A 115,343-nucleotide genomic window follows, 5' to 3' on the forward strand; every position below is an offset into this window, starting at 1 on the left:
TGCTTTGAGTACCTTTTTATGAATGGGACAATCTTCGGTATGAGCGCCCGGGAGGTAGCCAGTGCTCATTAAAAACTCATTGACGATTTCCCCACCGGTAAAGCGAAAGGTTTTCTTGAAGAGCTTGGTCCATTCGTCTTTGGTCAGCGGATGGTGATCATCGAGCCATTGCCGGAAACTGCCATGCTCTTTTTGAATACCCAGTATGGTCTTGGCGTTTTCAATGGCCGCCTGAATTTTGAGCCGGTTGCGAATGATGCCCGCGTCGCCCATGAGTCGGTTAAAATCCTTTTCCTTATAGGCTGCCACTTTTTTGATCTCGAATCCGTGATAGGCGGCGCGAAAATTTTCCTGTTTATTGAGAATGGTGGTCCAGCTAAGTCCCGCCTGATTGATCTCGAGGATCAGCCGGCAAAACAGTTCATTGTCATCCGGAATGGGGAAACCATAGAATTTATCATGGTACACGCGGTGTTGTTCCTGCTCACCGGGTTTCAGGTTTTGTATAAAGCTGCAATAACTCATGCGTTGGTTGTTTCTTTGGCCATTTTCTTCCATTCAACAAATCCCCACCAGGCCAGGGCAAGGAAGAGTACGTACATCAGCGAAAATAGCATCAGTTCTTTGTAAAAATTGAGCGGGATGGCCACAATATTTGAAAAGATCCAGGCCAGCCAGTTCTCGATCTTGCGTTTCGCCATCCACCACATGGCGGTGATGGCTGAAGAGGAAACGAGGGAATCCAGTATAGGGGTATTACTGTTGGTAAACTGGGTCAGTACAACATAAATAGCAACCCAGAAAAAGAGAAAGAACCCGATCCCAAACCATAACTGGGGGCGCGTACACCAACTGATGGGATAGGTATAATGTGCCCCATCCTTCTTCTGGACCCAATTGTACCACCCATAGACACTCATTAAAAAATAGTAGATATTCAGTGACGCATCGGCATAAAGCGCGGGGCTGACCATGAAGAAATAGACATAGGCCGCCAGCAGTACCCCGATAATCCCGGTGGGGTAAACCAGTACATTGTTTTTACGGGCATACCACACACTCGCTATTTGCGCGATGGTGCTTACCCATTCCGGCCATTGGGTTTGGCGGACATTGGTGAGAAAGTGCTGGAATATTTCCTGGAAACTCATCATTAATTTGTAAACCAACTAGTCTCTTTTATATCTCCTTAATGGCCGAAGGTATCTTGTTTTTTTGGAGGTAGAAAAACGTGTTGGAATAGTCTGCCACTGGCCACTGGCATCATTGCCCCACACTACGAAATGCAGGTGAGGGAAAGCGGTATACCCCGTGTTTCCACTCAAGCCAATGACCTGGCCTTGTTTTACTGTATCGCCCACATTGACCAGCACCCCGTCTTTTTTCAGGTGCCAGTACCCGGCCCTCGTTCCATCGTCGTGCTGAATGACAATATAATTGGCTTCGCGCCGGTATTTTGATTTGAGTCCGCCGCGGCTACCCGTTTCATTCATTCGTACCACTACCCCACCCCGTGCGGCACAGATCCGCGTACCTTTTTTCATTTTGAAATCAATGGCTACCCGGTTGCGATGGGTGTAGGCGCTATAATAGCCTTGTACCACAAGATGCGATCGCCCGACTTCGTAAGGGAGGGTGTAGATATAGCTGGTATCTTCTTCGAGCTTTCCTTTTTGTAATAGTTTGGCCGTACTCTGCTGGGCTTCCTTGTTCAGCGAGCAATGACTGGCCAGCAATACCAATCCTGAGGCGATAAGAAGAAGTAGCAGCCTGTTCATTTTTCTTTTTGACTTTCCTTTTTCATCAGTTCACCATAGTCAATCCCTGCTTCGGTCATCAATTCTAAACCATACTCACGCAGGAATTGAATGACGGTGATTGCCTTTTTTCCTTTTTCAGTCAACGCGTATTCTGTACGGGGAGGAACTTCGGCAAACACTTTTTTCTGTAAGAACCCATCCGTTTCAAGCTGCTTAAGGGCCTGTGTCAGCATTTTCTGACTGATATGTGGAATCTGGTTTTGTAATTCCGAGTAGCGCAAGGAGCGGTCTTTAAGTCGCCAAAGCACCGGCATTTTCCAGGTACCGCCTATTTTTTTTAAGGCATAATCCACCGGATTATAGAATATCTGCTTATCAATGATGACGTCAGGCATAGCTTAAAATTACAAAGCACAGACCAAAAAGTTCGTAGCAGTCCTTTGTGTGCCTCTGGTAAGTAATCAGGTACAAGGTTTGAATTTTACGGCAAAATACATACCATGCAACGCATTTTATTATTATCCTTTCTTTTTATATCTCTTTCAAGTGCAGCGCAACACAATGCCGGCAATAATGGCAAAGTGTTGATGATCGCGTCTAACCCTTCTGTTAGTCAACAAACAGGTTGGCCAATCGGGGTTTGGTTTGCCGAACTGGCTCACCCCTATTGGGTTTTTAGCGAAGCCGGTTATACGGTAGATATTGCCAGTCCCGACGGAGGCGCGCTGATCTTTGACAGCTTTAGTGATCCCGAAGATGCCAGCGCCTATGCTGCCTTCGATTACATATCACTGGGGTTTAAGAAAGATCCGGCCAAGATGGCCATGGTTCAGCAAACCTTGAAATTATCTTCCGTAAACCCGGATGATTACAAAGCCATATTTGTTTGTGGGGGGCAGGGGCCGATGTACACTTTTTTCAATAACCAACCACTCCATGAATTTTTTACCCGGTTCTATCTGACGGGCAAGCCCACGGCGGCCATTTGCCATGGAACCTGTATTCTTCTTAAAGCCAAATTACCCAATGGAAAATTTTTGGTTGAGGGTAAAAAATGGACAGGATTCTCCTCCTCCGAAGAGCAATATGCCGATAATTATGTAGGCAGGGCCATTCAACCATTTCGTATTGAAGATGAGGCACGCAAAATGCCCAATAGCCGGTATGTGACAGGTGCACCCTTTTCAGCATTTGCCGTGCGCGACGGAAACCTTATCACGGGCCAACAACAGAATAGTGGTGCCGCTGCGGCCGAACTGATTGTAAAAGCATTGGCGCAGGACAGGTCACGTTACCCCACCTATGTTTTGGTACATGGTGCCTGGGCAGATGAAAGTGCCTGGGGTGCCATTCGCAATCAATTGGCCGTTCGGGCCAATGTGGAAGTGGTGAACCTGCCGGCACATGGTATTGATCTGCGTGATGGACGTAAGACCGGCCTGGCTGATTATGTAAAAACAGTAACCGAAACCATCAACCGTCAACCTGGTAAAGTAATTCTGGTAGGTCATTCCATGGCCGGGATGATCATTTCACAGGTAGCCGACCGTCTGCCGCAGAAGATTGACAAGCTGGTATATGTCTCGGCTTATCTCCCGCGAAATGGTGAATCTGCCGCCGGAATCACCAATGCCTTTCTCAACAATCAGCCGATCGAAGCTTTTCAGTTCAATGAGGATTATTCGCTTGTCAGTATCAAAAAGGAAATGTTACCAACAGTGGTCTGTGCGGATTGCCCGGATGAAATGAAACAGATACTCGTGAAATACCATAAAGCAGAACCTGTAAATGGCTTGAATGATAAAGTGGTGCTGGGTACCAATTTTACAAAAGTGCCGAAATATTATATCAGCACAACTGAAGACTATGCTGTGCCTTATGCATTGCAACAACAAATGATCAGGAAGAATGGTACAGTGAAAAAAGCGTATGAAATGAAGACCTCACATTTACCCTTTGTGGTACAACCACAGGAGTTTCTGCGTATACTAACAACGCTGAAATGAGAACCCTTTTGCTTTGTGTCTTGCTGCTCTTTAACAGCGCAGTTCTGGCACAGCTCAATGAGAGTGATACCCTTCGCTGGCAGTTCCGGTCAACTCTGACCGGAACTTTTCAGCAGGGGAATGTAGATCTTCTTGCAGCACGTTTGCGTGCTGATCTCACAACGGGCGCTGTTCAGCATTGGGTGTATAAAACGCAGAACGCCGGACTTTATCAGGCATTTTATAAAAAAAAGGCCGACCTCGATCTGTTTAGCCGTCACTATATCTACTACAAACCGTTTCGCAGGGCCTATCCCTTTGGCCTGTTTTATCTTTCCACCAATTACAGACGCAAGATAAACGGACGTTATTTTTTGGGAGGCGGTTATACGGTACAGCTGATGAAAAAAGGGGGAGCTATCATAAAACTATCGGGTTCTCTTGTGTATGAGCAAACCCGGTTTGCCGGCAAACAATTCAACCGACCGGAGTGGAATAATACCTCTTTATTATCTCTCTGGCGGGCCACGATATATTCCAGTGGATCTTTTCACCTCAGTCAAAATGGGTGGCGCATTTATTATGAATTCTTTTTTCAGCCCGGCCTTAGTGAGAAACGGAACCATCGCTGGCAGGCAGAATCAGGTATTGAGTTCCCTCTGCGAAAGGGGTTCTCCTTTAATTTGAATTACCTGTTATCCTATGAGGACGTGGTCATTACCGGTGTGCGTCAACGCGATGCGCTCCTGAGTTTTGGCGTGGGCTATCAGGTGAAGCATAAGTAAAGAAATTCGGATCTTATTTTTTATTTGAAATAATTCCTCCCACAGCGGAACTTTGTGGGTTATGAAGCTTGCTGTACTTGGCGCAGGTATGGTAGGGCGAGCGATAGCCCTTGACCTGGCCACCACACATGAGATCACATCCTTTGATCAGAATGCAGAAAACCTTTCCATTCTCTCCCGAAGGGATTCGCGTATTCGGAGACGTAAAGAAGACCTGACCCGTTATGATTCCTATCCGGAATGGTTAAGCGAATTTGACCTGGTGCTGACGGCGGTTCCCGGTTTCATGGGATATCGAACGCTGGAAGCTGTGATCAAGGCAGGAAAATCTGTGGCCGATATTTCGTTCTTTCCCGAAGACGCACTTCAACTCGACGCCCTTGCCAAAGAAAAAGGAGTTACCGTGATAACGGATGTGGGGGTGGCTCCCGGCATGAGCAATTTGATATTAGGACGGTACAATGAAGAAATGCGGGTCACCCATTTTGAATGTTATGTGGGAGGACTGCCGGCCAATCCACAACCTCCTTATTTTTATAAAGCGCCTTTTTCTCCCATTGATGTCATTGAGGAATATATTCGACCGGCACGATTGAAAGAGAAAGGGAAGATCGTGGAAAAACCAGCCTTGACCGAGCGCGAGCTGATCGAGTTTGATGAGGTGGGTACCCTGGAAGCCTTTAATACCGACGGGCTACGCAGTCTTCTGTTTACCCTGCCTCATATACCCGATATGAAAGAGAAGACCATGCGGTTTCCCGGTCATATCGACCTGATCCTGTCATTAAAAGAAGCCGGTTTTTTTGATACCAAAAAAATAATGGTACAGGGAAAAGAGATATCACCCCTGGAATTTACCTCGCGCATGCTGATCGATGATTGGAAACTGGGTGAGGAAGAAGAGGAGTTTACCGTGATGCGCGTGATCGTAGAAGGAGAAAAAGAAGGGACAAAGCAAAGAATCGAATACAACTTACTTGACCGCTACGATCCGGTTTCCCGGTTGTCTTCTATGGCGCGTACTACGGGGTATACCTGTACCGCGGCAGCACAATTGATACTACAGGGTTTGTTTGTGGAAAAAGGCGTTTTTCCACCCGAGTTTGTAGGAAAGAGCAGCGTTTGTTTTGAAAAAATTATGGATTATCTTGAGCAGAGGGGTGTGCGTTGGAAACGGACCTAAATAACCTTTTATGAGAATAGTGATCTGTCTTTTATTTTTGGTATTTACCATTTCTGTATTTGGCCAAACAAGAGAGGAAATTTCAAAGAGTGCCGGAGATCTGTATGATAAGGAAGAGTATTCAGCAGCATTAGGCGACTATACAAAGGGATTGACCTTGTATCCGGATGACAGAGAGTTTCTCCTTATGAAGGGCAATTGTCTTGACCGGATGAAGGAATTGTCGGATGCCTATGAGGCATTCAGTTACCTGATCCAAAAACACCCGGCCTATTCAATAGGATATAACCAACGCGGACTGTTGTTATTAAGGGTGCAGGAGTTTGAGTTGGCGTTAAAAGATCTGAATCAGGCGGTTGCGCTTGCGGAGTCTGATAGTGTTCGACTTTCTGCACTGTTGAACAGGGGCGCTGTTAAATTTCAAACACGCGATTTTGAGGGTACAAAAAACGATCTGTCCGAAGCGTTGAAGATCGATTCATTGAATTTGGGGGTTATGAACAACCTGGCGATAGTATCCAAGGAATTAGGCAACGCGGAAAAGGCCTTTTATTATTTATATAAGATACTGGAAGTAGAGCCGGAAAACGTAGGAGCCATTTCAAATATCGGCTTCACCTATCAGGAATTGGGGCGTTGTGATACGGCCATTCATTTTTTCAACAAGGTGATCGAATTAAATGAGGATGAAGGGCTGGGATATAGTAACAGGGGGTATTGCTATTATAAATTAGGCAAGCTGGATCTTGCCCTAAAGGATGTTAACCATTCGCTCGAACTTTATTCTTCAAATGCATTCGCCTATCGCACACGGGCGTTGATATATATAGCGCAAGGGAAAAATAAGGATGCGTGTGGGGATATTGATATGGCTCTTTTTTATAAGTTCACCACGATGTATGGCGACGAGGTAGAAGAATTAAAAAAGAAGTATTGTCAATAGTCCTGGAATTTTATTCCGCATCGGCCAGCACTTCCTTCACTTCCGGGATCATTCGCTTCATCATGCCTTCGATACCGGCTTTGAGGGTGATCATGGAGGAGGGACAACCGGAGCAGGAGCCTTGCATGGCGAGACTAACCGTTCCGTTTTCGTAGCTTTTGAATTGAATGGCGCCGCCGTCCATTTCAACAGCCGGGCGCACATAGTTATCGAGTAATTCTTTGATTCGTTTTACCACATCATCATCATCAGCCGCCACTTCATTGGAGCTTTCCTGTTTTACCGCCGCCAGTTCTTCTTCATTCACCACGGTTTTTCCTTCTTCCAGGTATTGTTTCAGGAATTCACGAATAGAGGGGATTACATCCGCCCAATCGGTGTCAGAGGTTTTCGACAGTGTTACAAAATTGCTGGCGATAAAGACCGCGCGGATGAAAGGGAACCCAAACAATTCCACCGCCAAAGGCGAGGGTTTTGCACTCTCAATATCCGGGAAATCAACACTTTTACCCGGATAGAGCAGTTTGTTGGCCACAAACTTCATGGTCTCCGGATTTGGGGTCATTTCGGTATAGATACTGATGATGGGATTGCCTGTTTTGATCATTTCACACGGTTTAGATATACAAAAGTAACAAATCAGGTGGAGGGATGTTTACGAAAGCCGGAAAGGAGGGAATTGAGACTTTAGGCTTATGGCTACCAGTTTTGCGGCGAATAATTCAAAATGCGGCAAATAATGGCTATATTTGCCGCAAAGTATGCGGCGAATATTTGAAATTGCGCCGAATAGGGGCTATATTTGCCGCAAATGCAATCAAATGCTATATATATTCACCAGTTAAGGGGGTGGCCGAATTTCACCTGGAGCCAGGATGCTATCGAGCCGCTGCTCAATAAAGTTCGTATCAGGCATGCACGTTTGATGGGCCGGATGGAGGGGATAGGGTTTTCCTTTCAGGAGGATGCAACTCTGACGACCCTGACACTTGACGTGGTAAAATCATCTGAAATTGAAGGCATGGTGTTGGATCCTTTACAGGTTCGGTCCTCCATTGCAAAGAGATTAGGCATTGATAGAGCCGGCCTTATTCAATCCGACAGAAGTGTGGAAGGTATAGTAGAGATGATGCTGGACGCTACTCAGCAATACAAAAAACCCCTGACGCAGGAGAGAATACTTGGTTGGCAGTCACTGCTATTTCCTACTGGTTGGAGCGCTGGGAACAGAATCGTTGTTGGCGCCTGGCGAAATAATACCGTCAACGATCCCATGCAAGTCATATCTGGTATGTTGGGAAGGGAAAAGGTCCACTTTCAGGCACCGGACTCCGCCTTAATTCCAGATGAGATGTATGCTTTTTTGAAATGGTTCAACGAAGACATAAGTGAGGACCCTTTAATAAAGGCAGCTATTGCCCATCTGTGGTTTGTGACCATTCACCCTTTTGAGGATGGTAATGGACGCATCACAAGGGCGATTGGAGATTTGCAACTTGCCCGGGCAGATGGAAGTTCAAAGCGGTTTTACAGCATGTCTGCCCAGATTCGAAAAGAAAGAAATAAATACTACGATGTACTGGAGCAAACGCAAAAAGGAAACCTTGATATTACGAAGTGGTTGGACTGGTTTCTGGATTGTCTTGACAGAGCGATTCAAGCCACAGAAGAAACGCTTGTAATTGTGTTGCGTAAAGCGGAGTTCTGGAAACAACATGTCGATACTTCCTTTAATGAAAGGCAGCGACACATGCTCGACCAAATCATGGAAGAGTATAAGGGAAGGATCAATTCTTCCAATTGGGCTAAGAAGTGCAACGTGTCAACTGATACGGCGGTACGGGACATTCACGACCTTGTAGCGAAAGGGTTATTGGTACAAGGACCGGAAGGCGGGAGGAGTACAAATTATTTACCAACTTTCATCACCGGTTTATAAATTAATTCCTTCCTCCTCCATTTCCGCAGTCAGCTTTTTTAGCCGTTCTACATGTTTTCCATATAACCAATGCACATACCATTTATTCAGCCAATAGCCTGGCAGGGTGAAAATGGCGGCCAGTCCGATCCAGGCCAGGGCCGTTTGCCACCAGGCATAGGCAGGAGAGTGAAAGAAGATATTCTTTGGGATAAATGAAGGTATATGGATATAAAAAAGAAAACCCAGGTAAAGTATCGTAATGGGAAACAAAAGCGTGCCTGCCCATAGATAGATCTTCAGTAATTTTTCGAGTTTGCCCAAATGAAGGTTCAGGTTGCTGCGCACCTCACAGGTTACGCATTGCATGGTCTTGAGCAATCGGTCCTTTCGGAAAAAATAAAGAAGGTACACGAGTATAAGGGCCAGATATAACCAGACTACATCCATCGTCTTTTCATTCCTGGTAAGGATAAAATAGAGGATGACCGCACCCAGGCTGAGAATCACTACAAGAAGTTCATATCGTAGTGTTCGCCTCATTTTGCCAAGGCTTGATCCTGATTGCCGCTTTACCATTTCCGAAAGCTTACCCAGATTGGTGGGCGAGGCTGGCTGGTTTTGCCACAATTGCTTGAGGTTATCCAATTCCATCCGTTGTAATTTTTGTGAGTTGACGTAATTTTTCTTTGATCCTGTTCATTTTCACACGCAAATTGTTTTGGTTGATACCCAGTACTTCTTCCATTTCATCATAACTGCGGTCATCGAGATAAAGCATCACAATGGCCCGGTCGATCTCCGACAGTTGAGCCACGGCCCGGTAGAGTTCGCGAAGCTTTTCTTCCTTTTCGCGCTCTTCGTTTGAATCGGCCACATCGTGAGGGATGGTGGCCGGGTAATCGATTTTGACCGAACGGTTCTTTTTCCGGATACCGGTGATGGCTGTATTCAACGCGATCCGGTAAAGCCAGGTGCTGAATTTGGCATCTCCCCGAAAGCCGGGGTAGGCTTTCCAGAGCTGGGCCACGATCTCCTGAAAAAGATCTTCCCTGTCACCTTCCGTGGAAGTATATAGATGGCAGACCTTATACAGGAGGGCCGTATTTTCCTGCAAAAGCATTAAAAATTCGTCTTGCCTACGTTGATCAATCACAGTTGGTTAGGTAATTCTGTTTTCATGTTAGTCGATGACCGGGCAGTTTTGTTACAAGTATAGTGGGTTGGTTTTCAGCTTTGAGCAAGGCCTCTTTTGCCACGGACTTGCAAATCCTGACATTTCTGTCTATTTTTCCCCTTCCTTTCACGATCCGCCTCCCTGATTAACCCCATATCCCCAGGAAAACAATTTACAGTTAAACCAGAGCATGCTATGAAAAGGATCTGTTTCCTTCTTCTTCAGGTTGGCCTTTTGCTTTCCGCCCATTCCCAAAAAATGGAGTGGGAACTCCAATTAGGGACCTTCGGATATGCAGGTGACCTTACCCAATCTACTCCCAGTGTTCATTCCCTTGGTCCGGCCGCGGGTCTTATCGTCCATTACCGCTTACATCCACAGGTATCAATTCGTGCGGGTGTGACCTATGGAACAGCCGGGGCCCATGACAAGTATAATAAAGATACATTGCTGCAACGCCGCAACCTGAGCTTTCGTACAGCCATTGCTGAAGGACACCTCGGTGTGGAAGTCAACCTCATCGATCCCGCCGATTCAAAAGTATATCCCTATGTATTTGCCGGCGTAGGTATTTATCATTTCAATCCCTATGCGATGGATGATGGGAATGAAAAGGTATTTCTAAAACCCCTCAGTACCGAAGGTCAGGGCCTTCCCGAATACCCGGAACGAAAGGAGTATAAACTGACCCAATTTTCAGTGCCTTTTGGCGGGGGGTTGAAGATGAAAGTAAATGAACGATTTTCAGTTGGGTTTGAAATAGGCATCCGCAAAACATTTACCGATTACCTGGATGATGTAAGTACCCGTTATATCAATTATAATATACTCGATGCAAGAAAAGGGCCCAAAGCAGTTGAACTGGCTTTTCGGGGAATCACTCCTGCCGGCGTACAAGCCGAACCGGTTACCGATGATATAAGGGGTAATCCCAAAGAAAAAGATGTTTACTACTACATGGGGTTCAAGCTGATTTTTAGAAAAGGGCCATCCAAAAAAGCAACCGAAAAATAGCTCCGGATATATTTATTTTGCGGGCATGAAGAAAATGTATCATCTCGGTACTTGTACCACTTCACAAGCTATTATCAAAGAGACAGGGATTGATAAAAAAGGTTTTGTTATGCAGGATATCAAAACCGAAAAGATCACCCCAACACAATTGGAGGAAATGAAGTCACTGACCGGATCTTATGAATCTTTATTCAGCCGTCGCGCCCTGAAGTACAAAGAATGGGGATTAAAGGACAAACAACTTACCGAGAAGGACTACCGTCAATACATACTCGATGAATACACGTTTCTCAAAAGACCGGTTGTGATCATCGGAAAAAAGATCTTTGTCGGCAGCGAAAAGAAAAACATAGCCGCCCTTAAAGCATCGCTTGACTGATCAAATATCTCGTTTTTTGTAATCTTCAAATCCCCGAATCCGCTCAATCCTCAAATCCTGGTAAAATCAGGGTAGTATGCGGAGTTTCGCATAATTAAGCATGATCTTCTTCTCTCCGTTATGTTCAAATTTCACGGTGGCGATAGGATTATGGGCCGCGCCTTCCATTTTGATCACTTCTCCAAAACCAAACTTGGCATGTTCCACCTTCTGACCTGGCTGGAGGTTGGAGGTATCACTGGGTTCAAAATCCTTACTGGGAATATGTTCCACTGTTTTATGAACAGGCGGGTTTATGATTTGTGAAACGACAGAGCCGGTTTTCTTTGGCGGCGGGCCATACTTCTTTTCTGCTTCCTGTGCATTGTTTCCTCCAAAACCCCGGTTCATCCGTTCAAATGCCGAACCCATGCGGTTGTCACTGAATCCGCTGTTGCGGCTGCCGCCTCCGGCAAAGCTGCGGTCGAGGTATTGATCGGGGATCTCATCAATAAAGCGGCTGGGTTCATTTTGTACGAGGCTGCCAAAACGATAACGTGCATTGGCGTAGGTGATCCAGAGATTTTTCTTGGCCCGGGTGATCACTACATAGAACAAACGTCTTTCTTCTTCGAGTTCTTCCCGGGTATTGATGGAAAGGGCATTGGGGAATAACATTTCTTCCAACCCGCCGGCAAATACGCAGGAGAATTCAAGACCCTTGGCGGCATGGATCGTCATTAGTTTCACTGTATCCGCATCGGCATCTTTTTGGTCGGAGTCGGTCAGCAGGGTGATCTGTTGCAGATAAGCTCCGAGACTTTTATCTACCACTTCTCCATCTTCATTGTCCGGGCTTTCCACCCATTCTTTGATGGAGTTCAGTAATTCCTGGATATTCTCATAACGTTGGACCCCTTCGGTGCTTTTATCATTGAAAAGTTCCTTAACGATATTGGTTTGTTTACCAATATGAAAGGCTACTTCGTAGGCGTTTTGTTTTTCCAGCATGCTCCGGAAGCTCCGGATCATGGTTACAAATTCTTCGATGGACTGAAGCGAGGCCCCTTTGAATCCATAGCTCGATGCTTTTTCCAATACCTCCCACATGGAGATATTGTTTTCATTCGCCATGAGCACGGCCTTATCGATCGAGGTCTTGCCAATGCCACGAGCGGGATAGTTGATGATTCTTTTCAATGCTTCTTCATCACGGCCATTGACAACGATCCTGAGGTAGCCAACAAGGTCCTTGATCTCCTTGCGTTGATAAAAACTGATGCCTCCATAAATGGTATAAGGAATACCCATACGACGCAAGGCTTCTTCAAAGGCCCGGCTTTGCGCGTTGGTACGGTATAATATGGCAAAATCCTTATTCGCAAAGTGATTGCGGAGTTTTTGTTCCTGAATGGTATCCGCTACGTACTTCCCTTCTTCGTTGTCGGTCATGGTACGTACAAGACGGATCTTTTCCCCATCGGCATTTTCGGTGAACAAAACTTTTTCGATCTGGCCTTTATTGTTCTTGATCACTTCATTAGCTACGTGAAGGATACTTTTGGTGCTGCGGTAGTTTTGTTCCAGTTTGATGACTTTCACTTCATCATAGTCCTTCTGGAATTGCAGGATATTTTCGATCGTGGCCCCGCGAAAACTGTAAATGCTTTGGGCATCGTCGCCTACCACACAGACATTTTCGTGCATGGCGCCCAGCAGTTTGATGATCTCGTACTGGGCGGGGTTGGTATCCTGGTACTCATCGATCAGGATGTATTTGAATTTATGCTGGTATTTGCTCAGGCTGTCGGGGAAGACCTTGAGTAGTTCATAGAATTTGAGCAGGAGGTCATCAAAATCCATGGCGCCGTTCTTGAAACAACGTTTTACATAGGCGTCGAATATCTGGGCAATGGCCGGACGGTTGGCACGCATATCTTCCTGCTGGATATAATAATCGTTCGCGTATTCGGCGGGTCCAACCAGGGCATTTTTAGCGGAGGAAATGCGGTTATAAACCGTGGAGGGTTTATAATGTTTATCATCCAGGTTCATTTCATTGATGACCGTTTTCACCACGCTTTTTGCATCATCGGTATCATAGATGGTAAACTGGTTGGGGTATCCCAGTTTATGCGCTTCAGCACGCAGGATGCGGGCAAATACACTGTGGAAGGTGCCGATATAGAGGTTGCGGGCTTCGTTATTCCCGAGTATCCGTTCCACCCTTTCCTTCATTTCTTTGGCGGCCTTATTGGTAAAAGTAAGGGCGAGAATATTAAATGAGTCGACCCCGTTGGCCATCAGGTGGGCGATGCGGGTGGTGAGTACTTTTGTTTTTCCGGAACCGGCCCCGGCTACGATCATCAGGGGTCCGTTGATATGGGTAACGGCTTCACGTTGTCTTTCGTTCAAGTCCTTCAGGTAATCTTGCATGGGTGCAATTTACTGACTTCCCGACCTCCGAACTCAAATAACGGCCTGTGAAAAAGATGAAATGTTTGGGAAAAAGGAGTGGTTGGCTCCAGATGGTCAGGACAAAGGTGTGAAGCAGGCGTTTACCAAGCACTCTGAAGTAGGAGAGATTGATGGGGAGGCTGATGGTTCCTCTTTTTTTATCTTTTCGATGGTCGCTGAGATCATCGGCGATATTTAGCATACACTCCAGCCGGGAGAGGTAGGTCTGAAGCGGGAGATAACGCGGGCTGGCCGGATCGATAAGGTTTTCTTTAGTCAGCAATAACAGGAGAAACCGGATAGCGGCCTTTCCTTCCTCGTGCAGACAGTTCAGGATGGCCTGAGGTGTCTGGGCCTTAGATTTATCGATACCTGACCGGATGACGGCCAGGGAGAATGCGAGAAGCGGCTCGAGCAGGTTATTTTTCCGGCAATACGAATAAAATCGGAAAAGCATGGAAGCGGCAGAAGGTGGATAGAGGGCTGTTCCGATTTTGATGCACAGGGCGGAGAGATGCCAGGTAAAGGCTTCTTCCTGGTCATTCTCCGGAAGTTGATCAAAGAAGACCGGAAATTCCGACAGGAGTTTTTCTTTCTGGTCCAGGTCGAGGGCATCCAGGTGTGAATCAATGCAACAGGCGATATGCCCCAGGGTGGAAAACAGGGTATGGGTAGCTGGTTGATGGACAGTTAAGAAGAAATCCCCGATCATGGTTTGGGCGAAGGAGAGACAAAGTTCATAGCGCCTGTGTTTGCTGGTATCGACCAGGGTGTCGGCGGCGGTCGTACTATCGACCGAAGTACCAGTATATAGGCTAACAGACGGCATGGAATCAAATATAGTTTATTCGTTTTAGGAGGAAGGTAATTGGATGTTAAAGGTGTAACGAATGCCAAGTTAAATATGTTACGGCGACCGGAGGATACCCGTACCAGGGTATTTCCGGAAAACACCCCAAAAAAATCGTGTAAACAGTATTTGTTATTTTCTTCTTTTTATTCATCTTAGCATCCTGTTAAAATCACGATATCCATTGTATCCACGAATAAGGGTTGCCGATCTCCTTCCTTCCCTTTATAAGCCCCACTTCAGATCATTTTGAATTCGGAAACCCGAGAGGGGAAAGCCATTTTTAACCTGTAAACTTTATCCATGACTTCTGCATTATCCAATCAATTTGGATTATCCATTGGTATTGCGGCCTTTTTGGCCCTGCTTCGTGTCCGAAGTACGGATTCCTCATTTTATCCGGTTTATTTTTTTTGCTGGGTGGGATTTATTCATGAGTTGAGTGATTGGTTATTGTTGTCCGGGGGCTATTTCACATCCTGGAATGACAATGTGTACACATTGGTTGCGGTAGTATTGGTGATCTGGCAGTTTTGGGAATGGGGTTTATGGCGGGAGCGGGATTGGTTGTATCTGGTATTACTATCGGTGACTGGGTTATTTTGGTTAGTGGAAACCTGTATCCGACTGGATGGCACGGCGGTAAATTCCTGGTTTTGTTTATTTAGTTCATTGGGGGTGGTTTTGATGAGTATATGGTGGATCGGGGTTGTTTTTTACCGGGAGGATGAGTATTTGTACAAGAATCCGGTCTTTTTGATCTGTTTTGGGTTCATGGTTTATTATTCCGTTTTCATATTGGCGGAATCGTCCTGGATACCGGGGATGAATGATAGGGAGGATTATCGGCAAATGGTGTATAAGGTAATGGCTTGGGTTAAACTGGTTACGGCCATGCTATTTGCTTTGTCAGTTAGGTGGGTACCATTATGTAAAGATCACATATTGAAATTATGTTCAGGACGTCATTGATTTTCGGATTTATTCTGGTGTATATGTTGTTTGTTCTCTTGCGAGCCCACCGGAAATACCGGAGGGAGCAGGCGGAGCGGATTCGGCAGGAGGTGAATTCATTGGATAGTGCGATAGAGGAACTGGCCCGTGATATTCATGATGAGGTTTCATCTTCTCTGGCATTGATCACGATTGAATTTGGTCAAATAGAGCGGCAGGGGGTTCCATCGCGTGAGAGTATGGAGTCGATTCGCCGAAACCTGATGGAAGCGAGTATGATTACGGCGCGGGCAACGCGACAATTGGCTGGGAAGGATATCCAGATGGAAGGTTTGCAAAAAATGTTGTCAGATTTTATTGAACGTTGTCGCGAGACCCGGGCCATTCAGATCGACTTTCTATGTGATCTGGTGGATGAACCTGACGGGCAATCATCTTTACAGATCTACCGCATTTTGCTTGAATTGATTCAAAATGTGATCCGGCATGCACAAGCCACCCGGATAAGTATAAAAATGTGTACAGAAGGCAAGAACCTCTGTCTGCTGTTTCGGGACAATGGAGTAGGCATACCAAAAAAGGCGGGAGAGTCAGGACAGGGAGGCATGGGGAGGGCCAATATCCGAAAACGGGTGCGCTTCCTCAAGGGAAAAATGATAGACTGGAGTCTCCCGGGAAAGGGGACAGAGTATTTTATTGAATTACCAATTAATATACCTTATGACCAGACCAATCAAACTGCTGATAGCCGACGACCACTCTCTGTTCAGAGACGCGGTTAGGACGCTACTCAAAGAACAAAAGAGGATCGAAGTGTGTGCTGAAGCCTGTGATGGAAATGAGTTGATCAAACTCGCGGCTAAGCATAATCCGGATGTCATTATCACTGATGTACAAATGCCCGGTATGAATGGAATAGAAGCTTCGCGGATCATCAAGAATAAGTATCCGCTGATCCGCATCATTGCGTTGACCATGCACAGTGATGACTACCTGATTGTGGACATGCTCGATGCCGGTGCCTCGGGCTATGTTATAAAAGCAACAACCACCCAGGAATTGATGAATTCGATCATGACGGTGTATGAAGGGGGTAACTATTTTTGTCACTATACCTCTATTCAGTTGACCAACATGATCGCCCGGAGTAAATCACAAGTCATGGGTGGGTTGAGCAAAGCCAATTTTTCAAACAATGAGAAGGAGATCATTCGGTTGATCTGTGATCAAAGGGCCAGTAAGGAGATCGCCAGTATTACCGGACTGGCCCATCGAACGGTGGAGAAATACCGGGACCGGATCATGGAAAAGACCGGTTCCCGGAATATGGCAGGTATCGTTCTGTTTGCCATCCGGCATGGCATATACAAACCATAACCCGCTCACCCTTACCCCTTCTTTAACTTTACAACCAGTCGCCCGCGCTCATTGGCAAGGGCGATTATGGTTTTATAGGGGGCGGAGCCAATCTGTACACTATCAAAGGGCCGAACCCCCGCCAATTCAAAATATCCATCCGCATTGGTTTGCGTTTGCATGCCCGTGCGAAAATGATAAACCACCATACCCTTTATCGGATCATGGTCCTCATTAAACGCTTTTCCCTTTAACCGATAGGGAAAGAGCAAACTTCCCCCAATGCCTACGAGAATAGGCAAAAAGATGATTCCTTTCATTTTCATGATTCAGGTTTTAATGTAAAATGGATTATGAGCCTTTACCTAAGTCCAACGTTGTTTGCTCATGAAATAAGTGGAGTCAACAGGTGGTATTAAAAACGGATACTATACGGTACAAAAATATACACTTTAATGTATATAATGTATAATCAAAGTCTACTTTTTTATACACAATACTTGATTTCTTTAACCCCGGTGAAAAGTAAACGGACACATATACACCGGGGCCAAGCCCTGGCTGCCGCCGTGGAAATAACGGGACTGGGAAAGGAAGAAGTAGCTTCTAAAGCGGGGTATTCACGTTCGGCCTATTACAAACATATTGAGAACCCTCAGTTGGAGTATCATATTCTTATTGCCTATGGCCGCGCCATCGGTCATGATTTTACAGAAGAATTTCCAGATATGCCCCGGTATTCGCTCGAGGAACCGGAAGAGAAATACGCCCCACCTCAAAACCTGGCTGAGGCCATTCGATTATCTGAACTATGGAAGGATAAATACCTGGAATTGCTGGAAAAATATAACCGGTTGATTGAAGAGCGACTCTCGAAAAAAGGGTAGGGATCATTTATCCATCACTCCTCCCTTCTCAACTCACCTGCTTTCTTTCGAATTTGATAATCCTCAAACGCCTTTTTAATGTATAATTGAAAATCGTACTCCGGTGTGACGAGGGCAAAATCATAGTCGGGTTTGTAGAGCAGGATAAAGGTATCGAGTTCACCGCCCTTTAAACCAGTGAGCCGCACGATCAGGCCTTTGTTGAAACGGCTGTTGACAAAAGCATCGCGCTCATCTTCCAATAACCTTCGTTGAGTGGCCAGCATGCTCTTGTTCTTTCTGAATTGAAACATCCGGATGATCTCATTGATATCAAACCCAACCCCGGAGCTGCTCACCGATGGGCGAAGCTTGGCCTTTTCATATTCAAATATCTTGGCATAATCCAGCCTGTTCTGGATCGAGTCCATTTTATAATTACGTGGCTTTAGCCGGATCTCCTTTAAAACCGGAATCGTGATCTGAAGGGAAATATCAAACTGAGTCTCATTTTGAATCGCTGAAACCGCGTATTTCTGGGTAGGTTTACCCAGGTAGGAAAACCATACACTGTCGTTCTCGCTGACCAGGATCTCATATTTACCCTGGGCATTGGTGACCGCCCCGCGACCGGCACTACTCAACACGGTTACCGATTCCAATGGGAAAAACCGCGTGCTGTCATATACCACTCCTTTTAAATAGAATTGTTGGGCAGAAACGGGCAAAGTGCCCAGTATTTGCAAAATAATAAGCAGGATTAGGTATGAAAAAGGTCTTCTCAAGGAAGGCAAGTAACAAAAGAATTTGCAAATGCTATTGTAAAAATAGTCCGTTTAATCTGCGTCAAACTGATTTTGATTACACGGATGTAAGGAGTTTAACGGCTGCGGGGAAATGCCGGTGCTCCAATACCTGTACTTTTTTGGCCAGGGATTCCGGAGTGTCACCAGGTTCAATGGCACAAATGGCCTGAAGGATCACCTGGCCATGATCATATAGTTCATCCACATAATGAATGGAAATACCGCTTTCTTTTTCTCCCGCCGCGATCACAGCCTCATGTACAAAATGGCCATACATACCCTTGCCCCCATATTTGGGTAACAAGGCCGGATGTATATTAATGATCTGACGGGGGAAGGCTTTGATAAGGGTAACCGGGACTTTCCATAAAAAACCGGCCAGAACGATCAACCCGATACCCATTTTGTTTAACTCGGGCACATATCCATCACCACGCAGAAATCGCTCTTTGTCCAGAACCAGCGTGGGAATGCCGTTTCTTTCCGCAATGGCCAAAACCCCCGCATCCGGTTTATTAGAAATGATGAGGGCCACCCCCGGCACCTGTTCGATGATCTTTTGGGCGTTTGATCCTGTGCCTGAGGCAAATATGGCGATCTTGGTCATGATGCAAACCTATGAATTTGTTTGGAAGTCGGAGGTCGGAGGTCCGGGGTCCAAAGTCGAAGGTCCGAAGTTGGACACTAATTTTCGTCTTCCGACTTCCGACTCCGGACTTCCGACCCCCGACTTCCGACTCCGATTTTCTTCCCGATCTTCCGGATATATTTAATAAAAAATGAATATTGGCCAAAGGGGATGCTGACGAGTATTACAGCAAGTGGCCAAAGAAGGGTAATTAACAGGATATATAATACAGCCCAGATCCAGTCTGAGATATCGGGAACCAGGTTCATGATCTTCTTGCCAACATAACCCGTAAGGCTCCCGCCAAGGGCAAAAGTGCAAAGGATAAGCACGAGTTGACCCGCACCAACACCCCATTTCTTCTTTAGGTTTTCAAACATGTAATCTGAAATGAGCGGCAAAACTCGGGGAAAAAACCCATCTTTTCACACTATTCATGCGAACAGCAGCTGAGTTGACGAATTTCTGACAATCATTAAAAGATGTGATTGTCGAAAACCTCAAAATCCGCTGAAACGCAGTCTGGTACTCACTCAAAAAAAAATTAAACCTGTTGGTGTTTTGTTAATTTCCTGACTTATTTTTGCAGCCAACTCAGGAATTTTATCCACATTTTACAGATTAATTGCTTCTATGATTCTTTGTAAATCAATCGCTAAGAGACTGCCCATTCTAAGCATTTTTCTGGTTGTTTTTTCGATACAAAATGGCTTCGCGCAGGATGGTCAGCAGTTGTTCAAGAGCAATTGCGCCAGTTGTCACCACCCGCTTAATAATGGTACAGGTCCGGCCCTGAAAGGGGTTGATGGACGTGGCCCTTGGGGGGATCGTCAGAATCTGTATGACTGGGTACATAATCCAGCAGGGTTCATGGCGAATGACAAGTACGCACAGGGCCTGAAGGCGCAGTATGGTACGATGATGACAGGGTTTCCTGCGTTAAAGAATGAGGAGATCGACGCGATCATTGACTACGTCAACAATTTTGCACCGCCTGCTGCCGCCAAAGACGAATCTGCTTCTGGCGCTCCCGATGCTTCAAGCAGCCGGAATGCGTTGATCTTTGGGATCATTTCCCTGATCCTCGCCATCATCGCGCTGATCCTGATGCAGGTGAACAGCAACCTGAAGAAACTGAGTGATGATAAAGAAGGTATCCTTCGTCCGGAGCCGGTTCCTTTCTGGAAAAACAAAGTGTATATCGCCATGGGTATCATCTTCCTCTTTGTGGTAGGAGGATACTATGTGGTAAAAGGAGCCATCGGTCTTGGCCGCCAAACGAACTACACACCTGAGCAACCTATTTTCTATTCGCATAAAGTACACGCAGGTATCAATCAGATTAACTGCTTATACTGTCACGGTAACGCCTGGGAGAGCAAACATGCCGCGATCCCATCGACCAATGTTTGTATGAACTGCCATAAGAACATTCTGGAATACAAAGGCGGACCTATTTTCAATGCCGATGGAGAGGAAGTGGATGGAAATGCTGAATTGAAGAAACTGTTTACTTATGCCGGCTTCGATCCGTTGAACCCCAATGCCTGGGATGCAACTAAAGCCAAAGAGATTCCCTGGATCAAGATCCACAACCTGCCTGACCATGCCTATTTCAACCACTCCCAGCACATCCGTGCAGGAAATGTACAGTGCCAAAGCTGTCATGGTGAGATCACGGCCATGGATGAGGTAAAACAAGTAAATGAACTGAGCATGGGCTGGTGCGTGAACTGTCACCGCCAAACCAAGGTGAATTTCTATACCGTGGATGACCAAGGCAATGAAAGCGGAAATAAATTCTATAGCATTTACGAGAAATTCCGCCGCGATCTTCGCCCAGATACACTCAAAGACGAAAAAGGCCATTATTTACTCGATAATAATGGTAAATATGTAATCCATAGCGCCAAGATGGACAGCGTGACCGTGAAGGATATTGGTGGTCTTGAATGTCAAAAATGCCACTATTGATCCACGTGAGGTCACTTGTAAAAATTGTAAAAAACTCAAACCAAGATAAATGAGCGATAAAAAGTACTGGCAAAGTTTTAGTGAGTTGGCGAACAGTGAGGAGTATGAGAAAAAGATCCAGAACGAATTCCAGGAAGAACTTCCCTTTGAAGACGCGAACGGAAAAGGTTGGTTGGATGCCTCCGCTCCGCGTCGCGATTTCCTGAAATACCTGGGATTTAGCACAGCTGCCGCTACACTGGCCAGTTGTAAAACACCGGTACGGAAGGCCATCCCATTTGCCAACAAACCGGAGAATGTGGTTCCCGGAGTGGCAAAATACTATGCCACTACCTATGTGCAGGATGGAGATGTGATACCGGTATTGGCCAAAGTACGTGATGGCCGCCCGATCAAGATCGAAGGGAATACGCTTTGCTCATTTACCGAAGGTGGTACATCTGCCCGCGCACAAGCATCCGTGCTTGACCTGTATGATACCAACCGTCTTCGTCACCCCAAAGAGCGCATTGTAAAAGGAGATACCGTTAGTTATGAAGAGGTGCCTTCTTTTGAAAAATTGGATAAGACCATTGCCGAGCAATTGGCTGCCCTGGGAACAGGAAAAGCAGTATTGCTGACCAGCACCCTGGTTTCTCCTTCGACAAAAGCGCTAATCGTCCAGTTTCCAAACATTCAGCACGTTCAATTCGATGCTGATTCGTATAGCGGCATGCTGCTGGCCAACGAAGCCAGTTTTGGCAGCCGCGCCATCCCTTCTTATCATTTCAGCAAAGCCAAAGTGGTGGTAAGCCTCGGCGCCGATTTTCTGGCAACCTGGCTGAGCCCTGTGGAATTTTCCCGTGGCTGGTCCAAGACCCGCAAGATCAATGAGAAGAACCCGGAGATGGGTAAACACTATCAGTTCGAAAGCCATATGAGCACTACCGGTGCCAATGCCGACGAACGCTTTACACATCGTCCTTCTGAAACAGGTGCTGTAGCCCTGGCACTTTATGCCGCCCTGGGTGGCACTGCCAGTGCAACGGTTTCGGATAATGTGAAAAAAGGAATTGCAAAAGCCGCTGCCGACCTGAAAGCACATATGGGTAATGCCCTGGTGGTTTCGGGCAGCAATGATGTGAATGTTCAACTGATCGTGAACGCCATCAACAGCCTGATCGGTGCCTATGGTACTACCATCGATTGGTCATCTACCCTGAATTATCGCCAGGGTATCGATAGCCAGATGGAGCAACTGGTAGCAGATATGGAAGCCGGTACAGTGGGTGCGCTTATGGTACATGGCGCCAACCCGGTGTATGAATACCACAATGCGGATAAATTCAAAAAGGCATTGGCCAAAGTGAAACTCACTGTTTCTTTTGGTGAAAAACTGGACGAGACCTCTGAGCTCTGCAAATACATCATCCCTACACACCACTTCCTGGAAAGCTGGGGAGATGCAGAGCCTAAATCAGGATATTATAGCTTTATTCAACCAACGATCCATCCGCTTTTCAAAACCCGCTATATGCAGACCTCTCTGCTGAAATGGTTTGGCGACGGTACGGATTATGAAACTTATTTCCGGAATTATTGGACCGGTAAAGTAGCCAGTCTGGATGCTGCCCTGCAAAACGGAGTTGTTGAACCCGCCGCAGGTGGTGCCACTTCTGGTTCCTTTAATGGTGCAGGTGTAGCCGCTGCCGCTGCGGCGATCGGTGGATACAAAAAAGGCGGTGCCGCTGAACTGGTACTTTATCAAAAAGTATCGATCGGAACCGGTAAACAGGCCACCAACCCCTGGTTACAGGAACTGCCCGATCCTATTACCAAAGCGACCTGGGACAACTACGCCATGATGTCCATGACCATGGCCAAAGAATTACTGGGTCTTGATCTCACCGACAAGAAGAACGAAAAAGAAATCAATAATTACGAATTTTTCCCTTCCAAACCTGTTATCTCGATCAAAGGCAACGGTGGCGAAGCCATCAACCTGCCGGTGCTCGTGATTCCCGGAATGGATCCGCATACCATTGCGATTGCCGTGGGATATGGACGTTCGGAGAAGCTGGGTATGACCGCCGGTGGAACAGGTAAGAATGTATTTGGATTCAAATCCTTTAACGGTACAACAACGGAAATGATGAACGCTTCCGTTGAAGTAGCCAAGGTTAATGAAACCTATAAGATCGCGCAGACACAGATCCACGGTTCTTACGAAGACCGTTTTGAAGTAGTGCGTGAGACCACATTGGCCACCTTTAAGAAAGATCCCAACCAGTTTAAAAAATACCGCGAGAAACTCGCAGAAGATTTTGCCCCTAAAACAGGCGACTATCGCAAAGAAGCGACCATTTACCCTCAGCATACCCAACCGGGTTTGAAATGGGGAATGAGCATTGACATGAACAGCTGTTTTGGCTGTGGTGCCTGTGTGGTGGCTTGTAATGCGGAGAACAATATTCCGGTGGTAGGACGCAGCGAAGTGATGCGCTACCACGATATGCACTGGTTGCGTATTGACCGGTATTTTGTGACCGACGAACAAAATCCGGATGATGTAAAAGCAGTGGTGTTCCAACCCATGCTTTGTCAGCATTGCGACAATGCGCCTTGCGAAAACGTTTGTCCGGTAGCAGCCACCAACCATAGCATGGAGGGGCTGAACCAGATGACCTATAACCGTTGTATCGGTACCCGTTATTGCGCCAACAACTGTCCGTATAAAGTACGTCGTTTTAACTGGGCTGATTATACCGGAGCAGATAGCTTCCCGAATAACCAGGATCAGCAGATCGTAGGTAAACTTGATCCGGTGGTTCACCAGATGGGCGACAGCCTTTCCCGGATGGTATTGAATCCTGATGTGACCGTAAGAAGCCGCGGGGTGATTGAAAAATGTTCTTTCTGCGTACAACGTTTGCAGGAAGCCAAACTCACCGCGAAGAAGGAGAACAGGGTATTGGCCGATGGCGATGCCAAGACAGCTTGTATGACAGCCTGCCCTTCCGATGCGATCGTATTCGGAAATGTGCATGATGCCGAGAGCCGCATCACCAAGGTACGGGAGGAGAATGATCAGCGCCTGTTCTATGTGATCGAGCAGTTGCACACGTTGCCAAACGTAAGCTACCTGGCCAAGATCCGGAACACAGAAGAGATCATTGAATCCGGTGACCACCATGCAGCCGCGGAAGGTGAAGCCAAAAAAACAGAACATGCCGCGCCGGCACATTAAAAGAAAGTAAAGGTCAATTTCAAATAAGAAAAAAAGCCAACAGCGAATAGCTCACAGCTCAAAGTACACAACATGGCATTACTCAGATACGAATCTCAGGTACGGGCCCCATTGGTCGATGGTACAAAGGATTATCACCAGGTAACGGAAGATATCTGCCGTCCGGTGGAGGCTAGACCTTCCCGGCTGTGGTGGATCGGTTTCCTGATCTCCGTAGCGCTTCTTGTTTTTGGTATCGTTTCCGTAACGGTGGAGGTTATCTACGGTACGGGTCAGTGGAACCTGAACAAGACGATCGGTTGGGGTTGGGACATCACCAACTTTGTTTGGTGGGTAGGTATTGGTCACGCCGGTACCCTGATCTCCGCGATCCTTTTGCTCTTCCGTCAGGGATGGCGTACCGGTGTAAACCGTGCCGCGGAGGCCATGACCATCTTTGCGGTAATGTGCGCCGGTCAGTTCCCGATCTGGCACATGGGTCGTGTGTGGGATGCCTTCTTTGTATTGCCTTATCCGAATACGCGTGGTCCGTTGTGGGTGAACTTTAACTCACCCTTGTTGTGGGACGTATTCGCGATCTCAACGTATTTCACTGTATCTCTTTTATTCTGGTATTCCGGTTTGCTTCCCGATCTGGCCACACTGCGCGACCGGGCCAGGGAAAAGTGGAGAAAGATGTTTTATGGAGTGGCTGCATTTGGTTGGACCGGTAGTACCAAACACTGGCAACGGCATGAAGCGCTCTCGCTGGTATTGGCGGGTTTGTCAACTCCCCTCGTACTTTCAGTGCACACGATCGTATCATTTGACTTTGCCACTTCGGTCATTCCCGGTTGGCATACCACCATCTTCCCTCCTTATTTCGTGGCAGGTGCCATCTTCTCCGGTTTCGCCATGGTGCAAACCCTTTTGGTGGTTACCCGCAAAGTACTCGGATTGGAAGACTATATCACGATGGAGCATATTGACGTAATGAACAAGGTGATCGTGTTGACCGGTTCGATCGTCGGTATCGCCTATCTCACCGAGTTATTCATTGCCTGGTATGGCGCTAACTCCTATGAGTGGTACGCCTTCAAGGAGAACCGTGTAAACCTGAACTCACCCTATGGATGGAGTTACTGGATTATGATGGGTTGTAACGTATTGTCGCCACAGATCTTCTGGTTCCGCAAAATGAGAAGAAACCTGACAGTGACATTCTTCATGTCGATCCTCGTGAATATCGGTATGTGGTTCGAGCGTTTTGTGATCATCGTTACTTCCATCTACCGCGATTATTTGCCCAGTAGCTGGAGTACCTATTATACCCCCACCATCTGGGAGGTAGGGTTCTATATGGGAACATTCGGGTTGTTCTTTACCTGTTATTTCCTGTTCTCCAAATTCTTCCCGGTTATCGCGCTTGCGGAGATCAAGCATATCCTGAAGAAGAATGGAGAAAGCTTCAAAGCAAACATGGCACAACTGGAAACCCAGAAACCCGAGGAGTTCGGACACGATCATTCGCATGATCATGGCGCTTAATAATTAAAAGAAACTATTAAAGCTGATATAATGGCTGAGCAGAAATTTGTAGTTGGTAATTTTTATGATGAAGCGGTGCTTTTCCCCGCCGTTAAAAAGGTGAGAAAGGCCGGTTACAAGATCCACGATGTGTTTACTCCTTTCCCGATCCATGGACTGGATAAGGAAATGGGTTTGCGTGATACGAGTTTGCACACCGCCGGCTTCATCTATGGTATCTCCGGAACCACAACGGCCGTAACCTTTATTACCTGGGCCCTGACAATTGACTGGCCTTTGAATATCGGTGGTAAGCCCTTTTTCTCCCTTCCGGCCTGGATTCCTATCACCTTTGAGTTGACGGTATTGTTTGCCGCAGTAGGAATGGTACTGACCTTCTGTTATCTCTGCCAGTTGGCCCCCTTTGTAAAGAAAGACCATTTCAATCCCCGTTCTACCGACGATACGTTTGTAATGGCTTTGGAATGTACAGACAAGACCAACGAAGCGGAAGCCATGGCATTCCTGCAAAGTGCCGGTGCCCAGGATGTATCGGTTCAGGTAAGGGAAACCCGTTGGTGGCTGGGTAGGTATGACAAAGACGAAAGACCATTCCAGCAAGAAAAAGAAGCGGAAGCCACAGCATAAATCAAATCGCGAAGAACTATTAATAATATACGCCTGATGAGAAAAAATATTTTGACAGCGGGAACGGTAATTGCCCTTTTTATCCTGGCTGCCTGTAATAATGTAAGACGCGATCCGGGTCGTGTATATATGCCCGACATGTCGTACAGCAGGGCTTATGAGACCTACGGGGAATTGGATAGCACCCAGTTCACGCAGAAAATGGCTGAAGCCGGGGAGAAAATTTTCTACAATGCCCAGCCGGTAGCCGGTACTGTGGCCGTTGGAGAAATGCCTGCTTATCCGTATAAGAATGATTCGCTCGGATACGCATTGTCTGCCGGCATACCCAACCCCTTGCCAGCACTCAGTGAAGGAGATATGAAGGAAGCCGAACGTTTATACCTGATCAATTGCGGTATCTGTCATGGTTCCAAGCTGGATGGCAATGGTCCGCTGTATAATGATGGCAATGGCCCGTATACATCAGCCCCCAAGAACTTTATGGATCAGTTGATGAAGGACATGAAAGAAGGCACTATGTTTCATTCGGTGACCTATGGTAAGAACGCGATGGGGTCTTATGCTTCGCAATTGACCACCAAGCAACGTTGGATGATCATTCATTATATTAAAGACAAACAAGGGCTGAAAGCCCCTGCTGCAACGGTTGCTGTTGATACAACAGCCGCTGCCGGTACTGCAGCTGGTAAATAAGAAATTCTCATTGACGAATCAATTAAAAGACAACTGATGGCTATCCGGGAACATTTTGAAATTCCGAAAAAGTACAACCTCTGGTCCTTTGCTTTGATGGGAGTGGGTGCCTTATCCATTGTACTCCTCTATATCACCCATGGGGCCAGCAGCGATCAACACGAAAGCGCCCGCTTTTGGGCCAGCCTGTTACAGAACAGTGTGTTCTTCCTGCTGGTGGTTAATGCCGCAATGTTCTTTATCTGTGCCACGACCCTGGCCTGGGGCGGATGGCAAATGAGTTTCCGCCGGGTGGCTGAAGCCATTTCCGCAGCCGTTCCGGTGATCGGTGTCATCGGTGTGGCCATCTTGCTGGCCATCGTTTTTAGTGATAACCATACGATCTACCACTGGACCGATACCGAGCACGTCAAGCATGATGCGATCCTTTCGCATAAATCGGGTTTCCTGAACAAAACTTTCTTTGCAGTTTGGACTGTGCTGACTGTGGTTCTTTGGTCGGTATTGGGTTGGAAAATGAGAAGCCTCTCCCGTGAAACAGACAATAAGCCCCTGAATGTGGAAGAGGGCAAGAAATATGTTTGGAAAAATACCGTATGGGCCGCCCTTTACATGGTCGTGTTTGCCCTTACCGTGATGTCCACCATCCCCTGGCTCTGGTTGATGAGTATTGACGCTCACTGGTACAGCACCATGTATTCCTGGTACACTTTTGCCAGCACCTTTGTTTCCGGTATGGCACTCATCGCTTTATATGTAGTGTATTTGAAAAATAAAGGATACCTGGAATACACCAACAACGAGCACCTGCATGACCTGGGTAAATTCATGTTCGCGTTCTCTGTGTTCTGGACCTACCTCTGGTTCTCTCAGTACATGCTGATCTGGTATGCAAACATTCCGGAGGAGACCACGTATTTTGAGCCGCGTGTACAAGGGCCTTATAAAAGCATTTTCTTCCTGAACCTGATCATCAACTTCATTTCGCCCCTGCTTATTCTGATGACACGCGATTCGAAGCGGAACTATACGATTGTGACCTTTATGGCTGTTTTGATCATATTCGGTCACTGGCTGGATTTTTTCCAAATGGTTCATCCGGCTATTTCGAACGATCATGTTCCGATGATGTTATATGATCTGGGGATTGCGCTTGGGTTTGTCGGACTGATCATGTTCCTGACCGCCCGCGCGCTGGCAAAAGCGCCGCTTGTGGCAAAGAACCACCCCTTTTTCAAAGAGAGTGTTATACATCACACATAAGCAAGCTTTTAGACGACGATATTTGTAAAACGTATATAGAAATCAACGATTATGTCTACTTTCTTTGTCATAGCCATTCTTGTACTCGGGTTCCTGATCACCTTCCAGATCGCGAAGGCCAGTGAATATGTGTCGGTGATGCGTGGAGAAGAGAATGCCCGTAAACAAAGCAATAAGGTAAATGGCTTCCTGATGCTGGCGTTCCTGATCGTCGGCCTTTTCGGGGTTTATTATTGTAATGAAAAACTGAAAGGCACCATCCTTGGTGAAGCGGCTTCAAACCACGGGGAGAAGATCGATACCATGCTTTATATCACCCTGGCCCTGACCTTTGTGGTTTTCGTTCTGACGCAGGTATTACTTTTCTGGTTTGCCTATAAATACCAGGAATCAGATAGACGTACGCCTTACTATTTCCCCCATGATAATAAATTGGAGTTGATCTGGACCGTTATTCCGGCCATTGCATTGACCGTACTGGTGGGTTTTGGTATCTATTATTGGTTTGGCATCACGGGTGAAGCGCCTAAAGACGCAATGGTGGTGGAAGTGACCGGAAAGCAGTTTGGCTGGGAGTTCCGTTATCCAGGAAAGGATGGCGAATTGGGTAAACGTTATTATAAGGAAACCAACGAAGCAAAGAATAACCCCCTGGGTCAACTTTGGGAGGATAAAGCCAATCACGATGATATCTATGCTACACAGGAATTGCACCTTGTGGTAGGTAAACCAGTTAAAATGGTGATCACCGCCAAAGATGTGATCCATGATGTGGGACTGGTTCATTTCCGGATGAAGATGGACGCCGTACCGGGAACTCCCACTACAATGTGGTTCACCCCTAAGTTCACGACCAAGCAGATGAAGGAGAAATACGGAGAGAATTTTGTGTACGAGATCTCCTGTGATCAAATGTGTGGCCGCGGGCACTACAGCATGCGGGGTACAATTGTGGTAGAGACACAAGAAGAGTTTGACCGCTATCTGGCTGGAATGAAACCCCAGTACCTTGTAGCCAACCCGGATAAGGATCCAACTATTAAAAAACCAGAAGCCCCGGCAGCTGATACAACTAAAGTATTGGCTTCCGTTTTGCAACCCTGATATTTAAAGAAAACTGATCACGCGTTTAAATACGACGATTAAACAACGATTATGAGTACTGAAGCAAGTATGCATGCACATGCAGTGACAGAACACCACAATGGTCATGATGGTCATCATCACCATCACGAAACCTTTGTCAGCAAGTATATCTTCAGCATGGATCACAAGATGATCGCCCGCCAGTTCCTCATCACAGGGATGATCTGGGCCATCATTGGAGGATTATTCTCCGTGCTGTTCCGCTTGCAACTTGGTTATCCTGACCAAAGTTTTCCGATCCTGGAAACCTTCTTTGGTAAATGGGCGCAAGGGGGAAAGATCCTTCCTGAATTCTATTATGCCCTGGTGACCATGCACGGTACCGTTCTTGTATTCTTCGTATTGACTGCCGGATTGAGCGGAACTTTCGCCAACCTGCTTATTCCGCTGCAGATCGGTGCGCGTGATATGGCATCTCCCTTCCTGAACATGTTGTCTTACTGGTTCTTCTTCCTGGCCAGCATGGTGATGATCGGATCTTTGTTTATTGAAACAGGTCCCGCGAGCGGTGGATGGACCATGTACCCACCGTTGAGCGCTGTTCCGCAGGCGGGACTGGGCTCCAAACTGGGAGCAGACCTGTGGTTGGTGAGTATGGCCCTGTTTATTGTTTCTTCTCTCCTTGGAGGGTTGAACTATATCTCTACTGTATTGAATATGCGTACCAAGGGTATGAGCATGACGCGTATGCCGTTGACCATGTGGGCCATGTTCTTTACCGCTGTACTTGGCGTATTGTCTTTCCCGGTATTGTTGTCCGGTGCCATCCTGCTCTTGTTCGACCGTAACCTGGGTACCAGCTTCTACCTGAGTGATATCGTGGTGAATGGAGAGATCCTTTCCAATGAAGGAGGTAGCGCCATTCTTTACCAGCACTTGTTCTGGTTCCTTGGACACCCCGAAGTGTATATCATTCTCTTGCCGGCGATGGGCATGGTATCTGAGATATTGAGTGTGAATTCACGTAAACCGATCTTTGGATACATGGCCATGGTGGGGTCTCTGTTCGCTATTGCGATCCTCGCCTTCCTGGTATGGGCACACCATATGTTTGTCACAGGGTTGAACCCCTTCCTTGGCGCCTTCTTCGTATTGCTAACGCTTTTGATCGCGGTGCCATCGGCCATCAAGGTATTTAACTGGCTTACCACCTTATGGCGGGGAAATATCCGGTTTACACCGGCTACCCTGTTTGCCATTGGTTTTGTAAGCTTGTTCATCTCCGGTGGTTTGACCGGTATCTTCCTGGGTAACTCCACCATTGATATTCACCTGCATGATACCATGTTTGTGGTGGCCCACTTCCATATTGTAATGGGTGTGGCTTCCTTCTTTGGTATGTTTGCCGGTGTGTACCATTGGTTCCCGAAGATGTTTGGTCGTTATTTGAACAATACCCTTGGGTATATTCATTTCTGGGTCACCTTTATTTGTGCCTACCTGATCTTCTGGCCCATGCACTATCAGGGATTGGCCGGGGTACCACGTCGTTACCTGGAAAAATCCGCGTGGAACTCCTTTAACCAGTTTGGAGATCTGGATAAAATGATCACGGTGGCTTCCATTGTCGTATTTGCCGTGCAATTGATGTTCATATTCAATTTCTTTTATTCAATTTTCAAAGGCAGAAAAGTGCGTACCCAGAACCCCTGGGGAGCGAATACTTTGGAATGGACCACCCCGATCAACCCGGGTCATGGTAACTGGGAAGGAGAGATTCCTGAAGTACACCGTTGGGCGTACGATTATGGTAAGGATGGTGTAGAGTTCATCCCCCAAACGGTTCCAGTAGGTGAAAATGAGAGTAAACATTAAATAATACGGTCCTGAAAGAAGATAAGATTTTGATGAGTGAGGATAACAAGAAGGGCCAAACGAGTTCTTTTACAATTTCCGGGAAGTTCAGGGATTATGGTAAACTCATAAAAATGTCCCTCAGCATCATGGTGGTTTTTTCCGCTGTGATCAGCTATCTGTTGGCACCTAAGGTGGTGGCTTACGACTGGACCAGTATCCTGCTTTTATTCATAGCAGGTATGTTGGTAACCGGAAGCGCAAATGCGGTGAACCAGGTAGTGGAACGGGATACGGATGCGTTGATGAAACGTACTGCATCCCGACCTGTGGCTGCAGGGCGAATGAGTGTGACAGAAGGCTGGGCTTTTTCGATCATTACCGGGGTGGCGGGTGTATTCCTGCTGGCCTGGTTCTTCAATGGTGTTTCGGCGGCGATAGCGGCATTTAGTTGGTTTCTGTATGCTTTTATCTATACCCCGTTAAAGAAAGTAAATGCCATTTCAGTGATCGTTGGAGCTGTGCCAGGTGCGTTGCCTTGTTTGATCGGATGGGCTGCGGGAGATGACCAGTTATCGGCAGGGGGTTGGATCCTTTTTGCTTTTCAGTTTTTATGGCAGTTTCCCCATTTCTGGGCGATTGCCTGGCTGGCACACAAGGATTATTCGGCTGCGGGTTTTCGGTTATTGCCAGGTGAAAAGGACCCTACGCGATACACGGCTTTGCAGTCGATCCTTTATTCCCTGTTGCTGTTTCCCATAGGCTTTGCGCCTTATCTGACGGGAATGACGGGCTGGGTAAGCGCGATCATTGTAACGGTAGCCAACCTGTTTATGCTTTGGCAATCGGTTCGTTTGTACCGTGAAATGGAAGCCAAAGCCGCCCGGAGAGTCATGTTTGGAAGTTATATCTACCTGCCAGTGGTTTTACTGGCCTGGTTGATCGATAAAGTGTAGTTGAATCGAGTAAAATTTAAAAGCGAGATGGATACCGTGAGTGCTGTAGAACAAAAGAAAATGCACCCGAGCAAGTTTACCTTGTGGGTGGCCATCGGAAGCATCATTATGATGTTTGCCGGTTTGACGAGTGCCTATATTGTCAAGAGCAGCCAGGCGGGATGGCGGGAGATCACGCTACCCACCGTTTTCTGGTACTCTACTGCGGCGATACTGGTAAGCAGTCTGACAGTGCAGATGGCATTACGCTCTTTTAAGCAAAGGGAGATGAGCAGGTACCGGATGCTGATTGCGGTAACCTTCCTGCTGGGGGCTTTGTTTGTCGCCCTTCAGGTGATAGGTTTCCGGCAGTTATGGGATAGCGGGGTACAATTCAAAGGGGCATCAGGTGCAGGGCAGTTCCTGTATGTGATTGCCGGATTGCATGCCGTTCACGTGATCGGCGGGGTGATCGCCCTGTTGGTGATGTTCATCAAGGCCTTTTTTGGAAGATCAAGAAATTATAGCAATACCCCGGTGGAGGTAGCAGCAACCTATTGGCATTTTGTTGACCTGCTTTGGATCTACCTGGTGGTGTTCTTTACCTGGATAGGGTAAGCATATAGTTAAAATTTAAACCTAAAACGACGACATGGCTTCTAGAGTAACGGCGCATCAAACCAAGTGGTGGAGTGGGGGTAAGAGCCCATTCAACCTCGAGTATGGCAAACTCATGATGTGGTATTTTCTTATGAGTGATGCCTTCACTTTTGGCGCCTTCCTGATCTCTTATGGTACGGTCCGCTTTTCTCAGAATTTCTGGCCCGACCCTAACGTAGTGTTTAATGCCTTTCCCGGTGCCGGTCATGCCAACCTGCCCCTGGCCTTTGTGAGTGTAATGACCTTTATCCTGATCATCAGCTCGGTGACCATGGTATTGGCAGTGCACGCCGGGCATAACAATGATAAGAAAGGGGTAGTTAAATGGTTGTTCTGGACCATTGTAGGAGGTCTCGCCTTCCTTGGCTGTCAGGCCTGGGAATGGACCCACCTGCTGACCGGGGAACATGCCACACTGGTAAGCGGTCATATTGAACTGCTTCCTCAAACCACCAGTGTGAACCCTTGGGGACCCCTGGTAGATGGTGCTGCTGTAACCGATGCGCTGAAGAATTCAACACCTCAGGTTTTAGCCCGACTCGTACATGAACATGATGCTACCCGCTCCATTGAGCAACTGGTGGCCATGCCCAAAGATCAATTGCTGGCCATGGTCAATACCGCAGAATTACATGTACGCGAAACAGGCCCTGTTGCTTTTGGCGGTTATTTCTTTGGTATCACTGGTTTCCACGGATTTCACGTATTCTCCGGGGTCATCATCAATATCATCATGTTGATCATGACACAAAAAGATGTATTTGCCCGTCGTGGTCATTACCTGATGATCGAGAAGGCCGGATTGTACTGGCACTTTGTAGACCTTGTATGGGTATTTGTATTCCTTTGTTTCTATCTGATCTAAACCCACAAAAAAATTAATTAATACTATTTTCCCATGGAGCACAATACCATTTCCCCAGAGATCACTTTCCAGCATCATACGGATGATGCGGAGTTCAAGAAGCGGATCCGAAAGACCACGATCCTTCTGTCTGTGATCACGATCATTGAACTGGCTATCGGTTTGGCGATCTATAACATTCACAAAGGGGAAAATCCCAGTGAACTGTTGGTCCTCATGTTCAAAGGACTTGTTTGTATCCTGACCCTGGCTAAAGCTTATTATATCGTTTCGATATTCATGCACCTGGGCGATGAGATCCGGAATATGATCATGACGATCGTAGTGCCCTTATTGCTTTTTATATGGTTCATTGCTGCGTTTTTGATTGATGGCAATTCCTACAAGAACCTGCGGAACAAATATGATCCGCATTTCAAGGAGCGCACGACCGTTGAACACAAGAGCGGCAAACATTGATGGTCCCGGGGTACAGCGTGAACGAATTAAATGACTATAAGACCACTGCCCCGGCAGTGGTTTTTTTATAAAAATATCTCCTGTGAACAAGAAAGCATTTCTGGCCCTTCTGATGGCATTGATCATTCCGCTGATCTGTTATTTTGTAGTAAAACAGTTCAGCTCGGAAGCGGTGCAAATGCCCCGCCGATTCTTTAGCGACTCTACCGAGGTGGATACGGTCAGGGGTAAGTTGTACAGCGATACCGCCTGGCACCGGGTCCCTGATTTTACCTTTACCAATCAATTGGGGCAGAAAGTGTCGATGAGCGACCTGAAGTATGTAAAAAATGGGGATACGCTTAATAAGATCATCGTGGCCGATTTTTTCTTTACCCATTGCCCAACGATTTGCCCCGGAATGACGGCCAATATGCGTAAGCTGCAGACCTCGATCAAAAAAGCGCAGCGGGTAGGTAACACCACACCTGATTTTATCCATTTTATCTCCTTTAGTATTGACCCCGAACGGGATTCCGTTCAGCAATTGAAGAAATGGGCCGACCGGTTTCAGATCAACCCGGAAATGTGGTGGTTATTGACCGGTGACCGGAAGCAGATCTATGACCTTTCGCTCAATGAAATGAAATTGATCGCCGTGGATGGGGAGGGTGTAGATACCAATTTTATCCACACCGATAAATTTGTGCTCATTGATGGGGATCGCATCATACGGGGATACTACAATGGGCTGGATAGTATAAGCCTCGCCCGTTTGTCCAATGATATCATTTTTCTGAGCCTGGAGAAGAACCGGAGCAAGAAAAGTTTCTTTTCGGGTAAACTAGAATTGATTGCCGTTGTTTTTCTTTTGGCCCTGGTGGGACTGGGTCTGTTTCTCTTTGTTTTACGTAAAACCAAAAACCAAAATTAATGCTACCTGCTGTTTGGAAAAAGAATGATAAGAAGGCCAGGTTCCTTATTCTCAGTTTTTCGCTGATCGTATTTACGGCTGTGGTGGCTTTAGGCCGCATTAGTCTGGATGTTGACCTGGGCTTTGACGTACATATTTTTGCCAAGGCCAATGCGATAATAAATTCCTGTGTAGCCATTCTTTTATTGGCAGCATTGTTGGCGGTAAAGGGTAAAAATTATATGTTGCATAAGCGACTGATGATGACGGCCATGGTACTCTCCATCTTGTTTTTGGTCAGTTATATCGCGCATCATCTTTTTGCCGGCGAGACCAAGTTTGGCGGGGAGGGTTTTTCAAAGACCATTTATTATTTGATCTTATTTACGCATATCCCCCTCGCGGGTATCATTCTTCCCTTTATACTCTATACAGCCTATTATGGGCTCACCGGAGAATTTGGTCGTCATAAAAAAACGGCGCGGATCACCTGGCCTGTTTGGTTTTATGTAGCGGTGACAGGTGTGGTGGTATATTGGATGATCAGTCCCTATTATTGATACTTACTACGGAAGGAAATACTTCAGGAAACCGAAAATCGCCAGTATTTGAGTGATCCAGCATACAAACATCCATTTGTAGATATTTCCAAATTTCCCTTCAATAACGGTAAACCTTCTTTCGATATCAGCAAACCCCTTTTCCATCCGGATAGCCAGTTCATTATCACGTTCCAGCGAAGCCTTTTCAGCCTCCCAAAATTCCTTTTTGGTCACTAAATGAGAAATTCGGTTATCCATTTCGGTAACTATTTTTTCATCGATAAAAGCAATCAGGGTTTCTGTGGTTTCAGGCCCCAGCCTTGGGTTAAGGGAATCATAGAGTTTTTTCACGGTTCGCGACTTCATCGGATCAAGTTTAGTCAAAACTACTTGTAACGTAATTGCCCGACAAGGGCGGAAATACGAAGTCAGACAGGAGTTTACACGAAGGTGCCTGACCTTTCTCAGGTTTTTGGCTGACCCCCCTCATTTCCTTGCTCCCCTTTTCCGGCAATCTTTGTTCATTGCCGGATACTGGCGTCTTTTTATGGAAGCGATTGAAACGATAACCCCTCCCTTACCTCCAATAGCGCCCAAAAAACCGGGCACTAAAGAAACTACCCATTGCTACCATTGTGGCGAAAAATGTGATCATTCCATTGCCATAGATGAGAAGTATTTCTGTTGTGAAGGGTGCAAATTTGTGTTTGAGCTCCTGCAGGAAAATGGCCTGTGTAACTATTACGACCTGAGCAACACACCGGGTATTAAAGTGAAGGGGAAATTCAGTTCTGACAAATTCGCCTATCTCGACAACCCGGACATTCAAAAGAAACTGCTGCGTTTTACCGACGGGAAACAAAGCCAGGTGAATTTTTATCTGCCCCAGATGCACTGCGCCTCCTGTATCTGGTTGCTGGAAAACCTTCATGCCATTCAGCCTGGTGTACTTCATTCCAAAACCAATTTTCAGCGCAAAGAAATATTCATTGCCTTTGATACCTCGGTTACTTCCCTGCGAAAAGTAGTGGAACTACTGGCATTTGTGGGATATGAACCCTATATCAGTTTTGATGACAATGAAAAGAAACGCACAAAAAAGGTCAACCGCCAAAAGATCTACCGGATCGGTGTAGCGGGCTTTAGCTTTAGCAATATCATGATGCTGAGTTTTCCGGAGTATTTCTCCTCGGGAAATATCAGCGAAACCTATCTGGTCCGCATTTTCAGCTACCTGAATCTCTTACTGGCCCTGCCCGTTTTCTTTTATAGCGCGTCTGAGTTCTTTGTTTCGGCTTATAAAGGGCTTCGCCAAAAATGGCTCAATATTGACGCACCCATTGCGCTGGCTATCCTGGTCACTTTTTCGCGAAGTGTCTATGAGATCCTATCAGGCACCGGCGCGGGTTATCTCGATTCCATGACCGGTGTGGTATTATTCATGTTGATCGGCCGCTGGTTCCAGGACAAGACCTATGATTCTTTTTCCTTTGACCGTGATTATAAATCTTATTTCCCGCTTGGGGTTACCCTGGTAAAAGACGGGGTTGAAACGCCGGTCACCATCAGTGAACTGAAGAAGGGCGACAGGGTCATCGTGCGGCATAATGAAATGGTTCCCGCCGATGGCATTTTGCTGGAAGGGGAAGCCAGTATCGATTATAGTTTTGTCTCGGGAGAGAATAACCTATCCATCAAACGAAAGGGCGAACTGATTTATGCCGGGGCCACCCAGTCTGGCGGATCTATACTTATCGAAGTAGTTAATCCCGTTACACAGAGTTATATCACACAGCTATGGAACAACAACGACGTATTCAACGGAGCGAAGCATGTAGAGAAATCATTTGTCCACCCCTGGAGCCGGTATTTCACCTGGACGCTTTTTACCGTAGCCGGAGTGGGAGCTATTTATTGGGCAACGGTGGACTCTTCGAAGATCCTGCCGGCGGTAACGGCGGCGTTGATCGTGGCCTGCCCCTGTTCGCTGCTCCTCTCGGCCACATTCACTTTCGGGAATATGTTGAGGCATTTTGGCCGAAACAAACTCTACCTGAAAAATGCTACGGTGATCGAATCGATCGCCAGGATTGATACCGTTGTCTTTGATAAAACCGGCACCCTTACGCATACACAACAGGCACGCATAGAATTTCTGGGAAGTAACCCCGATAAACACCAGGAAAGGGCCATTTACTCCCTCGCCAAACAATCAGCTCACCCCCTGAGCCGGCTTTTGGCCAACCACCTCTTAGAGACAGGCACAGAGCCCATGACCATTTCAGACTTTACAGAATTGGCGGGAAAAGGGGTGGAGGGACGAGTTGGCAATAACCGGATCCGATTGGGTTCCTCCTCCTTTGTACGCGGGATGGAAAAAGTAGCCGAACAGGGAACCAGCGAAGTTTGGGTATCCATAAATAACCAGGTGCTTGGCGCGTATAGCATCCATAACCGCTATCGGCCGGGAGTGGATAAAATGGCTTCCTGGTTTGAATCACAAGGCTTTGACCTGCATGTTCTCTCGGGTGATAACGATGCGGAAAGAGAAAACCTCCAGCAAATATTTGGAAAAAAAGCCTCGCTGGTCTTCAATCAATCTCCTCAAAATAAACTGGAATATATTAAGTCCCTTCAATCACGCAAACGTAAAGTGATGATGTTGGGGGACGGTCTTAATGATGCCGGGGCCTTGAAGCAAAGCGATGTTGGGATTGCGGTTACCGAGAACAGCAGCCAGTTCACTCCCGCTTCAGATGCCATTCTTGACAGCAGCGAAATGAATAAAATGGATGGGTTTGTCCGTTATGCCCGCTCCGGCAAAGGAATTGTAACAATCGGGTTCGTGGTGTCCATTCTGTACAATTTCGTAGGACTCAGTTTTGCGGTATCTGCCAATCTTTCACCACTTGTAGCGGCCATCCTGATGCCGGTCAGTACCATCACGATCGTGGTCATCGCCGGTGTAGCCAGTTCTATCGTGGCGCGTAAAACCCTGGGTAACTGACCATCCTCATAGAATTGTCTGATAATTGTCATAAACCCCCTGTAGGTATCAAAATACATTTGTGTCCAATTGAATAAAAATGAGCGTGTTAGTCATCCTTATCGCATTGAGTATCATCGTCGCCGGGATCTTTCTCTTTGCCTTTATCTTATCGGTGAAGCGAGGTCAGTTTGATGATGATTATACCCCTTCGGTGCGTATGCTGTTTGATGATCCCCCCGCTGTAAAAGAAGAAAACGTTTAATAAACCAAAACAATCATACATGCAACTGGAAAAGTTTAGTTACGACAATAAGATAGTGCGCAATTTCGCGATTGCCACTATTGTTTGGGGTGTTGTAGGTATGTTGGTCGGTCTCTGGGTGGCCTTTCAGTTGGTATTTCCCAAAGAACTGAACCTTCAACCCTACTTCAACTTTGGTCGCCTGAGACCTCTCCACACCAATGCGGTGATCTTCGCGTTTGTGGGGAATGGTATTTTCATGGGTGTTTATTATTCGCTACAACGATTGCTGAAAACAAGAATGGCCAGTGATCTGCTGGGTAAGATCCATTTCTGGGGCTGGCAATTGATCATTGTATCAGCGGCCATCACACTACCCCTGGGTATTACTACCAGTAAAGAATATGCAGAACTGGAGTGGCCCATTGATATAGCCATCGCCGTTATCTGGGTTGTTTTTGGATGGAACATGTTTGCTACCATCCTGAAGCGCCGTGAGAGACACCTCTATGTAGCCATCTGGTTCTACATTGCCACATTTGTAACAGTTGCCGTACTCCATATTGTGAACTCTTTTGAGTTGCCCATCAGTTTCCTGAAAAGTTATTCCTGGTATGCTGGTGTGCAAGACGCGCTGGTACAATGGTGGTATGGTCACAATGCGGTGGCCTTCTTCCTGACCACACCTTATCTGGGATTGATGTACTACTTCATGCCTAAGGCAGCCAATCGCCCGGTATTCTCGTATCGTCTTTCCATTATTCACTTCTGGGCGCTCATTTTCATTTATATCTGGGCAGGCCCTCACCACTTGTTATATACTTCATTGCCTAACTGGGCACAGTCACTTGGTATCGTATTCTCCTTTACTCTTATTTTCCCCAGCTGGGGTGGTATGATCAATGGTTTGCTTACGCTGCGCGGTGCCTGGGATAAAGTGAGAGAAGATGTGATCCTTAAATTCATGGTGGTAGCCGTAACCGCTTATGGTATGTCCACTTTTGAAGGACCGATGCTGTCGCTCAAGACCATCAATGCCATCAGCCACTTTACCGACTGGACCATTGCCCACGTACACGTTGGCGGTTTGGGTTGGAATGGTATGCTGACCTTTGGTATTCTGTACTGGTTGATCCCTCGTATTTTCAATACACAACTGTATTCAAAACGCCTGGCCAATATCCACTTCTGGATCGGCACACTGGGTATCCTGTTCTACGCCGTACCCATGTACTGGGCTGGCTTTACACAGGCATCCATGTGGAAACAGTTCACTGAAACAGGTCAATTGAAATATCAATTCCTGGAAACAGTTACTTATCTGAAACCCTTCCTCGCTACCCGTGGTTTTGGTGGTGCACTCTTCCTGGCTGGTGCGATCATCATGATGTACAACCTGTTCATGACCATCAAACAAGGTAAGCTGGTAGCCAATGAAGAAGCCGAAGCGCCTGCACTGGAAAAAGTTTATCACAAACATGGAAGTGAACACTGGCACCGTTGGATCGAGCGCAAGCCCGTACAATTCCTGGTGCTGTCACTGGTAGTGATCCTGATCGGAGGTATCGTTGAAATGGTGCCCACCTTCCTGGTGAAATCAAATATTCCCACCATCGCGAGTGTTAAACCCTATACCCCGCTTGAGTTACAAGGACGTGATATCTATGTGCGGGAAGGTTGCTATCTCTGTCACTCCCAAATGATACGACCCTTCCGTTCGGAAACCGAACGGTATGGAGAATATTCCAAAGCCGGTGAGTTTGTATATGACCACCCCTTCCAATGGGGTTCTAAACGGACAGGCCCCGATCTGCAAAGAGAAGGAACTGGGAACAACAAGAAATCCGATCTCTGGCATTTCAACCATATGGATGATCCGCAGGCGATCAGCCCCGGATCGATCATGCCCAGCTATTCTTTCATGATCGACAAGAATCTGGATACCTCTACGACCGCCGCTAAGATCAGGGCCATGCAAACCCTGGGTGTACCGTATGAGAAAGGATATGATCAAATCGCGAACAAGGAACTGATGGAGCAAGCCAGCCGGATCGCCGGTAACCTGGCAAAAGACAGTGTGAACGTTCCGGCCAACCGCGAGATCATTGCCATTATCGCCTATTTGCAACGCCTCGGAACCGATATTGAAAAAGGAAAAGTAGCCGAAAACCAATAAAAACAAGATCATGCTGAAATACATCAGGCAATATGCAGAAACCATCAGCGGGATAGAGATCTATCCCATGATCTCCCTCTTGATCTTTGTCCTTTTCTTTATCGCCGTTCTTTACTATGTAAAGAAAATGGATAAGAAATATGTGGACGAGGTGAGTAACCTGCCACTGGAGGACGACGGGGCAACAGACGAAAAAAACCCTTTCCAAAATCTTAAACATGCTTAAGGATGAGACAGATTATCAGAAATAAAAAACTGCTTTTTACGATAGCTGCCCTCACCGGGTTCAGCACCTTTGGATGGGCACAGGATGCTGCCCCGGCAGCCAATTCCAGTGGTATTTCCAATGAAACCTTTCTCCTGATCATCATCGGGTTGCTCCTGTTCATTTTATTGGTCATGGCCGTGATCATGAACAATATGAGCAATGTGATGCGTGAAGTAAAGAAAGGAGGCAACTATGTGAAACAACCCGGAGGCCTTGCATCCTTCTGGAATATGCTGGATAAAAAGTTCTTTACCCGGGCCGTGCCTGTGGAAAGAGAAGCCGATGTGATGCTTGACCATGATTACGACGGCATCAAAGAATTGGACAATGCCCTGCCACCCTGGTGGAAATGGGGTTTTTATATCACCCTGATCCTGGCGGTATTCTATATCCTGCGTTTCCATGTTTGGAAAACAGGACCTGATCCTATCCAGGAATACAATGCCGAGCTGGCCTATGCTGCTAAACAGGCAGAAGCCTTCCGGGCTAAAGCTGGTGAGCAGGTAGATGAAAAAACCGTAACGCTTGCTGATGCAGCGGGTATCGCAACTGGTAAGACCAAATTCCTTCAAACCTGTTCTGTTTGTCATGGACAAAATGGTGAAGGGGGCGTAGGTCCAAACCTGACCGATAATTATTGGCTGCATGGCGGTACCATCAATGATATTTTTAAAACCATCAAGTATGGTGTTCCCGAAAAAGGAATGCAATCCTGGGAAAAAGCATTTTCACCGACAGACATTAAGAACCTGTCCAGTTTTGTAAAATCACTGGTAGGTACAAAAGTCGACAATGGTAAAGCACCCCAGGGTACGCTCTTTACAGAAGGAGCCCCTGCTGCTGATACTACCAATACGGCACCGAAAGATACGGCCGCCGGTAAATAAAAGGCGTGCTTATGTGATCAAGGTAACCGAACTCCTTACGGGGTTCGTTTACCTTGAGTAAATGAAAAGTGAAATGAACAATTCCGACGAAACGAAAACCCCGGGCGCTGAGTTCCATTACGATGACGAGGCCGCAAGTAAGAAAGAATTACTTGACCAGTCATTCAGGGATTCGGTAGCAACGATCGACAAAGAAGGGAAGCGTAATTATATCCTTCCTAAAAAGCCCAAGGGTAAGCTGTACAACTGGCGCACCCTTGCCTCCGTCGTTTATCTGGTAGTGTTTTTCACCCTGCCCTTTATCAAGGTTGATGGACAGCCCTTCTTCATGTTCAATGTGCTGGAGCGCAAGTTCATTTTCTTTGGACAGGTTTTCTGGCCTCAGGATTTTTTCATTTTCGCCATCGGCCTCCTCACCTTTATGGTCTTTATCATCCTGTTCACCGTGGTATTTGGCCGGGTGTTCTGTGGATGGGCCTGCCCGCAAACCATTTTCATGGAAATGGTTTTCCGTAAGATCGAATATTGGCTGGATGGGGATTCGAACGAACAACGGAAGTTGAAGGAAATGCCCTGGAACGGGTACAAGATCCGGAAACGGGTGACCAAAATGATCGTCTTTTTTGCCATCTCCTTTATCATTGCTAATTTTTTCCTGGCCTACCTGATTGGTATGGATAGTGTAATGGCCATGGTAAAAGAAGGCGTTGGCGCAAATATGGGAACCTTTATTTCCTTATTGGGCTTTACCAGTGTTTTCTTCTTTGTTTATTATTGGTTTCGCGAACAAGCCTGTATCGTTGTTTGCCCTTATGGACGATTACAAGGAGTTTTGTTGGATAAAAAATCCATTGTCGTTGCGTATGATTATGTTCGGGGCGAACCAAGAGGTAAGGTAAAAAAGGCGGAAGTCGAAATGGACCCCAAGGGTGACTGTATCGATTGTGCTGCTTGTGTACGCGTTTGCCCGACAGGGATAGATATTCGAAACGGTACACAACTGGAATGCGTGAACTGCACAGCGTGTATTGATGCCTGTGATGAGATCATGGTGAAAGTAAACAAGCCGACCGGGCTAATCCGATATGAATCTGAAGAGAATATAGCGCATAGCCGGAAAACGAAATTCAACTGGCGCATAGCCGGTTATTCCACGGTACTCCTTGTATTAATATCTGTGTTATCCATTCTGATCATTACCAGGGATGATGTGGATGCGCGCATTTTGCGCACGGCCGGACAAATGTTCACGCGTGACCAGGATGGCCGTATCAGTAATATCTATAACATCAAACTGGCCAATAAGACCCATAACGATATTCCCATGACGCTTAAGCTGGAGAATATTAAAGGAGAGATCACAGTTGTGGGCAAAAATCTGGTTGTACCTAAAGAGTCTTATTTCCAAACACCCTTCTTTGTCAAGATCGATCGGAGTTTGATCACCCGTCGCAAGACACCGATCGTGCTGGGCGTATATGAAGGCGATAAAAAGATCAAGACCGTGAATACAACATTTCTGGGTCCTGGTTTTTGATCCAGTCACACTAAAAACGAAACACCATGCGAATCAGTTGGGGTTACAAAATTCTTGCACTTTATCTCTGCTTTGTTGCCGGGATACTTTTCCTGGTCTTTAAGGCCAGCAAAGAAAACTACGACCTGGTGACCAAGAATTATTATGAGGCAGAGCTCAAATATCAGGATGTTATTGACCGAAAAGCCAATACGGCGAGGTTGTCTGCCCCGGTTCGTATTGAAAATAGCAAAACAAAGATCCGGGTGGAATTCCCTGCAGATTTTAATAATAAGGCCATTAAGGGAGATGCATACCTCTATTGTCCGTCGGATGCCCGTAAGGATATGCGCCGTCAGATCGATAGCAAGGACCTGGCATTTGAGTGGATCGTTCCTGGTACACCCTCCGGGCTTTATGAGTTAAAACTGAGTTGGACGAGTGAAGGGATAGAATATTATAAGGAGGAGAAAGTTTTCTTTTAGCCTGATAGCTTATGGCTGGTTACGCTTAGTTCTTGTTCAGATAGCAAATCAAATTTTGTCCATTATTGAAACCATATCTGCCGCTTTCCTGATGGGGCTTGTAGGAAGTCTCCACTGTGTAGGCATGTGCGGGCCTTTGGCCCTGGCATTGCCGGTGTCTCATGCCAATGATGGGAACAGACTGTTGGGCGGATTGGTCTATAATTCCGGCAGGATTATTACCTACGGGGCCATGGGTGTGGTACTGGGTTTGGCGGGACAGTTTCTTTTACCCGTGACCTGGTTACAGACCTTGTCGATCGTATTTGGCGTTATCATCTTACTTTATCTTTTTCTACCGGTAAAGAGGATCACGAGTTCAGTTTCTTTTCTATCATCGTTAAATAAACCCTTTCTGGCTTTGCGGCAGGCCATGGGTAAATTGTTTACCCGGCAAAAATTCAGCTCACTATTCTCCATTGGGTTGTTGAATGGTCTGTTGCCCTGCGGACTTGTTTACCTCGCTATTTCTTCTTCCTTTATTACCGGGAATGCCTGGAAAGGAGGCATGTTCATGATATTCTTTGGCCTGGGAACTTTACCGTTGATGCTGGCCACTGTTTTCTTTGGGAGTTATATGAACCAGCAGATCCGCTCCAGGCTTCGCCGCGCAGTGCCTGTTTTTCTGTTTGTGATGGCGGCCCTTTTGATCTTACGCGGTATGGGGCTTGGTATTCCCTATGTGAGCCCGGCCTTTCATCAGCCGGAAGCCGTGGGGTGCCATTAAGATTTCACCGCTGTTCGTATCTTCATTCTATGCCGCTAAAATCTATTCGCCCTTCCGGTGATACAGAAGAGAATTTTTTTACACTTGTTTACCAGGTAGCGCGACAAATTCCCAAGGGGAGGGTAACTTCTTATGGTGCTATTGCTGCCGCGCTGGGCGCAAAATCTTCAGCGCGTATGGTAGGTTGGGCCATGAATGGTTGTCACAAAGTTCGACCAAAGGTTCCTGCTCATCGTGTTGTGAACCGCAATGGGATGCTTACAGGCAAAATGCATTTTGATCCGCCGGGCAAAATGGCGGAATTACTAAAGAAGGAAGGCGTGAAAGTAAAGAATGATAAAGTGGTGGATTTTGATACGCTTTTCTGGGATCCAATGGAAATTGAAAATGATTTATCGTAAGTCCGGGCGAAAATCCGTCAAATAAATCCCCTGGCAATTAAGGCCTGGGCTCTTCGGTCCTTCGACCTCTGTCTTGTGACTTTTCTCTTCTCAACTCACTTTTTCTTGGTTCGGGAACACTTTCATAGCTATAGGGGCAATGCAGGCATCCCATACCACAGCAATAGCCTTGTTCCAGGTGGTATTGTTCGGTGAGGACAATAAACCCGTCGTCATTCCGGTAATAATGAATCCCTTCTTTAAGCGGTTGCTCCTTCATGTTCTTTCAGGTATTGCTGTAATGATTTATCCTGCTCAGGGCCCGGCAATGGGTCGGGCAGGGAGAATTTCAGATAATGGGTACGTTGGCTACCAGCGATATCGAGTGATTCATAATAGGTTTTAATAGACAGTTCCGGCCCCGGGTCATCTGTATCATACACATTTGGATTGTCCACCCACAAGGTACATCCATATCTTTCGATTATGGTCTTTGTAAAGGCATACAGGGCCGGGCTATCGGTCTTAAGGTGTATAAAACCACCGGGAGCAAGAAATTGTTGATAGAGACGAAGGAATTTGGGGTGGGTAAGCCTTTTTTTGGCCTTGGAAGTACGTAATTGCGGGTCGGGGAAGGTGATCCAGATTCCGGCAACCTCTCCCGGGGCAAAATAGGTATTGATCTTATCGATCTCGGTTCGCAGAAAAGCGACATTGTTTAACCCCTGGTCCAGCGCTTTTTTTGCCCCGATATAGATCCGGTTTCCCTTGATATCCACGCCAATAAAGTTCTGATTAGGGTACAAAGCGGCCAATCCCAGTGCATATTCGCCTTTTCCACAGGCCAGCTCCAGCGTCAGGGGGTTGGAATTACCAAAATGCCCTGGCCATTGACCGGGCATGGATGGGGGGAATTGAAGAACATTGGGAAATGATTTAATCGCTTCGAAGCGGATGAGTTTCTTGTGACCCATGTGGCAAATATATAGCAGGATTGACCAGGATTTTTGGATTGAACAGGATTGAGGGATTGACCAGGATTGATATCTATATTAAACGATTAAAGGATTGAGGGATTGATATCTTACAGGTATCAATCCCTCAATCCTTTAATTTTAAAATCCAGGTAATCCTGGTCTTGCTGTAGGGGGAGGAGTCGAACCTCCACGGGGCAGTTAGCTCTTGCACAAAGATTTAGTGGTCAATCCTGGTCGGCCTGACGGTCGGCTCTATGCAAGGTTTATCCTGTTGTCCCCACCCTCGAGACGAGAGGGCATGTCTGCCAAAAAGTTTCATCACCCCACAGTATAATCGTATTCGATAAGAACTTGATAGAACAAAAATAAAGAAACACCCCCATTCATTCCAAATTTTTCAACAAAAAATAAAAAACTATTGAAATTATCTAATATTTTACTAATTTAGTTTGAAATTGTTTAAAAAAGATATCAAATATGGCCGCTAAATTGAATCTTGACAAACTGGATCTGCAGATCATCAACCACATGATGGATGATGCTTCGATTTCGTATGCCGATCTGGGTAAGAAACTCTTTGTTTCGGGGGGTACCATCCACGTCCGGATCAAAAAGCTTCAGGAAATGGGTATTGTCAAAGGTACAAGGCTTCATGTAGATACCAAGGCCCTGGGATATGATGTGAATGCCTTTATCGGGATCTTTCTTGAAAAGAGTTCGCTCTATGATAATGTTGCACGTGAACTGGGTAAGATACCCGAAATCGTTAGACTAAATTATACTACGGGCAACTATTCCATGTTTGCAGAAGTGGTGTGTAAGGATATTGACCATTTTCGCCAGGTGCTTCATTATCAACTTCAAAAAGTGAAGGGGATCGAACGTACCGAAACCCTGATCGCCCTGGAGGAGAGTATTAACAGGAATGTGCAGGTGGGGGAGGAAAGATGACGGAGGACAGATGACGGAGGACAGATGACAGAGGACGGATGAGGAATCCGGGGTCAGGGGTCCGAAGTCTATCCCCTTTACCTCTGTCATCCGTCATCTGTCATCTGTCCTCCAACATCCAACCTCCACCCCCCAACCCCTTCCCTAAATCCCAAATAAATCCTATCTTAGTTCTCTTATTTTAATGAAAATGATCATGAGAAGATTTCCAGCCCTATTGTTTGCCACCATCGTGCTGATCTTTGGTGTTGCCGGAAAATGTAGCAAAGGTGGTGGTGGTGGTACACCTACCCCTCCGGAAGCTAATCTCGCTGTTACTTTGAATCCTCCGGTGGGATCAAATCAGGCAGCTGCCCTCGGCCCCGATTTCCCGCTTTCCGTAACCATTACTTCAACCATGCCACCTCAGGGTGTTACTATTGAAGTGACTGCCAAAGTGGAAAACGCAACAACCAACTTCTATGCACCTGCTATTACAAGCACCAGTGCCACCGTTTCCAACTTTACAATCACCAATACACCTGTTGCCTCTACCTGCGTAGTGACCGTAACAGTAACTTCGAAGACAAAGGCCACGAATAAGTGGACCGGGTCGTATCGATACTCCAGGAAATAATAATTAGTAAAAAAGAAATAAAGAACATAAAAAAAGGAATCAGGCACTACCTGATTCCTTTTTTTATATTCTTTATTTCTTATTACCTATTTTCAACCCTCTCTCACATCTACCGCATCTCTCAGTGCATTTCCCAATAAATTAAAAGAAAGCACCAGCAACATAATGGCAACGCCTGGTGCTAATGCCAGGGAAGCATTTTGCGTAATGATAAAATTGTAGTTTTCTTTTATCATCAATCCCCAACTGGGTTGAGGAGGTTGAACACCAATACCTAAAAAACTCAATCCCGCTTCGATCACAATGGCCGAAGCGAAATTTGAAGCAGCAATCACCAGTACCGGTCCAATGATATTGGGAAGTATATGCCGGAAAATGGTCCGCGCATGCGAATACCCCATCACACGGGTAGCTTCAATGTATTCCAACTCCCGGATTCCCATCACCTGCCCGCGTACCAGTCTGGCCACATTCACCCACATCGTCAATCCAATGGCGACAAAGACCTGCCAGAAGCCTTTTCCTAAAACCAAAGTGATGGCAAAGACCAGCAGCAAGGTGGGAATACTCCAGATCACATTGATGAACCACATGATGAAATCATCGGTTTTTCCTCTGAAATAACCGGCCAGGGCCCCCAGTATCACGCCAATGCTGAGCGAAAGCAACACCGTGATCAACCCTACGCCAAGACTCACCCTTGTTCCAACCATCAACCGGCTCAGGATATCACGTCCATATTGATCGGTGCCCAGAAAAAACTTTTTATTTACTACCGGATCTGATGCCAATGCGCTCAAGGGATAAACCTGGGTCTCTGTCAGGGTTTCATCAATGCGTTTCTGTACCCGTATACTGTCACCTACATGTTCATGGGTGGTGATGGGCAGATAGGTCCAGGTTTCCTCTTTTCCATAGAGTAGGCGGGAAAAGAAACCCGAACTATTCAATTCTTTTTCTTTTTTGATCCGGAGAAAGGTTTGCCTGAACCCGGGTGATTGACCACCGATCTCCAGGATCATCCGGTTGGCAAAAGGACTTGGATCCGGTGCCAGGAAATAAGCAAAAACGGCGATGATGATACTTATGGAAATGATGAAAAGTCCACCTACCGCACCCTTATTACGGCGAAGCTTTTTCCAGATGGAACGGCCGGGCGATATGGCAGTGGAGGACATGGAGGAAAGATAAATATTATTAAACTATGCCCCTCATTTTACACGACGGCCTTTCCAGGAATAACGACCAAACTGACCCAGCCATCCCGCTATAAGAGTGTACAGAATATGAAGAGGCTGTAAAATGGGGAAGTAACCCATTAAGTTGCTATCCTGATAAAAACGGGCCACAGAAGAAACAAAGGGAAGCTCAATCAGGGTTTTTAAGATCAATAAAACACAGGCCATCCAAAAAGCCGATTGCTGGAAAAAAGAAAGGAAGAATAGGACAGGAATGACCAGATTGAAAAGATATACCGCCAATAACACAAGGAAAAGAGATGCCTGTTTGTAATAGGTGGCTTTACTCGCCCAACGGATACGTTGATGTATAAATTCAGTCCAGCTATAGGCGGGCTGCGTAACCACCACGGCTTCTTTGGCCAAAAGATAATGCGCCGAACCAGGGAAAGCCTGTTGGATCTTCTGCATCAGGAGCATGTCATCACCCGATGCAATATGATCGATGCCGCTAAACCCCTGCACAGTTTGAAAAGCGGTTTTTTTATAAGCAAGATTGGCACCATTGCACATATGCATAAAACGTCCATGTACGGCTCCGGCGGTGATCCCTTGCAGGGTTATGAAATCAAGCGCCTGAAAAATTTGTAATAGAGAATGATCATGCGCCATGCGCACCGGGGCCACCACCATTTGCGGGTTTCGGTCGGCAATAAAACGGGAGAGGGTACTCAGCCATTGAGGGCCGGGGACACAATCCGCATCGGTGGTAAGGATCCATTCATACCGGCCTTGGGCTATGCCTTCGTTCAGGGCCCTTTTTTTATAGGAATTATGGTCTTTTCCAGTAAGCCGGATCAATTTCACCTGATCATATCGCGCCACTACCTGCGCGGTATGATCCGTAGAATCGTCATCCACTACAATGACCTCCCACAAAGAAGGGTCAAGATCCTGTTTACGCAAAGCATCTAGTAGTAACCCTATGCGCGTCTCTTCGTTTCGTGCCGGAATGATGATAGAAAAGCGGATATCGGCAGTCGGGGGATGATCATTTTTATAAACAGGTACCGCTCTCCACCTGGAATGCAGAAAGAGGATCAGTCCTGCATAAACAAGAAACAATAAGGAGGCACCTATAAAGAGAACGACCATACTGGCAAATCTACTCCATAGCCTTTAGGGTAACAAAAGAGGCAGAAGTGCGGAGATGTGTTTTTCGTGCAAGACCTGATGTCCGGATTCGATGATATGCAAGGAGCAGGTAGGTCCAACTGCTTCCTGAAACCGATAGCCACGGTGAGGAAGAATGATACGGTCATGCCGGCCATAGATAAGAGTAACCGGGATGGGTTCTTTTTTTACCTGCACCGCTATTCGTTTCAGATCGGGTTTGATCTTTCGCAATGTGGTCCACCGGCGATACAGATCGATCCGTACCTGCGGATTGCCAATGTAGTAGTTTACAAATTTGTAAATACTCGAATTGATCAGTTTGAACCTGTTAAGTCCCCGAAGAAAATAGAGAAAGATACCCGGATGCCGCATGGTGAATTGAAAAAGACGGTTGCCGGGTATGGTTTGGGTAGAAAGCCAATACCAGAAATTCACTTTCAAGCCATCCGGCGCCAATAAAATGATCTTGTTAATCTTGTTTGGATGATCCTGGTAATACTGAAGAACCACCCGCCCACCAAGGCTATATCCCATCAGGGAGAGGTTATTCCCCGGCTTGTATCCACATGCATTTAATACCAATTCAATGACCTGGTTCCAACCTGGGAGGTCAAGATCTGCTTCCTGCCAATCCGTTTCCCCATGAAAAGGAAGATCAATGGCCAGGATCCTGAAATGATCACCCAGGTATTTTTCCAAAAAAGCAAAGGAACCTGCATTTTCTCCATACCCGTGAAAACAAAGCAGGAAATGATTCCCTTGTCCCCCAAGCTGGTAGGCGATTTTAGACTGGTTATATGCAACAATTCCCGAAACCATGCCTACAAACGAAGGAAAAAATTTTGAAAACCGGATAGAAATATTAACTTTGAATTAGTTGCACAAACAACTATATGCCAAACAACCAATTTAAAAAAGGAGAGCTTTACAGTTTTATCACGGGTAAAGCCTCTACTGCAATAGCCCGGCGGTTACAGAAGAAGTTCAATGGATCGGACCTGAACTTAACGATTGAGCAATGGAGTGTTTTATACCATTTGTGGAAGCAGGATGGGATCAGTCAGCAAGAGTTGTGCAATGCCACCTATCGGGACAAGCCCAGTATTACCCGGCTGGTTGACAATCTTGAAAAGTTAAACCTGGTCAAACGTGTGCCTTCGGCGCATGACCGGCGTATCAACCTGATCTATTTGACCAAACAGGCGCAGAAATTGCAGGAACAGACCATGGAGTTGGCGGAGGAGACCTTGAATGAAGCGTTGGTCACTGTGCCTGCCGATAAGATCGAAGTGTGTAAAGAGGTTTTGCAGATCGTGTATGACAATTTGAAATAATTCATTTTTTAAACGCATAACATTTAGTCTATGGCAACAGAAACAACAACGGTACAGGTACCCAAAGGCGCCGAATGGCTGATCAAACCATCCTCGTCTGCCGATACTTTTATTCCGGAGGAGTTTACCGAGGAGCAGAAGATGATTCGTGACATGTGTAATCAGTTCCTGGACATGGAAGTGATGCCCAACCTGGACCGCATTGACAGCCTGGAACCAGGTCTCATGCGTTCGCTGGTACAAAAGGCGGGTGAACAGGGATTGTTGTCGGTTTCCTTTCCGGAGGAATATGGCGGTTTGGGAAAGGACTTTATCACGTCCACCATTGTCAATGACTATTTGGGCGCGGGCCATTCATTTTCCGTAGCCATTGCCGCACATACGGGTATTGGCACTTTGCCTATTTTGTATTTTGGAACGGAGGAGCAAAAGAAAAAATATATCCCTAAACTGATCAATGGGGAATGGGCCGGGGCGTATGGACTGACTGAACCCAATAGCGGATCGGATGCCTTGGGGGCTAAGACCAGTGCCAAACTGAGTGCAGATGGTAAACACTATGTTTTGAACGGGCAGAAATGCTGGATCACGAATGGAGGTTTTGCCGATGTATTCACCGTTTTTGCCAAAATAGATGGAGACAAATTCACCGGCTTTATAGTGGAAAAAGGAACACCCGGATTTACACAGGGACCGGAGGAGCATAAGATGGGTATCAAAGGATCATCCACGGTTCAGTTGTATTTCCAGGATTGCCAGGTACCTGTTGAGAATGTACTGGGTGAGATTGGCAAAGGGCATAAGATCGCGTTTAACATTCTGAACATTGGCCGGTTGAAGCTTTGTGCGGCTGCACTGGGCGGCGCCAAAAGAGCGTTGACTGAAACAGTTAATTATGCCATTACGCGTGAGCAGTTCAAACAACCGATTTCCAATTTTGGCGCCATCAAACATAAGCTTGCTGAAATGGCGATCCGGATCTTCACCTGTGAAAGCGCCCTATATCGCACGGCCGATCTGATTGATAGAAAGGAACATGAATTATTGGCGGCCGGTCAATCGTTTAGCGAAGCTTTATTGGGTGGGGCAGAGGAATATGCCATTGAATGTGCCATGCTGAAAGTGAATGGTTCTGAAGTATTGGATTATGTGGTGGATGAGGGCGTGCAGGTGCATGGTGGTAACGGATTTAGCGCGGAGTATAATATTTCGCGGGCTTATCGCGACAGCCGGATCAACCGGATATATGAAGGGACCAATGAGATCAACCGCTTGTTGACCCTGGATATGACTTTGAAACGTGCCATGCAGGGCCGCCTCGATCTGATGGGACCAGCCATGTCGATTCAGAAAGAGCTGATGAGCATTCCTGATTTTGGTTCTGGCGAAGAAGAAGCTTTTGCCGCCGAAAAGAAACTCATTGCCAACCTGAAAAAAGCAATTCTGATGACGGCGGGTGCAGCGGTACAGAAACTGATGATGAAGATCGAAAGTGAGCAGGAGATTCTGATGTCGATCGCTGATATGGCCATTGAGACCTATAATGCGGAGAGCGTACTGTTGCGTGTAATGAAGCTGGTGGAAAGAGATGGGGAGCAAGCGCATCAATTGAACCTGGATATCATGCGGACCTATTTGTTTGATGCGGCAGATAAGGTCAATAAATCAGGGAAAGATGCCATCAATGGTTTTGCCGAAGGCGATGAATTGCGAATGATCCTGATGGGATTGAAGCGGTTTACCAAGGCAGAGCCTTTTAATACCAAAGCAGCACGCAGACGAATAGCGGATAAGATGATCGAAGAGAAGAGGTATTGTTTTTAATTGATTCAATTATATCTCCAATACTCGGCTGTCTCCTTTTTGGGGGCAGCCTTTTTTATGCCGTTACGGTCTTCTGAAAAAATTTCGGAAAGTTCCCGGCGGGTCGTATGAACCTCTTCCAGTTTTCGTATCCGCTTGTTTTCAGTTACAAGACCTATAGCGAGAATGGTATTGTAAAGAATGGATACGATAAAATACAGCATAAAGGTATCTTCTGTGGCCTTTACCTGGAGTAAATAGTGAATGATATAGATAATTGTAAAGCAGGAATAAGCAAGGAGAATGGCCGATGCCAGGATTGCCTTTCCATACGCCTTTTGATAGGTAGTGGCGATCTTAATACGATGTATGAAGAAGGTAGAACTAAAGAAAAGTACCAGGGCCAGTCCGGGTGCCATGGAAACAGCGATCGTATCCACGGTAAGTTTCTGCATATATAACAAAACACCCACCTCAAACATTATATAAAGCAGGGTTAGCCTTTTCATCCATTTGCTCTGATTGGCTGATTTTGCAAAAAGGAGCAGGAAGGTCATCATCAGGGGTACATCAACGAGGTTATTGGCCAGGCCAATAAAGTTTTCTACCCGGGTAGGCAGGTTGATGATGTCTTCCGTCATCAGGCTATAGGCAAAGGTGATAAAACAGTAGATGAGAAGAGCAAGATATACCCGAAACCGGTACAAGCGGAAATACACCAACAGGAATACCGGGGCAAACAATGCAATCGTTGAAAGTAGACCTATAAAATACTGCGTGCTCATGGTCTGGTTTTGATAGGATAAGTGTTTCTATGTAAAAATAACGACCGCCACCCTTAGCTGTTGCATGAATCGTAACCTTCTTTTTAAAATAAAGTAAAACCGCTCCGGCCCCGCGTATTTTTACGCGATTTTTTTATGTTATTTTTTGGATTCTAAGGTTTTATAAGGAATTTTGCCGGGTTATCCAAGGACGAAAATCAGGTCATTTTTTGTCAAATCACGATCTTCTTCCTCCCGGAATTTTGTTAATTTTCAGGTCAAATTATAATTCCAACAAATGTCTGCAGAAGCTGCCCAACCAATATCCTTGACCGCCAAGGATTTTGCTACCGATCAGGAAGTGCGCTGGTGTCCCGGATGTGGAGATTATTCCATTCTCGCCCAGGTTCAGAAAGTGATGCCCACGTTGGGTATTCCCAAAGAAGATATCGTCATCGTTTCAGGAATCGGATGTTCTTCGCGTTTCCCATATTACATGAATACGTATGGGATGCACTCGATCCATGGTCGCGCAACCGCGATTGCCAGTGGATTAAAAGCATCGCGTCCGGAGTTGAGTGTTTGGATAGTTACTGGTGACGGCGACAGCCTGAGTATCGGCGGTAACCATACCATCCATTTGTTGCGCCGCAATTTTGATGTGAATGTGTTGCTCTTCAATAATCAGATCTACGGGCTGACCAAGGGCCAGTACTCACCTACATCAGAAATGCAGAAGGTGACCAAGTCAACTCCCTACGGAAGTATTGACCATCCTTTTAATCCCCTGGCCCTGGCCATGGGAGCCGATGCTACCTTTATTGGCCGTAGCATGGACCGCGACCCCAAGCACATGCAGGCCATGCTGCTTCGGGCAAGTCAACATAAAGGTTCTTCATTCCTTGAGATCTACCAGAATTGCAACATCTTTAATGATGGGGCATTTGAAATATTTACTGAAAAATCCAGCAAAGCCGAAGAGACCCTCTTCGTGGAACAAGGCAAACCACTTGTCTTTGGCGCCAATAGCGACAAAGGGATCAAGCTCGACGGATTTACTCCCAAAGTGGTTAAGCTGGGTGAAGGATATAGCGCCGATGACCTATGGATACATGATGAAGCGGATATCTATAAGGCCCAGGTGCTGGTCCGCATCTTTGACGACCCGCGTGCAGGTAACCATCTGCCCAGACCTTTTGGTGTATTCTATCAAACACAACGCCCCTGCTACGAAGACATGATGGCAATTCAGGTTGATGAAGCCAAGGCCAGGAAGCCGGCCGACTTGGATAAGCTGTTAAGGGGGAATGAGGTTTGGACGATCAACTAGTGCAATTCTCAAATTATTTTAAAACTCTTCCGATGGTACGCGCATAGCCCGTGTTCCTCGATCGCCTGGCGATGGGCCAGCGTTCCATAACCTTTATTGGATAGCCAGTTGTACTGCGGAAATTCCTCATGCAGTTTCTTCATGTATTCATCCCGATGAGTCTTTGCCAGGATCGACGCAGCGGCAATGGAAGCATAGGTGCCATCTCCTTTTACAAAACAACGGTGTGGAATACCGGGGTATTTGATAAAACGATTTCCATCTATCAGCAATAACCCCGGCCGTTGCGAAAGTCCGGTGATAGCCTGGTGCATGGCCCGGATGGAAGCCTTTAATATATTTATTTCATCTATTTCCTGATGTGAAACAGAGGCCACCTGCCAGGCAATGGCTTTTTCCTCGATCACCATACGGAGTTCATCCCGATGCTTTTCAGGGATCTTTTTTGAATCATTGAGCAGGGGATGGTAGAAATCGGGTGGTAATATGACCGCCGCCGCATAAACCGGTCCCGCATAACAACCCCGCCCGGCTTCATCACACCCGGCTTCGATCATGTATTCCTGGAAAAATGGCTGGAGCATTTACAGGGGCAAATTAGGGAATCCGGGTTATTAAAACCACAACCGATGTTATACTGAAACATCGGCCTAAGAAACCTGATCGAAAACTTCGCCGGCGATCTGATAAAATAAGTTGAACAAAACCGGGTAAATCCTTTTACCGCATTCTACCTTTGTTCCCTGTATGGACAGGCAATTTGAATCAGCAGGAGCAAAGAAGGTAGCGATCTGGATCCTTGTGGGGGTAGCCATGGTCATTGTGCAAGTGGTATTGGGTGGGGTTACCCGGTTAACCGGATCCGGTCTCTCCATTACCGAATGGGATGTACTTACCGGCACCCTTCCTCCTCTGTCGCACAGCGCCTGGCTGGCTGCTTTTGAAAAATACAAAGCCACCCCTCAGTTCAACCTGCTCAATTTTGATATGACCCTGGGGGATTTCAAATTCATTTATTTCTGGGAATGGTTTCACCGGCTTTGGGCCCGGCTGATCGGCGTTGTTTTTTTGATCCCCTTCTTCATCTTTCTGCGAAAAGGATATATCCGTTCCAATATGGTCAAACCCCTGATCATTCTCTTTTTGCTTGGAGCCATGCAGGGTGCAGTGGGTTGGATCATGGTGGCAAGTGGGTTGGAAGGTGATGCGATCTATGTTGCACCCATAAAACTGGGACTTCATTTTGTACTGGCCCTTGCACTTTTTGCCTACCTGTGTTGGTTTGCGTTACAGCTTTGGGTGCCCAGACAGGAGCTTCGCGTTCACCGTGGCATTCACACCCAGACCTGGGTGATACTGGCCTTGCTAATGATTCAGCTATTCTTTGGCGCCCTGATGGCCGGACATAAAGCCGCGACGGCCGCCCCTACCTGGCCCGATATCAATGGTGAGTGGATACCGCAACTTGTATTTCAGCCGGCAGATGGTTGGTTAAGTCTGGTAGAAAACAGGATCACCATTCATTTTGTCCACCGGGGAATCGCCTACCTATTGTTCTTACTTGTAATATGGCAAAGCATCCGGGTATACCGATTCTCCCGTCGCCAGGGTTTAATTGGAAAAACCTGGTACATCCCGCTTGTCCTGGTATTGATACAATTGCTGCTGGGCATCCTATCCGTTTTAAAAAGCCCGGGTATCGTTCCCGGTCGTTGGGGATTGTTTGAATGGATGGCTCAACTTCATCAAATAGTGGCCATGTTTTTGCTATTGTCCCTCCTGATGAGCGCTTACCTGATGCGGAGAAAAGCCTAGAGTGTTGTATCTTTCATAGCGCCTTCCCGGTTAAACAATCTTCCTGCATGAAGCGAAAAGCGATTCAAAGCTGGTTCAGCGGACTTCTTTATTCATTTCCCGTACAATTGGTATTTCTGCATTTCAGGAAGTACCAGATCCTTCTGTTGTTCTGGTTCATTTTGTTTACTACGGTCAACAGTTCTTTCATGCATGGGTTTGGCGCCGACTCCCTTTATCTTGCTCCCGAATATCTGGGCGATGTGAATGCCGTAGCTTCAGCTATTGTAGGAATGGCTTTTGGGATGTTCATCATGAGTTGGAATATTACCACCTTCATTCTCTTTAGCCGACAGTTTCAGTTTCTTGCGGCCACCACCAATCCATTTTTAAAGTACTGTATCAATAACAGCCTGATCCCGATCTTTTTTCTGGTATTTTATTTTTTTAAAGCCTACTCCTTTGGCCGGTATAAAGAATTATTTTCCACCAATGAGATACTCTTTCTAACAGGCGGTTTTTTATTTGGACTTGTCTTGATGCTGGCCGCTTCCTTTGCATATTTCTTTGGGGCCGACCGGACGATCTTTAAACGTTTACAGCCGATCATCAACAATCCAAAAGAGTATATCCAATCGATTAAACCGGTTGCGCGGGAAGTTGGTGATGATAGCCTGATGCGGGTAAAATCATACCTGAACACACCGTTATCCCCGGCAAAGCCCCGAAAAGTCGGGCACTATACCCGGCAATACATTGATACAGTTTTTAAACAACACCACTTTGCCGCCGTGCTTTCGGTATTCATTGCCTTTCTTTTTTTAATCCTGATTGGTTTTTTTCTTGAAGTACGGTTGTTTCAGATCCCAGCCGCGGCCAGTATCACGGTGGCTTTCGCCATCCTGATCGGTCTAAGTGGAGCCTTTACTTATTTTTTGCAAAGCTGGAGTATACCCTATCTCCTTTTACTCGTGGTTATACTGAATATTTTTTATCAAAAAAATTGGATCGATCCACGCAACAAAGCTTATGGCCTCAATTACCAGAACAATACCGAGCGGCCGGTATATGGACAGGAGACATTGCGACAGCTTGCTTCTCCGGCAAATATCACGGCTGACAGTTTGCAAATGATCGGCAAATTGGAGAAATGGAAGGCCCGGCAAAAGGAAGAGAAACCGATATTCACCATTTTATGTACCAGCGGTGGTGGAACAAGAAGTGCCACTTTTACCCTGAGTACCCTGCAACAACTCGATAGTCTGACTGCAGGGGAGATCATGCGCAATACCTTTCTGATCACGGGTTCATCGGGCGGCATGATCGGGGCCACTTATTTCCGGGAATTGTACCGGCAGCGTGAACTTGGCTCACCCATTAAAGTACAGGACAGCAGGTATGTGGATGATATTGCCCGCGATCTTTTGAACCCCCTGTTCTCTTCCTTTGTGGCGCGTGACCTGGTTTCACCGGCGCACAAATTTAAAGTTGGACCATACACCTATGCCAAGGACAGGGCTTACGCCTTTGAGAATAAATTGGATGAAAACACACATGGTTTTTTAAATAAACAATTGGGGGATTATAAAGAAGACGAAGACAACGCGCGGATACCATTGATCTTTTTTAATTCTGTGATCACGCGTGACAGCCGCAAGCTGGTAGCTTCCACCCAGCCTGTTCGCTTTATGATGCAGCCATTGCAGGATTCTTTGCGTGTACCCAGACTGGAGCCGGACGCGCTTGATTTTGTCAGCTTCTTTGCCCAGCAGGACCCCTACAACCTTCGGATATTAACTGCCCTTCGGATGAATGCCACTTTCCCGGTGGTATTGCCTAATGTGTGGTTGCCATCCAAACCGGTTATTGATGTGATGGATGCCGGATTGAGGGATAATTATGGACAGGAGACTGCACTACGGTTTCTTACTTTCTTTGATGATTGGCTGCAAAAGAATACCAGAGGGGTGATGATCATCCAGATCCGGGACCGCAAACCCGGAAGTTGGGATTACCCGTTTGAATCGGAGAATGTCACCGATCATTTGACCAAACCATTCTTACTCCTTCAACACAATTGGTATAAGATGATGGAGTTTTCCCAAAATGATGTGCTTAGTTATTATGCGGCACAGCATCCTGGTGCGGTTAAGATCAATTTTCTGTATACATCGGCCAAAGAGGACAGCAAGGCGGCATTGAATTTTCATCTTACCCGCCGCGAAAAAGCGGATATTCTTCAATCGATCCGCTCACCATATAACCGGGAGAATTTTTTACGGGTAAAGGAGGTGCTGACAAAACCTAAGCCGGACAAATAAGCCGAAAACAGCCTGGTTTGATCTCTATATTCAGTTCGTCGGGCGTATTGGCCGGGTCTCCATCAATATGCAGGGGAGCCTGGTCATTATTAATGATCCGGAGTGTTTGGGTTTGAAAATAAATGATCGGTTGATTAAGAGAAGACTCCAACCCTTTTAACCGTCCGGCCAACACCTGTCGGATCAGGTTGAAAAGCAGCATAGGCTTGGCCGTTTTTTTTACGATCACTACATCCAGCATGCCATCTGATAAAAGGGCTTCGGGCGCGATCGTTACATTATTTCCAAATTGATTGCTATTGGCGATACTGATAAAGAAGGCTTCGCTGGGAAAACGAAAGCCTCCATTTTCAATGATGAATTGATAGGGTTTTGCCGAAAAGAAATTGCGGCTAACAAGGGAAGCATAGGTTCCCAGTCCTCTTTTGGGTTGATGCGCGAATTCATGTGCTACTTTGGCATCAAATCCCAATCCTGCCAGCATACAAGCGAACTGTCCATTGAGCGTAAAACCATCAATGGCCCTGGCTACTCCGTCAAAGATTACGGCCAGTGCTTTTTTGGTATCTTTTGAAATGCCAGCTGCCAATGCGAGACCATTTCCCGATCCGCAAGGGATGACACCAAAGCGAAGGTCAAGGTCCATCAAACCATTCACGACCTGGCTTACTGTGCCATCGCCTCCGGCAATCGCAACATCTGTAACTCCTTCTTTGCGTACAATGGGATGAAGAAAACTGTAATCACCACTGGCTACGCTTGGGTAAATGAGAAAGGGAATTCCCCGCTTTTGTGTTTCTTTTTCCACGAATTGCTGAAGATCCGCTTTGGCCCTTGTGCCGGATATAGGGTTGATGATATAAAGGATCTTGCGTGGCATGGGGGAGCGAAATTATCGAAATATCTTGAAACGTGAGGGGTGAGACCCATCCCTCCCTCACCACTTCAACAACGCACTCGCCCAGGTGAACCCGCTACCAAACGCTGCGAGACAAACGAGATCGCCTTTTTGTATCAGGCCATTTTGCCAGGCTTCGCAGAGGGCGATGGGCACGGAGGCGGCGGTGGTATTGCCGTAGCGTTGGATATTATTATAAACCTGATCATCGCGAAGACCGAGTTTTTTCTGTACAAACTGACTGATGCGTAAGTTGGCCTGATGCGGGATGAGTACTTTAATATCAGCGGGTGTATATCCATTGGCCTGTAGGGCTTCCATGATCACAGCCGGAAATTTTTCCACGGCGATCTTGAAAACAGTTGGCCCATCCATATTGGGAAAATTTTGTGCGTTATCGATCATGGCATGGCTCATGAACATTTCCCCAATCTCTGCTTCTGTGAAATCGGCCAGTTTTTGTGAGGACCAATGATTGGCATGTGTACCGGGGTTATACATGGCGAGAATTTCCGCGTTGCCACCATCGCTGTGAAGGTGAGAACTCAGAATGCCTTGTTCGGGATCATCGGTGGGTTGTAATACAACGGCACCGGCGCCATCGCCAAAGATCACAGATACATTTCGGCCGCGGGTAGAAAAGTCAAGACCAAATGAATGTTTCTCACTCCCGATCACCAGGATATTTTTATACATACCGCTTCGGATGAACTGATCTGCCACACTAAGGGCATATACAAAACCTGAGCATTGGTTGCGTACATCGAGGGCACCGATCTCTTTCATTTTTAACGCCCGTTGAACCAGTACACCACAACCTGGAAAATAATAATCGGGAGACAACGTCGCGAAAACAATAAAATCAATATCCTGCGGGGTGATGCCAGCCCTTTCAATGGCCACTTTGGCGGCTTCAATGCCCATGGTGGCAGTAGTTTCTTCGGTGCGATGCGCGTATCGACGCTCTTTAATTCCTGTTCTTTCCTGAATCCATTCGTCACTTGTTTCCATGTATCGGGTAAGGTCCTGGTTGGTCATTACATTCGATGGGACATACATTCCGATGCCGGCGATAAAGGAGCGGGGCATAAGCGATCGTTTTGGGGAGGGAAGTTAGGGTAAAATCGCGATTTACTATTCACGCTCCACCACTCTGAAAAACTCCCGGTCAAATATTCCGAAATAGGTGTCGGCATCAAATTCTTCAAAATAGGGAATGAACTTGCGTAGGTTTTTGCGTACATCTTCCGGATAAGCGAGCAGATAAGCCATTTTATCTTCTCCAAAAGGTCGGATCGACACCTGGGTGGTTGGCGCGGGCATCCCATTGATGCCATACATCTTATTGGCGATTTCACTGGCATTGGGATAACCCCATTTTTGCATCCGGATTTTCAACCAGGTATCAACGATCTCCTTTTCCATGTGGTCAGTATATACGGATTGGTAAACACGCTGGGCGGATAATGTATTTTGCTGAAACAGATCGAGAGTAAGCTGGCTGATAAAGATATGTTCGGGATGCCCATAACCCCCTTTTACATTGTCGAGGGTAAAAATTACAGAAGGATTGAACGCGTTTATTTTTTCAATAAGAGCATTTTTCACCTTCTCCGAGTAAAACTGTTCTTTGAATTGTTCCCGTGGAATGGGCAGGTAGGGATTTTTCATTGTATCGAGACCTTTTCGATATAGTCCATCAGCCAATATTTCCCGATTTCCTTCACAGATTAATACCGCAGGATGAATATTGGTTCCTTTGGCTTGGTGAGTGGTAAAACTTAGTTGCCAGATCTTCCAGCCTTTTGATTTTAATTTAGCGATCGTTCCGGCCATGGCACAATCATCATCATCATGTGCCACTATGATCAGTGCATTCTTATTGGAAATTGTGTCCAGGTACTGGTCTTCGGGAAAGGTTTCTGTGGCGGCAAAGCTGCGGAGTTCGTCCAGGGTAGGCTTTTTCTGACCACAACTGAATAAAAACGTCAATAGAATAAGAATACCGGCAATAGGCATCTTTTTCATGTAGGTTGGTTTGGGTTTAAATAAATTTGTGCGGTGGTTGCAGAGGATAGTGGAGTTCGAACCGCTACCTAAACGGCAGGTAGGATGAAAAATTGTTTTTTAAATGTTAATGAGTTATAACAATTTGGTTTATGAGTGTTCAAAAGGCATATGATCAGTGGGCATCTCAGTATGACAGCAATGAGAACAGAACGCGTGATCTGGAAGCCCGGTCATTACGGGAAACCTTATCTGCTATTGAATTTGATTCCTGCCTGGAGTTAGGTTGTGGTACCGGAAAAAATTCTGCCTGGCTGGCTGCAAGAACGAGCGATTTGCTATCCGTTGATCTTTCCGGGGAAATGCTGGCGAGGGCGAGGGAAAAAGTAAAAGATCCACATGTACAGTTTAAACAGGTTGATCTTTTGGGAGAATGGAGTTTTGCAGAGAAAGGGTATGATTTGGCTGTTTTTAGTTTGGTGTTGGAGCATATAGAGGATCTTACTGAAGTGTTTCGCAAACTGGCAAAAGCGGTCAAACCTGGAGGATATGTATATATTGGAGAATTACACCCCTTCAAACAGTATACGGGATCTAAAGCCCGGTTTGAAACAGAGCATGGAACGCAGGTAGTAACCTGTTATGATCATCATCTTTCGGATTTTACCATGGCTGGGGAACTTAGCGGCTTTCGTGTGGTAACTTTAAGGGAGTATTTTGATGGGGAGGCAAAAGAAGGTGTGCCCCGAATTTTGACGATCTTGTTTCAAAAGGGTGGAATTTAAATGTCGCAGTAGGCGACTTTCTATAGGTGTGGAAGCGGAGGTTCCGCACAGCATCACTGGAATTTCAAATCAGTATATGTTAGGTAAATTCATGGGAAGTCATGTCAGCAAAAAATACAGCTTTACTATTTTTATCGTTCCTTTTCATTACTACAAACTGTGATGGACAAAAGGACTCCCTTTCAAGCTGGCAGCAGTTGAAAGTTGAAAGATTTAGTATTTACCACCCCAAAGAACTGAATGTTGATACATCAGGGAGAATGGGGACTATTTTTATATTAAAGACTCCCTTGGAAGATAGTTCAGATAAGTTTTTAGAAAATTTCAACCTAATTGGAGTTCATGATGTTCTAAATGATTTTTCAATTAAGGAATGGGGTGAGGCAAACGTTAGGACGCTTGCCAGCTTCCTGAGAAATGTCAAGGTTATTTGGGAAGACACTATCGCTTTTTCAGGCGAGACAATCTATAAAGCTATTTACGATTTTCAATCTGAGTTTAAGAATTTGAGAACCATACAATATTATTTTAAACGAAAAGAGAGTTTTTATATATTAACATTCGCTTCGGAAAGAAAAGCATTTGGAAGGTATGAGGAATTTGCCTTAAAACTAATGTCTACTTTTTCCATAGCGGCCGATTGAATGCTTTTTGTAATATTATCAGTAAAATAGAAACATGACAACCTGCCAACAACTCGCTAAACACCTGCGTGAGGTTCATTTTGGGAAAAACTGGACCTGGGTGAACATGAAAGATTCTTTGGCCGGGCTTTTCTGGAAACAAGCCACTCAAAAAGTGGGCGATTTTAATACCATCGCCGTGCTGGTCAATCATTGCACCTACTATGTTCGGATCCAGCATAAAGTATTGTCAGGGTTACCCCTGGAAGGAAATGACCAATTGAGTTTTGAGGTGCCAGCCATTCAATCACAGAAAGACTGGGACGCTTTTTTGGAAAAAACCTGGGAGGAGGTAGAAGCACTGGCGCAACTTATTGAGCAAATGCCGGAAAGCCAATTGAACGAGATCTTCAGGGAGAAAAAGTATGGCACGTACCACCGAAACCTGATGGGCATGATCGAACATACCCATTATCATCTGGGGCAAATGGTTTTACTGCGAAAATGGATAGAGTCGAATCCAGAGAAATAAAGAAGTACATTGAATAAACCGATTGATATTAACGTATCCTTGTAGTTAATTGGTTTTTTGTTAACAGGAAAGAAATACAGTTTTACAGCTCATCAAAACCAAAACGTATGAAACGATTCTTACTTGCTATTGCTATTATTATTTTCTCCATCTCTGCTCAATCACAAATTAAAAAAGGTTCACGCTATGTGGGGGCACAGGTTTCCTACATTTCAGGGAATTATGGTTACAACACCCAGGAGCAACGAAGCAGAAACGCTACGATCGGCGCCTATTTGGGTAAGTTTACCCGGGAAAATCAGGTTGCCGGCATTCAATTTTCCTATTCTAGTGGTAAGGCGGAGACACTCGATAATGGGACGGTTTTATCGGAGAACCTAAATCGAATAATGGAAGCAGGCGTCTTCTTAAGAAAGTATAAGAAACTGGCAAAAGACTTTTATTTTTTCGGCCAAGGGGATATTGCATATCGGGGCGGTAAACAAACGAATCAATTTTCAACCCCCAATTCGGATAATAAAGTCACACAGACCGGGGGATACCTCGCGCTTTCCGCCGGTTTATCTTACCAGGTATTCAATCATTTCTATTTTGAAGTGGGGGTGCCCAATATCTTGCTTTTACAATATACCCATAGCAACCAGGAGGTGAATGGTGTTACCCCGTCCAATTTTAAACAGAATGAATTTCTGTTCCGGTCGTCTTTGCTGAGTAGTTCCGGGCTAAGCACATTTGGTATAGGTTTTCGGGTTATTTGGTAGGGATTGGTCTTGTTTCTCGCGGCGTACGCCGCGAGAAACAAGTATTATATACCTTAATTTTTCATAATGAACATCCGCAACTTTGAATTCAAAGCCCGTGTGCCTGATACCACCCCTTTTGAGGAAATGCTTCTCAAAATGGATCCCGTATTCAAAGGAATCGATCACCAGATAGATACATATTTTAATGTGCCCAAGGGCAGGCTTAAATTGCGTGAGGGTAACATTGAGCACGCGTTGATTCAGTATGACCGCGAGGACCTTGCAGGCAGTAAGCTTTCGCGCGTGGTATTGTATCGCCATTCACCCGACCCGGCGCTGAAACAGATCCTTACGCACCAGTTTGGTGTCAAGACAGTTGTTGACAAACACCGGAAAATCTACTTTATAGGTAATGTGAAATTTCATTTTGACCGGGTGGAAGGACTAGGTCAGTTCATCGAGGTGGAAGCGATTGACTCAGAGAATAAACTTTCCACTGAGGAATTAAAGAAACAATGTGATGGGTATTTTCAGTTTTTTGGATTAAAAGCTGAGGCGCTTCAGGATAGATCGTATAGCGATATGCTGTTACAATGACATTTCTTTCTCCTTGAATGCATATTCACCTTGGTGTCCGCTGCGGGATACAATTCTCCGTAACTTTAGAAAAACCAGAAAATGACCCGCCCGGCCCTCAGCCTTTTACTGCTTTTTCTTTACACCCAGACTATTGGCCAAACCAAGGTTAGTTCCGTTTATACTACGCCTTTTGAGAGCTGGATCTCTGGGCAGCCCGTGCAAATTGATAAGGCCACCAATATGCCACAGGCGGAGGTATATCTTTCCCAGCCATTACAGGCCATAGAAGGATTTGGAACCTGTTTCAATGAATTGGGATGGACATCGCTTTCTGTATTAGCAGAAAAAGACCGGGAGGCTATTCTCCGTGAGATGTTTTCTCCGGGTGTGGGTGCCAATTTTACCATTTGCCGTATGCCGGTAGGCGCCAATGATTTTTCGACAAACTGGTATTCATACAACGAAACCCCGGGTGATTTTGACATGAAGCATTTCACAATTGCCCATGATAAAGAAACACTGATCCCTTTTATACATGCCGCCCAACGCTATAACCCCCGGTTGAAGATCTGGGCATCACCCTGGTCACCCCCTTCCTGGATGAAATATAACGGGCATTATGCTGCAAGAAGTGTGTTGGGAAATGTGGATTTTATCTCTGAAGAGTGGGGCATGGACCTGCGCGGGATCAACAATGGGTTAGTTCCGGAAAAGGAGGGAAAAGAAGGGACGGATATGTTTATTCAGGAGGAAAAGTATTTTAAAGCCTATGCACTTTATTTTAAGCGTTTTGTCGAAGCTTATCGAAAGGAGAAGATTCGTATTCAGATGGTAATGCCACAGAATGAATTCAATTCGGCCCAGGTTTTTCCGAGTTGTACCTGGACTGCCCGGGGGTTGACCAATTTTGTAAGCTATCTCGGTCCGGCCATGAAGGAAGAAGGCGTGGCGCTTTATTTTGGAACCATGGAACGCGGAAACCACAAACTGGTAGACACATTGCTCACCGACCCGCGTACAAAACCATTTGTTTCTGGTGTTGGATTTCAATGGGCCGGGAAGGATGCCATAGCCGCTATCCACCAGCAATACCCCAATCTATCGTTGTATCAGACTGAACAGGAATGTGGAAACAGCAAGAATGATTGGAAACATTGCCTTCATGCCTGGGACCTGATGAAGCACTATCTGACAAATGGGGCAACAGCCTATATGTATTGGAATACCTCGCTGAAACAAGGGGGCATCAGTACCTGGGGTTGGAAACAAAACTCACTGGTAAGTGTGGATACAGTTAACCGAAGCTATACCTACAATCCTGAATATTACTTATTGAAGCATGTAAGTCATTTTGTAAAACCAGGTGCGCGACTTTTGGCCACAGGGGGTGAACTTTCGGATATACTGGCTTTTTTAAACCCGGATAAAAGTGTGGTGATCGTAGTGGCCAATCAAACAAAAGAAACAAAAACCTGCACCATTCGCGTGGGTGAGAAGGAGATTCGACCTATATTGAATCCTGAATCATTTTACAGCTTTCACCTTCAATAACCTTCTTTTCATGAATTATAAAACTTTTGAGACCGACCGTTTGATCATTCGCCCAACCGTAGAGGAGGACGCTGCTTTTATCCTTGAACTATTGAATACCCCCAAATGGATCCAGTTTGTGGGTGACCGAAAGGTGCATACCGAAGCGGATGCCCAGAACTATATCCGTATAAAGATGATGCCTCAATTGGAGCGATTGGGTTATTCAAATAATACAGTGATCCTCAAAGAGGGTATGGTGAAGATCGGGGTATGTGGGCTCTATGACCGGGAGGGCTTGGATGGGGTAGATATTGGGTTTGCTTTTTTACCCGATTATGAAGGGAAAGGCTATGCCTATGAAGCCAGTAGCCGGGTGGTTCGTGCAGCCCGGGAGGATTTTGGTATTACATCTATAAAAGCGATTACTATTGAAGAGAATGCCTCTTCAAGAAGATTGCTTGAACGACTTGGGTTAAAATTTCAGAAAAAAATGTTTTTACAAGATGATCCGGTGGAGCTGTTGTTGTATCAGGTTGACTTTGATCAGGATTAAAGATTTACTGACTGAACGCGAAGAGGTCTGTAAACGCCAGGAATCTTGTGATGAAAAATGTGTCTTAACCCTTGCTAACCTTTCGTCAGGTTGTGTCGGCAGTCATTAAACTAGTTTTGAACAATGAGAATTTGCGTGTACTGCGCTTCAAGCGCCAGGATCGACCCCAAATATTTTGAAGCCACGGAGGTATTGGCCCGTGAATTTGTGAAGCAGGGTGTTGAAGTGGTATATGGAGGCGGCGCCTATGGGCTGATGGGCAAATTGGCGGATACTGTTCTGGAAGAGGGGGGAAAGGTCAAAGGCATCATGCCTCAGTTCATGAATGAGATTGAGTGGCCCCACAAAAAGGTCTCCGATTTTGAATTCACGCGCACCATGCACGAACGTAAGGCGCGTTTTCTCGAAGACATTGACGGGGTGGTAGCCCTGGCTGGGGGTACGGGCACCCTGGAAGAGTTACTGGAAGCGATCACGCTAAAAAGGCTGGGTCAGTTTACAAAACCTATCGTTATCCTCAATACAGCCGGTTTTTATGACCCATTGATACAGATGCTTCAACGTTGTGTGGATGAACGATTCATGGAAGAGCGGCACCTGGAATTATGGACATTTGTGGATGAACCTGGCGATGTGCTGGGTGCGATTCAACGGGATGGACATTTTTAAGTATTTTCATGGTGCATATGTTCAACCTGATAAAGAAAAATTTTGAATTGATCGCCTGGGTAGTCGGACTGACCTACCTGTTCTTTCTCGACATTTCGGGTGGGGAGCACTTCACTCTTTGCTTTTTCCGTTTACTTGGTTTTGAGCATTGCCCGGGTTGTGGAATTGGCCGCAGTATCCACTGCGCCATGCATTTGGACTGGTCATCCAGCTGGTATTACCACTGGTTGGGAATTCCCGCCCTTGGAATTATTATTTTCCGTATCATTACACTCTTAAAAAATAACCTCCATGGAAGGACTTCCTCAAAACCTGCTTATGACCATCCCTGATCTTCAACCTGAAGAGATGATGGGAATTAAAGAATTGACCAAAGACATGACCGATAGCCAGCGACAGAATTTCATTATGCTGTACAGCGGCAAAAGAAAGAAACCACAAGAGATCCTCATTATGGCCTGTATCGGGTTTCTGGGTATCGCCGGTATTCAACGCTTTGTGATCGGCCAGATCGGTATGGGAATACTTTATCTGCTGACCAGCGGTCTTTGCCTCATTGGAACGATCATTGACGTCGTTAACCATAAGAAAATGGCCACCGATTACAATCTGAAACAGATGTATGAGGCGGGAACGATGGCGAAGAGCATGTAGTGAACGACTGGTTGTGAGGCGTGAGACGTGAGGCGTGAATCGTGAGGCGTGAGGCGTGAGGCGTGAGACAAGAATCGTGAAAAGTTGGACTTATGTATAAATCGGTCACCATTCACTATTCACTATTCACTATTCACATCTCACGCCTCACACCTCACATCTCACGCCCCACGCCTCACGTCCCTCGCTTCACATCCCCAAAACCTCCCGCGCAAACCTCTCACACTCCCTTTCCACTGCTGCCACATCCTTTGATTTGATGTAGGAACCTATGACATGATCACCCGCGCCGGGTATGGGAACGGCCTTTTTCAAACTATCGGGTGTACTCAGCTGTCGAAACATCCTTTTCATAGCAGATACTTTTACCACATCATCCTGATGGTCGTCATCCTTGAAATAGTAGAGTAAGAGGGTGGGTTGTTTGACACGCTCAAAGGTTGATTTCTTCATGGTTGTTTCCAGCAATTCTTCCAATTGCACGGCGGCTTCCATGCGATAGGGGGTATTCCAGTATTGTTTGTACAGGCGGGTGGTATCCTTGGGTACATTGTATTTGCCCTGAACTACCCTGGCTATCTGTAATCCCCAGTGATTATTCAGCAACCAGGCATTGGGATCATTGATCTCGATATTCGGGGAAAGCAGGAGCAGGCTGTGTATTTCCGGGTATTCGGCGGCGAGTTTCAATGCCAGGGTTCCACCCGTGGAGGTTGACATGAGGATCACTTTTTTCCCCAGGCGTTTTCCGATGGCATAGGCCTGTTTGGCCGACTCCCACAAATTATCGGCAGTCATATTCAGGAGTTGCTCACTGGTATCGATGCCATGTTCGGCTAACCGTGACAGGTAGAGGTTACAACCAAATTTTTTGGCAAAATTCAGATGGACAGGATCACCCTCTTCCTGCGAAGCGGAAAAACCATGAAGATAGACCACGGCATATTCGGTCATCTCCCGGGTACTATCGTTAAACCAGACTATGCGTGCCTCATTATCCGGGCGCAAACGGTGAGCGGCCTCCTGGCTGCGGATAAAACCCTCCAGTTCTGCTGGCTGCTGTGGCAATTCCGGAAGGGTAACAGCTAGTTTAGGTGAGTTGGGATGGGGTCCAAAAAAATACACAACAATAAAGAGTATGATCAGGATGCCCAGGAATTTGAGGAATCGCATAAGCACTATTTTAATAAAATTAATTATTGCTAATCGATTCCGGGTCACCAACTAAGAGTTAATAATCAATTATTAATAATTAATAATTTGCCCCCCCCGCTTAATTAGCGTACCTTTGCGGCTTCAATTTTTGAGGAGTATGGAAATCAGAAACATAGCCATCATTGCCCACGTTGACCACGGTAAAACTACCCTGGTAGACAAGATCTTACATGCCACTAAGGTGTTCCGGGACAACCAGGAAACCGGTGATCTGATCATGGACAGCAATGACCTGGAGCGTGAACGCGGGATCACCATTTTTAGCAAAAACGCCGCCGTATTATATAAAGGAGTCAAGATCAATGTGATCGACACCCCTGGCCACGCCGACTTTGGCGGGGAAGTGGAAAGGGTGCTCAAAATGGCCGATGGGGTAATCCTGCTCGTGGATGCCTTTGAAGGACCCATGCCACAAACACGGTTTGTGTTGCAAAAAGCCTTGCAACTGAGTCTGCACCCGATCGTTGTGATCAATAAGGTAGACAAACCAAACTGTCGTCCCGATGAAGTACATGATGCCATTTTTGAGCTCTTCTTCAACCTGGATGCCACCGAGGAACAACTGAATTTCCCAACCTATTACGGCTCTGGAAAGAATGGTTGGTTCAACGACTCGTTGACCCAAATTGAAGGAATCGATCCCTTGCTGGATGGTATCCTGCAACATGTACCGCAACCAACTGTCAATGAAGGAAACCTGCAAATGCAGATTACTTCGTTGGATTATTCTTCTTTCCTTGGACGTATCGCCATTGGTAAAGTAAACCGGGGCTCTATCCGGGAAAATCAACCGATCTGCCTGATGCAGGCGGATGGTAAGATCAAGAAGTCACGTGTGAAGGAATTGTATGTGTTTGAAGGAATGGGTAAGAAAAAAGTATCAGAAGTGTTGGCGGGTGACCTCTGTGCGGTAGTAGGACTGGAAGATTTCAATATTGGTGATACCATTGCCGATTTTGAAAACCCCGAAGCCCTGCCCGTTATCAGTGTGGATGAGCCCACGATGAGCATGACCTTTTCCATCAACAACTCACCTTTCTTTGGTAAGGATGGAAAATTTGTTACCAGCCGTCACCTTCGCGACCGATTGCTGAAAGAAACGGAAAAGAACCTGGCCCTGCGGGTGGAAGACACCGACAGTGCCGATAGTTTTCTGGTGTATGGACGCGGTATCCTCCACCTGGGTGTACTTGTGGAAACCATGCGCCGGGAAGGATATGAACTGACCGTGGGTCAACCACAGGTATTGGTAAAGACCATTGATGGTAAGAAATGTGAGCCTTATGAAACCCTGGTCGTGGATGTACCCCAGGAATTCGCCAGTAAGGTAATCGACCTGGTAACCCGTCGCAAGGGCGAAATGCACGTGATGGAAACCAAGGGCGAAATGCAACACCTGGAATTTGATATCCCATCGCGTGGACTGATCGGTCTGCGTACCAATATGCTGACCAACACAGCCGGTGAAGCCGTAATGAACCACCGGTTTAGTGAATACAAACCCTGGAAAGGACCCATCCCTGGCCGGAACAACGGCGTACTGATCGCCAAAGAGCCAGGATCCACCACCGCCTATTCCATCGATAAATTACAAGACCGCGGGTTCTTTTTTGTCGACCCGGGAGAAGATGTATATGCGGGAATGATCATCGGTGAAAACAACAAACCAGGCGATCTGGTTGTTAATCCCAATGAAGGAAAGAAATTGACGAATATGCGCGCGAGTGGCAGCGATGGTACCGTGAGCATACCTCCAAAGCGGCAGATGACCCTGGAAGAGTGTATGGAGTATATTCAGGGCGATGAGTGTATTGAGGTGACACCCAATTTCATCCGGATGCGGAAAGCGGTGCTCAACGAGGAAGAAAGAAAGAAACAAGCCAAGAAACTCGGAGCCGAAGCTCTATAATCATAGCTCTCTGGCGTCATAGCGGTAAAAGCTTTACTGCCATGACGCCAGGAGGCTATAGAACGCTAGAGAGAATAATGTAAATTGTGATATGCTTAGAAGGTTGATTATATCATTTACTTTTCTCCTTTTATCGCTGAGCACCTGGGCGCAGTGTTCCGTTTGTACCCGTACTGCCCAGCAATTGGGCGAAGAACCTGCCAAGGGTTTAAATGCCGGTATCCTCTACCTGGCCGCCTTGCCCCTTACGATCATCGGGGTGGTTTTTTACCAATGGAAGAAAAAGCAGTAGGATTTGTGGGTTTCTCGCAGCGTGCGCAAAGAATTAAGCGAACGCGGCGACTGAACTTCATTCGAAAATAGTAAGGCCGTAGCGCTCGCTTTAAACCTTGCGTTCGCTGCGAGAAACCAATTTTTTATTTCTCCATAATGAAATAGATTTGGTATCAACCAAAATCTACCTGCATGCGCCCACTCCTGCTCCTTTTGCTCATTCTCATATCCGGGATATTGTATTCCCAAGCCCTGCCGACCATTGAAGAAAAGACCAAAGGCCTCGAACGTAAAGATGGGTTTGTTCCTTTTTATTGGGATGAGAACACTGGTAAGTTCTGGTTGGAAATATCGCGACTTGATCAGGATTTTCTTTACCAGCTTTCTCTTCCGGCCGGACTTGGTTCCAACGATATCGGACTTGACCGGGGATTGTTGGGTGGCACACATGTGTTACGCTTTAAGAAAACCGGTCGGAAAATACTGGCTGTTCAACCCAATTTCGATTACCGGGCACTCTCCAATGATCCACGGGAGAAAACGGCTGTGGAGCAATCATTTGCCCAGTCGGTGCTATGGGGATTTACTGTTGAAGCACAAACCGGTGACCGCTGGCTGGTAGATGCCACTGATTTTTTACTGCGTGATGCCATGCTGGTGGCGACCCGGCTAAGGAGAATGCAACAGGGAAACTTCACGTTTGACAAAACACGCTCTGCTTTTTTTCCCGAACGCATCCGCAATTTCCCCCTGAATACAGAAGTGGAAACCACGATCAGTTTTTCCAGCAGTGATGGGTCTGCCGGGGGTTACTTAAGGTCGGTTAGCCCCTCGGATGAGGCGATCACCGTACGTATGCATCATTCCTTTGTGCAATTACCTGATCCTGGCTATACGCCACGGGCATTTGATCCACGTTCGGGATTTATTCCCATTTCCTATTTTGATTACAGTACGCCCGTTTCGGAACCGATCGAGAAGAAATTCATTATCCGGCACCGGTTGGAAAAAAAGGATCCTAATGCTGCAAGAAGTGAGGCAGTTGAACCGATCGTATATTATCTTGATAATGGCACCCCCGAACCTATACGGTCGGCGCTGCTGGATGGCGCAGCCTGGTGGAACCAGGCATTTGAGGCCGCCGGATTTATCAATGCTTTTCAGGTTAAAATGCTGCCCGATAGTGCAGACCCCATGGATATTCGGTATAACATGATCAATTGGGTACACCGTTCTACCAGAGGGTGGAGTTATGGCGCTTCGGTGGTTGACCCGCGTACCGGGGAGATCATCAAAGGACAGGTTACCCTGGGCTCTTTACGGGTTCGCCAGGATTACCTGATCGCTACAGGTTTGCTGGCTCCTTATGAACAAGGTGTTCCTGCCGACGACAAGATGATGAAAATGGCCCTGGCCCGCTTGCGTCAGTTATCGGCGCATGAAGTGGGACATACGATTGGCCTGATGCACAATTATTCTTCGAGTGTGAATGACCGGGCGAGTGTGATGGACTATCCCCATCCACTGGTACGATTGAATGAAAAAGGAGAGATCGATATGAAAAATGCTTACGATGACAAGATCGGAGAATGGGATAAACTGGCCATTCGCTGGGGGTATGGGCAATATCCTGCCGGAACCAATGAAGGCCAGGCGCAACAGGATATGCTTACCAACGCCATTGCCAATGGCTCCACCTTCATCACCGATCGTGATGCACGAGCTCCCGGAGGCCTGCACCCCGATGCACATTTATGGGACAATGGAAAAAGTGCTGTGGTGGAATTAAAGGAGGTAATGAAAGTGCGTAAGAAAGCGCTGGAGCAATTTGGCGAAAAGAATATTCGTCCGGGTACACCCCTTGCCAGTTTGGAAGATGTACTGGTGCCGGTATATTTCTTTCATCGGTATCAATTGGAAGCAGCAACCAAACTTGTGGGAGGGATGCACTATTCTTATGCCCTTCGCGGAGATGGCCAAATTCCTTTACGCCCTTTACCCCGTGCTACCCAACTCGAAGCTTTGCTGGCGACACTTGAAACGATCGACCCTGCTTTGTTGAAGATCCCCGATGCCATTGCCAGTTTAATACCGCCACGGCCTTCCGGATATGATATGGGGCGCGAATTATTCAAAAAGAAGACCGGATTGGCCTTTGATCTATTAAGTCCGGCCGAAACAGCGGCTGATTTTCTATTCTCCTTTTTGTATCACCCTGAACGAATCAACCGACTCGCCGAGCAGGAAGGAATAGCCGGTCAATTAAGTTTAACCGAAACGCTTCGCCTAATTCTGGAAAAGACCTGGAAGGCTACACGCCGTACCGGTCTGGAAGGATTGATACAACAACAAACGGAGCAGGTGGTGCTGACCTATTTATTGTCCTTAAGTATTTCGGAGGAATTGTCATTTCCGGCGCAGGCCATGGTGCAGCAATCATTGACGGAGTTGACTTCTTTTATCAAAACTAAAATGGCTGGGGCAACGGGTGCTTACAAAGCGCATTTACAATTAGCCCTGGAACGTATGAAGGCTCCTGAAAAAGCCAAACCTACGCGGCATGAAGCGATTCCTCCGGGTGCACCGATTGGCTGCGATTTTTAGATTCACCGTGGAGAACGGGAGATTGGATGACAGATGACTGTTGACAGATGACTGATGACTGATGACGGATGACTGAGTCAGGGTTCCGAAGCATCGGGAGGAATACCGGAGTCCCACCATATTACTTCTGTCATCTGTCATCTGTCAACAGTCATCTGTCATCCTACATCCAAACTCTTGTTCTCTGCAGTGAATCCTACAAACTACGATGTGTGCCATCGCAATAAGGGGGAGTCTTTGTCTGTTTGCATTGGCATAACCATACTTCCGTAGGTTCTTCAAATTGTATCTTGATGCTTCTATAGGGCATGCCATCGATCTTCTTGTGTTGCCCATCGCAAAGGGGTTGTTTTTCGCTCAGGCCACAGGTACACCAGGAATATACTTTACCCGGCTCGCATTTCAGGAGGGCCGGTTCTTTTTTATGGCAAACAGGAAAACCTTCATTGGGGATCAGCTCCATGCTTAGTAGTTTTTGATAAAGGAATACAATTGAAATTGCCCGGTGTTTACTTGTTCACGGATTTTTTCTTTTAATAAGGCCTTGTTTATATCCTTCATTCTTTTTTTCTGAATGAGGTGAAAAGCTCTTTCGGCAAGCAGCCAGTATTGGCGGTCATTTTCTTTGGTATGTATCAAATGGGCTTCAATTTTTTCTGCCAGCTCAGCCGTTCCTTCGCGTTGCGTAGCCACTGTTTTTATAACCGGGATCTCTGCATGTGGATCTCCCTGTCCCGGACTGGCCATTAAACGGAGGTTTTTGACAAAAATATCTGCCCCGGGACGGTCGGCTTTATTGACCACAAAGAGATCGGCGATCTCCATCAAACCGGCTTTCATGGTTTGTACTTCATCTCCCGCCTCAGGCACCACTACTACTACGGTAATATCGGCCAGGCCGGCGATCTCAATTTCACTTTGACCCACACCTACGGTTTCCACAATAATATAATCAAATGGAGCGGATTTGAGCAGGTCGGTGATCTCGATGATCTGGGGGTGTAAACCGCCCAAAGAACCCCGGCTGGCAAGGGAACGGATAAAAACAGAAGGATGGTCATACCACTCGCTCATACGGATACGGTCGCCCAATAAGGCACCAAGGTTAAAAGGAGAGGAAGGGTCCACACAAAGGATCGCTACTCTTTTGCCCCTGCGGGTCAGCTCGCCAATCAAGGCGTCGGTGAGGGTGCTTTTGCCGGCACCGGGAGGGCCGGTGATGCCTATGACGGGTACTCGGGAAGGGGGAAGGGATTGAAGGAAGGTTTCGTAACCTTCAAACTCATTTTCTACCAGCGTAATAGCTCTGGCGAGCGATTTTGTGTCTCCTTCCTGGATATGAGCAGCGAGTTTGGTCCACATAAAGTGAGGCAAAGCTAATCAGGAATTTTGGATTCACCACGGATGTTGGATGCTGGATGTTGGTTGTTGGATTAGAGACGTAATGGAGCTGGACTCCGGACTCCCGACCTTGGACCCTTTCATCCAACATCCAACATCCAACCTCCATCCCCCAACGGAAATGTCTATTTTCGCTGCATGGCTCCGCTATCGGTTGTTATCATTTGTAGGAATAATAAAAATGTGCTGGAAAGGACACTTCATTCCCTGCAGGGCCTTACTGATGATGTGTTGGTGTATGATAACGGCAGTACCGATAATTCGCCAACCCTGGCCCGTGATGCTGGAGCGCGGGTGGTAGAAGGGGATTGGCTTGGATTTGGTTCCACCAAGAACAAAGCCAATAGCCTGGCAAAGTATGACTGGATACTGAGCCTGGATGCTGATGAGGCTATTGATGACGATCTCTTTAATAGCCTGAAGCAACTTGATTATGAAAAAAGAGGGGTCGTTTATTACCTGCGCTTTAAAAACTATGTCGGTGATCAATGGTTACGGTATGGTGATTGGGGTTCCGATCACCATATCCGGCTTTTTCATCGCGGGGAGGTGAAATGGAACGATGCAGCCGTGCATGAACAATTGTTGATCCCGGCCGGAATTGCCATAGGGAAATTAACCGGAGCCGTTCTCCATCGCACCACCGAAAGCACCACCGAATACCGGAAAAAAGTGGAGGGTTATGCCCGCATGAGTGCCCATAAATATTTTGAACAAGGGAAAAAACCAACCTGGATAAAATTGTATCTGTCACCGGTTTTTACCTTTATACGTGACTATATTTTTAAACGAGGATTTTTGGATGGGGCAACCGGCTACCAGATCGCGATGATCACAGCCTGGTACACCCGAAGGAAGTACCTGGAGCTTGCGAAATTGAGATCCGGACAGAATCAGTAAATTTATTATAGGCTTAACACCGTGCAATTACCAATCAACATTATCCAAACACTGGAATCTCAGTTTGACAGGATCTATGTCATAACCCTGGAGCGCGCCAAAGAAAGACAGAAGCGGATCCTGCAAAGACTCGAGGGCTTGAACTTTGAATTTTTTTATGGCGTGGATAAGAATGCGCTTACCGAAGAGCGTATTGCGATGGAACAACTTTATGATGATAAGAAGGCACGTCAATTAGACCGCTATGGAAAGGGCATGTTGATCGGGCATATTGCCTGTTCGCTTTCGCATAGGTTATTGTACAAAAAAATTCTTGACGAAGGACATCAGCGTGTATTGATCTTTGAGGATGATATTGTGCCCTTGTATCAGCACCTTTCTCATTTGCCGGAGGCGCTTTCTCAACTGCCAGCAGATTGGGAGTTGATGTATCTTGGATTTGGAAAAAATTATCCGGTAACACCTAAGCTCCGACGCAAACATCAATTTTATTTGGGATTGAGTTATGTGGGGTTGATCCGGATGAAACCGGCCATGGTGCGAAATGCTTTGCCAAGACCTTTTTCGCCTCGCCTGTTACGGGCGGGCAGCCATGACCTCACCCATGCCTATGCGGTAACGCCTGCTGCCTGCAAAAAACTTATTCAGGCACAGACCCCTGTTGTGTTTAATGCCGACCCTTTACTGGCCTATTTGATCATGAAGGGCGAGATCAATGCATTTATCACCGAACCACAATTTTTTACCCAGGAGCAGTTTGTAGAGCAGGGGGCGAAGTCGTATATACATCATTTGTAGGGGGCGGAGGGAGGATGTTGGATGACAGTTGACAGAGGACGGATGACGGAGGGAAGATGTTGGATGATGGATGTTGGATGTTGGATAATGGAGGCTTGCTGTGCGAGACCTCTGTTCTCGCACAGCCGCCCTCCGCCCTCTATTATCCAACATCTTCTCTCTGTCATCCGTCATCCAACATCCAACATCCAACATCCAACATCCTCCCTCCGTCATCTGTCATCTGTCCTCTGTCATCCATCCCCCCCCACTAACTCTCTCAACTTTTGTAAATTAGCAACTCAAATGACCAACTTCATCCCCATATTCCCCCTTGGCCTTGTAGTATATCCTGGTGAGCCGCTGAACCTGCACATTTTTGAACCGAGGTATAAACAGCTTATCAGTGAGTGTTTTGAACAAAAGAAACCATTTGGTATTCCGGCTGTGGTGGATAATCATATGCAGGATTATGGCACCCTGGTGGAGATCACAGAACTATCAAAGGCCTATGAGAACGGGGAGATGGATATCAAGACCAGGGGTCTTCAGGTATTTCGTATCCTGGAAGTGATCAAATCGGTTCCGGATAAATTATACAGCGGTGCCATTGTCAATTATCCCGATAATAGTGATCAGGGAAATATAGATCTGATGCGGAAAGTGATGGTGGGCATTCGCGAATTGCACCGTTTGCTGAATGTCAATAAGGATTTCCCCAAATCAGATGAGGAGTTGAAGACCTACGATGTAGCGCATCATATTGGGCTTTCGCTGAAAGAGGAATATGAGATATTGGGTCTTACAGATGAGTTACACCGACAGGAGTACCTCAAACGACATTTGGCCAAAGTGATACCGATGGTGGCGGAGATGGAGAATTTGAAGGAGAAAATCCGAATGAATGGACATTTTAAAAACCTGAGTGGGTTTCAATTTGATATTTAGTTTTCCATTCTTTTCTGGATCGTATTTCTTTTACTATGCCTACGCCCATCCAAATCGCTGTGAGATTAGTTCGATCTGGTCCTTCTATAAAATTTGTATCAAATGAAATGCGAATGCTTTTATATTGATATCCCACTCTGAAAAATGGACCAAAATGGGTGAATTCACCTTCATATAATTTACCCTGGGTGGGTCCGGAAGCGATTGTGTCCTGTAAATAAACAGAATACCTGGTATTAATATTTGTCAGACCCAGACCAAAGGCTGTAAATAGGGCATGTTCAGTATTTTTTTTGAGAGGAAATTGTCGCTCGATCAACAGCACCAAATCCATTTTCAGATTTTTTTTCTCAGGCCTTCTATCCGGTGATTGGGTGGTAAGGTTTTCGCCCTGCAACCAATGTAAGTGATTATATCTGGCTGCAACCTGAATATTCAAATTCCAATGGGTGGAAATACCTGTTCCTACCTCACCCTGAACAGATAACGTTTTCCAAAATTTCTCATTTTTTGGCAGCCCATTGCTTGAATATCCCCCTCTTGGCACATTTTCAATATCAATAGGAAAAAACCGGTAATTGACCCCTCCTCTAAAGATAAACCTTGAGTTTTGGCCAAGTAGTATTATTGGAGAGAGGAGCAGGTGAAGTAAAAGAATAAGCCCTATAGCACGAATCAAGGTAAAGGAGGCAGCCCTGCCCCCTTTACCTTGGTTGTAAAATATGATCGGATTAAAGGTCATTAATATAGTACCGTGTTAAAGGTAATGTCTTCGTTTGTAACATATCCCGATCCTGCATACGTGGTTGCAGAGGCTAACCATAATGTGTTGGTAAAATAATACCGCGCATAGGGCCAGTGCCAATCAGCATAATTTTTCTCTGCTGATCGATAATACAAATTAAATGACCCGGGATTTGGTTCAAAACTTATAGGACTATCGAGAGAGTATCTAATATCCTGGTTCAATTTTGCCGGCCAGGTATCCCTTTCAAATATTACATATATAAAATGGACAGGATCTATAGAAGGTACTTCATTTTGCCAATTGGTTTGCATGGAGTAATTGACCGTTAGCAAGTCAACATTTTTGATTTTTTTTCTTTTTACCTTTTGAATAAGCTTCCCTAAGTAGTTGCTGTATTGATCTGAGGAGTATTCCATTTTCTCGGCACCAGGAATTCCCTCTCTTCTTCCATTGTGGCATACAAGCTTGGCCCTGATTGAAACCTCTGCGGCGCCGGCAACCCAGGATTCCTTGGGGTCAGCCACTCTCATGTTTTCGATCTTAAAGTTAATTTTATTGTGGTTGAATTCAGGAAAATCTACTCTGGCAGTTGGAGCATCCGTTGGATCATCATCGGGGCCACCACCGGTGCCGCCACCGCCCGTACCGCCTCCACCACCACCGCCACCGCCTCCACCGCCACAAGGCGTTTCATCTGTTACGGGGGGGCACCCGGGAGCACAAGGGTCTAATTCGCAGGGAATAGGCATTCTACCCATTACATTTACTGCTTCATTTATTGAAACTACCCAAACTTCATTTTCATTAGCGTATTCTTCGTCTATATTGCTAACAAAAACTAGTTCACCATTTTCCAACTTGTAACCAGGATAAACATCATCAGGGCTGCCTTCGTCTACCTCAGCATCACCTGTGTAAAATATCATAATCGGATCCTCATCTATTGAAACACTATCAAACCCTGGAACAACTGCATATGTTTGGGTGGTATTGTCTTCTTGGTATTGTAAACGAGGGATGTAAATCTGGGGGTAATAATAATCACCAGCCCGGGCAAAAATATCCAAATGGAGTTGATTACTTGACTCGGGGGATGACATAGACGCTATAACAGGATCTGCAAAAATGTCCTTGATCAACACTTCATATTCCCCATCGAATTTGTTACTAGCCATTTGTCGGATTCTTAGTCGAGCCTCCTTTTTTGATAAGACAGGAGCGATTTCTTTAATAAAGGATTTAAGGCGGGCATTCAGAAATCCAGCATCTGACTGGGGTAATTCGGGTGTTTCAGGGATCGTCATCCGATCATTTTTTTTACACCCAATAACAATGAAAGTAAATACAAAAAATGCAAACAGGAGTTTTGGAATTAACCTTCTCATAGTTTTTGGTTTAGTGGAAAGGAATAGGTTTACATATTAAATATATCTAACGTCAACGCATTATCCAATACCACTTTATGGTATTTTTGGCCTATGGGAATTACATTATGCTTTGATTTTGGTAACACTCGGATGAAAGCCGGCATATTTCATGATGATGTTTTGGCCGAGGTTGTTGTTCTCGAAAATGACGGCGTAGAATTGATTGAGAATCTAATTAATCAATACAAACCCGATAAATCGATCCTTTCCTCCGTTATCAATCATAATCCGGACATAGAAACCACGCTTGCCAGTCGCACCCGTTTTCACCGGCTGAATCATTTGTCAAAACTCCCTTTTACCACACCGGTAGGAAAACCCGAGACGATCGGTGCCGATCGGTTGGCCCTGGCAGCGGCGGCGGTTCACTTTTATTCTGGCAGGCATAACCTGGTGATCGGATTGGGTACCTGTATCACCTATAATTTCATCAATAAGAACCGTGAGTTCATTGGCGGGGCCATCTCCCCGGGCATGGAAATGCGCCTCAAGGCCCTGAACTATTATACCGCCAAACTGCCTTTGGAGAAGGCCGACTGGAATGTACCCCTGGTTGGCTACGATACCCGCACGAATATTTTGACAGGTGTGGTAATGGCCATGGCGATGGAAATAAACGGATTTACAGAGAGTTATGGCGAAAAATTCAGCAACTTTAACGTGCTTTTAACCGGGGGGGATATACCGTTTTTGGCTTCCCATCTGAAAAGTAAGATATTTGCCGACGCTGATTTAATCTTTAAAGGTCTGTATGCGCTTAGTGAAGTTAACAATGCTTAAGAGGATTGCTGTTCTATTACCGTTTGGAGCCTGTTTTTTTTCCACCCTATCTGCCCAGGATAACTCACCTTATTCGCGCTATGGACTGGGAGATGCCTCTCCGCAGAGTAATATTCTCAACCGGGGTATGGGGGGTGTTTCCGCCGCCTATTCAGACCTCTTATATGTGAATTTTCTCAACCCCGCTTCTTATTCTGCCTTCCGTACGAACAAGATCCTGGAAACGGGTGAAACCGTTTCTGGCCGAGTGGTACTGGATGCCGGGATCAATTTTGATAACCGCACCCTGCGCGAGGCAAACCGACCCGATAAATTCACCTCCCCCAATACTTACTTTTCTTACCTCCAGTTGGGCATTCCTCTGAGCAAGAACTGGGGTATGGCCTTTGGGTTAAGACCTATGTCCAAGATCGGTTACCGCCTGCAAACGCAGGAAAGACTGGCTGTGGACAGCGCCGTTACCCAATACCGGGGCGAAGGGGGTGCTTACCAGGCCACTTTTGGGACCGGATTTGCCATCAAGAACTTTAGTATAGGCGCCAACCTGGGCTATTTGTTTGGTAAAAAAGATTATTCCTCCGAAAGGACCCTGATCAATGATACCGTGACCTATGCCCGGGGAAATTTTCAAACAAAAGCTTCTTTTGGAGGGATCTTCCTGAGCGGAGGTCTCCAGCAAAAGTTCATTCTTTCCCGACATGAGAAAACCAAGGCAGAGAAAACAGTACTCCGTCTGGGTGTTTATGGTAATCTGAAGAGGGATCTGAATGCCAACAAAGACTTTTTCCGCGAAACATTTACGCGTGACCTGACCAGTGGATACCTGAAGATCGACAGCGTGTATTCCGAAGACAATGTAAAAGGCAAAATAACCTACCCTGGTACGGTTGGAGCAGGCTTTATTTATGAAGTTTCTCCAACCCCTGAAGATGGTGGATTTCAGTTTGGCGTCGATTATGTAATGACAAAATGGAGTGACTACCGTTTTTACAATACCACCGACCTGGTGCAGGACAGTAAAGAGTTTCGCATCGGGGCACAGATATTACCGCCTATTTACCCCAACCGTTCCTATTGGAAGAATGTTTCTTACCGCGCGGGTATGTTTGTGGGCAATGATAATATCCTGGTTGGGGGCAAGCTTCCCGTATTTGGTATTTCGGGTGGTATCAGTCTGCCGGTACTGGGGCTAAAAGACCCTTCAAGCCGCTATCGCACCCAATTTACTGTGGTCAATCTTTCTTTTGAATACATCAAGCGTGGAAACAATGACAACCTGTTGAAGGAAAACCTGTTCCGCCTTTCTGCCGGTTTCTCCCTGAGTGATAACTGGTTTACCAAAAGAAAATACAACTAATCAAGCATGACCCGGGTCAGCCATCGAATTTGGGCCCTGGGGTTGGCTGTTTTTTTCCTTGTCTCCTGCGAAAATGATGAAAAACAGGTAGCCGATCTCACCGGTCGGGTGGTGATGGTGGAAGAAGGAAAAGACATTACCAGTTACCTCAGCCAGAAAGGCGTGATGAAAGCCAAACTGGTTGCTCCCCTGCTGTATCGCTACCAGGCCGATACCATTTACTCCGAGTTCCCCGACTCCCTGCACGTTGATTTTTACGATGACAGTACACGGATTGAAACCCAGCTAAATGCTCTTTACGGGAAGTATATAGAAACATACAACCGCATTTACCTGCGCGATAGCGTAGTCGTCTTTAATGTGGAAGGTGATACCTTAAGATGCCCCGAAATGTGGTGGGATCAATCCAAAGCGCTGTTTTATAATGATACCACCTGGCGGCTCGACTCCAGAAATGGTACACACCTGAAGGGGACAGGAGGTTTTGAAGCTTCTCAAGACCTGAAACGAATCACATTCAAAAACCCGAGAGGGGTATTTCCGGGGCAATAGTTTATTCACCGCAGAGAACAAGAGTTTGGATGACAGATGACTGATGACGGAAGACTGAGTCAGGGTCCCGAAGCATCGGGAGGAATTCGGGAGTCCCGCCATATTACTTCTGTCATCTGTCAACAGTCATCTGTCATCCAAACTCTTGTTCTCTGCGGTGAAACATGTTATCATAGGGGAGGCCTATAAAACGAGAAACCCGCCGGGGCTCTAATCCGACGGGTCTCAATTTTTTAGGAATCAGTACACATTAACCTAGATGTTTTTCAGGACGGATTTCCTAAACGGTTTTTCACAAGGATAAAGAACTAACGGGACTGTATAGAAACTAAAACTAAAAGACTAAAAAAAGAAAGTTGATTGATACGGATTTTACGGTTGGTTTTAGTTGGATATTGGATTAAGAACTTTGGACTTTTCGGATTTGGATATTGGATGTTACCTCTGCCGACCAATCAACTTCTGGAACAAATGTAGCTTTCACATTTCTTTTGCAATAGAGCAAAACCGCTTCATTTGTATAGGACTTTTTGAGCGTTGTTTTCGTAAATCTACGATTCAGGAAATACGGTTTTGGGGTGTTGGATGACGGATGTTGGATGTTGGATGTTGGAGGACAGATGACAGATGACGGATGACGGAGGGTGGCTTTGCGAGACCAGAGGTCTCGCAAAGCCACCCTCCGCACTCCGACTACCCTCCAACATCCAACATCCATCATCCAACATCCCCCTCCGTCATCTGTCATCCAAAACCCGTCATCCAAACTCCAACATCCCCCTCCCTTTCCTCTATCTTTGCCCAAAACCAGACTATGTTTCAAGGAAAAACTGCTTTAATCACCGGGGCCTCCAGGGGTATTGGAAAGGCCATGGCTTTAAAACTGGCGGCTTCGGGAGCTAATATTGTCATTGTTGCCAAGTCAGTAGAAGAGAACCCCAAATTGGGGGGCACTATTTTTTCGGCAGCGGAGGAGATAGAGAAAGCTGGCGGAAAGGCCCTCGCGGTTCAGTGCGATATCCGGTTTGAAGATCAGATCCAAGAGGCTGTAGATAAGGCGGTGGCTCAATTTGGTGTGATTGATATCCTGATCAATAACGCCAGTGCGATCAGCCTGACCCCCACCGAAAAAACCGACCCCAAGCGGTTTGACCTGATGCATGATATCAATGTCCGGGGTACATTCATGATGACCCGGGCCTGTATTCCCCACCTCAGGAAGTCCACCAACCCCCATATTCTTACCCTTTCCCCTCCCATTAACCTGCGACCAAGATGGCTGGGTGGACATATAGCCTATACCATGAGCAAATACAATATGAGTTTGATGACCATGGGTTGGGCCGAAGAATTTAAGGAGTTCCGGATCGCGGCCAATGCCCTCTGGCCTCGCACTACCATCGACACGGCTGCCGTAAGAAACCTGTTAGGAGGTGAAATGCTGGCGAATATGAGCCGTACGGTCGACATCCTGGCCGATGCAGCAGCCATCATACTTGGCCGGTCATCTGCTGATTGTACGGGTCATTGCTATATTGATGAGGAAGTGCTGGCAGAAGAAGGAATCACTGACCTTGAAAAATACAGCGTTGTACCCGGGGCGGAGTTGTACAGGGATTTATTTGTGGATTAGGTATCGCCGCAGAGAACAAGAGAGGGGATGTTGGATGACGGATGACAGATGACGGAGTCGGAAGTCTAGCCCTTTTACTTTCGTCATCTGTCATCCGTCATCTGTCATCCAACATCCCCTCTATTTTCCCCCGGGTAAATTCTACTATTCTTTATTTTCAGGTCTCATCATGGGGAACAACAGCACATCCTGAATCGAAGGCTGGTTCAACATCAGCATGCAAAGCCTGTCGACCCCAAAACCAATGCCTGATGTTGGTGGCATACCATATTCCAGGGCCCGCAGGAAATCATGGTCAATGAACATGGCCTCGTCATCTCCCCGTTCCATCAGTTTGGTTTGTTCCTCAAAGCGTTCGCGTTGATCAAGCGGGTCATTCAATTCACTATAGGCGTTGGCGATCTCTTTTCCATTTACCATTAATTCAAAGCGTTCCACCAAACCCGGTGTATCACGGTGTTTTTTGGTCAGCGGACTCATTTCAACCGGGTAATCCGTGATAAAAGTGGGTTGGATATAGTGGTGTTCGCATTTTTCGCTGAATATTTCATCGATCATCTTGCCCTTGCCCATTGTTTTATCAACGGAAATATGGAGTTGTTTACAGATGCTGCGAATCTGTTCTTCGTTCATCCGGCTGATATCAAAACCGGTATGTTCTTCAATGGCTTTGAACATACTGATCCTTTTGAAAGGGGCTTTGAAATCGATCTCTTTTCCATCCACCATCACTTTGGTGGTTCCATTTACCGCGATGGCCACCCGCTCCAGCATTTTTTCGGTAGTTTCCATCATCCAGATATAATCTTTATAGGCCACATAAAATTCCAGGATGGTGAATTCCGGGTTATGGGTGCGATCCATTCCTTCATTGCGAAAGTTGCGACTGAATTCATACACCCAATCAAATCCCGCGACGATCAGGCGCTTGAGATAAAGCTCATTCGCGATACGGAGGTACATGGGAATATCGAGGGCATTATGATGCGTGATAAAGGGGCGTGCGGCCGCACCACCCGGGATACTTTGTAAAACCGGAGTATCCACTTCCAGTGCGCCTTGTTCATTCAGAAATTCCCGAATGGCATTCACTAGCTTTGTTCGTTTGATAAATACCTCTTTCAGGGAGGGGTTGATGATCAGGTCGGCATAGCGCTGACGGTATTTGAATTCGGGGTCGGTGACCGCGTCAAAGGTCTGACCCTCGGCTTCTTTCACTATCGGTAAGGGCTTTAATGCCTTGGCGAGCATGGTCAGTTCCTGGGCGTGGATCGATATCTCCCCTGTTTTTGTACGAAATACATATCCTTTGATCCCGATGATATCGCCGATATCGGTACATTTCTTCCAGACAATATCATAAAGTGATTTATCCTCGCCCGGACAGATATCGTCCCGGCGGATATAGACCTGTATCCGGCTATGGCTGTCCTGGATAACGGCAAAATTGGCTTTTCCCATATCCCGGATACTCATCACACGGCCTGCAACGCAAACCTGAGAAAACTCGTCTTTCTTCTCGTCGGTAAATTGCTCTTTTATGTCGGCTGAATTCGTGTTAACAGGGTATAAAGCAGCGGGATAGGGCTCGATGCCCATGCCCAGGAGATCGCCCAGTTTTTCCCGGCGTATCTGTTCTTGTTCGGAGAGTTGGTTCATAAGGGGGCAAAATTAGATATTCTTGAATTAAATAAAGGCTAAAAGCTATTGGCTATGCGCTCCTGGCTACCTGCTTTGACTATAATTTGATATTTTTACTAAGGATCATTAACCTAAACAAGTAAATTCCAACTCAATGAAATCGTACCAACTTAAGTTTCCGTTTGCCTTTCTCCTTGCCTTTTCCCTGTTATCATCCGGATGTGCATCCAGCCAGTCTATCCTTGACCGGGCCAAGAAGGCCGCGGGTATCGGCGGAGGCGGAGTCACCGAGTCTGAAGCAGGTGGTGGGATCAAAGAAGCCCTGAACCAGGGTGTATCGACAGCCGTCAATTTTCTGAATAAGAAGGATGGTTTCTTTGGTAATGAACTCTACAAAGTATTGCTCCCCCCCGAGGCCCAAAAAATGGAGAAGACCTTGCGCGGGCTTGGACTGAATAAAATGGTGGATGATGCCATTCTCCAGATCAACCGAGGCGCTGAAGATGCTGTTGGGTTTGCCACCCCCATTTTTGTCAATGCCATCAAGCAAATGACCGTTACCGATGCCTTGAAACTGGTGAGCAGCAGCAGCAAATCTTCGATCACCGATTATTTTAAAGAGAAAACCTCGGTACAATTAAAAGCGGCTTTCCAACCTGTTATTGACACCTCCCTGCAAAAGACCAATGCCACCAAGTATTATGGTGATGTGGTGACTAAATACAATAGCCTGCCGACCACGATGAAAAAGATGAACCCCGATCTGGCGGGTTATGTGGCTGACAAAGCCATTGCTGCCCTGTTTGATCGCATTGCGGTAGAGGAAAAAAATATCCGGGAAAATCCGGCTGCCCGCACTACAGAATTATTGAAAAAGGTATTTGGGAAATAAATTAACTACAGAGACACAGAGAAAATTAGCTAATTGCTAAATAACTTTTCTCTGTGTCTCTGTGATTAAACTATAATAAGAGTACCTGCCAGGCTTTATCCACCTTCCCCTCCGCTAATAGTTTCCTTGCATGCTGATGCAGTTCTTTCTCCATTTCTTCTGGATTGAGACTGTAATACTGAACGATATGTCTTACATGCTCGTCATCAAACCCCGGATCAGGATCGGGAAATGCATGCACATTTGCCAACTGCCCCAGGTCATTTCCGGTAAGTATAGTGCTCAGACGAATGTTCTCCGGAAGGGCATCTACTCCTATACCCAGTTGGGTATTGGGTTTCTCTACTTCAAAAAGATTGCTTTCATCCACCTTGCAATACCAGTTTCCGCCTAAGCGGGCTACCTGGTGAATCTTTCGCTGATCGAGTTTTTTATTTTCATCCAACAATTCATCAGCTATGTGAATGGCGATCACCTCACAAATAACAAGATTGCCTGCTCCCCCTTCTTTACCCAGTGCCTTTATCTCCGTTACCTTACACTCTAATTTGGCCTTACTTTCTTTGACCATGGGCGGGCTGACAAATTGTGCCTTTTCCTCGGTAAACCCTGCTTTGATGAATTCGTTGGTGCCGGCGGGGTATTCGCAACTGGCAAGGGATTGTTGTTGCACCATGTCATAGTCCACCATATTGATCACCACCTCGGGTACTTCGAGTACATTCTCGAGGGTATGTTTGATGGAATTATCACGTACCCGTCGAGCCGGGGAGAACACGACAATAGGGGGATTGGAAGAGAATAAATTAAAAAAACTAAAGGGACTGAGGTTAACCTCGCCTTTTTTATTGATGGTAGAGGCAAAACATATAGGGCGTGGCGCAACAATGTGCTGGAGGTAGTATTGCTTTTCAGCGGGTTTTATTTCGGGGAGGTGTATGATCATTTGTTTTACTTAACCGCAGAGAACGAGAGAACGCGGAGTTACGCAGAGTTAAAATTTATAAACAATTCTATGAAAACCGTCTTTCATTAATGATACATTAAAATTTATTAGATATCCTAATTTCCTTTTACTTAGTTTTAAATAGGTTATTAGCTGGGCTTTATGGATAGGGTGCAACTGATCCACCGATTTTATTTCTAAAATAACACCATCATCAACTATCATATCCATTACAAACACTTTTCCTAAATTAATGCCTTTGTAAGATGCTTCTATAGGCACCTGAGTCATTACTTCGTATTCCCTATCTTCTAACTCTTTTTTTAGTGCAATCGTATAGGCTGACTCTAAGAGTCCCGGGCCTAATTCTTTGTGTACGGCAATACAAGAATCGAGAATTTCGGCACCAATGCCATTTAATTCATCATTATTCATAAGGTAGGTTTAATAGATAACTAATCTCTGCGTAACTCTGCGTTCTCCTGTTCTCTGCGGTAAAAAATCTATTTTTTTCCTGCAAGTATACTCCATTCCGTTTCTTCGGCAACGATCTGGTTTGTGAGTTTTCCGAGCCCTGTAATGGTCATTTCCACGATGTCGCCGGGCTGTAACCACTGCTCCTTATAATTCGGATCATTGAGTTTTCCTGTTCCATTCAGTTCAAGAAAACAACCTGTTCCCACAGTGCCACTTCCGATCACATCGCCCGGGTAAAGATCCACGCCATAGGAAGCGCGTTCGATGATCTCCGCAAATGTCCAATCCATATCAGCCACATTTCCTTCACTTACCTGTACTCCATTGACGGAGCAGGTCATTTTCAGGTTCCAGTTATCTCCCACATGATTTTCTTTGGCAGGAACTAAAAATTCATCCAATTCATCCAGGGTCACCAACCAGGGGCCGATGACGGTAGAGAAATCTTTTCCTTTTGCCGGACCAAGATTGAGTTTCATCTCTTCCATCTGCAGGGTACGCGCACTCATATCATTCATGATCATCAACCCGCCAATATATTCCCGGGCATCGGCGGCGCGGATATTACGGCCATGTTTACAAATAACGATCGCACATTCCAGTTCAAAATCGAGTTTTTGAAAATGGTCAGGCATACACACTACTTCCCCTGGACCCTGAATGCTATGATGGTTGGTAAAATAAAAGATGGGGTATTGGTCAAATTCCGGGATCATGTCCACGCTCCGGTTGCGACGGGCAGCGGCCACATGTTGCCGAAAAGCATACCCATCCCTGCAGGATGTGGGCGTTGGTACTGGTGCCAACAGATTGAGGTTGCTCAAGGGGATACCCTTATTGGTCATTCGCTGGCCCTCCCGTATCAGGAGTTCTGCTGCCTGTGCCATGGGGAAACTATCTTCCCAGTAGTTGAGAAACAAACCCATGCTATTGGGAAGGTCGGGATGAAGCACATCCATATCATACACTTTATCATCTATCAGTACACCTAAATGGTCGTGTCCGTCTTGGAGGTAGGAAAGGAGTTTCATGTCGGCAAAGCTAACTGGAATTTTGGATTCAGAGCCGGTGAGGGGGGGGTGGATGATGGATGATGGATGTTGGATGTCGGATGTTGGATGACAGATGACGGATGACAGGGTCCGGAGTCGGAAGTCAGCCATTCTACCTCGGTCATCTGTCATCCGACATCCGACATCCAACATCCAACATCCGACATCCAACCTCCCCTTCCCACTGGTGAATCCTCAATTTGACGTATTTTCGCCTAAGAAATAGCCATTTTTATGCATTTCGAAAAGATCCACAATAAAGGCCAGGCGCGTCTGTTTAAGAATGACTTTCTGGAGGCGCTTACCAAGGCCAACCCGCTGGTGATATGGGGTATGTACATCCCTATTCTTACTTATATTATTTATCTCGCGGCCACCCGCTATGGATATTCAACCGCCACCATCCTGCTGACCTTTTTTGGTGGTGTACTCTTCTGGTCCTTTTTTGAGTATCTCGCTCACCGTTTTATTTTCCATTGGATACCGAAGACACCTGGTGCCACTAAGTTTGTTTATACCCTGCATGGCAATCACCATCACTATCCCCGTGACCGGCAACGTTTGTTCATGCCCCCCGTTCCCAGTATCATCATTTCCTCTACCATATTTGGCATCATGTACCTGATCATGGGTTCCTGGGCCTTTATGTTCTTTCCCGGTTTTCTTTTTGGCTACCTGATGTATGGCACCATGCACTATGCGATCCATGCATGGAACCCTCCTTTTAAATGGATGAAACCCCTATGGAGAAACCACCACCTGCATCATTATAAAAATGAACACCAGGGATTTGGGGTGAGTTCTACTATCTGGGACCATGTGTTTGGGACAATGTTCAATCTGAAGCAGGAGAAAGAGGATAAAGAGAAGGTGCAGGAGCTGATGTTTGAGAAGAAAGTACCATGATTACATGGATTATTTACCGCTAAGGCGAATTGGCAGTTAAACACCGTTACCTATCCCCCAAAACTCCCAATCCAAACAACGCAAAGTCATACTTTACCGGATCGGTTTTATCAAAGCTTCTTAACTTCTCCGTCAGTTCTAAAGCAGCCAGCCAGTCGGTTTGTTTTCTTTTTAATAATCCCATCTGACGCGCAACGCGCGCAACATGAAGATCGATCGGGCAAATGAGTTGTGCCGGACTGATTCTTTGCCATAAACCGAAATCGACTCCCATCTTATCTTTTCTCACCATCCAACGCAGGTACATGTTCAATCGTTTACAGGTAGAACCTTTTGACGGTGCCGCGATGTGTTTACGCGTGCGCGCCGGGGCATCTTCCAGTGAAAAGAAGTGCTGATAAAATGCATCCAGTCCTTTCTCGATCGTAGGTTCGTTATTTAACAAAGCTGGTTGAAAGGCATCTTCGAGAGAGGAGTAGTGGGTATAATGATGGTGAAGAAAGGCAACAAAGTAGAGCAGGTCGGTGGCATTGAAGGTGCGGTGCTTGAAATCCAACAGGGACCGCAGGTCATTTTCGGAATGGTGCAGGATGAATGCATGGGGTTGGTTACCCATTTTGTCCATTAATTCATTGGCTTTCGCGATGATCGTGGTGCGATTACCCCAGGCAAAGATGGCAGCGAATAGCCCGGCGATCTCAATGTCCTGCTTTTTAGAAAACCGATGGGGTACACTTATCGGGTCGGTGGGGATAAAGGAGGGTTGGTTGAAGTGGAGGTATTGTTTGTCGAGGAAGGTCTTTGGTGTCATCTGTGTGGTTTAACCCGGGGAGGATGTTTGATTTTGGATGGCAGATGACAGGTGACAGATGACGGATGACTGAGTCAGGGTCCCGAAGCATCGGGAGGAATTCCGGAGTCCCGCCATATTACTTCTGTCATCTGTCAACAGTCATCTGTCATCCTGAATCCAAACTCTTGTTCTCTGCGGTAAATGGCTATCCAATCGCTTTACGTAGATCTTCAATCAAATCCTCGGCATCTTCAATCCCCACACTCAACCTGATCAAGCCATCATTCAATCCATTCTTGATCCTTTCTTCTCTAGGTATGGAGGCATGGGTCATGGAGGCGGGGTGGTTGATCAGTGATTCAACCCCACCCAGGCTTTCCGCCAGTGAGAAGAGGTGGGTAGAGGAAAGAACCCGTTTGGCCTCCTCCACGCTTTGGTTTTTGAGCTCAAAGGAGATCATACCGCCAAAATCACTCATTTGTTTTTTGGCAATGGCATGTTGGGGATGGTCTTCAAAACCGGGCCAATATACTTTGGCGACGGCCGGGTGCTGGCGCAGAAAATGGGCGATGGCGCGTCCATTTTCGCAGTGGGCCTTCATGCGTACACCCAGGGTCTTGATGCCGCGCAGGACGAGAAAACAATCCATGGGGCCAGGTACAGCGCCACAGCTTTTTTGAATAAAATATAATTTTTCACGAAGCGCGGGGTCATTCATCACCAGGGCACCCTGAATTACATCGCTATGGCCACTCAGGTACTTGGTAGCGGAATGCATCACAATATCTGCTCCCAGGTCGAGTGGGTTTTGCAAACAGGGCGAGGCAAACGTATTATCTACGCAAAGAAGGGCACCGGCTTTTTTGGCGATAGAAGCGATGGCAGCGATATCCGATACATTCATCAACGGGTTGGTGGGTGTTTCCAGCCAGATGAGTTTTGTTTTTGGTGAAATGGCGGCAGCTACATTATTACTGTTGGTGGTATCGGTATAGATAAATTTGAGCCCAAATTTTTCAAACACCTTGGTAAAGAGTCGGTAGGTTCCGCCATACATATCATTTCCACAAACCACTTCATCGCCGGGTTCCAGGAGTTTGATCACCGCATCGGTGGCGGCTACCCCACTGCTAAAGGCCAAACCAAATTTGCCATTTTCTATTTCCGCCAGGGCTTTCTCCAGCGCTGTTCGCGTAGGGTTCTGGCTACGGGCGTACTCATAGCCTTTATGGGTGGCCGGGGCTTCCTGTACGTAGGTGGAAGTTTGGTATATCGGGGTCATGATGGCCCCGGTAGAGGGGTCGGGTTCCATGCCAGCGTGAATAAAGCGGGTGTTCTTTTTCATGTGGCAAATTTATGAGATTTAAGGCTCACCGAAGAGAAGATGATTCACCGCAGAGAACAAGAGAACGCCACTCATCCCTGACTATAACTCTTTAACACCTACTTAACGCTCGCCTGTGAAATGGAAAACTCATGTTTCACACATCATATTATTCCTTTCAACATCAAAAATGAGGTCTTTGGTCACTATTAAGATTTATTTCATGTTGAAACGCAATAATTCAAATTGCCAATCATCGCTATTTCTCTTTTAATGCCCTGGGCCCGGAACTATCTTGCTTGAAATTTATTTTTCACGTAAACGATAAACCATGAAAAAGTTACTTGTTGCGGTTGCCTGCTCGCTGGTCCTCTCGGTCGCCTTTGCCGCCGATACAGCAGTGAATGAAAAAGTGTTAAAAACATTCAAAGAGACCTTTGCCGATGTAAAAAATGAGGAGTGGTTCCAGGATGGGGATCAATACACGGTACGGTTTGTACGAAACGAGATCGATACCCGTATCACTTACGATGAGGAAGCAAATATCCTTTCTACCATACGGTACTATAAAGGCAAACACCTGCCCGCGATGATCCTGGGGAAACTCAACCGGAAGTATGCCGATAAATGGGTGTTCGGGGTGACCGAAACAAGTAATGAAGAAGGTACCCAGTACCATATTACCCTGGAGGATAAGGAAAACTGGATGGTGGTGGTGTCGGATAGTAATGGGTCTATGCGGGTGGAGAAGAAATTCAAAAAAGCGTAGGGTGGTTGAAGGATGACGGATGTCATCTGACATCAGTCATCTGTCATCCGAAATCCAACCTCAATACAAAAAACCAGCCGCAAGGTATCTCCAATCATACGCCTCAGCCGCATAAGCACTATGCGGTTGGGGTTTTTCTTTTAGTACGGATTCATTCAGTATCTCTTCGTTTACCAGTTTTTGTTTGGATTGTTGAATAAGGGCCTGAACAGCGGGTAATGCCATCCATTTTTTTTGCGGGGGTTCAAAGCCGACCTTATCAGTGCGCCAGGTAATGGAAGAAGGCAGGCGATCTTTCATGGCATCGCGGAGCAACCATTTGGTATAGCCATTCCGGATCTTCAGGTTACCGGGGAGGGTAAAGAGAAACTCCACAAGGTGGTGGTCGAGATAGGGTAACCGCACTTCCACACCATGGGCCATGCTGTTTCGGTCGGCGTAGCGGAGTAGTTCCTCCAGTCCATGTATGGTGGTATTATAATATAAGGCATCGTTGAGCGTGGAAATAGCGGGTTTGCCCAGGTAGGCATCCCGGCTTTGTTGGCGGGTAAAACCCGGGTTAAGGGCAGGATTTTTTACGGCTTTTAATAAATACTGTTGCTCCAATACCACGGATGCCAGATCGGGGAAAAGAGCAGCTATGATATTTTTAAAACGAAAGGGTTCAGTATTGCCGAGGGCCCGGGCTGCTTTTAGTTCCCCGCTTACCAGCAGTTTCCGATGACGGAACAGTTCCTGCCAATACCATTTATAGTATTTGCTATACCCAGCCAGCACTTCATCCGCACCCTGGCCATCCAGTAAAACCGAAACCCCATTTTGGCGTGCCGAGGCATAAACAACATATTGTGCCAGGTTACTGGCACTGCCAAAAGGTTCATCCAAATGCCGGGATACTTTTTCAATGAGAGCAGCGATCGAATCCTCTCCAAAAGACGATTTGGTATTGGGCCAGTCAAAATGGGCACAGACCTCATCAATAAAGGGCGCTTCGTTCTTTTCAAATCCCGGAAAGACCGCCGAAAAGGATTGAAACTTTTTTGACGATTGAGTTTGGGCTGACAGAAGCGCAATGATGGAAGAGCTGTCCAATCCCCCGCTCAGACTGGTACCAACAGCTACATCACTCCGCAACCGGAGCCGGACAGCTGTATTTAACAGATCGATAAACTGTTCACCGGCCTCCTGTGGTGAGATATTTGCCAGGGGGTCCTGAATCTCCAATTGCCAATATTGTTCAATATGCAATTGACCTGTTGCAGGCGTATAAGTCAGGTAGTGCGCGGCGGGCAACTTGCGGACCGATTCAAAAAAAGTTTCTTCGGGTTTGGTGGGATTGTCTACATATCCAATAGTGAGGTAATTGAATAAAAGCCGACGATTGACCTTTTTATCCATGCCTGCGGCCCAAAAGGCTTTGATTTCACTGGCAAAGAGGAATTCATCCGTTGTATGAATAAAGAAAAATGGTTTTTCACCAAAGCGGTCACGTGCGGCGAATAGGCGCTGATCTTTTTCATCCCAAAGCGCAAAGGCAAACATGCCGTTGAAATGATCGAGGCAATCTTCTCCAAAATGATCAAATGCCGCAGCGATCACTTCGGTATCTGTACCCGTGTGAAAGACATATCCCTTCTTTTTTAACTCCTCTCTTAATTCTATGTAATTATAAATTTCGCCGTTGTGGGTGATATAGTATCGGTCAAGACAAAGTATCGGTTGTTGTCCTGCATCGGAGAGATCGAGGATGGAGAGGCGGCGGTGACCAAGTCCGATATTTCCTTTGTTATTTATCCAGTGTCCTTCGCCGTTGGGTCCGCGATGGGCGAGAGATTGGGTCATCGACTTAAGCCGGTCGTGGGAGACAGGTGAAGAGGGGGAGAGTATGCCTGCTATACCACACATTGGACCAGGATTTTGAAATTTAGGGATTAGCGGGATTGGGATTTTGATTTCCTGTAACGAGTGCGCTATTTCCTGGCGCACTATCGCGTCATTGCGCCTTTGCGGTGATTTTTTAGAACTCTATCGGCAGTTTAGCCATTACCGTATCCCACGCCATCACCAAACTTGCCCCCTTATCCCGATCCAGGAAGGTCATGGTGAAATATTCAACAGGCCCTTTGGTTGATTCCACGGGTATCTTGAAATGTTGAATATCCTTAGTGCTGTCAAAATGCAAACCCCAACTAAACAAATGCGAGTTGAGTACAATATTCCATTCTTTCGGTTCGGGGATACAATAGATCACATATCGACCGGCACTAACAGGCTTTCCCTGGATGGTGACGTTTTTAAAGAATTCGATCTCGGTGGCTTCATTTGCCCCTAAACGCCAGGGCTGACCGTATTTCTGCAGGTTGCCAAAGATATCCCGGCCTTTTTTCTGCGGGCGGCTATACATGACCCGCATGGTGGGTGGCGCACTGGTTTCTCCACTCATCTTTAGTTTAGGATATTCAATGGGGTAGTAAATGATATCCATGGGTGATTGGTCGATCAGTCCATTGGGATTGGCGGCTACCTGGGGTACCTGCGCCGGTTTATCTGCATTGTCCGTTCCGGCAGGAACAGGTTTGTTGTTGCAGGCAGTAAATCCCAGTATCCCTACCAGGAGCAGAACGTTGGCAGAACGAAGAAGATTCATGCTTGAAAATTACATAGAAATCGGCAGAGATACCATTACATCATCCCAGGCGATATTCATTTGACATCCGGTTGTTGTTTTTTCGAATGACATGGAGAAAAATTCAACGGCTTCAGTCAGTTTTTTTACGGGTAAATCCATCCGCACTACATCTTTTTTGCTATCGTATTTAAAAGCACCCCAGGTATCGGTGTCCTTATTGACAATGACGGTCCATTGATTTTCGTAAGGGATGGCGTAAAGGGTATAGCGTCCTTTGGGAACTTTTTTTCCATTGATCCGGGTATCCTTGTAAAATTCCACTTCGGTGGCTTCATTGGCTCCGAGGCGCCAGAGTTTGCCATATTCAAGCAATTCACCGAACACTTTACGTCCATTTCGTTGGGGCCGGCTGTAAATGGCCCGGGCCATGAGGGCATCCTTGGTCTTGTTCTGGATCTTGAGCACGGGGTAGTTGTCGGGGTAGTAGCACATGTCCATGGGCGACTTATCGGTTTCCGGGACGTTGGCTGTTTGGGCATTTAACCACAAGAAACCAAATGAACAAAGGGCAAATAGAATAGACTTTCTTATCATAATTACTTATTCATTATTGGCAAATTTAACCACAGAGGCGCAGAGACACAGAGAATTTGAATTGAGCTGACTCCGTACCTTGGTATTTATATATTCAGATTCTTATATTCTTCCTCCGCAAATGACAAGAGTTCCGGGAAAAAGGTTGTATAGCAGTTTTTTAGGTAGTCATAATGTGTTGTAAAAGCCTGAAAGGCCGTATTACTTTCATTTATATATGTAGCCCTACGGGCAAGGCCTGCAAAGCTGTTCCCGATTCCCCAGGGGTGCTTATAATTATATAGCCAGTTCTGCTCCCGCATATAGGGGAAGAAATGTCCAAAGGGCTCAGGCAGGTGTAAACGATTGATATCCAAATGCTCATACACCTGTTGGGAAAATTCCATCAGGTGCCCGTCATGCGGAAAGACCTGTGTATCAAGGGCTAAGAAATGATCATATACCACATCCACAAAGGCGCCGCTGTAAAGCCGGTAGGCAGGCCGAAAGATCTCTTTGGCCTCTTTGGTGGCGGGGTGCTGGTCGGTAAACTGGTCTATGGCCCGATGTAGGGCGATACCTTTCTGGATATCAATGGGATAGGTGAATTTTTGTTTGCCTTTGACAAAATCACTGATCATATTGCCCACGAGAATACCGGGGTGAGAGAAGGAGAGGTAGGCGTGAGCGAGGTAGTTCATTTTTAATTATCTGAAGTGGGGTTTGTTGTTGGATGTTGGATGTTGGATGACAGATGACCGATGACAGATGACGGGGTCGGAAGTCCGAAGTCAAGCCCTTTTACCTCAGTCCTTTGCCATCCAACATCTAACATCCAACATCCAACATCCTTCCTCGGTCATCCAACATCCACCCTCCAACCCTCCATTATAAAAACTTTCACAAATACCCACAAAGTAGTACTCCCATGACCAATGGTCTTTAAATCGGGCGAATGGTTTTTAAAAAGGATGCATTGTTAACCAAAGTTAGTGAAAGCCAATGGCCTTTAACATCCATGCCCTTTGGTCACTATTTGCTTGACTTGGGCTGTAACATAAGTCATCTTTGTAGCGTCAAACATAGCAAACAGACAAAAAATAGAATAACCAACTCATAAAAAAAAGTAAGATGAAAAAGACAATCCTCGCACTGGTGTTAATGTTTACAATGGGAATTTCCAGCGTATTTGCCGGAGAAGAAGCCGTTTCTCCCCAGGTCCTCACCGCTTTTAAAAGCGAATTTGCCAGTGCCAAAGAAGTGAACTGGACCGTGTCCTCACGTTATTACAAAGCCGCTTTCAGCCTGAATGGTCAGCGTATTTACGCTTATTATTCTCTCGAAGGACAATACCTTGGTATGAGCCGTAACCTCACTACCCAGCAATTGCCTCTTCACCTGATGAGCACAATTCAAAAAACTTTTTCCAACGATCATTGGGTAACTGATCTTTTTGAATTGAGCAACGAAGAAGGTAACAACTACTACCTCACTTTGGAGAGCGCAGATTTTATCACTGTACTGAAATCGAATGGTGACAATTGGACAGTGTACGAAAAGAAAAGAAAATCTTAAGTATAAGCAGTTTTTGGTGTGTGGTTATGAGGCCCCGGCTTGCGTCGGGGTTTCTTTTTTTCTTATTTCTCGCGGCGGCCGCTGAACTCCATTCGATAATAGTAAGGCCGTAGCGGCCGTTTGATACTTTGCGGCCGCCGCGTGAAACAAATTAAACCTTCAGCAAACCAAACAGTCCAAAAACTCGTATAGGAATAATAACCAGCCCTAATCCCTACCTTTCAGCATAAAGTAAAATCCCCCCGCAACAGCGAGGGGATTTTTTATTTCATTTTACCAGCCTAATATCCAGGCGAATATGAGGGGGGCTACAATGGTAGCGTCACTTTCGATGATGAACTTGGGGGTGTTGATATCCAATTTGCCCCATGTGATCTTTTCGTTGGGCACGGCCCCGGAGTAGGAGCCAAAGGAGGTGGTGGAATCGCTGATCTGACAGAAATAACTCCAGAAAGGCACATCATGCCATTCCAGGTCCTGGTACATCATGGGTACCACACAAATGGGGAAGTCGCCGGCAATGCCCCCTCCGATCTGGAAGAAACCTACGCCTTTGCCTCCGGAGTTCTGGCGGTACCAGTCAGCCAGCCAAACCATGTATTCAATACCGCTTTTTACCGTACTGGCTTTCAATTCACCCTTTATGACATAACTGGCGAAGATATTGCCAGTGGTGCTGTCCTCCCATCCGGGTACCACGATGGGGATGTTCTTTTCCGCGGCTGCCACGATCCAGCTATCCTTGGGGTCGATCTCGTAGTATTGTTTCAGGTCGCCGCTCAGGACGGTCTTGTATAAAAACTCATGCGGGAAAAAACGTTCGCCCTTGGCTTCCGCGTCTTTCCATTGCTGGAATAAGTGCTTTTGCAGCCGGCGAAAGGCTTCTTCCTCGGGGATACAGGTATCGGTGACCCGGTTATAATGATTTTCCAACAGGTCCCATTCGTCCTGGGGGGTAAGGTCGCGGTAATTGGGTACGCGTTTGTAGTGCGAGTGGGCCACCAGGTTCATTACATCTTCTTCAAGGTTGGCACCGGTACAGCTAATGATATCTACTTTTCCCTGCCGGATCATTTCGGCCAGGGAGATACCCAGTTCGGCGGTGCTCATGGCTCCGGCGAGGGTCACCATCATTTTACCGCCTTCGAGCAAGTGCTGTTCGTAGCCTTTTGCCGCGTCCATCAGGGCGGCGGCGTTGAAGTGGCGGTAGTGGTGTTGAATAAAGTTAGAAACAGGTCCTTTTTGCATGGCGCGAAATTAGTGATTTTTTATGGTGGAGATTGGGGGTTGGTTGTTGGATGACGGATGACGGATGACAGATGACTGAGTCATAGTCCCGAAGCATCTGAAGGAAGTCGGGGGTCAGAAGACCGAAGTCCGGCTCTCTTTCCTCGGTCATCTGTCATCTGTCATCCGTCATCCAACCTAGGACAAATGCAAATCCTTCCGAATGATCTCCGCCTCGCGGGCCGGCTTCATTGCCAGTAATAAAATAGAAAGCACCAGCATCTTCAATCCATTATCCCGCAGAATAAATTCGCTTTTATCCATCACTACATCCGCCACCCAGAAAATTCCGAGTACGATGACACCCAGCCAAAGCCGGCGCATGGGTTTTCGGTTAGATGTGGTGCCGATGACAATGAGGATAATGCCGGTGACGAGGTACATGGCCAGTGATATATTGTCCAGTCCTTCCGACATAAAATAGAAGAGTATGCCACCGGCAAGAATAGAAGCACCGGAAAAGACCAGGGCGGACCTGGTCTTTTCCAGTCTTTTTTGTAAACCTTTTACCTCTTTTTCCCGGTAAACATCTGAATAGTCCTTTGATTCATTTTTCATAAGCAAGGAAACAGGTGATCCAATGATGTTGCGCCTTATTTGTTCAGGGGTATATCCCTTTTGAGCATTTCATCGCGGTTGGCCATTTCCCAGGCAGTGAAAAATACCAGGCGTGCTCTTTTTTCCATCAACGGGTAATTGATCTTGTCGGGGGTATCGCCAGGCTGGTGATAATCCTTGTGCACTCCGTTGAAATAGAAAATGATGGGGATTCCTTTTTCCGCAAAATTGTAATGATCGCTGCGGTAATAGAAGCGGTTGGGATCTTTGGGATCATTGTATTTGCGGTCGAGCGTAAGTTTGGTATAGGTTTTATTGACCATATCCGTGATCGGCGTAAGGTCGCTGCTTAACTTATCATCACCAATGATATATACGTAGTTGGCGGAATCGTTTACTTTCTGATATTCCGATCCAACACGGCCTATCATGTCAATATTCAGGTTAACGGTTGTTTTTTCCAGCGGATAAATGGGGTTATCAGCATAGTGAGCGGAACCCCACAGGCCATGTTCTTCCCCACTAACGGTCATGAACAGGATGCTCCGGCGAGGGCCTTTTCCTTCCGCTTTGGCTTTGGCAAAGGCTTCGGCCATTTCAATGACGCTTACAGTACCACTTCCATCGTCATCCGCGCCGTAGTAGATATTGCCATTGCGCATGCCCACGTGGTCGTAGTGTGCGGTCACTATCACCCATTCGTCTTTTTTATCGGTGCCTTCCACTACACCCAGGATATTCGCGGCAGAGCCGGTGGTGGTGGTTTTGGCATAACCCAGGTTCACATTCGCTTTGTATATTTTGGCGGAGGGGACATTTGTCTTGGCATTTGTCAGGATCTTTTCTCCATCCGGTCCCATCAGCGCGGCCGCTACGGTCTCCGATACTGTGAAAACAGGAGGCATCACCGAAGCCGAATACCCTCTGATATTCCAGCCAGCCTGGCCGGCACCTGCGCGGCGTGGGAAGTTTCCGCCCACGATGATCACCGCGGCAGCGGCTTTCTTTTGGGCGCTCATGGTTTTGCCAAACCAGCTGGCGGGGGAGCGCATGCCTTGTTGGGCGGGTTTGTATCCTTCCGGTGTACCATCCAGTACTACCACCAGTTTGCCTGTTACATCCAGGTCTTTATAATCATTGCGTTGCTCATCCACGATACCATAGCCGGCAAACACAAATTCAGAGAAGGCCATGCCCATGGTATAGTTTGAACTTTGGGCCATATAATCTTTCAGTGATTCAAAGCTCATTCCGTTTACAACCAGTTGGCTGGAGAGCACCGAATCACGAAACAGTGGATAATACTGGCGATAGCCCCCGTTATTGCCGGGGAGCAGACCAAAGTTTTTAAAATTCGTTTCGATATAATCACCCGCTTTTTCCAGGCCTGGGGATGGGGTATCCCGTCCTTCGTTTTCGGCACTGGCCACGATAAAGAGACGGGTTTTCAGGTCTTCGGCCGTGATCGTCTTAGCGTATTTCTCGGCTGTTTTGTTCTTTTTCTGGGCCATGGCCATAACGGGCAAGGCAAGGATGGCAAGCAAGAGGAGTTTCTTCATTTAATTATGTTTGTTGTCAGGGATTGGCAAAAATAAAGCTTTTCCCGTCCCCCTTGGTGCCCTTTCTTCGTGTCCTTTGTGCCTCCTTTGTGCCCTTCGTGTCCTCCTACGCCAGAGCTGCGTAGGAGGACACGAAGGGCACAAAGGAGGCACGAAGGACACAAAGGGAGCATCCCGGATTCTTAAGAAGTGCCGCGGAAATGGAAGCCAGTACGCTATCTCCCAAAAAGTAAAGAAAGTGCGGGATTAAGTAGAATCACTTAGGCGGGATTTTTTGTGGTATTCTGGAATATTTCTATTTTCAGGGGAACCTTATCCGATTCCTACCAAAGGACCACTTTCCCTGGAAGACTTCACTACCGATTTTTAGGCACTTGATATTTATTTAAAGTGAATATAGTATACCATTTTCTATGTCTATTTCCAATGCAAATTCCGATTGCTGCAATAGGAAATTCAAAATGGAGTATAGAAAAGCATTGAGGATGAAGAGGATTTGATTTTTATTAATTTCAGATAATAGCATAAATTAAGGCGTTGGTAGCTATTTTATGAGAAACTACATTACAATAATTTCACTTGTTTTTTTAGCGTTCTCTTGTAGGCAAACCGGGCACGTTGACAAAAAATATAGCTGGACTGAACAAGAAATAAAACAGTATTTCATTGACAGCATTGCAATGGGTAATGGCAATTATGATAATCCAGACTCACTTAACAAGTTTCAATATTTTATAAAAACTATTTACGACAACTCAAAATCAATTAACTATTGGGACGAGTTTATTTATGCATTAGACGAGCCTTATATTGACACAACAAAAATTGATATCCATAGACATTGGCTTAGACTAACTGTAAAGCCAACTTTTAGCAACCCGTACTGCATAACAATTGAAAAAATAAAAAACACTACCAAAGCAACTTTTAAAATGACAAATGGAAAAGGCGGATATTTTACAGGCTATTTAATTCTTACAAATTTTTCGTATTTCAAAGACACACTTTATAATTCGTACATAACAAAACTTGACAAAATAAATTTTTGGGGAATTAAAGGCAGAGATTCAACTTGTCACTCCGTTTTTGATGGAACTTCACTCTCATTTGAAGCAATTGAAAAAGGAAAATATAATGCTGTTTATAGACACAGTCCTTGGAATTGTTCAAGTATGGAATCACAAGGACTTGTAAATATTTTTGAAGATTTATATCGTATAACAGACATTGAAAAATTTCTAAAACTTTATAATGACGAGTGAGAAAAACAGCTACCAACTTTGGGTTTTATGCAAGTTGGGCATGATCAGCAAACATCAGCTAATTGCAAATCCAAACTGTGGTTCGGGCTGGACAAACAGCTTTCAACTTTAGGTCTTAAATTCAGCTTTATATTTTCAATCAGCAGCGATTGTCGGCATACGGATTACTAATTCCCAACCTGCATAAAGCCCTGCTCGTTATGTGCAACCCTATTGGCGACAGTCTTTCAACTACAAGCCAAAAAAATCTATCCCCTCAATTTTGGACAAATTTCAAATTGCTAAAACCCCCAAACCTGGAATAAGTTGTTACAATTCAATAAATTGCTAAAAGTCAAAGTGTTTTATTATTTTGCATGGTAATTGTACTCATTCACATATATATCCAAATAAACAAATGAATCAAGACTTAATGATAAGACTATTCCGCTCTATTGAAGGAGATAAGGAAGATGATGTTGTCAAAGTCGCATCACTTATCATCGAGGACGAGAAGAAAAAAGGTCATGAAAAACTTGCTGAAAAGCTAAAGTACATTCTTGAAAAAAATATAAGCACAAGTCAAAATATTAGAGGCGAATTACGAAAAATGCTCCCGAGTGGTGTCGTTATTCCAACTGACAAGCGAAATAATTTCCCTCTTGCAATTACAATTCCTCGTGATGAACTTAGACACGAAATGGTTTTGCCAATTGAAACTGAAGATAAGATAAGAAGAATAGAAAAGGAATTTGCAGCAAAAGAAAGGCTTGCGCATCACGGATTACACTATAGACAGAAAATATTAATCTATGGGGCTCCTGGTTGCGGCAAAAGCATGAGTGCTGAAAGAATTGCTTGGAATTTAGGGTTACCTTTCTTGAAAGTTCGCTTTGATGTTATAATCTCCTCTTTTCTTGGAGAAACTGCAAGCAATTTGACACGATTATTTGAAGGAATTAAAAATTTTCCGTGTGTTTTACTATTCGATGAATTTGACATTGTCGGAAAAACCAGAACAAACTCTCAAGATGTTGGAGAGATGCATAGAATTGTAAATATCCTCTTGACTTTATTGGAAGAATATAATTCTCAAGGAGTATTAATTGCAACAACAAATATTGAAACTGCACTCGACCAAGCACTATTCAGAAGGTTTGATGATATTATAGAAATGCCCAAGCCCAGCAAAGATGAAATACTGCGTTTAACAAAGAAGACGCTTTCCTCGATTGAAAAATCAAAAGAAATCGACTGGGACTCGATTGTTGAAAAACTTGTTGGGTTCAGCTCTGCACTAGTAGTAAAGGTCGCCAATGATGCAGCAAAAAATGCTGTTATAGGAAATGAGAAAATTTTACAACAATCTCATTTTGAAAAATCATTGAACGAAAATATTCTTTACTTAAAATAATTTATGGCAGATTTTCCTCATTTAAAATTACCCTTCAAAGTAGAAGGAAGGGCTAAGCCATTTAAAGGCGGTGGCCAAAGAAATCCCCAAGCCGAGGCAATGACCAATGCTAATAAGGCAAACAGACAAAATCATGGCCAGTATTTAGGAAATTCTGCTGCAACTTTAGTTGATAAATGGAACGAAATCAAAGAAGGCATGAAAGCGGAAGGAATTACATTGCCAAACGAAAATGACATACCTGTTTTTCTAAAAATAGATACGGATGTCTTCAATATTGATTCACTTACTAATTGGGGCATAGAAATAATATCAGAGGAAAAGGAAGGATATATAATAGGTGCTTCGGTCGATGGACTTAACTCGTTTCAAGAAAAAATCGGTCAGTTTATTGCACAAGAAGGAAGGTATAAAGATACTGCGGCAAAAATTTGGGAATTAGTAACAGATGAAAGTTGGAGAGTTGGTGAATTATTAAAAGGTGAACTGGGAAGAATTTGGCAGGAACTGGATGAAGAAGTTGTTTACACAGTTCAGCTCGGTGTGTCTTGCTATATCCCAAATAAAAAAGAGTATCCTGTTAGAGATAATTTTGATTCAGAAGTTAGATTCCAAGAAAAAGTTGAAGATTTTAAAATACATCAAACAAACTTATTAATTGCAAGAGATGAAAAACAAATAAAACGAGAAGATGAAATAGAAGGTTACATAAATATCTATGGTGGTGAATTACATGCTATTTGGGACAATCAAGTTGATGCCGTTTACTTCAAAATATCCATTAGTGGAAAAGGGCTGAAGGATTTAGTGCAGACTTACCAATACCTTTATGAAGTTAAACTGAATTCTAAATTTAATTTAGAACATGATAATATCAACTTACCAGATAATTATGAATTAGAAGTAGAAGCTCCTGAGAATACCGTAGCAAAAGTATGTGTAATAGATAGCGGTATTCAAGAAAATCATAGACTTATTCAACCTGCGATAGATTCTATCAACTCCCGTTCTTATGTTGATGGTAGCCCCTCAACTGCGGACTACGTCCGTCAAAGTGGACACGGAACAAAGGTTGCAGGTGCGATTCTTTATCCATTTTCTATTCCCAAAAATGGGCAGATTAAATTAGAGAGTATTATTCAAAATGCGAGAATACTTGACAATAATAACCGTATTGTTACAAGTAGATTTGAACCAAAACTAATGGAACAAATCATTTCAGATTACCCAGATACAAGAATTTTTAATCTCTCTGTTGCGGAAGATTCGGCTTATATCGGAACTCACATGCCATCATTGGCTGCATCTTTAGATAAACTAATCCACGAAAAAGATATACTCTTTATTATTGCTGCGGGTAATCTTTATCTAAGTTCTGCAGATGCAACAAATCTCGGTATCACTGAACATTTAGCGGCAGGTAAAAACTATCCAACATACTTAAATGAACCAGAATCCAAAGTCGCAAATCCTGGTGTAAGTTATTTTGGTATAACCGTTGGTTCTATAGCGAAAGAAAACTTCGAAGATGCCGATTACAAAGCATTAGCAGGAACAAATTATATCTCCCCATTTTCAAGAACAGGTCTTGGAATGTGGGGGTGTATGAAACCTGATGTGGTTGAATTTGGAGGGGATTTAATAAAAAATAAGCTATCAGTTGAGCTCATTACAAAAGAATTGACATCTCCTGAATTGGTGAATTCAACTTTGTACGGTGCTAGCTCGGTTGGCAAAGACTCATATGGAACATCTTTCAGCACTCCAAAAGTGAGCTATATAGCTTCAAAACTACAAACAGAACACCCTACTGAAACGGCTCAAATGTATCGAGCTTTAATCATACAAAGTGCAAGATTGCCAGAACACTGCTTTCACAATCCAACACTTAACGATTTTAGATACTATGGATATGGCGTTCCAGATATTAATCGAGCATTAAATAATTCTCAAACAAGAATTACATTTATTCAAGACAGTAAAGTTGGGCCCAAAAAGGCAGACATTTATCGTTTGAAAATTCCTGAAGAATTACGAGGGGAAGGTAAAGAGTTCCGGATTTTAGTTGAAGTAACTCTAACTTTTACTGCGAAAACCCGATTAACACGTAAAGGCTCTCACTCATACTTATCTAATTGGCTTGAATGGCAGTCATCAAAATACAACGAAAGTTTTAATAGTTTCCGAAACAGAACAATTGAATATTTGGAAACTGATGAAGATGTGATTGAGGCCGGTGCAATTGACGAAGGAGTTAATTCAATTAAATGGATAATAAGGGAGAATCCTGCGTGGACAAATAATGAAATTAATCGAAATAATTCTACAGCCCAAAAAAGCTGGACATTAATAGAACCACAACAATTTGCAGAAGAATTTAGTATTGCAGTCATTGGTCATTTTGGTTGGGACAAAAATCTCGAAAATGAAACCAATTATGCTTTATGTGTCTCATTTGAGTTGTTAGACGCCCAAATGAACATTTACAATATTATGGCAGAGGCACAAGTTGAAATTGAACCTGAACAAGAAATAGAATTATAACTTTTTAGAACACAACACCATCTCCTAAATTTAATTACGATAAGGAGCTGCACATAACAAGGGTGTTGCCAAAATGCAGGCTGACGGATGCCGTGTTTCATCTTTCTGTTCATTGTGCATCTGCATATCCAGCTCGACCTTATCTATTTAGCTATGTACATATCCTTATCTTTTTTATCTTTACTAAGCTGCGGTCATCCGGGCGGACGGAATTCTATTCCCTGCACTTCGGCAATACCTGTCCGTGAACCTTACATTTCAATGAGACAAAAAATCCTCATATTTCTTTTGATATTTTCACCCCATGGAGTTAGTCTTTCGGCTCAAAGTATTACTAAAAAATATCCAGAGGTAGCCGAGAAAGTAAAAAAAATAAATGCTGACAGCTCTTTTAAAAAAATTACGTTGACGAATGAACAGTTTATGCCACAAATGACTGATGGCGGTGGGGAGCTTACTGGGTATTTTAAGAAAGGAATAATACAAAAAATTACAAGAAAGATCGGTTTGTCGTATGGTATTGAAACATACGACTATTATTTTACCAACGAAAAGCTGATGTTCATTTACGAGACATTTTATGTCTTCATAGTTAATGATAGCCTGGGGACATTGGATCAGACCAAGACAGAGTTGAATTTTATTGGAACCTATTATTTTCAAAATAATAAGTTGATTGATAGCGAAACAGTGGGGCACAACAGATTTGAAAAGGATGAAATTGATATGGAAACAATTCTTTTAAAAGAAACAGAAGAGAACCTATCCATGCTAAAACAAAAACGGGCCAAAGCTGCTAAGGAGGATTTGGTCCCTGGCTGCCGGTAACATATCAACTCTAGCAATAAGGAGAAAACCAGGTTACCGAAACATTTTAGTATCAGACAATACCAATTAGCATCCAGCTTTCCCAACCCAACCGTCGCAGCGCGACGATTTGTCGGTAGCCTTCGAAATCGACGATGTTTCCACTCGTTCCGTAGGAACGATTTGTGGTGATAGCATGGCGGCAATCTCTTACTACCAATTAACTAAGGTAAACGGCTAATACATGTAGCGACTAGTACTGCTAAGAAGGCAAGGAAATAATTGTTTTGTCAATGACACTATCTATAATTTGCTTAAAGGGCACAGAAACGTTTCTTAATTCCCATACTAACACTCTTTTTGGAATTTTAATCGGATTTTCAACACTAATTTCTGTTTCATTGTAGATACCTACTACTTTATACAGCCTCTTATTATATTTTTGTTCCAGGAGTTTAGAAAATGATACATCTGTATTAATTGACTCCGCAGCGTAGAAACAATAAACTGAGTCTAGATATGGCATATTGTCCTTTGGACTAAATTTTTTCTTTGGTATGTAAACATCCAGGTGTGGATAAGTCTCATCTGAATATGTAGATTTTATTAAGCTATCATTTTCACTGTAAATTTCCATACCAAGAAATGCTTTTCTTCTCAGAAAGGAGTCGACGTTAAATTGCACTCCTTTGTTAAACCGGGAAAGTTTACGCGTAATGCCGATTGAATCTCCATTTCTAAATACATGAAAAATTATATCACTATTCGAATATAATCTACCATTCTCTTGGGATTGTAGGTTTTGAGGCTCGTCTAAAACTATACTGTCATTTTTAATTATTGACATGAATATTTTCAAAGAATCACGGGTGATAATATAAACACTGTCTTTTAGTTCAACAATTCTAGGATCACCATTAACAATTTGGACAAGTTGCCAATTAATTTTAAGTTGAACAGCCTTTTCATTTTCTATATTAGTTGCCTTTAAATTACAAAATGAAAATGAACTTGTAAACCAAAATAGTATCATTGAAGTGATAAATAAGGGCAATTTTGTCATGAGTTAATCATTAATAGTAAAATATTTTATTTCACCTGCTGTCCGTAGCATCCCATTTCATTCTAAAATTAGTAAACTGCTTGCCGTAGGCATTTACTATCAGCCAATACCGATTACTGTCCACCAGGCTACGGTCTTACCAGGTTCATGCCGGTCGGAGTTTTTCATTAGCAAGTTTACAAGGCCAAGGAGAGCATGGATTAAAATTCATCTCGATTTGAATAGTTGGGTAATGTAATCAAGGCTATTGTCAACGCTGTATAGGCGAAAATATAGAAAAAAACTTCTTTCTTTCTATTGTTGACAATTCGATATTGTCTATGATTTTCTTTGGAAAAATCAATTGCAACAAAATAAATATAGTAATAGGCAGGATTAAAAGGTATATTCCTCCATTTCCAAATTTCTCGAAGTACAAATATCTTAAAGACCACTTCTTTCCTAGAAAGAAAGTAAATAATTAAATAACATTCAATGATAAGAAAAATGCAAAAATCATTCTTGCAAAAACTAAACAGGTTTAGTTATCTACTCCCCGATCTTTCTCGCACTGGTAAACAATAGTTTTAATCATTTTTTGAATAAACTGCATGTTTATCATTTTAGTAGTTGCCTTCCTCTAAAAAAATCAAGAAGTCTTAATGAAACATCTATTGCCATTGATGTCGCCCTTCTTGCGGGTGTAAAATTAGCAAGTGTACCCCACCTTTTCATAAAAATCGTCGCAGCGCGACGATTTGTCGGTAGCCTTCGAAATCGACGATTTTTCCCCTCGTTCCGTAGGAACGATTTGTGACGATATAATTCGGAATTGTTTACAATACATCCATACGGGATGTGATGCCTTAAAATTGAATTCGCTACCGACAAGACGTCGCTACGCGACGTGGGGAGTTTCTAGTTTTTGGTTAGTATTCATTATTTACGCCGCTGCCATACTTATGTTGGGAGTGCGGGGTAAAGGATTCACATATACACATGAAATTGGCGTCCTTGCGTCATAGCGTCCTCGCGGTTAAGCTTAACTTCCAAGGCGCGAGGGCGCAGAGAAGCGCGAGGAATGATCAGCAGGAGATTTTTCCGACACGGGTGGCATGCCTCCCTCCTTCAAAATGTGTATTCAGGAAGATGTTCACCATTTTTTCTACATCGCTTTCGCGGACAAAGCGGGCGGGGATGCAGATGATGTTGGCATTGTTGTGTTCACGGGCCAGCTTGGCGAGTTCTTCGCCCCAGCATAAAGCAGCACGAATGCCCTGGTGTTTGTTGGCGGTGATGGCTACGCCATTTCCACTGCCACAGATAAGAATGCCACAGGCGGCTTCGCCTTTTTCTACGGCACTGGCCACCGGATGGGCAAAATCGGGATAATCCACTGAATCAGCGGAGAAGGGGCCAAAGTCTTTAAAGGGAATACCCTTTCCTTCGAGAAAAGAAATGATTTCTTCTTTGTATTGGTAACCGGCGTGGTCGCCTCCAATGGCGATGGGTTTAGTATGGTCGAAGGGTGTTTCCATTTGGCAAAGTTAGTTATTATGATTACACGATTTATTATGACACGAATTAAGACGAATTCAAGGAATTGCACGAATTGTTTAATAAATAATTCGTGTTATAAGCATTTAAGACCACTCCGCCTCTTCCGCCTTCAATCTCTTCTTCTCCGCCCTTGCAGACAAACGAATGGAAATTTCGTATAAAAAATAAATGGGAAGCGTAACAATACACTGGCTTATGACATCGGGTGGAGTAATGGCTGCAGCCACAATAAGAATGATGACGATGGCATGCCGACGATATTTGCGCAGGAAGGATGGCCCTACGATCCCGATCTTGGTCAGGAATAATATGACCAGCGGAAGTTGAAAGGTTAAACCCGTTCCCAACACGAGTGGCAACATGGTGTCAATATAACTGGTGACGGACCATTGGTTCTTGATGGTATCATCGAGTGTAAATCCGGCAAGGAAGTTTACGGTATATGGAGCTATGACCAGGTACCCAAAACAGATACCCAGAAAGAATAAAAAGGATACCCAGAAAACAACACCACGTGTAGTGGATTTTTCGTTGGGTGTAAGGGCAGGCTTTACAAAGCGCCAGAACTCCCAGAATATATAAGGGAAAGCCAGGATGACCCCGCCAATGGCAATAAAGGTGAAAAGCAAAGTGATCTGACCGGTCATGACCACATTCTGCATATTGACGGGAATATCTCCCACACACATGACTTCTGCAAGACCAAGCTTATGTCCCAATTTACACATGGCCCGGTAGGTGATAAAATCGGTATGCAGGGGCCCCATGAGCAGATTGCGAAAAAGGGGTTTATAGTAGATGGCTACCACCACAGCACCGATGACAATGGCTACTACGGAACGGAACAGGTGCGCCCGCAACTCCTCCAGGTGGTCCATAAAGGACATTTCCGCCCGGTCAACCTTCTTACCTTTTCTAAATAATGCCATGCCAGTTAATAAAAATAAAGAGGTGCAAAGATAAAGAGTTTAGCGGGCCGGGGCCTATTTCAGTACCCGCATTTTCACCATCTCAATACGGGTATCAGAAACAGTGACGATATCAAATTCATAATCCCCGATAATGATCCTTTCCTTTTGCTGAGGGATGGTTTCGTGGTAATTGATGATCAGCCCGGACAAGGTTTCCGACTCGGTGGGCGGGAAGGCCAGGTGATATTTCTCCCGGAGATAATCCACCTCCAACCGGCCGGAGAAGATGTATTCATTCTCAGCGATCTGCTTTTCTACAAATTCCTCCACATCATATTCGTCCTGTATCTCGCCAAATATCTCCTCGAGGATATCTTCCATGGTAATGATACCCGAGGTACCGCCAAATTCATCCACCACCCAGGCAATGCTCTTTCTTTCCTTGCTGAATTTATTGATGAGGTCGGTGGCGCTCATGCTTTCAGGAATGGCCGGAATGGGAAGCAATACCTGCTGAATGGTGCCGGGGTTCTTGAACATGTCCAACTGGTGAACATAACCCAGGAGGTGATCGATATTCTGCTCAAAAATGACGATCCGGGAGAGCTTGGTCTCCGCAAACAGGCGACGGAGCTCACTTACCGGGGCATGAATATCCAGTCCCACGATCTCTTTACGAGGCACCAGGCATTGCCGGATCTTGACCTTGGAGAATTCAAGGGCGTTTTCAAATAATTCAGTATTGAGGTTTTCATCCCCTTCATCCCCATGATGATTTTGATGAAAAAGGTTCTCCAGATCGCTTCGGCTAAAAGCTTCTTTCTTCTCATCTACCCGGATATTGAAGAGATAACGCAGTATCCAGTTTGACATGGCGATAAAGGCCGCGGCAATGGGATAGAATATCTGGTAGAAAAAGGAAATGATATGTACAAGGGCAGAGAGGATGGAATTACTCCGTGCGCGGAAAATGGCCCGGGGAATGAACTCGGCAAAAATGATGACCAATAGCGTGGAAATAGCGATCTCGACGAGGATTCGCCCTACACCAGGTACATGCGCATAATCCCAAATGGGGCGCATGACATCACTGATCTGTAATCCAAAAAAAACGAGGAAGATATTAAAGCCCACCAGGGTGGTGCCGAGAAATCGAATGGGTGATTCGACAAATTCATCGAGTATTTCGCCGCTGACCTTGCCTTGTTTTTTCTTGAGTTCAATATCCAGGCGGTTGGCGCTATAAAAAGCCATTTCGATCCCGGCAAAAAAGCCCATCAGGATCAAGGTCATGAGAAACCAGGTGAGTGTTTTTACATCGAACATAGATCGGAGGGCAAATTACGTTAAAAACAGGGGATTAGGTAGGAACTGAGATGACAGATGACGGATGACAGATGACTGAGGTAATGGGGCCTGCCTCCGGACCCCGGACTCAGTCATCTGTCATCCGTCATCTGTCATCAGAAAACAAACTCAACCTAAAAAACTGAAAACCAACTCCTCCGCCTCTTTGCAAGCCCTGTCCAGCCGGTCGTTTACTATGATCCGGTCGAACTGGTGGCGGAAGCTCATTTCGTACCCGGCCTTATTGATCCGGGCTTCGAGGGATTCGGGGGTTTCGGTACCCCGGGCTTCGAGCCGGCGCCGGAGCTCTTCCAGGGAAGGAGGCTCGATAAAAAGGGAGAGGCACTGACCGGGGTACTGGTCCTGTATATGGATACCCCCTTTTACATCTACATCCAGTAAAGGAGCTTTATTGGCCTTCCAAATGCGTTCGATCTCCGATTTCAGGGTACCATAGTATTTGCCTTCGTACACCATTTCCCATTCGGCAAACTCATTGTTCTCGATCTTATGCCGGAAGTCGGTTACAGACATGAAATAATAATCCACGCCGTTTTTTTCATTGGCACGGGGAGAGCGTGTTGCTGCCGAAACAGAAAAAGCAAGTTTATCGGGCAGGGATTTAAGCAGGTGCCGGGTGATGGAGGTTTTACCGGCGCCAGAGGGTGCGGCGATGATGATGATCTTTCCAGGGGTCATGCGCGCAAAGATAGACCAGGATTTAATGATTGCATGGATTGCTTGGATTAAGGTCTTTTTTATTTCTCGCGGCGAACGCAAAGAAATGACGGACGCTGCGGTAGCCTTCATCTCGAAGTTTAGAAAGCCGTTGCGTTCTTTTACTCTCAGCGTTCGCTGCGAGAAACCAAACCTATTGAACCAACTTGGCTATCGCCTGCAAAGGCAGACTCTCCATTAATTTGGTCGCTTCGCTTTCGGTGGTCTTGTTTACGGTAAATGTTAGCAGGGCATTGCCAAAGGGCAATTGAATGGTATAATTGAATTCACCATCCACTTGACCGGCCTGTCTTTCCATGCGGGCTTTATAGCCTTGTACTTTGATGGTCTTGCTGTTCTCATCCCGCATCATACCCCCTACCATGGGATTATTTAGCAAGGCATTCAGGGTAGTGACAAGTGGAGAATTACTGATCAGTTCAAACTTTACTTTTTCGTTGGGTGTACCATAGCTGCGGGACACGGTGGCACCTACCATACCCAGGTTGCTGGTGACATGGTCGTCCTTTGGATTGATAGCGGCATCCCCCATTTTCGCGGGCAGCATTTTGAGGATCTCTTTTCCAATCGTGATGTCGATCTCACTCAGGGCTTGTTGCAGGGCAAAATGGGTCTCTTCGAGTTTATTGGCCGCGTACGATGTTTTAGCCGTGGTGATTTCTTTTTTGAAATCGGTTTCGGTTTGTGCCAGGGTAACCAGACCGCTCAGCAGAAACAAGGGAAGGAATATTTTTTTCATTTGCTTGATGTTAAGTGAAGGATTATTGTTCTCCCATGCGGCGTTTGATGTCATCAATATCGAATAGGGCGCCGGCCTTGAGTACTTCATTCTCATCTTTGAAGTTGATGCACTCCCAAACGATCATGGAGGACTGTCCAAGAGGAACGATCAGTGTATAACCTTTGCTGTCGTCATATTGGATCAGGGCTTTATAATTCTTTACCCGTACCTGTTTCACATTCTGGTCATTGGCACCCGCCTGGGTATAGGCCCCACTGAAATAGAGATTGACCCAACCGGAGTAAAAGGAGTTGTTTCCAATGGACATACTCAATTGAC

The 115,343-nt window shown here is 45.7% G+C and carries 118 protein-coding genes (2 of these 118 running past the window's edge); 69 read left to right on the plus strand and 49 right to left on the minus strand.

Annotation, left to right across the window (positions count from 1 at the left end; translation table 11 throughout):
• The 4 genes in view from J0M30_03000 to J0M30_03015 are tightly spaced (each overlapping or abutting the next) and all read right to left on the minus strand, a layout consistent with a single transcriptional unit that may run on beyond the window.
• Window positions 1–525, minus strand: the 5' portion of a protein-coding gene (locus J0M30_03000) for a DNA-3-methyladenine glycosylase I (GenBank protein MBN8666442.1). The gene continues 30 nt to the left of window position 1, outside the view; 525 of the gene's 555 nt are visible here — the first part of the coding sequence; the start codon lies at window positions 523–525; its stop codon lies off the left edge, out of view.
• The gene (locus J0M30_03005) at window positions 522–1,169 is read right to left on the minus strand and encodes a nicotinamide mononucleotide transporter (GenBank protein MBN8666443.1); all 648 of its coding nucleotides are present in this window, start codon (window positions 1,167–1,169) and stop codon (window positions 522–524) included. Before J0M30_03005 ends, J0M30_03000 begins: the two co-directional genes overlap by 4 nt.
• Window positions 1,170–1,778 (minus strand): M23 family metallopeptidase, encoded by a 609-nt coding sequence (locus tag J0M30_03010; protein ID MBN8666444.1) that lies wholly within the window; start codon window positions 1,776–1,778, stop codon window positions 1,170–1,172.
• Window positions 1,775–2,155 (minus strand): helix-turn-helix transcriptional regulator, encoded by a 381-nt coding sequence (locus tag J0M30_03015; protein ID MBN8666445.1) that lies wholly within the window; start codon window positions 2,153–2,155, stop codon window positions 1,775–1,777. Before J0M30_03015 ends, J0M30_03010 begins: the two co-directional genes overlap by 4 nt.
• A 105-nt stretch (window positions 2,156–2,260) precedes the next feature.
• Between J0M30_03015 and J0M30_03020 the strand changes: the two genes are divergently transcribed.
• The 4 genes from J0M30_03020 (at window position 2,261) to J0M30_03035 (ending at window position 6,656) form a co-directional block, all read left to right on the plus strand.
• Window positions 2,261–3,766: an alpha/beta fold hydrolase gene (locus J0M30_03020; protein ID MBN8666446.1), complete on the plus strand. Its 1,506-nt coding sequence runs from the start codon at window positions 2,261–2,263 to the stop codon at window positions 3,764–3,766.
• Window positions 3,763–4,530: a DUF481 domain-containing protein gene (locus tag J0M30_03025; GenBank protein MBN8666447.1), complete on the plus strand. Its 768-nt coding sequence runs from the start codon at window positions 3,763–3,765 to the stop codon at window positions 4,528–4,530. Before J0M30_03020 ends, J0M30_03025 begins: the two co-directional genes overlap by 4 nt.
• A 61-nt stretch (window positions 4,531–4,591) precedes the next feature.
• Complete coding sequence (locus tag J0M30_03030) at window positions 4,592–5,713, plus strand: saccharopine dehydrogenase NADP-binding domain-containing protein (protein ID MBN8666448.1); 1,122 nt, start codon at window positions 4,592–4,594, stop codon at window positions 5,711–5,713.
• Between the two features lie 10 nt (window positions 5,714–5,723).
• Complete coding sequence (locus tag J0M30_03035; GenBank protein ID MBN8666449.1) at window positions 5,724–6,656, plus strand: tetratricopeptide repeat protein; 933 nt, start codon at window positions 5,724–5,726, stop codon at window positions 6,654–6,656.
• A 10-nt stretch (window positions 6,657–6,666) separates the two neighbouring features.
• Here the strand turns inward: J0M30_03035 and J0M30_03040 are convergent, their stop codons facing one another.
• Entirely contained in the window at window positions 6,667–7,263 is a 597-nt protein-coding gene (locus tag J0M30_03040; GenBank protein ID MBN8666450.1) for a NifU family protein, read from the minus strand.
• A gap of 219 nt (window positions 7,264–7,482) precedes the next feature.
• Here J0M30_03040 and J0M30_03045 point away from each other — a divergent pair, with 219 nt between their 5' ends.
• Window positions 7,483–8,595 (plus strand): Fic family protein, encoded by a 1,113-nt coding sequence (locus J0M30_03045; protein MBN8666451.1) that lies wholly within the window; start codon window positions 7,483–7,485, stop codon window positions 8,593–8,595.
• On the opposite strand, the gene J0M30_03050 is transcribed toward J0M30_03045, so the two are convergent.
• Window positions 8,590–9,228, minus strand: a complete 639-nt coding sequence (locus J0M30_03050; GenBank protein MBN8666452.1) for a hypothetical protein — start codon at window positions 9,226–9,228, stop codon at window positions 8,590–8,592. The two genes, J0M30_03045 and J0M30_03050, sit on opposite strands and share 6 nt — an antisense overlap.
• Window positions 9,215–9,697 (minus strand): sigma-70 family RNA polymerase sigma factor, encoded by a 483-nt coding sequence (locus J0M30_03055; protein MBN8666453.1) that lies wholly within the window; start codon window positions 9,695–9,697, stop codon window positions 9,215–9,217. The genes J0M30_03050 and J0M30_03055 overlap by 14 nt, the downstream gene beginning before the upstream one ends.
• A 249-nt stretch (window positions 9,698–9,946) precedes the next feature.
• Here J0M30_03055 and J0M30_03060 point away from each other — a divergent pair, with 249 nt between their 5' ends.
• Window positions 9,947–10,765: an outer membrane beta-barrel protein gene (locus tag J0M30_03060; protein MBN8666454.1), complete on the plus strand. Its 819-nt coding sequence runs from the start codon at window positions 9,947–9,949 to the stop codon at window positions 10,763–10,765.
• A 25-nt stretch (window positions 10,766–10,790) separates the two neighbouring features.
• The gene (locus J0M30_03065) at window positions 10,791–11,144 is read left to right on the plus strand and encodes an arsenate reductase (protein ID MBN8666455.1); all 354 of its coding nucleotides are present in this window, start codon (window positions 10,791–10,793) and stop codon (window positions 11,142–11,144) included.
• A gap of 66 nt (window positions 11,145–11,210) precedes the next feature.
• On the opposite strand, the gene J0M30_03070 is transcribed toward J0M30_03065, so the two are convergent.
• Together J0M30_03070 and J0M30_03075 are read right to left on the minus strand one after the other, a co-directional pair.
• Entirely contained in the window at window positions 11,211–13,559 is a 2,349-nt protein-coding gene (locus J0M30_03070) for a UvrD-helicase domain-containing protein (protein MBN8666456.1), read from the minus strand.
• Window positions 13,519–14,409, minus strand: coding sequence for a hypothetical protein (locus J0M30_03075; GenBank protein MBN8666457.1), 891 nt, complete (start codon window positions 14,407–14,409; stop codon window positions 13,519–13,521). The genes J0M30_03070 and J0M30_03075 overlap by 41 nt, the downstream gene beginning before the upstream one ends.
• 324 nt (window positions 14,410–14,733) lie before the next feature.
• Here J0M30_03075 and J0M30_03080 point away from each other — a divergent pair, with 324 nt between their 5' ends.
• From J0M30_03080 to J0M30_03090, 3 genes are read left to right on the plus strand one after another with little or no spacing between them, the layout of a single operon-like run.
• A complete protein-coding gene (locus J0M30_03080) occupies window positions 14,734–15,402 on the plus strand; it encodes a hypothetical protein (GenBank protein MBN8666458.1) in 669 nt (222 codons plus the stop codon).
• 23 nt (window positions 15,403–15,425) lie between these two features.
• Window positions 15,426–16,166 carry a hypothetical protein gene (locus J0M30_03085; GenBank protein ID MBN8666459.1) on the plus strand — a complete coding sequence of 247 codons (741 nt, stop codon included), beginning with the start codon at window positions 15,426–15,428 and terminating at the stop codon, window positions 16,164–16,166.
• Window positions 16,105–16,761, plus strand: a complete 657-nt coding sequence (locus J0M30_03090; GenBank protein ID MBN8666460.1) for a response regulator transcription factor — start codon at window positions 16,105–16,107, stop codon at window positions 16,759–16,761. The genes J0M30_03085 and J0M30_03090 overlap by 62 nt, the downstream gene beginning before the upstream one ends.
• Window positions 16,762–16,772: 11 nt before the next feature.
• On the opposite strand, the gene J0M30_03095 is transcribed toward J0M30_03090, so the two are convergent.
• The gene (locus J0M30_03095) at window positions 16,773–17,066 is read right to left on the minus strand and encodes a hypothetical protein (protein ID MBN8666461.1); all 294 of its coding nucleotides are present in this window, start codon (window positions 17,064–17,066) and stop codon (window positions 16,773–16,775) included.
• A 174-nt stretch (window positions 17,067–17,240) separates the two neighbouring features.
• On the opposite strand from J0M30_03095, the gene J0M30_03100 reads away from it, so the two are divergent.
• Entirely contained in the window at window positions 17,241–17,627 is a 387-nt protein-coding gene (locus J0M30_03100) for a hypothetical protein (GenBank protein ID MBN8666462.1), read from the plus strand.
• Window positions 17,628–17,641: 14 nt separating this feature from the next.
• Here the strand turns inward: J0M30_03100 and J0M30_03105 are convergent, their stop codons facing one another.
• The 3 genes from J0M30_03105 to J0M30_03115 form a co-directional block, all read right to left on the minus strand.
• The gene (locus tag J0M30_03105; protein ID MBN8666463.1) at window positions 17,642–18,334 is read right to left on the minus strand and encodes a hypothetical protein; all 693 of its coding nucleotides are present in this window, start codon (window positions 18,332–18,334) and stop codon (window positions 17,642–17,644) included.
• Between the two features lie 133 nt (window positions 18,335–18,467).
• The gene (locus J0M30_03110) at window positions 18,468–19,019 is read right to left on the minus strand and encodes a phosphoribosylglycinamide formyltransferase (protein MBN8666464.1); all 552 of its coding nucleotides are present in this window, start codon (window positions 19,017–19,019) and stop codon (window positions 18,468–18,470) included.
• Window positions 19,020–19,096: 77 nt separating this feature from the next.
• Complete coding sequence (locus J0M30_03115; protein ID MBN8666465.1) at window positions 19,097–19,420, minus strand: hypothetical protein; 324 nt, start codon at window positions 19,418–19,420, stop codon at window positions 19,097–19,099.
• A 253-nt stretch (window positions 19,421–19,673) separates the two neighbouring features.
• Between J0M30_03115 and J0M30_03120 the strand changes: the two genes are divergently transcribed.
• The 14 genes from J0M30_03120 (at window position 19,674) to J0M30_03185 (ending at window position 35,664) form a co-directional block, all read left to right on the plus strand.
• The gene (locus J0M30_03120; protein ID MBN8666466.1) at window positions 19,674–21,014 is read left to right on the plus strand and encodes a c-type cytochrome; all 1,341 of its coding nucleotides are present in this window, start codon (window positions 19,674–19,676) and stop codon (window positions 21,012–21,014) included.
• 49 nt (window positions 21,015–21,063) lie between these two features.
• Entirely contained in the window at window positions 21,064–24,240 is a 3,177-nt protein-coding gene (locus tag J0M30_03125; protein MBN8666467.1) for a TAT-variant-translocated molybdopterin oxidoreductase, read from the plus strand.
• A gap of 72 nt (window positions 24,241–24,312) precedes the next feature.
• The gene (nrfD, locus tag J0M30_03130) at window positions 24,313–25,767 is read left to right on the plus strand and encodes a polysulfide reductase NrfD (protein ID MBN8666468.1); all 1,455 of its coding nucleotides are present in this window, start codon (window positions 24,313–24,315) and stop codon (window positions 25,765–25,767) included.
• Window positions 25,768–25,797: 30 nt separating this feature from the next.
• Window positions 25,798–26,394 (plus strand): DUF3341 domain-containing protein, encoded by a 597-nt coding sequence (locus J0M30_03135; protein MBN8666469.1) that lies wholly within the window; start codon window positions 25,798–25,800, stop codon window positions 26,392–26,394.
• 36 nt (window positions 26,395–26,430) lie between these two features.
• Window positions 26,431–27,090, plus strand: coding sequence for a cytochrome c (locus tag J0M30_03140; GenBank protein MBN8666470.1), 660 nt, complete (start codon window positions 26,431–26,433; stop codon window positions 27,088–27,090).
• 36 nt (window positions 27,091–27,126) lie between these two features.
• Complete coding sequence (locus J0M30_03145) at window positions 27,127–28,353, plus strand: quinol:cytochrome C oxidoreductase (GenBank protein MBN8666471.1); 1,227 nt, start codon at window positions 27,127–27,129, stop codon at window positions 28,351–28,353.
• Between the two features lie 51 nt (window positions 28,354–28,404).
• Window positions 28,405–29,457 (plus strand): cytochrome c oxidase subunit II, encoded by a 1,053-nt coding sequence (locus J0M30_03150; protein ID MBN8666472.1) that lies wholly within the window; start codon window positions 28,405–28,407, stop codon window positions 29,455–29,457.
• A 51-nt stretch (window positions 29,458–29,508) separates the two neighbouring features.
• Window positions 29,509–31,314, plus strand: coding sequence for a cbb3-type cytochrome c oxidase subunit I (locus J0M30_03155; protein MBN8666473.1), 1,806 nt, complete (start codon window positions 29,509–29,511; stop codon window positions 31,312–31,314).
• A 32-nt stretch (window positions 31,315–31,346) separates the two neighbouring features.
• Entirely contained in the window at window positions 31,347–32,249 is a 903-nt protein-coding gene (gene cyoE / locus J0M30_03160; protein ID MBN8666474.1) for a heme o synthase, read from the plus strand.
• A gap of 27 nt (window positions 32,250–32,276) precedes the next feature.
• Window positions 32,277–32,846 (plus strand): heme-copper oxidase subunit III, encoded by a 570-nt coding sequence (locus tag J0M30_03165; protein MBN8666475.1) that lies wholly within the window; start codon window positions 32,277–32,279, stop codon window positions 32,844–32,846.
• A 34-nt stretch (window positions 32,847–32,880) separates the two neighbouring features.
• Window positions 32,881–33,753, plus strand: a complete 873-nt coding sequence (locus J0M30_03170) for a cytochrome c oxidase subunit 3 (GenBank protein MBN8666476.1) — start codon at window positions 32,881–32,883, stop codon at window positions 33,751–33,753.
• A gap of 33 nt (window positions 33,754–33,786) precedes the next feature.
• Complete coding sequence (locus J0M30_03175; GenBank protein MBN8666477.1) at window positions 33,787–34,212, plus strand: cytochrome C oxidase subunit IV family protein; 426 nt, start codon at window positions 33,787–33,789, stop codon at window positions 34,210–34,212.
• A gap of 82 nt (window positions 34,213–34,294) precedes the next feature.
• Complete coding sequence (locus tag J0M30_03180; protein MBN8666478.1) at window positions 34,295–35,125, plus strand: SCO family protein; 831 nt, start codon at window positions 34,295–34,297, stop codon at window positions 35,123–35,125.
• The gene (locus tag J0M30_03185) at window positions 35,125–35,664 is read left to right on the plus strand and encodes a DUF420 domain-containing protein (GenBank protein ID MBN8666479.1); all 540 of its coding nucleotides are present in this window, start codon (window positions 35,125–35,127) and stop codon (window positions 35,662–35,664) included. Before J0M30_03180 ends, J0M30_03185 begins: the two co-directional genes overlap by 1 nt.
• A gap of 6 nt (window positions 35,665–35,670) precedes the next feature.
• Here J0M30_03185 and J0M30_03190 read toward each other — a convergent pair whose 3' ends face one another.
• A complete protein-coding gene (locus tag J0M30_03190) occupies window positions 35,671–36,012 on the minus strand; it encodes a hypothetical protein (protein MBN8666480.1) in 342 nt (113 codons plus the stop codon).
• Window positions 36,013–36,193: 181 nt separating this feature from the next.
• On the opposite strand from J0M30_03190, the gene J0M30_03195 reads away from it, so the two are divergent.
• The 9 genes from J0M30_03195 (at window position 36,194) to J0M30_03235 (ending at window position 45,375) form a co-directional block, all read left to right on the plus strand.
• Window positions 36,194–38,653: a heavy metal translocating P-type ATPase metal-binding domain-containing protein gene (locus tag J0M30_03195; protein ID MBN8666481.1), complete on the plus strand. Its 2,460-nt coding sequence runs from the start codon at window positions 36,194–36,196 to the stop codon at window positions 38,651–38,653.
• Between the two features lie 79 nt (window positions 38,654–38,732).
• Entirely contained in the window at window positions 38,733–38,897 is a 165-nt protein-coding gene (ccoS, locus tag J0M30_03200) for a cbb3-type cytochrome oxidase assembly protein CcoS (GenBank protein MBN8666482.1), read from the plus strand.
• Between the two features lie 19 nt (window positions 38,898–38,916).
• Window positions 38,917–41,052 carry a cytochrome-c oxidase, cbb3-type subunit I gene (gene ccoN / locus J0M30_03205; protein ID MBN8666483.1) on the plus strand — a complete coding sequence of 712 codons (2,136 nt, stop codon included), beginning with the start codon at window positions 38,917–38,919 and terminating at the stop codon, window positions 41,050–41,052.
• Window positions 41,053–41,062: 10 nt separating this feature from the next.
• Window positions 41,063–41,278, plus strand: a complete 216-nt coding sequence (locus J0M30_03210; GenBank protein MBN8666484.1) for a cbb3-type cytochrome c oxidase subunit 3 — start codon at window positions 41,063–41,065, stop codon at window positions 41,276–41,278.
• A 2-nt stretch (window positions 41,279–41,280) separates the two neighbouring features.
• Window positions 41,281–42,207, plus strand: coding sequence for a c-type cytochrome (locus J0M30_03215; protein MBN8666485.1), 927 nt, complete (start codon window positions 41,281–41,283; stop codon window positions 42,205–42,207).
• 73 nt (window positions 42,208–42,280) lie between these two features.
• Window positions 42,281–43,744, plus strand: a complete 1,464-nt coding sequence (gene ccoG, locus J0M30_03220; protein ID MBN8666486.1) for a cytochrome c oxidase accessory protein CcoG — start codon at window positions 42,281–42,283, stop codon at window positions 43,742–43,744.
• 26 nt (window positions 43,745–43,770) lie between these two features.
• Window positions 43,771–44,208 carry a FixH family protein gene (locus J0M30_03225; GenBank protein MBN8666487.1) on the plus strand — a complete coding sequence of 146 codons (438 nt, stop codon included), beginning with the start codon at window positions 43,771–43,773 and terminating at the stop codon, window positions 44,206–44,208.
• A 55-nt stretch (window positions 44,209–44,263) separates the two neighbouring features.
• On the plus strand, window positions 44,264–44,974 hold the full coding sequence (locus J0M30_03230) for a sulfite exporter TauE/SafE family protein (protein ID MBN8666488.1): 711 nt from the start codon (window positions 44,264–44,266) through the stop codon (window positions 44,972–44,974).
• Window positions 44,975–45,003: 29 nt separating this feature from the next.
• Window positions 45,004–45,375: an MGMT family protein gene (locus tag J0M30_03235; protein MBN8666489.1), complete on the plus strand. Its 372-nt coding sequence runs from the start codon at window positions 45,004–45,006 to the stop codon at window positions 45,373–45,375.
• A 37-nt stretch (window positions 45,376–45,412) separates the two neighbouring features.
• Here the strand turns inward: J0M30_03235 and J0M30_03240 are convergent, their stop codons facing one another.
• Window positions 45,413–45,634, minus strand: coding sequence for a hypothetical protein (locus tag J0M30_03240; GenBank protein ID MBN8666490.1), 222 nt, complete (start codon window positions 45,632–45,634; stop codon window positions 45,413–45,415).
• The gene (gene trmB / locus J0M30_03245; protein MBN8666491.1) at window positions 45,615–46,328 is read right to left on the minus strand and encodes a tRNA (guanosine(46)-N7)-methyltransferase TrmB; all 714 of its coding nucleotides are present in this window, start codon (window positions 46,326–46,328) and stop codon (window positions 45,615–45,617) included. The genes J0M30_03240 and trmB overlap by 20 nt, the downstream gene beginning before the upstream one ends.
• 480 nt (window positions 46,329–46,808) lie before the next feature.
• Here trmB and J0M30_03250 point away from each other — a divergent pair, with 480 nt between their 5' ends.
• Both J0M30_03250 and J0M30_03255 read left to right on the plus strand, forming a co-directional pair.
• Window positions 46,809–47,282, plus strand: coding sequence for an Lrp/AsnC ligand binding domain-containing protein (locus J0M30_03250; protein ID MBN8666492.1), 474 nt, complete (start codon window positions 46,809–46,811; stop codon window positions 47,280–47,282).
• Window positions 47,283–47,478: 196 nt separating this feature from the next.
• Window positions 47,479–47,898, plus strand: a complete 420-nt coding sequence (locus J0M30_03255; GenBank protein MBN8666493.1) for a hypothetical protein — start codon at window positions 47,479–47,481, stop codon at window positions 47,896–47,898.
• A 92-nt stretch (window positions 47,899–47,990) separates the two neighbouring features.
• On the opposite strand, the gene J0M30_03260 is transcribed toward J0M30_03255, so the two are convergent.
• From J0M30_03260 to J0M30_03270, 3 genes are read right to left on the minus strand one after another with little or no spacing between them, the layout of a single operon-like run.
• Window positions 47,991–49,076, minus strand: a complete 1,086-nt coding sequence (locus tag J0M30_03260; protein MBN8666494.1) for an ABC transporter permease — start codon at window positions 49,074–49,076, stop codon at window positions 47,991–47,993.
• A gap of 33 nt (window positions 49,077–49,109) precedes the next feature.
• Window positions 49,110–50,231 carry a glycosyltransferase gene (locus J0M30_03265; protein MBN8666495.1) on the minus strand — a complete coding sequence of 374 codons (1,122 nt, stop codon included), beginning with the start codon at window positions 50,229–50,231 and terminating at the stop codon, window positions 49,110–49,112.
• A gap of 24 nt (window positions 50,232–50,255) precedes the next feature.
• Complete coding sequence (locus J0M30_03270; protein ID MBN8666496.1) at window positions 50,256–51,071, minus strand: alpha/beta hydrolase; 816 nt, start codon at window positions 51,069–51,071, stop codon at window positions 50,256–50,258.
• Between the two features lie 74 nt (window positions 51,072–51,145).
• Here J0M30_03270 and J0M30_03275 point away from each other — a divergent pair, with 74 nt between their 5' ends.
• Together J0M30_03275 and J0M30_03280 are read left to right on the plus strand one after the other, a co-directional pair.
• Window positions 51,146–51,586: a MarR family transcriptional regulator gene (locus J0M30_03275; GenBank protein MBN8666497.1), complete on the plus strand. Its 441-nt coding sequence runs from the start codon at window positions 51,146–51,148 to the stop codon at window positions 51,584–51,586.
• Between the two features lie 30 nt (window positions 51,587–51,616).
• A complete protein-coding gene (locus J0M30_03280) occupies window positions 51,617–53,410 on the plus strand; it encodes an acyl-CoA dehydrogenase family protein (GenBank protein ID MBN8666498.1) in 1,794 nt (597 codons plus the stop codon).
• 5 nt (window positions 53,411–53,415) lie between these two features.
• On the opposite strand, the gene J0M30_03285 is transcribed toward J0M30_03280, so the two are convergent.
• Window positions 53,416–54,174 carry a hypothetical protein gene (locus J0M30_03285; GenBank protein ID MBN8666499.1) on the minus strand — a complete coding sequence of 253 codons (759 nt, stop codon included), beginning with the start codon at window positions 54,172–54,174 and terminating at the stop codon, window positions 53,416–53,418.
• A gap of 277 nt (window positions 54,175–54,451) precedes the next feature.
• Between J0M30_03285 and J0M30_03290 the strand changes: the two genes are divergently transcribed.
• Window positions 54,452–55,483, plus strand: a complete 1,032-nt coding sequence (locus tag J0M30_03290) for a 2-oxoacid:ferredoxin oxidoreductase subunit beta (GenBank protein MBN8666500.1) — start codon at window positions 54,452–54,454, stop codon at window positions 55,481–55,483.
• An 8-nt stretch (window positions 55,484–55,491) separates the two neighbouring features.
• On the opposite strand, the gene J0M30_03295 is transcribed toward J0M30_03290, so the two are convergent.
• Window positions 55,492–56,067, minus strand: coding sequence for a ribonuclease HII (locus J0M30_03295; protein ID MBN8666501.1), 576 nt, complete (start codon window positions 56,065–56,067; stop codon window positions 55,492–55,494).
• 163 nt (window positions 56,068–56,230) lie between these two features.
• Here J0M30_03295 and J0M30_03300 point away from each other — a divergent pair, with 163 nt between their 5' ends.
• Window positions 56,231–57,298: a COX15/CtaA family protein gene (locus tag J0M30_03300; GenBank protein MBN8666502.1), complete on the plus strand. Its 1,068-nt coding sequence runs from the start codon at window positions 56,231–56,233 to the stop codon at window positions 57,296–57,298.
• Window positions 57,299–57,345: 47 nt separating this feature from the next.
• Window positions 57,346–59,598: a patatin-like phospholipase family protein gene (locus J0M30_03305; protein ID MBN8666503.1), complete on the plus strand. Its 2,253-nt coding sequence runs from the start codon at window positions 57,346–57,348 to the stop codon at window positions 59,596–59,598.
• Here J0M30_03305 and J0M30_03310 read toward each other — a convergent pair.
• From J0M30_03310 to J0M30_03320, 3 genes are read right to left on the minus strand one after another with little or no spacing between them, the layout of a single operon-like run.
• Window positions 59,582–60,478, minus strand: a complete 897-nt coding sequence (locus J0M30_03310) for a YegS/Rv2252/BmrU family lipid kinase (protein MBN8666504.1) — start codon at window positions 60,476–60,478, stop codon at window positions 59,582–59,584. The two genes, J0M30_03305 and J0M30_03310, sit on opposite strands and share 17 nt — an antisense overlap.
• A 57-nt stretch (window positions 60,479–60,535) precedes the next feature.
• Window positions 60,536–61,585: a ketoacyl-ACP synthase III gene (locus J0M30_03315; GenBank protein MBN8666505.1), complete on the minus strand. Its 1,050-nt coding sequence runs from the start codon at window positions 61,583–61,585 to the stop codon at window positions 60,536–60,538.
• Window positions 61,586–61,630: 45 nt separating this feature from the next.
• Window positions 61,631–62,524 carry a PIG-L family deacetylase gene (locus J0M30_03320; GenBank protein MBN8666506.1) on the minus strand — a complete coding sequence of 298 codons (894 nt, stop codon included), beginning with the start codon at window positions 62,522–62,524 and terminating at the stop codon, window positions 61,631–61,633.
• A gap of 131 nt (window positions 62,525–62,655) precedes the next feature.
• Between J0M30_03320 and J0M30_03325 the strand changes: the two genes are divergently transcribed.
• The 10 genes from J0M30_03325 to J0M30_03370 all read left to right on the plus strand — a co-directional run bounded on the left by J0M30_03325 (window position 62,656) and on the right by J0M30_03370 (window position 69,174).
• Complete coding sequence (locus tag J0M30_03325; protein ID MBN8666507.1) at window positions 62,656–63,288, plus strand: methyltransferase domain-containing protein; 633 nt, start codon at window positions 62,656–62,658, stop codon at window positions 63,286–63,288.
• Window positions 63,289–63,389: 101 nt separating this feature from the next.
• A complete protein-coding gene (locus J0M30_03330) occupies window positions 63,390–63,932 on the plus strand; it encodes a hypothetical protein (GenBank protein MBN8666508.1) in 543 nt (180 codons plus the stop codon).
• 34 nt (window positions 63,933–63,966) lie between these two features.
• A complete protein-coding gene (locus J0M30_03335) occupies window positions 63,967–64,443 on the plus strand; it encodes a DUF664 domain-containing protein (GenBank protein MBN8666509.1) in 477 nt (158 codons plus the stop codon).
• Between the two features lie 107 nt (window positions 64,444–64,550).
• On the plus strand, window positions 64,551–65,204 hold the full coding sequence (locus tag J0M30_03340; protein ID MBN8666510.1) for a hypothetical protein: 654 nt from the start codon (window positions 64,551–64,553) through the stop codon (window positions 65,202–65,204).
• A gap of 66 nt (window positions 65,205–65,270) precedes the next feature.
• A complete protein-coding gene (locus J0M30_03345) occupies window positions 65,271–65,783 on the plus strand; it encodes a class IV adenylate cyclase (GenBank protein MBN8666511.1) in 513 nt (170 codons plus the stop codon).
• Between the two features lie 81 nt (window positions 65,784–65,864).
• Entirely contained in the window at window positions 65,865–67,316 is a 1,452-nt protein-coding gene (locus J0M30_03350; GenBank protein ID MBN8666512.1) for a glycoside hydrolase family 30 protein, read from the plus strand.
• A 10-nt stretch (window positions 67,317–67,326) separates the two neighbouring features.
• A complete protein-coding gene (locus tag J0M30_03355; GenBank protein MBN8666513.1) occupies window positions 67,327–67,851 on the plus strand; it encodes a GNAT family N-acetyltransferase in 525 nt (174 codons plus the stop codon).
• A gap of 123 nt (window positions 67,852–67,974) precedes the next feature.
• Window positions 67,975–68,520, plus strand: a complete 546-nt coding sequence (locus tag J0M30_03360) for a TIGR00730 family Rossman fold protein (GenBank protein MBN8666514.1) — start codon at window positions 67,975–67,977, stop codon at window positions 68,518–68,520.
• 17 nt (window positions 68,521–68,537) lie between these two features.
• Window positions 68,538–68,852, plus strand: coding sequence for a DUF2752 domain-containing protein (locus J0M30_03365; GenBank protein ID MBN8666515.1), 315 nt, complete (start codon window positions 68,538–68,540; stop codon window positions 68,850–68,852).
• The gene (locus J0M30_03370; GenBank protein MBN8666516.1) at window positions 68,812–69,174 is read left to right on the plus strand and encodes a TM2 domain-containing protein; all 363 of its coding nucleotides are present in this window, start codon (window positions 68,812–68,814) and stop codon (window positions 69,172–69,174) included. Before J0M30_03365 ends, J0M30_03370 begins: the two co-directional genes overlap by 41 nt.
• A gap of 189 nt (window positions 69,175–69,363) precedes the next feature.
• Here J0M30_03370 and J0M30_03375 read toward each other — a convergent pair whose 3' ends face one another.
• Window positions 69,364–70,347: an alpha/beta hydrolase gene (locus J0M30_03375; GenBank protein ID MBN8666517.1), complete on the minus strand. Its 984-nt coding sequence runs from the start codon at window positions 70,345–70,347 to the stop codon at window positions 69,364–69,366.
• A 139-nt stretch (window positions 70,348–70,486) separates the two neighbouring features.
• Between J0M30_03375 and typA the strand changes: the two genes are divergently transcribed.
• From typA to J0M30_03390, 3 genes are all read left to right on the plus strand, one after another.
• Window positions 70,487–72,298, plus strand: a complete 1,812-nt coding sequence (gene typA, locus J0M30_03380; GenBank protein MBN8666518.1) for a translational GTPase TypA — start codon at window positions 70,487–70,489, stop codon at window positions 72,296–72,298.
• A 91-nt stretch (window positions 72,299–72,389) separates the two neighbouring features.
• Window positions 72,390–72,590 (plus strand): hypothetical protein, encoded by a 201-nt coding sequence (locus J0M30_03385; protein MBN8666519.1) that lies wholly within the window; start codon window positions 72,390–72,392, stop codon window positions 72,588–72,590.
• Between the two features lie 173 nt (window positions 72,591–72,763).
• A complete protein-coding gene (locus J0M30_03390) occupies window positions 72,764–75,175 on the plus strand; it encodes a zinc-dependent metalloprotease (GenBank protein ID MBN8666520.1) in 2,412 nt (803 codons plus the stop codon).
• 196 nt (window positions 75,176–75,371) lie between these two features.
• On the opposite strand, the gene J0M30_03395 is transcribed toward J0M30_03390, so the two are convergent.
• Both J0M30_03395 and meaB read right to left on the minus strand, forming a co-directional pair.
• Window positions 75,372–75,638, minus strand: coding sequence for a CDGSH iron-sulfur domain-containing protein (locus tag J0M30_03395; protein ID MBN8666521.1), 267 nt, complete (start codon window positions 75,636–75,638; stop codon window positions 75,372–75,374).
• Between the two features lie 2 nt (window positions 75,639–75,640).
• Window positions 75,641–76,537, minus strand: coding sequence for a methylmalonyl Co-A mutase-associated GTPase MeaB (gene meaB, locus J0M30_03400; protein MBN8666522.1), 897 nt, complete (start codon window positions 76,535–76,537; stop codon window positions 75,641–75,643).
• A 177-nt stretch (window positions 76,538–76,714) separates the two neighbouring features.
• On the opposite strand from meaB, the gene J0M30_03405 reads away from it, so the two are divergent.
• The 3 genes from J0M30_03405 (at window position 76,715) to J0M30_03415 (ending at window position 79,201) form a co-directional block, all read left to right on the plus strand.
• On the plus strand, window positions 76,715–77,476 hold the full coding sequence (locus J0M30_03405) for a glycosyltransferase family 2 protein (GenBank protein MBN8666523.1): 762 nt from the start codon (window positions 76,715–76,717) through the stop codon (window positions 77,474–77,476).
• Between the two features lie 21 nt (window positions 77,477–77,497).
• The gene (locus J0M30_03410) at window positions 77,498–78,274 is read left to right on the plus strand and encodes a glycosyltransferase family 25 protein (protein MBN8666524.1); all 777 of its coding nucleotides are present in this window, start codon (window positions 77,498–77,500) and stop codon (window positions 78,272–78,274) included.
• A gap of 285 nt (window positions 78,275–78,559) precedes the next feature.
• The gene (locus tag J0M30_03415; GenBank protein ID MBN8666525.1) at window positions 78,560–79,201 is read left to right on the plus strand and encodes an LON peptidase substrate-binding domain-containing protein; all 642 of its coding nucleotides are present in this window, start codon (window positions 78,560–78,562) and stop codon (window positions 79,199–79,201) included.
• Here J0M30_03415 and J0M30_03420 read toward each other — a convergent pair.
• Window positions 79,167–79,943, minus strand: a complete 777-nt coding sequence (locus tag J0M30_03420; protein MBN8666526.1) for a hypothetical protein — start codon at window positions 79,941–79,943, stop codon at window positions 79,167–79,169. The two genes, J0M30_03415 and J0M30_03420, sit on opposite strands and share 35 nt — an antisense overlap.
• On the minus strand, window positions 79,943–81,334 hold the full coding sequence (locus J0M30_03425) for a hypothetical protein (protein ID MBN8666527.1): 1,392 nt from the start codon (window positions 81,332–81,334) through the stop codon (window positions 79,943–79,945). Before J0M30_03425 ends, J0M30_03420 begins: the two co-directional genes overlap by 1 nt.
• Before the next feature lie 93 nt (window positions 81,335–81,427).
• Between J0M30_03425 and J0M30_03430 the strand changes: the two genes are divergently transcribed.
• From J0M30_03430 to J0M30_03445, 4 genes are all read left to right on the plus strand, one after another.
• Complete coding sequence (locus J0M30_03430) at window positions 81,428–82,156, plus strand: type III pantothenate kinase (protein MBN8666528.1); 729 nt, start codon at window positions 81,428–81,430, stop codon at window positions 82,154–82,156.
• Window positions 82,149–83,513 carry a hypothetical protein gene (locus J0M30_03435; protein MBN8666529.1) on the plus strand — a complete coding sequence of 455 codons (1,365 nt, stop codon included), beginning with the start codon at window positions 82,149–82,151 and terminating at the stop codon, window positions 83,511–83,513. The genes J0M30_03430 and J0M30_03435 overlap by 8 nt, the downstream gene beginning before the upstream one ends.
• A 6-nt stretch (window positions 83,514–83,519) precedes the next feature.
• On the plus strand, window positions 83,520–84,065 hold the full coding sequence (gene lptC / locus J0M30_03440) for an LPS export ABC transporter periplasmic protein LptC (GenBank protein ID MBN8666530.1): 546 nt from the start codon (window positions 83,520–83,522) through the stop codon (window positions 84,063–84,065).
• Between the two features lie 634 nt (window positions 84,066–84,699).
• Complete coding sequence (locus J0M30_03445; protein MBN8666531.1) at window positions 84,700–85,698, plus strand: NAD(P)-dependent oxidoreductase; 999 nt, start codon at window positions 84,700–84,702, stop codon at window positions 85,696–85,698.
• 144 nt (window positions 85,699–85,842) lie between these two features.
• On the opposite strand, the gene lysS is transcribed toward J0M30_03445, so the two are convergent.
• Window positions 85,843–87,357, minus strand: coding sequence for a lysine--tRNA ligase (gene lysS, locus J0M30_03450; protein ID MBN8666532.1), 1,515 nt, complete (start codon window positions 87,355–87,357; stop codon window positions 85,843–85,845).
• 136 nt (window positions 87,358–87,493) lie between these two features.
• Between lysS and J0M30_03455 the strand changes: the two genes are divergently transcribed.
• Window positions 87,494–88,231: a DUF4197 domain-containing protein gene (locus tag J0M30_03455; GenBank protein MBN8666533.1), complete on the plus strand. Its 738-nt coding sequence runs from the start codon at window positions 87,494–87,496 to the stop codon at window positions 88,229–88,231.
• A gap of 70 nt (window positions 88,232–88,301) precedes the next feature.
• On the opposite strand, the gene J0M30_03460 is transcribed toward J0M30_03455, so the two are convergent.
• The 3 genes from J0M30_03460 to J0M30_03470 all read right to left on the minus strand — a co-directional run bounded on the left by J0M30_03460 (window position 88,302) and on the right by J0M30_03470 (window position 90,685).
• Window positions 88,302–89,177 carry a flavin reductase family protein gene (locus J0M30_03460; protein ID MBN8666534.1) on the minus strand — a complete coding sequence of 292 codons (876 nt, stop codon included), beginning with the start codon at window positions 89,175–89,177 and terminating at the stop codon, window positions 88,302–88,304.
• Window positions 89,178–89,225: 48 nt separating this feature from the next.
• Window positions 89,226–89,612, minus strand: a complete 387-nt coding sequence (locus J0M30_03465; protein MBN8666535.1) for a GxxExxY protein — start codon at window positions 89,610–89,612, stop codon at window positions 89,226–89,228.
• Between the two features lie 68 nt (window positions 89,613–89,680).
• Window positions 89,681–90,685 (minus strand): fumarylacetoacetate hydrolase family protein, encoded by a 1,005-nt coding sequence (locus tag J0M30_03470; protein MBN8666536.1) that lies wholly within the window; start codon window positions 90,683–90,685, stop codon window positions 89,681–89,683.
• Window positions 90,686–90,940: 255 nt separating this feature from the next.
• Here J0M30_03470 and J0M30_03475 point away from each other — a divergent pair, with 255 nt between their 5' ends.
• The gene (locus J0M30_03475) at window positions 90,941–91,612 is read left to right on the plus strand and encodes a sterol desaturase family protein (protein MBN8666537.1); all 672 of its coding nucleotides are present in this window, start codon (window positions 90,941–90,943) and stop codon (window positions 91,610–91,612) included.
• 46 nt (window positions 91,613–91,658) lie between these two features.
• On the opposite strand, the gene J0M30_03480 is transcribed toward J0M30_03475, so the two are convergent.
• On the minus strand, window positions 91,659–92,423 hold the full coding sequence (locus tag J0M30_03480) for a TIGR02757 family protein (protein MBN8666538.1): 765 nt from the start codon (window positions 92,421–92,423) through the stop codon (window positions 91,659–91,661).
• 187 nt (window positions 92,424–92,610) lie between these two features.
• The gene (locus tag J0M30_03485; GenBank protein MBN8666539.1) at window positions 92,611–93,750 is read right to left on the minus strand and encodes a cystathionine gamma-synthase; all 1,140 of its coding nucleotides are present in this window, start codon (window positions 93,748–93,750) and stop codon (window positions 92,611–92,613) included.
• Between the two features lie 310 nt (window positions 93,751–94,060).
• Between J0M30_03485 and J0M30_03490 the strand changes: the two genes are divergently transcribed.
• A complete protein-coding gene (locus J0M30_03490; protein ID MBN8666540.1) occupies window positions 94,061–94,498 on the plus strand; it encodes a hypothetical protein in 438 nt (145 codons plus the stop codon).
• Window positions 94,499–94,558: 60 nt separating this feature from the next.
• On the opposite strand, the gene asnB is transcribed toward J0M30_03490, so the two are convergent.
• The 4 genes from asnB to J0M30_03510 form a co-directional block, all read right to left on the minus strand.
• Complete coding sequence (asnB, locus tag J0M30_03495) at window positions 94,559–96,403, minus strand: asparagine synthase (glutamine-hydrolyzing) (GenBank protein ID MBN8666541.1); 1,845 nt, start codon at window positions 96,401–96,403, stop codon at window positions 94,559–94,561.
• Window positions 96,404–96,515: 112 nt separating this feature from the next.
• On the minus strand, window positions 96,516–97,145 hold the full coding sequence (locus J0M30_03500) for a DUF2911 domain-containing protein (protein MBN8666542.1): 630 nt from the start codon (window positions 97,143–97,145) through the stop codon (window positions 96,516–96,518).
• A gap of 9 nt (window positions 97,146–97,154) precedes the next feature.
• Complete coding sequence (locus J0M30_03505) at window positions 97,155–97,721, minus strand: DUF2911 domain-containing protein (protein MBN8666543.1); 567 nt, start codon at window positions 97,719–97,721, stop codon at window positions 97,155–97,157.
• A gap of 86 nt (window positions 97,722–97,807) precedes the next feature.
• The gene (locus tag J0M30_03510) at window positions 97,808–98,401 is read right to left on the minus strand and encodes a DUF479 domain-containing protein (GenBank protein MBN8666544.1); all 594 of its coding nucleotides are present in this window, start codon (window positions 98,399–98,401) and stop codon (window positions 97,808–97,810) included.
• Window positions 98,402–98,831: 430 nt separating this feature from the next.
• On the opposite strand from J0M30_03510, the gene J0M30_03515 reads away from it, so the two are divergent.
• On the plus strand, window positions 98,832–99,275 hold the full coding sequence (locus J0M30_03515) for a hypothetical protein (GenBank protein ID MBN8666545.1): 444 nt from the start codon (window positions 98,832–98,834) through the stop codon (window positions 99,273–99,275).
• A 273-nt stretch (window positions 99,276–99,548) separates the two neighbouring features.
• Here J0M30_03515 and J0M30_03520 read toward each other — a convergent pair whose 3' ends face one another.
• The 3 genes from J0M30_03520 to J0M30_03530 form a co-directional block, all read right to left on the minus strand.
• Complete coding sequence (locus J0M30_03520; GenBank protein ID MBN8666546.1) at window positions 99,549–100,523, minus strand: deoxyhypusine synthase family protein; 975 nt, start codon at window positions 100,521–100,523, stop codon at window positions 99,549–99,551.
• A 177-nt stretch (window positions 100,524–100,700) separates the two neighbouring features.
• A complete protein-coding gene (locus J0M30_03525) occupies window positions 100,701–101,120 on the minus strand; it encodes a hypothetical protein (protein ID MBN8666547.1) in 420 nt (139 codons plus the stop codon).
• Between the two features lie 35 nt (window positions 101,121–101,155).
• Window positions 101,156–102,679, minus strand: a complete 1,524-nt coding sequence (locus J0M30_03530; protein MBN8666548.1) for a M28 family peptidase — start codon at window positions 102,677–102,679, stop codon at window positions 101,156–101,158.
• A 551-nt stretch (window positions 102,680–103,230) separates the two neighbouring features.
• Here J0M30_03530 and J0M30_03535 point away from each other — a divergent pair.
• The 4 genes from J0M30_03535 to J0M30_03550 all read left to right on the plus strand — a co-directional run bounded on the left by J0M30_03535 (window position 103,231) and on the right by J0M30_03550 (window position 108,706).
• A complete protein-coding gene (locus tag J0M30_03535) occupies window positions 103,231–103,941 on the plus strand; it encodes a hypothetical protein (protein ID MBN8666549.1) in 711 nt (236 codons plus the stop codon).
• Window positions 103,942–104,338: 397 nt separating this feature from the next.
• Window positions 104,339–105,334 carry an ATP-binding protein gene (locus tag J0M30_03540; protein MBN8666550.1) on the plus strand — a complete coding sequence of 332 codons (996 nt, stop codon included), beginning with the start codon at window positions 104,339–104,341 and terminating at the stop codon, window positions 105,332–105,334.
• Between the two features lie 3 nt (window positions 105,335–105,337).
• A complete protein-coding gene (locus tag J0M30_03545) occupies window positions 105,338–107,878 on the plus strand; it encodes a S8 family peptidase (protein ID MBN8666551.1) in 2,541 nt (846 codons plus the stop codon).
• A gap of 153 nt (window positions 107,879–108,031) precedes the next feature.
• Window positions 108,032–108,706 (plus strand): hypothetical protein, encoded by a 675-nt coding sequence (locus tag J0M30_03550; protein MBN8666552.1) that lies wholly within the window; start codon window positions 108,032–108,034, stop codon window positions 108,704–108,706.
• Window positions 108,707–108,947: 241 nt separating this feature from the next.
• Here the strand turns inward: J0M30_03550 and J0M30_03555 are convergent, their stop codons facing one another.
• The 7 genes from J0M30_03555 to J0M30_03585 all read right to left on the minus strand — a co-directional run.
• A complete protein-coding gene (locus J0M30_03555) occupies window positions 108,948–109,748 on the minus strand; it encodes a hypothetical protein (protein ID MBN8666553.1) in 801 nt (266 codons plus the stop codon).
• Between the two features lie 1,064 nt (window positions 109,749–110,812).
• Window positions 110,813–111,265 (minus strand): ribose 5-phosphate isomerase B, encoded by a 453-nt coding sequence (gene rpiB, locus J0M30_03560; GenBank protein ID MBN8666554.1) that lies wholly within the window; start codon window positions 111,263–111,265, stop codon window positions 110,813–110,815.
• 105 nt (window positions 111,266–111,370) lie between these two features.
• On the minus strand, window positions 111,371–112,216 hold the full coding sequence (gene tatC, locus J0M30_03565) for a twin-arginine translocase subunit TatC (GenBank protein MBN8666555.1): 846 nt from the start codon (window positions 112,214–112,216) through the stop codon (window positions 111,371–111,373).
• Between the two features lie 54 nt (window positions 112,217–112,270).
• Window positions 112,271–113,524, minus strand: a complete 1,254-nt coding sequence (locus tag J0M30_03570; protein MBN8666556.1) for an HlyC/CorC family transporter — start codon at window positions 113,522–113,524, stop codon at window positions 112,271–112,273.
• A 150-nt stretch (window positions 113,525–113,674) separates the two neighbouring features.
• Window positions 113,675–114,244, minus strand: a complete 570-nt coding sequence (gmk, locus tag J0M30_03575; protein MBN8666557.1) for a guanylate kinase — start codon at window positions 114,242–114,244, stop codon at window positions 113,675–113,677.
• Between the two features lie 172 nt (window positions 114,245–114,416).
• Window positions 114,417–115,022, minus strand: coding sequence for a hypothetical protein (locus J0M30_03580; GenBank protein MBN8666558.1), 606 nt, complete (start codon window positions 115,020–115,022; stop codon window positions 114,417–114,419).
• A gap of 22 nt (window positions 115,023–115,044) precedes the next feature.
• A protein-coding gene (locus J0M30_03585; GenBank protein ID MBN8666559.1) for a hypothetical protein crosses the window boundary here: on the minus strand, window positions 115,045–115,343 show its 3' end. Its footprint extends 487 nt past the window's final position; the window shows 299 of its 786 coding nt (coding positions 488–786); its start codon lies off the right edge, out of view — the gene reads right to left on this strand; its stop codon occupies window positions 115,045–115,047.

It is taken from the genome of Chitinophagales bacterium, from assembly GCA_017303415.1.
Taxonomy (GTDB): domain Bacteria; phylum Bacteroidota; class Bacteroidia; order Chitinophagales; family Chitinophagaceae; genus SpSt-398.

Bases quoted from the DNA above. Each gene is read 5' to 3' on its own strand.
- J0M30_03010 (MBN8666444.1), bottom strand. From the start codon at position 1,778: ATGAACAGGCTGCTACTTCTTCTTATCGCCTCAGGATTGGTATTGCTG.
- J0M30_03015 (MBN8666445.1), bottom strand. From the start codon at position 2,155: ATGCCTGACGTCATCATTGATAAGCAGATATTCTATAATCCGGTGGAT.
- J0M30_03020 (MBN8666446.1), top strand. From the start codon at position 2,261: ATGCAACGCATTTTATTATTATCCTTTCTTTTTATATCTCTTTCAAGT.
- J0M30_03025 (MBN8666447.1), top strand. From the start codon at position 3,763: ATGAGAACCCTTTTGCTTTGTGTCTTGCTGCTCTTTAACAGCGCAGTT.
- J0M30_03030 (MBN8666448.1), top strand. From the start codon at position 4,592: ATGAAGCTTGCTGTACTTGGCGCAGGTATGGTAGGGCGAGCGATAGCC.
- J0M30_03035 (MBN8666449.1), top strand. From the start codon at position 5,724: ATGAGAATAGTGATCTGTCTTTTATTTTTGGTATTTACCATTTCTGTA.
- J0M30_03040 (MBN8666450.1), bottom strand. From the start codon at position 7,263: ATGATCAAAACAGGCAATCCCATCATCAGTATCTATACCGAAATGACC.
- J0M30_03050 (MBN8666452.1), bottom strand. From the start codon at position 9,228: ATGGAATTGGATAACCTCAAGCAATTGTGGCAAAACCAGCCAGCCTCG.
- J0M30_03055 (MBN8666453.1), bottom strand. From the start codon at position 9,697: ATGCTTTTGCAGGAAAATACGGCCCTCCTGTATAAGGTCTGCCATCTA.
- J0M30_03060 (MBN8666454.1), top strand. From the start codon at position 9,947: ATGAAAAGGATCTGTTTCCTTCTTCTTCAGGTTGGCCTTTTGCTTTCC.
- J0M30_03065 (MBN8666455.1), top strand. From the start codon at position 10,791: ATGAAGAAAATGTATCATCTCGGTACTTGTACCACTTCACAAGCTATT.
- J0M30_03070 (MBN8666456.1), bottom strand. From the start codon at position 13,559: ATGCAAGATTACCTGAAGGACTTGAACGAAAGACAACGTGAAGCCGTT.
- J0M30_03075 (MBN8666457.1), bottom strand. From the start codon at position 14,409: ATGCCGTCTGTTAGCCTATATACTGGTACTTCGGTCGATAGTACGACC.
- J0M30_03080 (MBN8666458.1), top strand. From the start codon at position 14,734: ATGACTTCTGCATTATCCAATCAATTTGGATTATCCATTGGTATTGCG.
- J0M30_03085 (MBN8666459.1), top strand. From the start codon at position 15,426: ATGTTGTTTGTTCTCTTGCGAGCCCACCGGAAATACCGGAGGGAGCAG.
- J0M30_03090 (MBN8666460.1), top strand. From the start codon at position 16,105: ATGACCAGACCAATCAAACTGCTGATAGCCGACGACCACTCTCTGTTC.
- J0M30_03095 (MBN8666461.1), bottom strand. From the start codon at position 17,066: ATGAAAATGAAAGGAATCATCTTTTTGCCTATTCTCGTAGGCATTGGG.
- J0M30_03110 (MBN8666464.1), bottom strand. From the start codon at position 19,019: ATGACCAAGATCGCCATATTTGCCTCAGGCACAGGATCAAACGCCCAA.
- J0M30_03115 (MBN8666465.1), bottom strand. From the start codon at position 19,420: ATGTTTGAAAACCTAAAGAAGAAATGGGGTGTTGGTGCGGGTCAACTC.
- J0M30_03120 (MBN8666466.1), top strand. From the start codon at position 19,674: ATGATTCTTTGTAAATCAATCGCTAAGAGACTGCCCATTCTAAGCATT.
- J0M30_03125 (MBN8666467.1), top strand. From the start codon at position 21,064: ATGAGCGATAAAAAGTACTGGCAAAGTTTTAGTGAGTTGGCGAACAGT.
- nrfD (MBN8666468.1), top strand. From the start codon at position 24,313: ATGGCATTACTCAGATACGAATCTCAGGTACGGGCCCCATTGGTCGAT.
- J0M30_03135 (MBN8666469.1), top strand. From the start codon at position 25,798: ATGGCTGAGCAGAAATTTGTAGTTGGTAATTTTTATGATGAAGCGGTG.
- J0M30_03140 (MBN8666470.1), top strand. From the start codon at position 26,431: ATGAGAAAAAATATTTTGACAGCGGGAACGGTAATTGCCCTTTTTATC.
- J0M30_03145 (MBN8666471.1), top strand. From the start codon at position 27,127: ATGGCTATCCGGGAACATTTTGAAATTCCGAAAAAGTACAACCTCTGG.
- J0M30_03150 (MBN8666472.1), top strand. From the start codon at position 28,405: ATGTCTACTTTCTTTGTCATAGCCATTCTTGTACTCGGGTTCCTGATC.
- J0M30_03155 (MBN8666473.1), top strand. From the start codon at position 29,509: ATGAGTACTGAAGCAAGTATGCATGCACATGCAGTGACAGAACACCAC.
- cyoE (MBN8666474.1), top strand. From the start codon at position 31,347: ATGAGTGAGGATAACAAGAAGGGCCAAACGAGTTCTTTTACAATTTCC.
- J0M30_03165 (MBN8666475.1), top strand. From the start codon at position 32,277: ATGGATACCGTGAGTGCTGTAGAACAAAAGAAAATGCACCCGAGCAAG.
- J0M30_03170 (MBN8666476.1), top strand. From the start codon at position 32,881: ATGGCTTCTAGAGTAACGGCGCATCAAACCAAGTGGTGGAGTGGGGGT.
- J0M30_03175 (MBN8666477.1), top strand. From the start codon at position 33,787: ATGGAGCACAATACCATTTCCCCAGAGATCACTTTCCAGCATCATACG.
- J0M30_03185 (MBN8666479.1), top strand. From the start codon at position 35,125: ATGCTACCTGCTGTTTGGAAAAAGAATGATAAGAAGGCCAGGTTCCTT.
- J0M30_03190 (MBN8666480.1), bottom strand. From the start codon at position 36,012: ATGAAGTCGCGAACCGTGAAAAAACTCTATGATTCCCTTAACCCAAGG.
- J0M30_03195 (MBN8666481.1), top strand. From the start codon at position 36,194: ATGGAAGCGATTGAAACGATAACCCCTCCCTTACCTCCAATAGCGCCC.
- ccoS (MBN8666482.1), top strand. From the start codon at position 38,733: ATGAGCGTGTTAGTCATCCTTATCGCATTGAGTATCATCGTCGCCGGG.
- ccoN (MBN8666483.1), top strand. From the start codon at position 38,917: ATGCAACTGGAAAAGTTTAGTTACGACAATAAGATAGTGCGCAATTTC.
- J0M30_03210 (MBN8666484.1), top strand. From the start codon at position 41,063: ATGCTGAAATACATCAGGCAATATGCAGAAACCATCAGCGGGATAGAG.
- J0M30_03215 (MBN8666485.1), top strand. From the start codon at position 41,281: ATGAGACAGATTATCAGAAATAAAAAACTGCTTTTTACGATAGCTGCC.
- ccoG (MBN8666486.1), top strand. From the start codon at position 42,281: ATGAACAATTCCGACGAAACGAAAACCCCGGGCGCTGAGTTCCATTAC.
- J0M30_03225 (MBN8666487.1), top strand. From the start codon at position 43,771: ATGCGAATCAGTTGGGGTTACAAAATTCTTGCACTTTATCTCTGCTTT.
- J0M30_03235 (MBN8666489.1), top strand. From the start codon at position 45,004: ATGCCGCTAAAATCTATTCGCCCTTCCGGTGATACAGAAGAGAATTTT.
- J0M30_03240 (MBN8666490.1), bottom strand. From the start codon at position 45,634: ATGAAGGAGCAACCGCTTAAAGAAGGGATTCATTATTACCGGAATGAC.
- trmB (MBN8666491.1), bottom strand. From the start codon at position 46,328: ATGGGTCACAAGAAACTCATCCGCTTCGAAGCGATTAAATCATTTCCC.
- J0M30_03250 (MBN8666492.1), top strand. From the start codon at position 46,809: ATGGCCGCTAAATTGAATCTTGACAAACTGGATCTGCAGATCATCAAC.
- J0M30_03255 (MBN8666493.1), top strand. From the start codon at position 47,479: ATGAGAAGATTTCCAGCCCTATTGTTTGCCACCATCGTGCTGATCTTT.
- J0M30_03260 (MBN8666494.1), bottom strand. From the start codon at position 49,076: ATGTCCTCCACTGCCATATCGCCCGGCCGTTCCATCTGGAAAAAGCTT.
- J0M30_03265 (MBN8666495.1), bottom strand. From the start codon at position 50,231: ATGGTCGTTCTCTTTATAGGTGCCTCCTTATTGTTTCTTGTTTATGCA.
- J0M30_03270 (MBN8666496.1), bottom strand. From the start codon at position 51,071: ATGGTTTCGGGAATTGTTGCATATAACCAGTCTAAAATCGCCTACCAG.
- J0M30_03275 (MBN8666497.1), top strand. From the start codon at position 51,146: ATGCCAAACAACCAATTTAAAAAAGGAGAGCTTTACAGTTTTATCACG.
- J0M30_03280 (MBN8666498.1), top strand. From the start codon at position 51,617: ATGGCAACAGAAACAACAACGGTACAGGTACCCAAAGGCGCCGAATGG.
- J0M30_03285 (MBN8666499.1), bottom strand. From the start codon at position 54,174: ATGAGCACGCAGTATTTTATAGGTCTACTTTCAACGATTGCATTGTTT.
- J0M30_03290 (MBN8666500.1), top strand. From the start codon at position 54,452: ATGTCTGCAGAAGCTGCCCAACCAATATCCTTGACCGCCAAGGATTTT.
- J0M30_03295 (MBN8666501.1), bottom strand. From the start codon at position 56,067: ATGCTCCAGCCATTTTTCCAGGAATACATGATCGAAGCCGGGTGTGAT.
- J0M30_03300 (MBN8666502.1), top strand. From the start codon at position 56,231: ATGGACAGGCAATTTGAATCAGCAGGAGCAAAGAAGGTAGCGATCTGG.
- J0M30_03305 (MBN8666503.1), top strand. From the start codon at position 57,346: ATGAAGCGAAAAGCGATTCAAAGCTGGTTCAGCGGACTTCTTTATTCA.
- J0M30_03310 (MBN8666504.1), bottom strand. From the start codon at position 60,478: ATGCCACGCAAGATCCTTTATATCATCAACCCTATATCCGGCACAAGG.
- J0M30_03315 (MBN8666505.1), bottom strand. From the start codon at position 61,585: ATGCCCCGCTCCTTTATCGCCGGCATCGGAATGTATGTCCCATCGAAT.
- J0M30_03320 (MBN8666506.1), bottom strand. From the start codon at position 62,524: ATGAAAAAGATGCCTATTGCCGGTATTCTTATTCTATTGACGTTTTTA.
- J0M30_03325 (MBN8666507.1), top strand. From the start codon at position 62,656: ATGAGTGTTCAAAAGGCATATGATCAGTGGGCATCTCAGTATGACAGC.
- J0M30_03330 (MBN8666508.1), top strand. From the start codon at position 63,390: ATGTCAGCAAAAAATACAGCTTTACTATTTTTATCGTTCCTTTTCATT.
- J0M30_03335 (MBN8666509.1), top strand. From the start codon at position 63,967: ATGACAACCTGCCAACAACTCGCTAAACACCTGCGTGAGGTTCATTTT.
- J0M30_03340 (MBN8666510.1), top strand. From the start codon at position 64,551: ATGAAACGATTCTTACTTGCTATTGCTATTATTATTTTCTCCATCTCT.
- J0M30_03345 (MBN8666511.1), top strand. From the start codon at position 65,271: ATGAACATCCGCAACTTTGAATTCAAAGCCCGTGTGCCTGATACCACC.
- J0M30_03350 (MBN8666512.1), top strand. From the start codon at position 65,865: ATGACCCGCCCGGCCCTCAGCCTTTTACTGCTTTTTCTTTACACCCAG.
- J0M30_03355 (MBN8666513.1), top strand. From the start codon at position 67,327: ATGAATTATAAAACTTTTGAGACCGACCGTTTGATCATTCGCCCAACC.
- J0M30_03360 (MBN8666514.1), top strand. From the start codon at position 67,975: ATGAGAATTTGCGTGTACTGCGCTTCAAGCGCCAGGATCGACCCCAAA.
- J0M30_03365 (MBN8666515.1), top strand. From the start codon at position 68,538: ATGTTCAACCTGATAAAGAAAAATTTTGAATTGATCGCCTGGGTAGTC.
- J0M30_03370 (MBN8666516.1), top strand. From the start codon at position 68,812: ATGGAAGGACTTCCTCAAAACCTGCTTATGACCATCCCTGATCTTCAA.
- J0M30_03375 (MBN8666517.1), bottom strand. From the start codon at position 70,347: ATGCGATTCCTCAAATTCCTGGGCATCCTGATCATACTCTTTATTGTT.
- typA (MBN8666518.1), top strand. From the start codon at position 70,487: ATGGAAATCAGAAACATAGCCATCATTGCCCACGTTGACCACGGTAAA.
- J0M30_03385 (MBN8666519.1), top strand. From the start codon at position 72,390: ATGCTTAGAAGGTTGATTATATCATTTACTTTTCTCCTTTTATCGCTG.
- J0M30_03390 (MBN8666520.1), top strand. From the start codon at position 72,764: ATGCGCCCACTCCTGCTCCTTTTGCTCATTCTCATATCCGGGATATTG.
- J0M30_03395 (MBN8666521.1), bottom strand. From the start codon at position 75,638: ATGGAGCTGATCCCCAATGAAGGTTTTCCTGTTTGCCATAAAAAAGAA.
- meaB (MBN8666522.1), bottom strand. From the start codon at position 76,537: ATGTGGACCAAACTCGCTGCTCATATCCAGGAAGGAGACACAAAATCG.
- J0M30_03405 (MBN8666523.1), top strand. From the start codon at position 76,715: ATGGCTCCGCTATCGGTTGTTATCATTTGTAGGAATAATAAAAATGTG.
- J0M30_03415 (MBN8666525.1), top strand. From the start codon at position 78,560: ATGACCAACTTCATCCCCATATTCCCCCTTGGCCTTGTAGTATATCCT.
- J0M30_03420 (MBN8666526.1), bottom strand. From the start codon at position 79,943: ATGACCTTTAATCCGATCATATTTTACAACCAAGGTAAAGGGGGCAGG.
- J0M30_03425 (MBN8666527.1), bottom strand. From the start codon at position 81,334: ATGAGAAGGTTAATTCCAAAACTCCTGTTTGCATTTTTTGTATTTACT.
- J0M30_03430 (MBN8666528.1), top strand. From the start codon at position 81,428: ATGGGAATTACATTATGCTTTGATTTTGGTAACACTCGGATGAAAGCC.
- J0M30_03435 (MBN8666529.1), top strand. From the start codon at position 82,149: ATGCTTAAGAGGATTGCTGTTCTATTACCGTTTGGAGCCTGTTTTTTT.
- lptC (MBN8666530.1), top strand. From the start codon at position 83,520: ATGACCCGGGTCAGCCATCGAATTTGGGCCCTGGGGTTGGCTGTTTTT.
- J0M30_03445 (MBN8666531.1), top strand. From the start codon at position 84,700: ATGACGGAGGGTGGCTTTGCGAGACCAGAGGTCTCGCAAAGCCACCCT.
- lysS (MBN8666532.1), bottom strand. From the start codon at position 87,357: ATGAACCAACTCTCCGAACAAGAACAGATACGCCGGGAAAAACTGGGC.
- J0M30_03455 (MBN8666533.1), top strand. From the start codon at position 87,494: ATGAAATCGTACCAACTTAAGTTTCCGTTTGCCTTTCTCCTTGCCTTT.
- J0M30_03460 (MBN8666534.1), bottom strand. From the start codon at position 89,177: ATGATCATACACCTCCCCGAAATAAAACCCGCTGAAAAGCAATACTAC.
- J0M30_03465 (MBN8666535.1), bottom strand. From the start codon at position 89,612: ATGAATAATGATGAATTAAATGGCATTGGTGCCGAAATTCTCGATTCT.
- J0M30_03470 (MBN8666536.1), bottom strand. From the start codon at position 90,685: ATGAAACTCCTTTCCTACCTCCAAGACGGACACGACCATTTAGGTGTA.
- J0M30_03475 (MBN8666537.1), top strand. From the start codon at position 90,941: ATGCATTTCGAAAAGATCCACAATAAAGGCCAGGCGCGTCTGTTTAAG.
- J0M30_03480 (MBN8666538.1), bottom strand. From the start codon at position 92,423: ATGACACCAAAGACCTTCCTCGACAAACAATACCTCCACTTCAACCAA.
- J0M30_03485 (MBN8666539.1), bottom strand. From the start codon at position 93,750: ATGAAAAAGAACACCCGCTTTATTCACGCTGGCATGGAACCCGACCCC.
- J0M30_03490 (MBN8666540.1), top strand. From the start codon at position 94,061: ATGAAAAAGTTACTTGTTGCGGTTGCCTGCTCGCTGGTCCTCTCGGTC.
- asnB (MBN8666541.1), bottom strand. From the start codon at position 96,403: ATGTGTGGTATAGCAGGCATACTCTCCCCCTCTTCACCTGTCTCCCAC.
- J0M30_03500 (MBN8666542.1), bottom strand. From the start codon at position 97,145: ATGAATCTTCTTCGTTCTGCCAACGTTCTGCTCCTGGTAGGGATACTG.
- J0M30_03505 (MBN8666543.1), bottom strand. From the start codon at position 97,721: ATGATAAGAAAGTCTATTCTATTTGCCCTTTGTTCATTTGGTTTCTTG.
- J0M30_03510 (MBN8666544.1), bottom strand. From the start codon at position 98,401: ATGAACTACCTCGCTCACGCCTACCTCTCCTTCTCTCACCCCGGTATT.
- J0M30_03515 (MBN8666545.1), top strand. From the start codon at position 98,832: ATGAAAAAGACAATCCTCGCACTGGTGTTAATGTTTACAATGGGAATT.
- J0M30_03520 (MBN8666546.1), bottom strand. From the start codon at position 100,523: ATGCAAAAAGGACCTGTTTCTAACTTTATTCAACACCACTACCGCCAC.
- J0M30_03525 (MBN8666547.1), bottom strand. From the start codon at position 101,120: ATGAAAAATGAATCAAAGGACTATTCAGATGTTTACCGGGAAAAAGAG.
- J0M30_03530 (MBN8666548.1), bottom strand. From the start codon at position 102,679: ATGAAGAAACTCCTCTTGCTTGCCATCCTTGCCTTGCCCGTTATGGCC.
- J0M30_03535 (MBN8666549.1), top strand. From the start codon at position 103,231: ATGAGAAACTACATTACAATAATTTCACTTGTTTTTTTAGCGTTCTCT.
- J0M30_03540 (MBN8666550.1), top strand. From the start codon at position 104,339: ATGAATCAAGACTTAATGATAAGACTATTCCGCTCTATTGAAGGAGAT.
- J0M30_03545 (MBN8666551.1), top strand. From the start codon at position 105,338: ATGGCAGATTTTCCTCATTTAAAATTACCCTTCAAAGTAGAAGGAAGG.
- J0M30_03550 (MBN8666552.1), top strand. From the start codon at position 108,032: ATGTACATATCCTTATCTTTTTTATCTTTACTAAGCTGCGGTCATCCG.
- J0M30_03555 (MBN8666553.1), bottom strand. From the start codon at position 109,748: ATGACAAAATTGCCCTTATTTATCACTTCAATGATACTATTTTGGTTT.
- rpiB (MBN8666554.1), bottom strand. From the start codon at position 111,265: ATGGAAACACCCTTCGACCATACTAAACCCATCGCCATTGGAGGCGAC.
- tatC (MBN8666555.1), bottom strand. From the start codon at position 112,216: ATGGCATTATTTAGAAAAGGTAAGAAGGTTGACCGGGCGGAAATGTCC.
- J0M30_03570 (MBN8666556.1), bottom strand. From the start codon at position 113,524: ATGTTCGATGTAAAAACACTCACCTGGTTTCTCATGACCTTGATCCTG.
- gmk (MBN8666557.1), bottom strand. From the start codon at position 114,244: ATGACCCCTGGAAAGATCATCATCATCGCCGCACCCTCTGGCGCCGGT.
- J0M30_03580 (MBN8666558.1), bottom strand. From the start codon at position 115,022: ATGAAAAAAATATTCCTTCCCTTGTTTCTGCTGAGCGGTCTGGTTACC.